General features: G+C 71.2%; 87 protein-coding genes and 6 tRNA genes (1 of these 93 only partly in view). 49 read left to right on the forward strand and 44 right to left on the reverse strand.

The annotated features are described in order from the left end of the window. A protein-coding gene (locus ACFUUZ_RS08080; RefSeq protein WP_378693776.1) for an MOSC domain-containing protein crosses the window boundary here: on the reverse strand, nucleotides 1-686 show its 5' portion. 58 nt of this gene lie to the left of the window's left edge; the window shows 686 of its 744 coding nt (coding positions 1-686); its start codon is at nucleotides 684-686; its stop codon lies beyond the left edge, outside the window. After that, nucleotides 686-1,795, reverse strand: a complete 1,110-nt coding sequence (locus tag ACFUUZ_RS08085) for a YgfZ/GcvT domain-containing protein (RefSeq protein ID WP_378693778.1) — start codon at nucleotides 1,793-1,795, stop codon at nucleotides 686-688. Before ACFUUZ_RS08085 ends, ACFUUZ_RS08080 begins: the two co-directional genes overlap by 1 nt. Nucleotides 1,796-1,979: 184 nt before the next feature. On the opposite strand from ACFUUZ_RS08085, the gene ACFUUZ_RS08090 reads away from it, so the two are divergent. The 6 genes from ACFUUZ_RS08090 to ACFUUZ_RS08115 all read left to right on the forward strand — a co-directional run bounded on the left by ACFUUZ_RS08090 (nucleotide 1,980) and on the right by ACFUUZ_RS08115 (nucleotide 9,964). Then, a complete protein-coding gene (locus ACFUUZ_RS08090; protein ID WP_378693779.1) occupies nucleotides 1,980-2,900 on the forward strand; it encodes an aminodeoxychorismate lyase in 921 nt (306 codons plus the stop codon). Between the two features lie 157 nt (nucleotides 2,901-3,057). Continuing rightward, nucleotides 3,058-4,530: a cytochrome ubiquinol oxidase subunit I gene (locus ACFUUZ_RS08095; RefSeq protein WP_378693780.1), complete on the forward strand. Its 1,473-nt coding sequence runs from the start codon at nucleotides 3,058-3,060 to the stop codon at nucleotides 4,528-4,530. A gap of 9 nt (nucleotides 4,531-4,539) precedes the next feature. Continuing rightward, a complete protein-coding gene (cydB, locus tag ACFUUZ_RS08100) occupies nucleotides 4,540-5,571 on the forward strand; it encodes a cytochrome d ubiquinol oxidase subunit II (protein ID WP_378693781.1) in 1,032 nt (343 codons plus the stop codon). Between the two features lie 2 nt (nucleotides 5,572-5,573). Further along, nucleotides 5,574-7,241, forward strand: a complete 1,668-nt coding sequence (cydD, locus tag ACFUUZ_RS08105; protein WP_378693782.1) for a thiol reductant ABC exporter subunit CydD — start codon at nucleotides 5,574-5,576, stop codon at nucleotides 7,239-7,241. Further along, nucleotides 7,238-9,127 (forward strand): thiol reductant ABC exporter subunit CydC, encoded by a 1,890-nt coding sequence (gene cydC / locus ACFUUZ_RS08110; protein WP_378693784.1) that lies wholly within the window; start codon nucleotides 7,238-7,240, stop codon nucleotides 9,125-9,127. Before cydD ends, cydC begins: the two co-directional genes overlap by 4 nt. 252 nt (nucleotides 9,128-9,379) lie before the next feature. Further along, nucleotides 9,380-9,964 (forward strand): Uma2 family endonuclease, encoded by a 585-nt coding sequence (locus ACFUUZ_RS08115; RefSeq protein WP_378693785.1) that lies wholly within the window; start codon nucleotides 9,380-9,382, stop codon nucleotides 9,962-9,964. A gap of 1 nt (nucleotide 9,965) precedes the next feature. Here the strand turns inward: ACFUUZ_RS08115 and ACFUUZ_RS08120 are convergent, their stop codons facing one another. The 6 genes from ACFUUZ_RS08120 to ACFUUZ_RS08145 form a co-directional block, all read right to left on the reverse strand. Beyond that, entirely contained in the window at nucleotides 9,966-10,661 is a 696-nt protein-coding gene (locus ACFUUZ_RS08120) for an FABP family protein (RefSeq protein ID WP_378693787.1), read from the reverse strand. Between the two features lie 192 nt (nucleotides 10,662-10,853). After that, nucleotides 10,854-11,159: a DUF1416 domain-containing protein gene (locus ACFUUZ_RS08125; protein ID WP_378693789.1), complete on the reverse strand. Its 306-nt coding sequence runs from the start codon at nucleotides 11,157-11,159 to the stop codon at nucleotides 10,854-10,856. A 5-nt stretch (nucleotides 11,160-11,164) separates the two neighbouring features. Next, a complete protein-coding gene (locus ACFUUZ_RS08130; protein ID WP_378693791.1) occupies nucleotides 11,165-11,998 on the reverse strand; it encodes a sulfurtransferase in 834 nt (277 codons plus the stop codon). Between the two features lie 32 nt (nucleotides 11,999-12,030). After that, entirely contained in the window at nucleotides 12,031-12,507 is a 477-nt protein-coding gene (locus ACFUUZ_RS08135) for a DUF4395 domain-containing protein (protein WP_378693793.1), read from the reverse strand. Nucleotides 12,508-12,797: 290 nt separating this feature from the next. Next, nucleotides 12,798-13,250 carry a thioredoxin family protein gene (locus ACFUUZ_RS08140; RefSeq protein WP_378693795.1) on the reverse strand — a complete coding sequence of 151 codons (453 nt, stop codon included), beginning with the start codon at nucleotides 13,248-13,250 and terminating at the stop codon, nucleotides 12,798-12,800. A 39-nt stretch (nucleotides 13,251-13,289) separates the two neighbouring features. Continuing rightward, nucleotides 13,290-14,111, reverse strand: coding sequence for an LmeA family phospholipid-binding protein (locus ACFUUZ_RS08145; protein ID WP_378693797.1), 822 nt, complete (start codon nucleotides 14,109-14,111; stop codon nucleotides 13,290-13,292). 188 nt (nucleotides 14,112-14,299) lie between these two features. On the opposite strand from ACFUUZ_RS08145, the gene ACFUUZ_RS08150 reads away from it, so the two are divergent. From ACFUUZ_RS08150 to pstS, 3 genes are all read left to right on the forward strand, one after another. After that, on the forward strand, nucleotides 14,300-15,064 hold the full coding sequence (locus ACFUUZ_RS08150) for a winged-helix domain-containing protein (RefSeq protein ID WP_378693799.1): 765 nt from the start codon (nucleotides 14,300-14,302) through the stop codon (nucleotides 15,062-15,064). Then, the gene (gene mshD, locus ACFUUZ_RS08155; protein ID WP_378693800.1) at nucleotides 15,061-15,969 is read left to right on the forward strand and encodes a mycothiol synthase; all 909 of its coding nucleotides are present in this window, start codon (nucleotides 15,061-15,063) and stop codon (nucleotides 15,967-15,969) included. Before ACFUUZ_RS08150 ends, mshD begins: the two co-directional genes overlap by 4 nt. A 244-nt stretch (nucleotides 15,970-16,213) precedes the next feature. Then, nucleotides 16,214-17,326, forward strand: a complete 1,113-nt coding sequence (pstS, locus tag ACFUUZ_RS08160) for a phosphate ABC transporter substrate-binding protein PstS (RefSeq protein WP_378693802.1) — start codon at nucleotides 16,214-16,216, stop codon at nucleotides 17,324-17,326. On the opposite strand, the gene ACFUUZ_RS08165 is transcribed toward pstS, so the two are convergent. Then, entirely contained in the window at nucleotides 17,310-17,585 is a 276-nt protein-coding gene (locus tag ACFUUZ_RS08165; protein WP_378693938.1) for a hypothetical protein, read from the reverse strand. The genes pstS and ACFUUZ_RS08165 overlap by 17 nt on opposite strands. On the opposite strand from ACFUUZ_RS08165, the gene pstC reads away from it, so the two are divergent. The 3 genes from pstC to pstB are packed head-to-tail and all read left to right on the forward strand — an operon-like array spanning nucleotide 17,488 to nucleotide 20,081. Next, nucleotides 17,488-18,390 (forward strand): phosphate ABC transporter permease subunit PstC, encoded by a 903-nt coding sequence (gene pstC / locus ACFUUZ_RS08170; protein ID WP_378693928.1) that lies wholly within the window; start codon nucleotides 17,488-17,490, stop codon nucleotides 18,388-18,390. The genes ACFUUZ_RS08165 and pstC overlap by 98 nt on opposite strands. After that, nucleotides 18,390-19,289, forward strand: a complete 900-nt coding sequence (gene pstA, locus ACFUUZ_RS08175; RefSeq protein ID WP_378693804.1) for a phosphate ABC transporter permease PstA — start codon at nucleotides 18,390-18,392, stop codon at nucleotides 19,287-19,289. The genes pstC and pstA overlap by 1 nt, the downstream gene beginning before the upstream one ends. A 15-nt stretch (nucleotides 19,290-19,304) precedes the next feature. Next, nucleotides 19,305-20,081, forward strand: coding sequence for a phosphate ABC transporter ATP-binding protein PstB (gene pstB / locus ACFUUZ_RS08180; RefSeq protein ID WP_378693806.1), 777 nt, complete (start codon nucleotides 19,305-19,307; stop codon nucleotides 20,079-20,081). Here pstB and ACFUUZ_RS08185 read toward each other — a convergent pair. The 5 genes from ACFUUZ_RS08185 to ACFUUZ_RS08205 form a co-directional block, all read right to left on the reverse strand. Further along, nucleotides 20,057-20,917, reverse strand: coding sequence for an alpha/beta fold hydrolase (locus ACFUUZ_RS08185; protein ID WP_378693808.1), 861 nt, complete (start codon nucleotides 20,915-20,917; stop codon nucleotides 20,057-20,059). The two genes, pstB and ACFUUZ_RS08185, sit on opposite strands and share 25 nt — an antisense overlap. A gap of 16 nt (nucleotides 20,918-20,933) precedes the next feature. Next, entirely contained in the window at nucleotides 20,934-21,593 is a 660-nt protein-coding gene (phoU, locus tag ACFUUZ_RS08190; protein ID WP_378693810.1) for a phosphate signaling complex protein PhoU, read from the reverse strand. A gap of 92 nt (nucleotides 21,594-21,685) precedes the next feature. Next, a complete protein-coding gene (locus ACFUUZ_RS08195; protein WP_378693811.1) occupies nucleotides 21,686-23,971 on the reverse strand; it encodes an LCP family protein in 2,286 nt (761 codons plus the stop codon). Between the two features lie 118 nt (nucleotides 23,972-24,089). Then, on the reverse strand, nucleotides 24,090-25,244 hold the full coding sequence (gene dusB, locus ACFUUZ_RS08200; RefSeq protein ID WP_378693930.1) for a tRNA dihydrouridine synthase DusB: 1,155 nt from the start codon (nucleotides 25,242-25,244) through the stop codon (nucleotides 24,090-24,092). A 65-nt stretch (nucleotides 25,245-25,309) separates the two neighbouring features. Further along, the gene (locus ACFUUZ_RS08205) at nucleotides 25,310-26,272 is read right to left on the reverse strand and encodes an acyl-ACP desaturase (protein ID WP_378693812.1); all 963 of its coding nucleotides are present in this window, start codon (nucleotides 26,270-26,272) and stop codon (nucleotides 25,310-25,312) included. Between the two features lie 507 nt (nucleotides 26,273-26,779). Here ACFUUZ_RS08205 and ACFUUZ_RS08210 point away from each other — a divergent pair. From ACFUUZ_RS08210 to ACFUUZ_RS08235, 6 genes are all read left to right on the forward strand, one after another. Continuing rightward, a tRNA-Lys gene (locus tag ACFUUZ_RS08210) sits at nucleotides 26,780-26,852 on the forward strand. Nucleotides 26,853-27,781: 929 nt separating this feature from the next. Then, entirely contained in the window at nucleotides 27,782-28,447 is a 666-nt protein-coding gene (locus ACFUUZ_RS08215; protein WP_378693814.1) for a TetR family transcriptional regulator, read from the forward strand. 93 nt (nucleotides 28,448-28,540) lie between these two features. Beyond that, nucleotides 28,541-28,613 (forward strand) — tRNA-Glu (locus ACFUUZ_RS08220). A gap of 29 nt (nucleotides 28,614-28,642) precedes the next feature. Further along, a tRNA-Asp gene (locus tag ACFUUZ_RS08225) sits at nucleotides 28,643-28,716 on the forward strand. A gap of 60 nt (nucleotides 28,717-28,776) precedes the next feature. After that, a tRNA-Phe gene (locus ACFUUZ_RS08230) sits at nucleotides 28,777-28,850 on the forward strand. Between the two features lie 389 nt (nucleotides 28,851-29,239). Next, nucleotides 29,240-29,313 (forward strand) — tRNA-Val (locus ACFUUZ_RS08235). Between the two features lie 119 nt (nucleotides 29,314-29,432). Here ACFUUZ_RS08235 and ACFUUZ_RS08240 read toward each other — a convergent pair. The 4 genes from ACFUUZ_RS08240 to ACFUUZ_RS08255 all read right to left on the reverse strand — a co-directional run bounded on the left by ACFUUZ_RS08240 (nucleotide 29,433) and on the right by ACFUUZ_RS08255 (nucleotide 32,029). Continuing rightward, entirely contained in the window at nucleotides 29,433-29,660 is a 228-nt protein-coding gene (locus ACFUUZ_RS08240) for a hypothetical protein (RefSeq protein ID WP_378693816.1), read from the reverse strand. 370 nt (nucleotides 29,661-30,030) lie between these two features. After that, nucleotides 30,031-30,606, reverse strand: a complete 576-nt coding sequence (locus tag ACFUUZ_RS08245) for a cysteine hydrolase family protein (protein WP_378693818.1) — start codon at nucleotides 30,604-30,606, stop codon at nucleotides 30,031-30,033. Further along, nucleotides 30,603-31,664, reverse strand: a complete 1,062-nt coding sequence (locus ACFUUZ_RS08250) for a hypothetical protein (RefSeq protein ID WP_378693820.1) — start codon at nucleotides 31,662-31,664, stop codon at nucleotides 30,603-30,605. Before ACFUUZ_RS08250 ends, ACFUUZ_RS08245 begins: the two co-directional genes overlap by 4 nt. A 2-nt stretch (nucleotides 31,665-31,666) precedes the next feature. Further along, complete coding sequence (locus tag ACFUUZ_RS08255) at nucleotides 31,667-32,029, reverse strand: GntR family transcriptional regulator (RefSeq protein ID WP_378693822.1); 363 nt, start codon at nucleotides 32,027-32,029, stop codon at nucleotides 31,667-31,669. A gap of 119 nt (nucleotides 32,030-32,148) precedes the next feature. On the opposite strand from ACFUUZ_RS08255, the gene ACFUUZ_RS08260 reads away from it, so the two are divergent. The 12 genes from ACFUUZ_RS08260 to ACFUUZ_RS08315 all read left to right on the forward strand — a co-directional run bounded on the left by ACFUUZ_RS08260 (nucleotide 32,149) and on the right by ACFUUZ_RS08315 (nucleotide 39,537). After that, nucleotides 32,149-32,595 carry a hypothetical protein gene (locus ACFUUZ_RS08260; RefSeq protein ID WP_378693824.1) on the forward strand — a complete coding sequence of 149 codons (447 nt, stop codon included), beginning with the start codon at nucleotides 32,149-32,151 and terminating at the stop codon, nucleotides 32,593-32,595. Continuing rightward, nucleotides 32,595-32,879 (forward strand): hypothetical protein, encoded by a 285-nt coding sequence (locus tag ACFUUZ_RS08265; protein WP_378693826.1) that lies wholly within the window; start codon nucleotides 32,595-32,597, stop codon nucleotides 32,877-32,879. Before ACFUUZ_RS08260 ends, ACFUUZ_RS08265 begins: the two co-directional genes overlap by 1 nt. A gap of 24 nt (nucleotides 32,880-32,903) precedes the next feature. Then, entirely contained in the window at nucleotides 32,904-33,689 is a 786-nt protein-coding gene (locus ACFUUZ_RS08270) for a DUF2637 domain-containing protein (RefSeq protein ID WP_378693932.1), read from the forward strand. A 6-nt stretch (nucleotides 33,690-33,695) separates the two neighbouring features. Further along, complete coding sequence (locus ACFUUZ_RS08275; protein ID WP_378693828.1) at nucleotides 33,696-35,048, forward strand: FtsK/SpoIIIE domain-containing protein; 1,353 nt, start codon at nucleotides 33,696-33,698, stop codon at nucleotides 35,046-35,048. An 11-nt stretch (nucleotides 35,049-35,059) separates the two neighbouring features. Beyond that, a complete protein-coding gene (locus ACFUUZ_RS08280) occupies nucleotides 35,060-35,290 on the forward strand; it encodes a hypothetical protein (protein ID WP_378693829.1) in 231 nt (76 codons plus the stop codon). Next, on the forward strand, nucleotides 35,290-35,526 hold the full coding sequence (locus ACFUUZ_RS08285; RefSeq protein WP_378693831.1) for a hypothetical protein: 237 nt from the start codon (nucleotides 35,290-35,292) through the stop codon (nucleotides 35,524-35,526). Before ACFUUZ_RS08280 ends, ACFUUZ_RS08285 begins: the two co-directional genes overlap by 1 nt. Continuing rightward, nucleotides 35,523-35,696, forward strand: coding sequence for a hypothetical protein (locus ACFUUZ_RS08290; protein ID WP_378693833.1), 174 nt, complete (start codon nucleotides 35,523-35,525; stop codon nucleotides 35,694-35,696). The genes ACFUUZ_RS08285 and ACFUUZ_RS08290 overlap by 4 nt, the downstream gene beginning before the upstream one ends. Next, nucleotides 35,693-36,346, forward strand: coding sequence for a hypothetical protein (locus ACFUUZ_RS08295; RefSeq protein ID WP_378693834.1), 654 nt, complete (start codon nucleotides 35,693-35,695; stop codon nucleotides 36,344-36,346). Before ACFUUZ_RS08290 ends, ACFUUZ_RS08295 begins: the two co-directional genes overlap by 4 nt. Continuing rightward, nucleotides 36,343-38,076 carry a replication initiator gene (locus tag ACFUUZ_RS08300; protein ID WP_378693836.1) on the forward strand — a complete coding sequence of 578 codons (1,734 nt, stop codon included), beginning with the start codon at nucleotides 36,343-36,345 and terminating at the stop codon, nucleotides 38,074-38,076. Before ACFUUZ_RS08295 ends, ACFUUZ_RS08300 begins: the two co-directional genes overlap by 4 nt. Before the next feature lie 10 nt (nucleotides 38,077-38,086). Next, nucleotides 38,087-38,305, forward strand: a complete 219-nt coding sequence (locus ACFUUZ_RS08305; RefSeq protein ID WP_378693837.1) for an excisionase family DNA-binding protein — start codon at nucleotides 38,087-38,089, stop codon at nucleotides 38,303-38,305. Next, the gene (gene xerC / locus ACFUUZ_RS08310) at nucleotides 38,305-39,429 is read left to right on the forward strand and encodes a tyrosine recombinase XerC (RefSeq protein WP_378693839.1); all 1,125 of its coding nucleotides are present in this window, start codon (nucleotides 38,305-38,307) and stop codon (nucleotides 39,427-39,429) included. The genes ACFUUZ_RS08305 and xerC overlap by 1 nt, the downstream gene beginning before the upstream one ends. 44 nt (nucleotides 39,430-39,473) lie before the next feature. Continuing rightward, nucleotides 39,474-39,537 (forward strand) — tRNA-Phe (locus ACFUUZ_RS08315). 42 nt (nucleotides 39,538-39,579) lie between these two features. Here ACFUUZ_RS08315 and ACFUUZ_RS08320 read toward each other — a convergent pair. Continuing rightward, nucleotides 39,580-40,608 carry an NADP-dependent oxidoreductase gene (locus ACFUUZ_RS08320; protein ID WP_378693841.1) on the reverse strand — a complete coding sequence of 343 codons (1,029 nt, stop codon included), beginning with the start codon at nucleotides 40,606-40,608 and terminating at the stop codon, nucleotides 39,580-39,582. Nucleotides 40,609-40,694: 86 nt separating this feature from the next. Here ACFUUZ_RS08320 and ACFUUZ_RS08325 point away from each other — a divergent pair, with 86 nt between their 5' ends. Then, entirely contained in the window at nucleotides 40,695-42,269 is a 1,575-nt protein-coding gene (locus tag ACFUUZ_RS08325; protein ID WP_378693843.1) for an MFS transporter, read from the forward strand. Between the two features lie 52 nt (nucleotides 42,270-42,321). Here the strand turns inward: ACFUUZ_RS08325 and ACFUUZ_RS08330 are convergent, their stop codons facing one another. The 3 genes from ACFUUZ_RS08330 to ACFUUZ_RS08340 form a co-directional block, all read right to left on the reverse strand. Further along, on the reverse strand, nucleotides 42,322-43,023 hold the full coding sequence (locus ACFUUZ_RS08330; protein ID WP_378693845.1) for a hypothetical protein: 702 nt from the start codon (nucleotides 43,021-43,023) through the stop codon (nucleotides 42,322-42,324). 46 nt (nucleotides 43,024-43,069) lie between these two features. Beyond that, a complete protein-coding gene (locus tag ACFUUZ_RS08335) occupies nucleotides 43,070-44,395 on the reverse strand; it encodes an FAD-binding protein (protein WP_378693933.1) in 1,326 nt (441 codons plus the stop codon). 63 nt (nucleotides 44,396-44,458) lie between these two features. After that, nucleotides 44,459-46,474: an FAD-dependent oxidoreductase gene (locus tag ACFUUZ_RS08340; RefSeq protein WP_378693846.1), complete on the reverse strand. Its 2,016-nt coding sequence runs from the start codon at nucleotides 46,472-46,474 to the stop codon at nucleotides 44,459-44,461. A 141-nt stretch (nucleotides 46,475-46,615) separates the two neighbouring features. On the opposite strand from ACFUUZ_RS08340, the gene ACFUUZ_RS08345 reads away from it, so the two are divergent. Genes ACFUUZ_RS08345 through ACFUUZ_RS08365 form a run of 5 tightly spaced genes read left to right on the forward strand, consistent with a single transcriptional unit; the run spans nucleotide 46,616 to nucleotide 52,126 of the window. After that, nucleotides 46,616-47,653 carry an ABC transporter substrate-binding protein gene (locus ACFUUZ_RS08345; protein ID WP_378693847.1) on the forward strand — a complete coding sequence of 346 codons (1,038 nt, stop codon included), beginning with the start codon at nucleotides 46,616-46,618 and terminating at the stop codon, nucleotides 47,651-47,653. 27 nt (nucleotides 47,654-47,680) lie between these two features. After that, nucleotides 47,681-48,463 carry an SDR family NAD(P)-dependent oxidoreductase gene (locus ACFUUZ_RS08350; RefSeq protein ID WP_378693849.1) on the forward strand — a complete coding sequence of 261 codons (783 nt, stop codon included), beginning with the start codon at nucleotides 47,681-47,683 and terminating at the stop codon, nucleotides 48,461-48,463. A 1-nt stretch (nucleotide 48,464) separates the two neighbouring features. Beyond that, nucleotides 48,465-49,619: an ABC transporter ATP-binding protein gene (locus ACFUUZ_RS08355; RefSeq protein WP_378693851.1), complete on the forward strand. Its 1,155-nt coding sequence runs from the start codon at nucleotides 48,465-48,467 to the stop codon at nucleotides 49,617-49,619. Then, a complete protein-coding gene (locus tag ACFUUZ_RS08360; protein ID WP_378693853.1) occupies nucleotides 49,616-51,346 on the forward strand; it encodes an ABC transporter permease in 1,731 nt (576 codons plus the stop codon). Before ACFUUZ_RS08355 ends, ACFUUZ_RS08360 begins: the two co-directional genes overlap by 4 nt. Nucleotides 51,347-51,361: 15 nt before the next feature. Then, entirely contained in the window at nucleotides 51,362-52,126 is a 765-nt protein-coding gene (locus ACFUUZ_RS08365) for an SDR family NAD(P)-dependent oxidoreductase (protein WP_378693855.1), read from the forward strand. A gap of 43 nt (nucleotides 52,127-52,169) precedes the next feature. Here ACFUUZ_RS08365 and ACFUUZ_RS08370 read toward each other — a convergent pair whose 3' ends face one another. The 14 genes from ACFUUZ_RS08370 to ACFUUZ_RS08435 all read right to left on the reverse strand — a co-directional run bounded on the left by ACFUUZ_RS08370 (nucleotide 52,170) and on the right by ACFUUZ_RS08435 (nucleotide 65,692). Further along, nucleotides 52,170-53,180 (reverse strand): MBL fold metallo-hydrolase, encoded by a 1,011-nt coding sequence (locus tag ACFUUZ_RS08370; RefSeq protein WP_378693856.1) that lies wholly within the window; start codon nucleotides 53,178-53,180, stop codon nucleotides 52,170-52,172. Continuing rightward, nucleotides 53,177-53,512, reverse strand: coding sequence for an EthD family reductase (locus tag ACFUUZ_RS08375; protein WP_378693858.1), 336 nt, complete (start codon nucleotides 53,510-53,512; stop codon nucleotides 53,177-53,179). The genes ACFUUZ_RS08370 and ACFUUZ_RS08375 overlap by 4 nt, the downstream gene beginning before the upstream one ends. A gap of 73 nt (nucleotides 53,513-53,585) precedes the next feature. After that, on the reverse strand, nucleotides 53,586-54,209 hold the full coding sequence (locus tag ACFUUZ_RS08380) for a TetR/AcrR family transcriptional regulator (protein ID WP_378693860.1): 624 nt from the start codon (nucleotides 54,207-54,209) through the stop codon (nucleotides 53,586-53,588). 40 nt (nucleotides 54,210-54,249) lie between these two features. Then, nucleotides 54,250-55,764 (reverse strand): class I adenylate-forming enzyme family protein, encoded by a 1,515-nt coding sequence (locus tag ACFUUZ_RS08385; protein ID WP_378693862.1) that lies wholly within the window; start codon nucleotides 55,762-55,764, stop codon nucleotides 54,250-54,252. Between the two features lie 46 nt (nucleotides 55,765-55,810). Beyond that, nucleotides 55,811-56,941, reverse strand: coding sequence for an NAD(P)-dependent alcohol dehydrogenase (locus tag ACFUUZ_RS08390; protein WP_378693864.1), 1,131 nt, complete (start codon nucleotides 56,939-56,941; stop codon nucleotides 55,811-55,813). Next, nucleotides 56,941-57,699, reverse strand: coding sequence for an SDR family NAD(P)-dependent oxidoreductase (locus ACFUUZ_RS08395; protein WP_378693866.1), 759 nt, complete (start codon nucleotides 57,697-57,699; stop codon nucleotides 56,941-56,943). The genes ACFUUZ_RS08390 and ACFUUZ_RS08395 overlap by 1 nt, the downstream gene beginning before the upstream one ends. 11 nt (nucleotides 57,700-57,710) lie before the next feature. After that, nucleotides 57,711-58,457 carry an SDR family NAD(P)-dependent oxidoreductase gene (locus ACFUUZ_RS08400; protein ID WP_378693868.1) on the reverse strand — a complete coding sequence of 249 codons (747 nt, stop codon included), beginning with the start codon at nucleotides 58,455-58,457 and terminating at the stop codon, nucleotides 57,711-57,713. After that, a complete protein-coding gene (locus ACFUUZ_RS08405) occupies nucleotides 58,454-59,656 on the reverse strand; it encodes an acyl-CoA dehydrogenase family protein (protein WP_378693870.1) in 1,203 nt (400 codons plus the stop codon). Before ACFUUZ_RS08405 ends, ACFUUZ_RS08400 begins: the two co-directional genes overlap by 4 nt. Before the next feature lie 14 nt (nucleotides 59,657-59,670). Continuing rightward, nucleotides 59,671-60,639: a phosphotransferase family protein gene (locus ACFUUZ_RS08410; RefSeq protein WP_378693872.1), complete on the reverse strand. Its 969-nt coding sequence runs from the start codon at nucleotides 60,637-60,639 to the stop codon at nucleotides 59,671-59,673. Between the two features lie 43 nt (nucleotides 60,640-60,682). Continuing rightward, nucleotides 60,683-61,825: an acyl-CoA dehydrogenase family protein gene (locus ACFUUZ_RS08415; RefSeq protein ID WP_378693935.1), complete on the reverse strand. Its 1,143-nt coding sequence runs from the start codon at nucleotides 61,823-61,825 to the stop codon at nucleotides 60,683-60,685. Nucleotides 61,826-62,018: 193 nt separating this feature from the next. Then, nucleotides 62,019-63,161, reverse strand: coding sequence for a thiolase family protein (locus ACFUUZ_RS08420; protein WP_378693874.1), 1,143 nt, complete (start codon nucleotides 63,159-63,161; stop codon nucleotides 62,019-62,021). Further along, nucleotides 63,158-63,634, reverse strand: coding sequence for a Zn-ribbon domain-containing OB-fold protein (locus ACFUUZ_RS08425; RefSeq protein ID WP_378693875.1), 477 nt, complete (start codon nucleotides 63,632-63,634; stop codon nucleotides 63,158-63,160). The genes ACFUUZ_RS08420 and ACFUUZ_RS08425 overlap by 4 nt, the downstream gene beginning before the upstream one ends. Nucleotides 63,635-63,663: 29 nt before the next feature. Beyond that, on the reverse strand, nucleotides 63,664-64,452 hold the full coding sequence (locus tag ACFUUZ_RS08430; RefSeq protein ID WP_378693877.1) for an enoyl-CoA hydratase/isomerase family protein: 789 nt from the start codon (nucleotides 64,450-64,452) through the stop codon (nucleotides 63,664-63,666). A 106-nt stretch (nucleotides 64,453-64,558) separates the two neighbouring features. After that, nucleotides 64,559-65,692 carry an acyl-CoA dehydrogenase family protein gene (locus tag ACFUUZ_RS08435; RefSeq protein ID WP_378693878.1) on the reverse strand — a complete coding sequence of 378 codons (1,134 nt, stop codon included), beginning with the start codon at nucleotides 65,690-65,692 and terminating at the stop codon, nucleotides 64,559-64,561. Between the two features lie 96 nt (nucleotides 65,693-65,788). Between ACFUUZ_RS08435 and ACFUUZ_RS08440 the strand changes: the two genes are divergently transcribed. The 4 genes from ACFUUZ_RS08440 (at nucleotide 65,789) to ACFUUZ_RS08455 (ending at nucleotide 67,601) form a co-directional block, all read left to right on the forward strand. Then, entirely contained in the window at nucleotides 65,789-66,163 is a 375-nt protein-coding gene (locus tag ACFUUZ_RS08440) for a nuclear transport factor 2 family protein (RefSeq protein WP_378693880.1), read from the forward strand. Then, entirely contained in the window at nucleotides 66,160-66,537 is a 378-nt protein-coding gene (locus ACFUUZ_RS08445; RefSeq protein ID WP_378693882.1) for a hypothetical protein, read from the forward strand. The genes ACFUUZ_RS08440 and ACFUUZ_RS08445 overlap by 4 nt, the downstream gene beginning before the upstream one ends. 40 nt (nucleotides 66,538-66,577) lie before the next feature. After that, entirely contained in the window at nucleotides 66,578-66,760 is a 183-nt protein-coding gene (locus tag ACFUUZ_RS08450; protein ID WP_378693884.1) for a hypothetical protein, read from the forward strand. Between the two features lie 121 nt (nucleotides 66,761-66,881). Further along, nucleotides 66,882-67,601 carry a polyprenol monophosphomannose synthase gene (locus ACFUUZ_RS08455; RefSeq protein WP_378693886.1) on the forward strand — a complete coding sequence of 240 codons (720 nt, stop codon included), beginning with the start codon at nucleotides 66,882-66,884 and terminating at the stop codon, nucleotides 67,599-67,601. Between the two features lie 36 nt (nucleotides 67,602-67,637). Here the strand turns inward: ACFUUZ_RS08455 and ACFUUZ_RS08460 are convergent, their stop codons facing one another. From ACFUUZ_RS08460 to ACFUUZ_RS08470, 3 genes are all read right to left on the reverse strand, one after another. After that, nucleotides 67,638-68,081, reverse strand: coding sequence for a DUF6069 family protein (locus ACFUUZ_RS08460; RefSeq protein ID WP_378693888.1), 444 nt, complete (start codon nucleotides 68,079-68,081; stop codon nucleotides 67,638-67,640). Between the two features lie 78 nt (nucleotides 68,082-68,159). Continuing rightward, a complete protein-coding gene (locus ACFUUZ_RS08465) occupies nucleotides 68,160-69,626 on the reverse strand; it encodes a 1-acylglycerol-3-phosphate O-acyltransferase (RefSeq protein ID WP_378693890.1) in 1,467 nt (488 codons plus the stop codon). 97 nt (nucleotides 69,627-69,723) lie between these two features. Next, on the reverse strand, nucleotides 69,724-72,189 hold the full coding sequence (locus ACFUUZ_RS08470; protein WP_378693892.1) for a glycerol-3-phosphate 1-O-acyltransferase: 2,466 nt from the start codon (nucleotides 72,187-72,189) through the stop codon (nucleotides 69,724-69,726). Between the two features lie 255 nt (nucleotides 72,190-72,444). Here ACFUUZ_RS08470 and ACFUUZ_RS08475 point away from each other — a divergent pair, with 255 nt between their 5' ends. Together ACFUUZ_RS08475 and ACFUUZ_RS08480 are read left to right on the forward strand one after the other, a co-directional pair. Continuing rightward, nucleotides 72,445-73,698 carry a salicylate synthase gene (locus tag ACFUUZ_RS08475; RefSeq protein WP_378693894.1) on the forward strand — a complete coding sequence of 418 codons (1,254 nt, stop codon included), beginning with the start codon at nucleotides 72,445-72,447 and terminating at the stop codon, nucleotides 73,696-73,698. Between the two features lie 120 nt (nucleotides 73,699-73,818). Further along, nucleotides 73,819-74,820: an IS481 family transposase gene (locus tag ACFUUZ_RS08480; protein ID WP_378693895.1), complete on the forward strand. Its 1,002-nt coding sequence runs from the start codon at nucleotides 73,819-73,821 to the stop codon at nucleotides 74,818-74,820. 56 nt (nucleotides 74,821-74,876) lie between these two features. On the opposite strand, the gene ACFUUZ_RS08485 is transcribed toward ACFUUZ_RS08480, so the two are convergent. Further along, nucleotides 74,877-75,710 (reverse strand): hypothetical protein, encoded by an 834-nt coding sequence (locus tag ACFUUZ_RS08485; RefSeq protein WP_378693897.1) that lies wholly within the window; start codon nucleotides 75,708-75,710, stop codon nucleotides 74,877-74,879. Nucleotides 75,711-75,742: 32 nt separating this feature from the next. Beyond that, entirely contained in the window at nucleotides 75,743-76,573 is an 831-nt protein-coding gene (locus ACFUUZ_RS08490; protein ID WP_378693899.1) for an SAM-dependent methyltransferase, read from the reverse strand. 138 nt (nucleotides 76,574-76,711) lie between these two features. Between ACFUUZ_RS08490 and ACFUUZ_RS08495 the strand changes: the two genes are divergently transcribed. Further along, on the forward strand, nucleotides 76,712-77,176 hold the full coding sequence (locus ACFUUZ_RS08495) for a hypothetical protein (protein WP_378693901.1): 465 nt from the start codon (nucleotides 76,712-76,714) through the stop codon (nucleotides 77,174-77,176). A gap of 30 nt (nucleotides 77,177-77,206) precedes the next feature. On the opposite strand, the gene ACFUUZ_RS08500 is transcribed toward ACFUUZ_RS08495, so the two are convergent. Beyond that, nucleotides 77,207-77,530 carry a hypothetical protein gene (locus ACFUUZ_RS08500; protein WP_378693903.1) on the reverse strand — a complete coding sequence of 108 codons (324 nt, stop codon included), beginning with the start codon at nucleotides 77,528-77,530 and terminating at the stop codon, nucleotides 77,207-77,209. A gap of 513 nt (nucleotides 77,531-78,043) precedes the next feature. Between ACFUUZ_RS08500 and ACFUUZ_RS08505 the strand changes: the two genes are divergently transcribed. Next, nucleotides 78,044-78,979 (forward strand): helix-turn-helix domain-containing protein, encoded by a 936-nt coding sequence (locus ACFUUZ_RS08505; protein WP_378693905.1) that lies wholly within the window; start codon nucleotides 78,044-78,046, stop codon nucleotides 78,977-78,979. Here ACFUUZ_RS08505 and ACFUUZ_RS08510 read toward each other — a convergent pair. After that, on the reverse strand, nucleotides 78,953-79,147 hold the full coding sequence (locus ACFUUZ_RS08510) for a hypothetical protein (RefSeq protein WP_378693907.1): 195 nt from the start codon (nucleotides 79,145-79,147) through the stop codon (nucleotides 78,953-78,955). The two genes, ACFUUZ_RS08505 and ACFUUZ_RS08510, sit on opposite strands and share 27 nt — an antisense overlap. Nucleotides 79,148-79,335: 188 nt before the next feature. Between ACFUUZ_RS08510 and ACFUUZ_RS08515 the strand changes: the two genes are divergently transcribed. Then, nucleotides 79,336-79,986, forward strand: a complete 651-nt coding sequence (locus ACFUUZ_RS08515; RefSeq protein WP_378693908.1) for a 2'-5' RNA ligase family protein — start codon at nucleotides 79,336-79,338, stop codon at nucleotides 79,984-79,986. A 144-nt stretch (nucleotides 79,987-80,130) separates the two neighbouring features. Here ACFUUZ_RS08515 and ACFUUZ_RS08520 read toward each other — a convergent pair whose 3' ends face one another. Further along, the gene (locus ACFUUZ_RS08520) at nucleotides 80,131-81,747 is read right to left on the reverse strand and encodes a (2,3-dihydroxybenzoyl)adenylate synthase (RefSeq protein ID WP_378693910.1); all 1,617 of its coding nucleotides are present in this window, start codon (nucleotides 81,745-81,747) and stop codon (nucleotides 80,131-80,133) included. Nucleotides 81,748-81,834: 87 nt separating this feature from the next. Here ACFUUZ_RS08520 and ACFUUZ_RS08525 point away from each other — a divergent pair, with 87 nt between their 5' ends. The 4 genes from ACFUUZ_RS08525 to ACFUUZ_RS08540 form a co-directional block, all read left to right on the forward strand. Continuing rightward, nucleotides 81,835-82,716: an oxidoreductase gene (locus ACFUUZ_RS08525; protein WP_378693912.1), complete on the forward strand. Its 882-nt coding sequence runs from the start codon at nucleotides 81,835-81,837 to the stop codon at nucleotides 82,714-82,716. Between the two features lie 75 nt (nucleotides 82,717-82,791). Next, the gene (locus ACFUUZ_RS08530; RefSeq protein WP_378693914.1) at nucleotides 82,792-83,262 is read left to right on the forward strand and encodes a carboxymuconolactone decarboxylase family protein; all 471 of its coding nucleotides are present in this window, start codon (nucleotides 82,792-82,794) and stop codon (nucleotides 83,260-83,262) included. A 167-nt stretch (nucleotides 83,263-83,429) separates the two neighbouring features. Then, nucleotides 83,430-84,521, forward strand: a complete 1,092-nt coding sequence (locus tag ACFUUZ_RS08535; RefSeq protein ID WP_378693916.1) for a 3-deoxy-7-phosphoheptulonate synthase — start codon at nucleotides 83,430-83,432, stop codon at nucleotides 84,519-84,521. Nucleotides 84,522-84,536: 15 nt separating this feature from the next. Next, the coding region (locus tag ACFUUZ_RS08540; protein WP_378693919.1) for a hypothetical protein at nucleotides 84,537-84,721 on the forward strand (185 nt) is incomplete at its 3' end.

Raw genomic sequence — 84,721 nt, forward strand, 5'->3', positions numbered from 1 at the left:
GCCTCCGGGCCTGACTCGCTCATCCCGGTGGCCTCCCGAGCGTTCCCGTGCCTGCGCAGGTGCCGATCGACCTGCATGCGGATGTCGTCCGAGACGGTCGGCTCCACCTCGAGCAGCCGGGCCAGCCGCTCCGGATCGGTGCCGGTGAAGACGTCGCGGACGGTGATCCCGTGCTCGGGCAGGTACTCGACCAGCACCTCGTCGCCCGCGCCGACGGTGCCCGGTTCCAGCACCCGGAAGTAGCACCCGGTATCGCTGCGCAGGGCGAACCGCTTCACCCACTGCCGCTCGCCGGACCAGTGCTGGAAGGTCGCGCACGGCACCCGCGGCGCGCTCACCTCCAGCAGCGTGCTCCCCACCCGGAGCCGGGCGCCGAGCACCGCGTCCGAGAGCGGGAGCCCGTCCACCCGCAGGTTCTCGCCGAACCAGCCGTGCGGCAGCACCCGCCCCAGCTCCTGCTCCCAGCGGCGTGCGTCGTGGTCGGCGTAGGCGTAGACGGCCTGGTTCAGCCCGCCGTGGTGCTCGGTGTTGCAGACGTGGTCGCCCGCGAGCGCCAGCGGGTGCACCTCGACCCGCCCCTCGACCGGCCGTTTGTCGATGGCGCTGCGCCCGACCCGGCCGGGCACCTCCAGCTCCGCGTGCACCACGCAGACCGCGAGCACGCGGCCGGTGTCACCGCTGCGCATCAACGCCCGCGCAGCCGGTCGACGGCGAGCCTGCCCGCCTGCGGGCGGTCGTCGGTCGGCACCGAGTCGGGGTCGATGGCGGCCGCCGCGGGCCCCGCCACCAGCGGGGTCGTCGCCGGGACGGCCCGCTTCACCAGGGCGAGCGCGATCGGGCCGAGCTCGAAGTGGTCGACGACGGTGCCGAGCCTGCCGACGGTGCGGCCGTCGGCGGTGACGTCGGTGCCTGGGGTCGGGCGCTCGTCGGCGGAGCCGTCCAGGTGCAGCAGCACCAGGTTGCGCGGAGGTTTGCCCAGGTTGTGCACCCGGGCCACGGTCTCCTGGCCGCGGTAGCAGCCCTTCTCCAGGTGCACCGCGCCCGCCTCGGCGACGCCGCCGATCCAGCGCGCCTCGTGCGGGATGGTCCGGTCGTCGGTGTCGAGGCCGAGCCGCGGGCGCAGCGCCTCGACGCGCAGCGCCTCGAAGGCCCACATCCCCGCGGGGACGGCGCCCGCCGCGGTGAGCGCGGCCCACCGCTCGGTCAGCTGCGCGCGCGGGATCACCAGGTCGTAGGAGTACTCGCCGGGCCACGGCATGCGGCGCAGGAAGCCGCCGCCGGGCAGCGGCACCGCGCGGTACAGCGCGGGCAGCTCGGCGATGCCGAGCGCGCCGGTGAGCGACTCCACCTCGGGGCCGAGCAGGGTGAGCACGGCGTGGTCGGCGGCGTCCTTCGGCTGCGCGTCGGCCCAGAAGACCATCTTGGTCAGGAAGCCGAGCAGGTCGGGGCCGCGCTCGGCCTCGGTGTCGAACCAGACCGTCTCGGCCAGCTCGGTGAGCACGAAGTGGTGCTGCACCCGGCCGTTGAGGTCCAGGTCCAGGTTCTCCGCCGACTCGCCGTCGGCCAGCCCGGCCACGTGCTGACTGGTGATGGTGTGCAGCCAGGTCAGCCGTTCCCTACCGGTGATGGTGCCGACCGCGCGATGCGAGCGATCCACGATCGCCACCCGCCTGGCCGCGGCCCGCTGCTCGCCGAACGGGTCGCCGTAGTGCCAGGCGACCGCGGCATCCGGGGAACCGGGGACCCCCGCGACGGCTCCGGGAGCACCGAGAAGAGGACTAGGCACAGGAACCACAAATCCACTGTACGTGGCACCCGCCGATCAGGTGATTCGGGCCGGTCCGAAAAGAGGACACGACAATGAATGTCCTGCGGCTATCACGAAATCATCAAAAGTGTTGGCGACACGCGCCGATAGGGACGACCAACTCTTCCGCACCGTAGGCATTACCTGCCCGAATTGCCTACGCTCCTAACCCATGGCGGATCGAGTTCTTGTGACACTCGACGGCGCGGTCCAGGATGCGGACGCGCCGTTGTTGTTTGCCGACGACATCGGAGTTCTGCGCGGCGACGGTGTCTTCGAAACGGTGCTGGTGCGGGACGGCAGCCCGTGTGCGATCGAGTTCCACCTGGGTAGGTTGCGCCGCTCCGCCCAGGCGCTCGAGCTACCCGAGCCGGAGTTGAGCCGGTGGCGGCAGGCGGCCGAGGTGGCCGCCAAGGAATGGGGCAGCGCGGAGGAGGGCGTGCTGCGCCTGGTGCTGACCCGCGGCCGGGAGAGCGAATTCGCCGAGGTGCCGGATTCGGTGACCTCCGGCGAGCTCGCCGCCGCCGTCCCGGCCCCGACCGCCTTCGTCACCGTGAGCCCGGTCCCGGCGCGGGTGGAGCGGGCCCGCACCGAGGGCGTCAAGGTGGTGAGCCTGGTCCGTGGCATCTCCATCGACCTGGCCCAGACGGCGCCGTGGCAGCTGCTCGGCGCCAAGACGCTCTCCTACGCCACCAATATGGCCGCGCTGCGCTTCGCGCACCGGCAGGGCGCCGACGACGTCATCTTCACCAGCACCGAGAACCGGGTGCTGGAGGGGCCGCGCTCGACCATCGTGATCGCGCGGGACAAGACGCTGATCACCCCGCCCGCGAAGAACGGCGTGCTGCCCGGCGTCACCCAGCGGGCGCTCTTCAACGAGGCCCGCAAGGCCGGGTGGGAGTGCAAGTACGAGCCGCTCTGGACCGCCGACCTCTTCGTCTGCGACAGCATCTGGCTGCTCTCCAGCATCACGCTCGCGGCGCGCGTCGCCCAGCTGGACGGCATCCGGCTGATGGCGGCCGACAATGCCGACGAGATCATCGAGCTGGTCGACCGCGGGGTCGCGCGGGCGGGGGCCATCGGCGACTGGTGACCCTTTGCGTCGGTGTCCGAATCGGGATGCCGATGAGCTCGACCGGCCGCGCTGCGTGACCTTGACCTCGATTCCCGTCACGATCGTTGTGCGCTGCGGATTCCGACGTAGCCTTACTACGGAGTGTCGTAGACGAATCGGCTGGTAGGAGGATGCGGTGAGCGCGCTGGACGTGTCTCGGTGGCAGTTCGGGATCACCACCGTCTACCACTTCCTCTTCGTACCGCTCACCATCGGGCTCGCGCCGCTGGTAGCCGGGATGCAGACGGCGTGGGTGATCACCGGCAAGGAGCACTGGTACCGGCTGACCAAGTTCTTCGGGAAGCTCTTCCTGATCAACTTCGCGCTCGGCGTCGCCACCGGCATCGTGCAGGAATTCCAGTTCGGGCTGAACTGGAGCGAGTACTCCCGCTTCGTCGGCGACGTCTTCGGCGCGCCGCTGGCCCTGGAGGGGCTGGTCGCCTTCTTCATGGAGTCGACGTTCCTCGGGCTGTGGATCTTCGGCTGGAGCAGGCTGCCGAAGCTCGTGCACCTGGCCACCATCTGGCTGGTGGCGATCGGCGTGAACGCCTCCGCGTACTTCATCATCGCGGCCAACTCCTTCATGCAGCACCCGGTCGGCGCCAGGTACAACCCGGAGACCGGCCGCGCCGAGCTCACCAGCATCGTCGAGCTGCTCACCAACAACACCGCGCTGGCCGCCTTCCCGCACGTGGTGGCGGGGTCGTTCCTCACCGCGGGCACCTTCGTCGCGGGCATCGGCGGCTGGTGGATGGTGCGCAACGCGCGCAGCGGCGACCCGGCGCGGCTCGCGGAGGCGCGCACGCTCTGGCGCCCGGTCTCCCGGGCCGCGCTGGTGGTGGTCGCGCTCGCCGGGGTCGCGCTGATCTACACCGGTGACGTGCAGGGCAAGCTCATGTTCCAGCAGCAGCCGATGAAGATGGCCTCCGCGGAGTCGCTGTGCCACACCGAGACCGACCCGGACTTCTCGGTGCTCACCGTCGGCACGCACAACAACTGCGACAGCGTCACGCACGTGATCGAGGTGCCGTTCGTGCTGCCCTGGCTGGCCGAGGGGCACTTCACCGGCGTCACGCTGCAGGGCGTCGTCGACCTGCAGCAGTCCTACGTCGACCAGTTCGGGCCCGGCGACTACCGGCCCAACCTCTTCGTCACCTACTGGGCGTTCCGGGCCATGATCGGGCTCGCTGCCGGGTCGGCGCTGCTCTGCGTGGTCGGGCTCTGGCTCACCAGGGGCGGGCGGGTGCCGCACCAGCGCTGGTTCGGCTGGCTCAGCCTGGCCGCCATCCCGACGCCCTTCCTGGCCAACGCCTCCGGCTGGGTCTTCACCGAGATGGGGCGGCAGCCCTGGGTGGTCGTGCCGAACCCGACCGGCGACCCCAACCTGCGGCTCACGGTGCAGCAGGGCGTCTCCGACCACCCGGCGAGCACCGTCTGGATCTCGCTGACCATCTTCACCCTGCTCTACGCCGCGCTGGCGGTGGTGTGGTTCTACCTCATGCGCCGCTACGCCGCGGTCGGGCCGGAGCAGCCGAAACCGCCGCGGGACGACGACGAGTCTGCCGAGGACGAGGACGATCCCGTCCGCACGCTGTCCTTCGCCTACTAGGAGCCGACGATGGATCTGCAGGAGTTCTGGTTCGTTCTGATCGGTGTGCTCTTCACCGGCTACTTCGTGCTCGAGGGGTTCGACTTCGGGGTCGGCATGCTCATGCACCCGCTGGGCAGGCGCTCGGACACCAGGCGCCGGGTGGTGCTGAACACCATCGGCCCGGTCTGGGACGGCAACGAGGTCTGGCTGATCACTGCGGTCGGCGCGCTCTTCGCCGCCTTCCCGGAGTGGTACGCCAGCCTGTTCTCCGGGCTCTACTTCGCGCTGCTGCTGGTGCTGGTGGCGCTGATCCTGCGGATCTGCGCCATCGAGTTCCGCGGCAAGATCGACGACCCGGTCTGGCGACGCCGCTGCGACCTCGGCATCGCCTTCGGCTCGTGGGTGCCCGCGCTGGTCTGGGGCTGGCTCTTCGCGAATGTGGTGCGCGGTGTCCCGCTGGACGCGGACAAGCAGGTCACCGGCTCCCTCCTCGACCTGCTCAGCCCGTACGCGCTGCTCGGCGCGCTCAGCACCGGCGTGCTCTTCGCGCTGCACGGCGCCACCTTCCTGGTCCTCAAGACCGGCGGCGAGGTGCGCGCGGACGCGCAGCGGGTGGCCAGGCTGCTGCTCGTTCCCACCGCGCTGATCGTCGGCGGCTTCGGGCTCTGGACCCAGCTCGCGTACGGCGCGGACTGGACCTGGATCCCGCTCGGGATCGCGGTCGCCGGGCTGGTCGGCAGCGCCGCCGCGAACCTGGCGCACCGGGACGGGATCGCCTTCACCGGAACGACGTTCGCCATCGCGGCGGCCACCGCGCTGCTCTTCGGCTCGCTCTTCCCGGACGTGCTGCCCTCCACCCTCGACCCGGCGTGGTCGCTCACCGTGCAGAACGCCTCCTCGACGCCGTACACGCTGAAGATCCTGAGCTGGGCGGCGCTCGCGGTGACCCCGGTGGTGCTGCTCTACCAGGGCTGGACCTACTGGGTGTTCCGCAAGCGCATCACCGTCGAGCAGATCCCGCCGCACATCGGGCTGCCGCTCCGGGCATCGGCGGACTGACGATGGCCCGTCGCGCGCCGATCGATCCCCGGCTGTGGCGGCACGCCCGCTCGGCGCGGCCGTACCTCGCGCTGACCGTGGTCTTCTCGGTGCTCACCACGGTCGCCATCGTGGTCACCGCGGTGGCGCTGGCCCGGGTGCTGGCCGGGGTCATCACCGACCCCGCGGCGCGCACCGTCGGGGCGTGGACGCCCGAGCTGCTCGCGTTGGTCGCCGCGCTCGCCGGGCGGGCCGTCGTCACCTGGTGGCAATCCAGGCTGGCGCACCGGGCCGGGGCGAGCGTCGTCGCCGAGCTGGAGCGGGGGGTGCTCGCCGCGGGCGCCGCGCTGCCGCCGCGCGAGCTGGAGCGGCGGCGCACCGAGATCGCGGTGGTAGTGGGGACCGGGCTCGCCGGGTTACGCGGGTACCTCACCGGGTACCTGCCCGCGCTGCTGCTCGCCGTGCTCGTCCCGCCGATCCTGCTGGCGGTGATCGCGCTGCACGACCCGGTCTCCGGGGCGATCGTGCTGGTCACGCTGCCGCTCATCCCGGTCTTCATGGTGCTCGTCGGGCTGCTCACCCAGGGCAGGGCGGCGGCAACGCTGGTGGCGACCACCCGCCTCTCCGACCAGGTGCTCGACCTGTTCGCCGGGATGCCGACGCTGCGCGCGCTGGGCCGGGAGGGCGGGGCGCGCAGCATGGCCGGGCAGGTGGCCGAGCTCGGCGAGGCGCTGCGGGTGCGGACCATGCGGACCCTGCGCATCGCCTTCCTCTCCTCGGCGGTGCTCGAGGTGCTGGCCACGCTCAGCGTCGCGCTGGTGGCGGTCTCCATCGGGTTGCGGCTGGTCTTCGGCGAGATGGGGCTGTACGCCGGGTTGGTGGCGCTGATCCTGGCGCCGGAGGTGTACCTGCCGCTGCGCACGGTGGGGGAGCGGTTCCACGCCGCGCAGGACGGGATGGCGGCGGCGGACCGGGCCTTCGCGGTGCTCGGACCCGGCGCCGGGACCGCCGGTGGTGCCGTCCGCGGGTCCGGGCCCGCGGTGCTCGAGCTCTCCGCGCTCACCGTCGAGGGGCGCTCCGGCGCGGCGCCGTTCGCGCTCTCGGCCGTCCTGCGGCCGGGGGTGGTGACGGTGCTGACCGGGCCGAACGGCTGCGGGAAGTCGACCGCGCTGCAGGCGATCCTCGGCCTCTGTGAGCCGGACTCCGGGCGGGTGACGGTGGACGGGGCCGATGTCTCCGCGCTCGACCCCGAGCGGTGGTGGGCCCGGGTGGCCTGGCTGCCGCAGCGGCCGGTGCTGGTGCCCGGCACCCTCCGGGAGAACCTGGAGCTGCTCGGGGCGCACCCCGTGGACCTCGAAGCTGCCTGTGCCGCAACCGGTTTCGACGCGGTGCTGGACGAGCTGCCGAACGGGTGGGACACCGTCGTCGGTACCGGCGGGGCCGGGCTCTCGCTCGGGCAGCGGCAGCGGCTCGCGCTGACCAGGGTGCTCTCCGCGGACCGGCCCGTGCTGCTGCTCGACGAGCCAACCGCGCACCTCGACGCCGAGAGCGAGGCCGCTGTGCTCGCCGCCCTTCGCGAGCGGGCCGCGGCGGGGGCGACCGTCGTGCTGGTCGGGCACCGGGAGTCGGTGCTCGCCGCGGGCGATGTCGTGGTGGAGGTCGCTGCGCGGGTCGAGGAGGTGGTCCGGTGATCGCCGGATCCGACGAGCGGGCGGGCGCCCTGCGGCGGCTCCGGACCGACCTGCGCGACCTGCGCGAACTCCTCGCCTGGAACCCGTGGCGGCTCGCTCTCGCCATCACCTGGGGCGTGCTCGCGCTCGGCAGCGGCCTCGCGCTCGCCGCGCTGGCGGCGTGGCTCATCGCCAGGGCCTGGCAGATGCCGCCGGTGCTCGACCTCACCGTCGCCGTGGTCGCGGTCCGCGCGCTCGGCATCTCCCGCGGCCTCTGCCGCTACCTTGAGCGGCTCGCCACGCACGATGTCGCGCTGCGGGCGCAGACCACCGCCCGCACCGCCACCTACCGCACCCTCGCGAGCTCCACCGCCTGGCTCCGCCGCCGCGACCGCGCCGACACCCCTGTGCCGCGCCGCGACGGCCGCGCCGACACCCCCGTGCTGCGCCGCGATGACCGTGCGGATTCCGCCGTGCTGTGCCGCGACGGCCGTGCGGATGCCACCGTGCTGCACCGCGACGACCGTGCCGACGCCACCGTGCTGCGCCGCGGCGACCTGCTGGTGCGGATCGGCGCCGATATCGACGACCTGGGCGCCGTCGTGGTCCGCGCCATCGTGCCGTGCGCGGTCGCGCTGGTGCTCTCGCTCGCCGCCGTGCTGCTGCTGGCCCTGCTCGCCCCGCCCGCCGCGCTGGTCCTGGCGGCGGCGCTGCTGGTCTCCGCGCTGTTCGCGCCCTGGCTCTCCGCGACCGCGGCCGCCGACGCCGAGCGGGCCGTGCGCGCCGACCGCGCCGAGTTCACCGCCCGCGCCGTCACTGTGCTCGACCACGCCGCCGAACTCCGGGTCGCGGGCAGGCTCGGCGAAGCCATGGCGGCGGCCGAAGCTGCGAGTACCCGTGCCGTCGCCGCCGAGGACCGCGCCGCCGCGCGCAGCGCGTGGGCCGCCGCCGCGCTGCCCGCGAGCATCGGCGTCAGCGTGCTCGGCGCCCTGCTCACCGGGCTGGCGATCTACGGCCCCACCGGCGGCACCACCGCCGGAATGAGCCCGATGGCGCTCGCCATGCTGGTCCTGATCCCGCTCTCCGCCTTCGAGGCGGTGGCCGCGCTCCCCGCCGCCGCGCAGGCGCTCACCACCGGCCGCGCCGCACTGCACCGCCTCCGCGCCCTCGACCCCGAGCGGCAGGGCAGCGCCGTGCCCACGACCGAACCCGCCCTCGCGCGGCAGACCGGCGCCGTTCCCGCCGCCGAAGCCGCCCCCGCGCGGCAGACCGGCGACCTGCCTGCGACCGAACTCGACTCAGCGCGTTCTGCCCCGGGCGCGGCGGTTGCCGCCCCTAACGCGCGCTTCCCCGAGCGCCCGAGGGGGGCGCGGCGAATCGCCGTCGTCGGCCCCAGCGGCGCGGGCAAGACCACCCTGCTCATGCACTGGGCAGGGCTCTTCGGCACCCCGGAACCGGGCACCACCTTCTTCGCCGAGGACGCCCACCTCTTCGGCACCTCGATCCTGGAGAACCTCCGCGTCGCCCGCGGCGACAGCACCGAGGAAGAAGCCACCGACGCACTGCGCGCCGTCGGCCTCGGCGACTGGCTCGACACCCTCCCCGACGGCCTGGACACCGTCCTCACCGCCGGCGCCGCAGCCGTCTCCGGCGGCCAACGCCGCCGCCTCCTGCTCGCCCGGGCCCTGCTCGCCCCCGCCGACGTCCTGCTCCTCGACGAACCCACCGAGCACCTGGAGGCCGAGGCGGGCGCCGCCCTCCTCCGCCGCCTGCTCGACCCGGACGACGGCCTGGTCGCCCCCGACCGCACCGTCGTCGTGGTAACCCACCAGTTGCCGGACACCCACCGAGCCGACCTCGTCCTGCACCTGTCCGCCCTCGGCGAAAATGCGTTGCCGGTTTCCTGAACCGCTACTAAATTCGTGAGTACACGAGAGAGGAGGTGGTTCCGAGAATGCATAGTTCCAGGACACGTGAGGTGGCTGTCAGCTAGCGCCACCGCTGCGGGAATTCCCGACCGCGTTGCGCGCGAGCGAATTCCAGGCAGTCACCCGGCCCCCGAGCCCCCGGCCAGTCCGTCCGGGAGCGGCACCGACCCAGTCGGCACCGCACAGCTCGGGGGTCGTCCCTTTTCCGGACCCCGCCGTTAAGCTTGTGCCATGACCGTCGACCCGCTGCCCGACTGGGTGATCCCGCCGCCCGGCGGATTCACCGTCGAGGATTTTGTGCGGCTCGACGGACTGCCACGGCACACCGAGCTGATCGACGGGAGCCTCATCTTCGTGAGCCCGCAGGAGAAGTGGCACAGCCGTGTCGTATCCCGATTCCTGCGGGAGCTGGACCGCCAAGCGCCGCCGGAGTGGCGCGCGGACCGCGAAATGACGGTGAAGCTCGGCACCAGACAGATGCCGGAGCCGGACGTGGTGGTCGTCACCGCCGACGCCTACGAGCGCGAGGCACCCTCCACCCATTACTTCGCGGCCGACGTCGTACTCGCCGTAGAAGCGGTCTCACCCGACTCGGAGGAGCGCGACCGCGACACCAAACCGGTCAAGTATGCCAGGGCAGGCATCCCGCACTACTGGCGGATCGAGCGCCGTGGCTCCGACGCCGTCGCCTACCTCTACGAGATCGACCCGGCGACCGACCGCTACAGCCCGGCCGGAATCTTCCACGACCGCCTGCGCACCTCCGCGCCGTTCCCGGTCGACATCGACCTGACCGACGTGGGCAGGCGGAGCTGAGTCAGCCGACGTAGCGCTGGAGCCGGGCGGAGAGCCGGGGCTGCAGTGGACCGTCGGCGACGACCCGCTCCTCGACGTAGGCCAGGTCCCCACCCTCGACGATGCCATAGAGCCGCTTGGCGCCGCCTACGACGATGCCGGACTGGCTGCGGATCACCACGTCGGTGGCGAGCTCCCAGGAGGACTGGGTGAGCGCGTGGCCGTAGAAGAGCTCGACGATGCCGTTGCTGTGCGTGAGCAGCAGCTCGATGACCTCGTCCTTGCCGTCCACCCCGACCCGCCAGAAGCCGGTCTCGCGCAGATCCGGGCCGCCGTAGCCGCCGTCCGCCTCGATGAACCAGGAGCGGGACTCCCAGGCCAGGTACTCGCCGCCGTCGTGCGAGACCACGATCTGCTGGCCGAACCGGTAGTCCCCGCGGTCCGGCTCGTTGCCCTCGCCCTCGCCGCGCCACACGCCGACCATCGGGAGCAGCGCCAGCATGGCCGGGTTGAGATCGGGGCCGAGGCGCAGGTTCGCGGTGTCGTCGGGCAAGGGGAGATCGGGCAGCGCCGGGATGTTCCGGCCGCTGGTCGACTTGGCGCGCTCGACCGCGCCTGCCACGGCCTCGTCGCCGCTGAGCCGGGCGGACGGGGCGCCGTTCTCCGTGTTACTCGCTCGCTCGGCCGGATCCGGACCCTCGCTCGCGAGTTCGCTCATGACTCGGTGAACAACCGGTAGAAGACGTACAGGCCGAACCATCCGATCAGGATGGACACGGCCACCAGCAGAAGCTCGAAGAAGAGGACCACGGACCGAGTCTATCGGCCCGGCCGCGAGCCCGCGCGGACGGCCCCTGACATGCGGACGGCCCCGCGGCTCCTGAGGAACCGCGGGGCCGTCCGGCACGCGTCACTTGGCGACGGTCACGTCCACGTTGTGGATCCCGGCGCCCTCCGGCGCGATCTCGGCCGAGCCATTGCCCGACGAGGAGAGCGCGCGCAGCGTCCAGCTGCCCGGCGCCGCGAAGAAGCGGAAGTCGCCGGTGCCGGAGGCTACGACCTCGGCGGTGAAGTCACCGTTGCCGTCGAGCAGCCGCACGAAGGCGCCGCCGACCGGCTGGCCGTCGGTGGCGAGCACGCGGCCGGTGATGACCGTCTCCTTCTCCACGTCGACGCCTGCGGGGATGTCCTGTCCCTGGGTGGGTGCTGAGCACATGGTCGTCACGCTCCCAGCTCGATGGGGGCACCGATGAGCGAGCCGTACTCGGTCCAGCTGCCGTCGTAGTTCTTGACGTTCTGGTGGCCGAGCAGCTCCTGCAGCACGAACCAGGTGTGCGAGGAGCGCTCACCGATCCGGCAGTAGGCGATGGTCTCCTTCTCGCCGTCCAGGCCCGCCTCCTTGTAGAGCTCGGCGAGCTCGGCGTCGGATTTGAAGGTGCCGTCCTCGTTGGCCGCCTTGCTCCACGGCACGTTGATGGCGCCGGGGATGTGGCCGGGGCGCTGGCTCTGCTCCTGCGGGAGGTGCGCGGGCGCCAGGATCTTGCCGGAGAACTCGTCGGGGGAGCGCACGTCGACCAGGTTCTTCGTGCCGATGGCGGCGATGACCTCGTCGCGGAAGGCGCGGATCGACAGGTCCGGCGCGGCGGCCTTGTACTGGGTGGCCGGGCGGCTCACCGCGGCGGTGGAGAGCGGACGGCCGTCCAGCTCCCACTTCTTGCGGCCGCCGTCGATCAGCTTGACGTTGTTGTGGCCGTACAGCTTGAAGTACCAGTAGGCGTAGGCCGCGAACCAGTTGTTGTTGCCGCCGTAGAGCACGACCTCGTCGTCGTTCGAGATGCCGCGCGCCGAGAGCAGATCGGAGAACTGCTCCTGGTTCACGAAGTCGCGCCGGACCGGATCTTGCAGATCCGTCTTCCAGTCCAGCCGGACAGCGCCCTCGATGTGGCCGCCGTCGTAGGCGGAGGTGTCCTCGTCGACCTCGACGAAGACGACGCCGGGGGCGTTGAGGTTCTCTTCGGCCCAGTCCACGGAGACCAGGACATCGGAGCGAGCCATGTGCACTTTCCTTTCAACGAGACGTGCAGGGGTCAGTTCGGTGCCGGGGACCGGCGGAACCGGGCCACCAGCGGGTAGATCCGGCAGCCGAGGCAGATCCCGAACGCGGCGTTCAGGAACGCGGCGAACAGGGCGAAGCCGGTGAAGATCACACCGACCGGGGGCGAGCCCGCGAGGAAGCCGAGCAGGCCGACGGCACTGAAGACCAGGCCGAGCAATTGGGCGAACCGCAGCGGCGCCGCCGGTTCGGTCTCGGTGGGCGGGCCGACCCGCGGCGCCACCGCGGCGCGGAAGACCCGGCCGTACGGGCTGTCCTTCGGGCCGACCGCGGCGCCCACCGCGAAGACGACGGCCTGCGCCGCGAGCAGCACCGCCGCCGCGAGCGGCGAGAAGGTCGCCAGCACGAGGACCAGCACCAGCACGGCGCTGGTGAGCCAGGCCGCGAAGCGGGGGCCGCGGACGTCGACGACCTCCGAGGACGTGCGGGTGGGAGTGGCTTCGGAAACCAAGGGAATCTCCTGCGCGTTGCTGTGGCGGATCGGGTTGGGATCGGGCCCGTTCACCGGGGGATCGAGTGATCTCTCGCGCGGTGAACGCAGGTCGGCGTCAAGAACTCTGAGGGAGCCGACCGCTCAGCGGCACAGGCAGCAACAACCCCCGAGCCGACACAGATCGACCGTGCGGCGTCGGGTGAGCATCAGCTCGTGGTCGGATTGCACGACGAACAGTTTACCCGCTGGGCGCGGGGATTCGTCGGGAGACCCTGGATATCGGGATCTTCTCCCAGGTCAGAGTTAGTTCATACGGTGAGCGGAACCAGGGCGGAGCGCAGCGCGTCGGCCTTGGGGACGCCGGAGATGCGGAACCGCTCCCTGCCCTCGGCGTCGAAGACGAAGGTGGTCGGCAGCGAGAGCACGTTCAGCTCGCGGGCCAGCGCGGGCTCGGCGTCGATGTCGACCTCGATGTCCTGCGGGGCCTGCGGCGTCGCGGCCAGGTCCTCGGTGACGCCCGCCACCACCCGGCGGACCGCCGCGCACGGCCCGCACCACTCGGCGGAGAAGTGCAGCACCGCGGGGCCCGCGCCGGTCACGCCGACCTCGGCGAGCAGTTCGGTGCGCTTGTCGGTCGCGGAGCCGGGGCCGGTCGCGGCCTTGGGGGCGGAGCCGCGCACCCTGCCCTCGCGGGCCCGCAGCACCAGCCCGACCGCGGCGGCGGCGAGCAGGACCACAACCAGGACGACGATCTCGATCATGACGGCTTTCTCCGGGGACGAACGGGTGGCGGGAGCCGGTCAGCGGCGCCCGATGCCGAGCCGATCCAGATCGATCGTCACGTTCTCGCCGCGGCCCTCCACCACGATCTGCCCGCCCAGCGCGAACACCTCGGTGGGCCGCACGCCGAAGGGCAGCTCCTTCGTGTCGATGGTACGGGTGAAGCGCTCGAGCACCGCCGGACGTTCCGCCTCGGGGACCACCGCGGTCGGGGTGGCGTCGGAGAGGGTGCCGCGGTACATGCCGGTCGCCACGATCCGCACCTGGTCGCCGTCGAGCAGCAGATCGGCCATGACGCTGACCTTCTCGGCGTCGCCGTCGCCGAACGCGGCGCCCGCCCCGCCCGGCTGCTCGGGCAGCGTCCCGGTGAGCACCAGCGCGCCCGCGGTAGTCATCCCGGAGCCCCCGGAGCCGCCGGAGCCGTCCGACTTGTCCGCGGGCCTGGAGTGCACCTGCAGGTCCGGTATGCCGAAGAGCCTGCCCAGCTCGGTGGGCTCGATCCGCATCCTGGTCGCCACCCGCTCGACCGGGATATTGCGCACCCGGCCGTCGCGCAGGTCGCCGATGGCCAGGTGCACGCCGGTCAGCGTGGCCTCCAGCGCGATCTCGCCGGGCAGGTCCGGCCGCTTGGCGCTGGCCCTGATGTCCACCGTCTCGAACCGCCCGCTCAGCGCTTGGGCGAAGAACGGGAAGCCGTGGATGGTGACCTCGGGGTCGGCGCTCAGGTCGGCGCCCTCGCGCAGGGTGCGCGACACCCGGTACTCGGTATAGGCGGCGACCCCGAAGTCGGTGATCACCACCAGGCCCGCGAGTACCAGCAGCCCGATGATCAGCTTGCGCATGGCTCGACCCTAGTCCCGGCAACCCGGCGGGCACCGCCGTGTGGGCCGGTCCTGGCCGCTCCGCACCCGGTGAACCCGGACTATCGGGACCGACGCGCTAATCTTTCTCCCGGAATCACCTGTGATGATGCGACGTGGGCCCGGCGAAGCGGCCGGTGCGCCCGCCGCCACGAGATGGAGGAGGGCTTGTGGAGCTGCTCCTGCTGACCTCCGACCCCAACCCCGAGTCGGTGCTGCCCTCGCTCGCGCTGCTGGCACACCACGTGCGCCCCGCACCGACCGAGGTCTCCTCGCTGCTCGAGGCCGGAACCGCGGACGTCGCGCTGGTGGACGCGCGCACCGACCTGGCCGCCGCGCGCGGGCTGTGCAGACTGCTCGGCAGCACCGGGTCGTCGGTGCCGGTCGTCGCCGTGCTCACCGAGGGCGGGCTGGTCGCGGTGAACGCCGACTGGGGCCTGGACGACATCCTGCTGCCCGGCACCGGCCCCGCCGAGCTGGACGCCAGACTCCGGCTGCTGGTCGGCCGCAACGGCGGCGCCGCGAGCCCGGAGAACACCGGCAAGATCACCCTCGGCGAGCTGGTGATCGACGAGGGCACCTACACCGCGCGGCTGCGCGGCCGCCCGCTCGACCTCACCTACAAGGAGTTCGAGCTGCTCAAGTACCTCGCCCAGCACGCGGGGCGGGTCTTCACCAGGGCGCAGCTGCTGCAGGAGGTCTGGGGGTACGACTTCTTCGGCGGCACCCGCACGGTCGACGTGCACGTCCGGCGGCTCCGCGCCAAGCTGGGCAGCGAGTACGAGTCGCTGATCGGCACGGTGCGCAATGTCGGGTACAAGGCGGTCCGCCCGGCCCGCACCACGGCCAAGGGCGAGCCCGCCTTCCCCGGTGAGGACGGCGAGCAGGCCGAGGACGGCTCGCTCGCCCCGGTCAACAACGGCACCCCGCAGTGACCGCCGCGAGCTGGACCGACCGGCTGGACGGCGGCACCGCCGCGGCCGTGCGCGCGCTGCTCGCCGCGGCAGGCGAGGCGGACGGCGTAGCGCCGGTCTCCGAGGCGGCCGTGCTCTCGCTCGCCGACTCCGACGCGGGCGCGCGGCACCTCGTCTCACGGCACGGCGACGAACCCGTCGGGTACGCGAATCTCGTTCCGGCACACGGCGATCACCCGGCCATGGCCGAGGTCGCGGTCGCGCCGTCCGCGCGCGGCCGCGGCATCGGCGCCGCCCTGGTCACGCAGGTGCTGGCCGAGGGCGGGCCGGGCGCGCGGGTCTGGGCGCACGGCGACCTGCCCGCCGCCAAGGCGGTGGCCGGGCGGCTCGGGCTGCGCACCGCGCGCGAACTGTGGCAGATGCGGCGTCCGCTGGCTACGCCGGAGCTACCGGAGCTGGCCGTCCCGGACGGTATCGTGCTGCGCACCTACCGCGGGCCGGACGACGACGCGGAGCTGCTCCGGGTGAACAACGCCGCGTTCGACTGGCATCCCGAGCAGGGCGGCTGGACCGAGCGCGATATCGCGACCAGGCGCGCGGCCGAGTGGTTCGACCCCGCCGGGCTCTTCGTCGCCACCGACGCCGCCGATCCGGAGCGGCTGCTCGGATTCCACTGGACCAAGGTGCACACCGACGAACAGCCGCCGGTCGGTGAGGTGTACGTGGTCGGCATCGACCCCGCCGCGCAGGGCAGGGGCCTTGGCAGGCTGCTCACCCTCGCCGGGCTGCACCACCTCCGCGCGCGCGGCCTCGGCGAGGTGCTGCTCTACACCGAGGCGGACAACACCGCCGCCGTGCGCACCTACACCCGGCTCGGCTTCGCGCCCGCGCACATCGACGTCGCGTACGCCGCCCCCGTCGCTTGACGGCCACCTCGGAGACGCCTCAGTAAACGGACGGCAAATCGTACGGGCACGCCCCGTCGGCGCGCCGTTGTGTTCACTTGCCGTTCACTCAGCCTGGTCCAACTGTCAACCGGGTGACCTTACGTTGTGTACGGGCCGCTCAGTGGCTGCCCTGGTGCGCAAGTTCCCCGCGAACGCCCCGCATCACAACACCCGCTCGGCCGGTGAGGGACCGGGCGTGTCGCACGCGATTTCCGGAGGAATTGTGAAGTTGAAGCGCAGCAGCGCCCTTGTCGGTGTGCTGGCCGCAGGTGCCATGGTCCTTTCCGCCTGTGGTAGCGATGAAAACACCACGTCCGAGAACACCGGCTCGACGGTCGACGTCGCCTGCGGTGGCAAGGAGGCCCTCAAGGCCAGCGGCTCCTCGGCGCAGAAGAACGCGATGGACCGCTTCGTCGCCGCCTACGAGGCCAACTGCGACGGCGCGACCCTGAACTACACCTCGAGCGGCTCCGGCGCGGGCGTGAACGAGTTCATCGGCGGCCAGACCGATTTCGGCGGCTCCGACTCCCCGCTGAGCGAGAGCAAGGGCGAGGTGGCCAAGGCCGCCGAGCGCTGCGGCGGTGCCCCGGCGTGGAACCTGCCCACCGTCTTCGGCCCGATCGCCGTGAGCTACAACATCGACGGCGTGACCGACCTCGCGCTGGACGGCGCCACCGCCGCCAAGATCTTCAACGGCACCATCAAGACCTGGGACGCCCCGGAGATCAAGGCGCTGAACCCGGGCGCCACGCTGCCCGCCGCTCCGATCGCGGTCATCTTCCGCTCGGACGAGTCCGGCACCACCGACAACTTCCAGCTCTACCTGGACGCCGCCGCGAACGGCGCGTGGGGCAAGGGCGCGGGCAAGGCCTTCAACGGCGGCGTCGGCGAGGGCGCCAAGGGCAACGAGGGCGTCACCGCCGCGGTGAAGAACACCAAGAACGCCATCACCTACAACGAGTGGTCCTTCGCCAAGGCGCAGAACCTCTCCATCGCGCAGATCGTCACCTCCGCCGGGCCGGAGCCGGTCGAGCTGACCAGCGAGTCCGCGGGCAAGGCGATCGACAGCGTGAAGATCAAGGGCCAGGGCAACGACCTGGTGCTCGACGTCTCCTCGTTCTACAAGCCGACCACGGCGGGCGCGTACCCGATCATCCTGCCCACCTACGAGATCGTCTGCTCGAAGTACACCGATGCCGACACCGCCACCGCGGTCAAGGCGTTCCTGACCTCGGCGATCAACAACGGGCAGAACGGACTGGACGAGAGCGGCTACGTGCCGATCCCCGAGCAGTTCAAGACCCGCCTGACCACCGCCATCAACGCGATTTCCTGATCGAGTAGGCCATGACCGTGCACCCTGAGGTGTCCGCCGAGGGCTCGTCGACCGCGACGAGCCCGACCGCGGGCGGAGAATCATCGTCCATGTCTAAGTCGCCGAGCAGCGAGCCCGGCTCGGGCCGGACGAAGAACGCGTCGAGCAGGCGGATCGAGGTCCTGTTCCGCTCGCTGGCGACGGCGGCCGGTGCGACCATCGTGGCCGCCATCGCGCTGATCGCGTTGTTCCTCCTGATCCGCGCGGTGCCATCGGTCATGGCCAACAACGTCAACTTCTTCACCAGCACCGAGTTCAACACCTCGAACGCCGACGACCTGCGCTTCGGCATTCGCGACCTGTTCATGGTCACCGTGCTGAGCTCGATCTTCGCGCTGGTGATCGCGGTGCCGATCGGTATCGGCATCGCGCTGTTCCTCACCCAGTACGCGCCGAAGCAGGTCGCCCGCCCGTTCGCGACGCTGGTCGACCTGCTCGCGGCGGTGCCGTCCATCGTCTTCGGCCTCTGGGGCTTCCTGGTGCTCGCCCCGCAGATCGAGCCGGTGCAGACCTTCCTGAACGAGAAGCTCGGGTGGTTCTTCCTCTTCTCGGACGGCAATGTCTCGCTGGCGGGCGGCGGCACCATCTTCACCGCGGGCGTCGTGCTCGCGGTGATGATCCTGCCGATCATCACCTCGGTCGCCCGCGAGGTCTTCAACCTCACCCCGCGGGCGCACATCGAGGCGGCCCAGGCGCTCGGCGCCACCAAGTGGGAGGTCGTCCGGATGACGGTGCTTCCCTACGGCCGCTCCGGTGTGATCGCGGGCTCCATGCTCGGCCTCGGCCGCGCGCTCGGTGAGACCATCGCGGTCCTCGTCGTGCTGCGCACCGCGTCGCAGGCGGGCAACTGGTCGCTCTTCGACGGCGGCTACACCTTCGCCTCCAAGATCGCCTCGGCGGCATCGGAGTTCAGCGCGCCGCTGCCGACCGGCGCCTACATCGCGGCCGGTTTCGTGCTGTTCGCGCTGACCTTCGTCGTCAACGCGCTGGCGCGGTTCGCGTCCGGCGGAAGGGTGAACGGCTGATGACCACCACGCTCGACAAGCCGATCAAGGCGCCAACCTTCCGGGCGATCAGCACCGGACGGCGGGTCAAGAACCACGTCGCCACCGGGGTCTTCGCGCTCTGCTTCGTCATCGCGCTCATCCCGCTGATCTGGGTGCTCGGCCTGGTCATCACCAGCGGCATCGAGGCGGTGCTCAGCTCCCAGTGGTGGCTGAACTCGCAGAAGGGCGTGCTCCCCGACCAGAGCCGCGGCGGCGTCTACCACGCCATCTACGGCACCATCGTGCAGACGCTGATGGCCGCGGTGATCGCGGTGCCGCTCGGCATCATGGCCGCGGTGTTCCTGGTCGAGTACGGCCGCGGCTGGCTCGCTCGGACCACCACCTTCATGGTCGACATCCTGGCCGGCGTGCCCTCGATCGTCGCCGCGCTCTTCATCTTCGCGCTGTGGATCGCCACCTTCGGCTTCCCGCAGAGCGCCTTCGCGGTCTCGCTCGCCCTGGTGCTGCTGATGCTGCCGGTGGTGGTGCGCAGCACCGAGGAGATGCTCAAGCTGGTCCCGGACGAGCTGCGCGAGGCCTCCTACGCGCTCGGCATCCCGAAGTGGAAGACGATCGTTCGGATCGTCATCCCCACCGCCCTGCCCGGCATGATCAGCGGCATGCTGCTGGCGCTCGCCCGCGTCATGGGTGAGACCGCGCCGGTGCTGGTGCTGGTCGGCTACAGCAAGTCGATCAACACCGACGTGTTCGACGGCAACATGGCCTCCCTCCCCCTGCTCATCTACCAGGAGCTGGCGAACCCCGAGCCCGCGGGCAGGCTCCGGGTGTGGGGCGCGGCCCTGACGCTGATCCTGCTGATCGCGCTGCTCTACGCGGCGGCGGCGGTCGTGAACAAGATGCTCACGCGGAACCGATAGAGGCGGAACGAAACAATGGCCAAGCGTATCGACGTCAAAGACCTGAACATCTTCTACGGCAAGTTCCACGCCGTCGCCGATGTCGCGCTCACGGTGCTCCCGCGCAGCGTCACCGCCTTCATCGGCCCCTCCGGCTGCGGCAAGTCGACCGTGCTGCGCTCGCTGAACCGCATGCACGAGGTCACCCCGAACGCCAGCGTCCAGGGCGCCGTGCTGCTCGACGGCGAGGACATCTACGGCTCGCAGGTGGACCCGGTCGGGGTGCGCCGCACCATCGGCATGGTGTTCCAGCGGCCCAACCCGTTCCCCACCATGTCCATCCGGGACAACGTGGTGGCCGGGCTGAAGCTACAGGGCGTGCGCAGCAAGAAGGAGCTGGACGAGGTGGCCGAGCAGTCGCTGCGCGGCGCCAACCTCTGGAACGAGGTCAAGGACCGGCTGGACAAGCCGGGCGGCGGGCTCTCCGGCGGTCAGCAGCAGCGGCTCTGCATCGCCCGCGCCATCGCGGTCTCGCCCGACGTGCTGCTCATGGACGAGCCCTGCTCGGCGCTCGACCCGATCTCCACGCTGGCGATCGAGGACCTGATCACGGAGCTCAAGAAGGAGTTCACCATCGTGATCGTCACGCACAACATGCAGCAGGCCGCCCGGGTCAGCGACCAGACCGGCTTCTTCAACCTGGAGGCCCAGGGCAAGCCGGGCAAGCTGATCGAGATCGACGACACCGAGAAGATCTTCTCGAACCCGTCCAAGCGCGCGACCGAGGACTACATCTCCGGCCGCTTCGGCTGATCCGGTCCCCCGCGAAGGCCCGCGCCACCTCGACGCGGGCCTTTCGCGTGTTCGAGGTGGTCGCGCACGGCGTCGGCGACGAGCCCGGGATTCTCCAGCATCGGAATGTGCCCGACCCCGGGCAGCACCCGTTCCCGCACGTGCCCCGGCAGCTCGTCGAGCAACCTGCGCATGCACTCGTCCCTGGTCAGGAAGGTGTCGAACTCCGAGAGCAGCAGGGTGGTCGGCGCGGTGACCCGGTCGAGGTCGGTGAGCGGCCCGTCCCGCAGGAAGGCCAACTGGATCGGCAGGTAGACCGAGCAGCCCGCGACCGCGCGCAGCACGTCGGCCGCGTCGGCGGGGTCGACCGCGGCGAGATCCCTGCTGCAGTTCCGGAGGATCGGGCGCTGGAAGCGCGCGCTGGTGGCGACGCGGTCGCCGAAGACCCGGGCCAGCGCGGCCAGCGGGTACTGCGCGGTGAAGCCGAGCCCGAGCCGGAACTCGGTCCGGGAGAACCGCCGCCAGCCCCCGGCGGGGTTGAGCGCGGCGAGGGAGCGCGCGCGGCCGCGCCGCTCCAGCTCGAAGCCGACCTGGCCGCCCAGCGAGTTGCCGACGATGTGGCAGGTGTCCCAGCCCGCGGCGTCGAGGTCGCGCTCGATGCCGTCGGCGATGCCGCGCACCCCGAGCTCGCGCAGCGGCAGGCGGCGGCCGCCCCGGTGGCCGGGCATGGTGAGCGCCATGACGTCGTAGTCGCGTGCCAGGTCGTCGACGACGCGGTGCCAGACCCGGTGCGACAGGGTGAAGCCGTGCAGCAGCAGCACGGGCTCACCCGCGCCCGCGCGATGTGCGGCGGCCATGATCCCCCCGGGTGGCTCAGCTCTCGTCGGTGTCCGCGGGGAGCTCGCCGGTGACCAGGAAGACGACGCGGCGGCCGATCTCGACGGCGTGGTCGGCGAAGCGCTCGTAGTAGCGGCCGAGCAGGGTGACGTCGACGGCGGCGGCGACGCCGTGCTTCCAGTCCCGGTCCATGAGCAGGGTGAAGAGGTGGCGGTGGAGGTCGTCCATCGCCTCGTCCTCCTCGTTGAGTTCGAGCGCGCGCTCGGGGTCGCGGGTGGCGAGCACCTCCTTGGCGCTGGCGCCCATGCTCACCGCGATCCGGCCCATCTCGGCGAAGTAGCCGTTCACCGCCTCGGGCAGCGCGTGCGCGGGGTGCCTGCGCCTGGTCACCTTGGCGACGTGCTGGGCGAGCGCGCCCATCCGGTTCACGTCGTTCACGATCTGGATGGCGCTCACCACCTGGCGCAGGTCACCCGCGACCGGGGCCTGCAGCGCCAGCAGCGCGAAGGCGCGCTCCTCGGCGTCGGCGATCATCTCCGAGATCCGGTCGTCCTGGGAGAGCACCTGCTCGGCCAGCCCGAGGTCGGCCTGCAGCAGCGACTGGGTGGCCCGCTCCATGGCGGTGCCCGCGAGCCCGGCCATCTCGCCGAGGAGGTCGGCGAGATCGGCCATTTGCTCGTTGTAGATGACACGCATGCGCAGTGACACTAGTGTCCGCGACTTGCCGCGTCACCAACGACGGGTGAATGGCGGGTGCCGCACCCGGTCGAGCACACTCCGGGCAATCGCTACTCGCAGGTGTCGTCGGCCGCGTTCATGTGCTCCAGGTCGGAGGGGAGCGCGATCGGCGCCGCGCTGGCCGGGCTGCCGAGCGGCACGCTCGGCAGCGTCGACCCGACCGCGGTCGGCGGAACGACGGTCCCCGCGAAGCTCTCGCCGAGCACCAGCTCCACGATGCTGCCGAGCTCGTCGGCGCGCTCCAGGCTGGCGCCGGGGACCGCGCTGGCGACCGTCGCGGCCTCCGCCTCGTGCCCGGCGGCGTACCTGACCTTCGTGCTCGGCGAGGTCCCGCCCGAGTAGTTCGAGGTGGTGTAGATGCCGAAGCCCTGGTTGCTCAGTTTCGTCGCGGTGCGCTGGGCGGAGCCCTCCATCCCCGAGGCGTTCGACACCTGGATGGAGACGATGCTCGGGTCGACGGCATTGAGCTTGCTCGTCGGCTCCTCGGCGGGCGGCGGCTCGGCCTCGGTGGTGATCTCCGGCGCCTTCTGCTCGCCGGGCAGCGGCTGGTCGTCGATGATCGCGCGGAAGAGCGCCTTGATGTCGGTGTCGCGCGGGATCTCGTTGCCGTAGGAGGTGGTGCCCGCGGTCGGGATGGTCAGGAAGGTGACGGCGCCCGCGCTCATCTTCTGCAGCGAGCGGCCGAGCATGAGCAGGTCCTGGCTGCGGACATTGTCGACGAAGGTGTGGCTGGTGAAGGCGGAGACGAAGCCGTTCATCCGGCCGGGGTCGAGCAGCACCTGGCTGGAGAGCGCGCCGCGCAGCAGCGAGGCGAGGAACTTCTGCTGCCGGTTGATCCGGTCGTAGTCGCTGCGCTCCTCGCCGTACACGTGCCTGGCCCGGACGTAGTTCAGCGCGGTCTGGCCGCTCACGACCTGCTTGCCCGAGGTCTCCAGGATCGTGCCGAGGGTGCCGTCGATGATCGGCTTGGTGCTGCACACCTCGACGCCGCCGACCTGGTCGACCATGGCCTCGAAGCCGGCGAAGTCGACGCCGATGAAGCGGTTGATGCTGAGCCCGCTCATCTTGCGGACCACGTTCACCAGGCAGCGCGGGCCGCCGAGGGCGTAGACGGCGTTCAGCTTGTCGCCCATGGCGGAGGGGAACGTGTCCTGGGTGTAGGTGCCGTTGTCGTTGTCCCAGCCCTGGCACTGCGGGCGGGTGACGTCCAGGTCGCGCGGGAAGGAGACGACGACGACGCGGGAGCGGTTCTTGGGGATGTTGACCAGCATGACGGTGTCGGCGCGGGCGCCCTCGGCGTCGAGCAGCGTGCCCGCGCCGATGTCGCCGTTCACCCCGGCCCTGGTGTCGGTGCCGACGATCAGGAAGTTCTCGTCGCCGAGCTGCAGGTTCGAGTCGAGCACGTCCTCCGGGTTCTCGTCCAGGGCGTTCACCTGGGTGAAGCCGCTGTCGGTCGCGCGCAGGTAGCTCCAGCCGCCGCCGGTGGTGAGCAGCGCGAGCACCGCGACCGCGGCCACCGACGAGCGCAGCGCGAGCCGGGTCCGCTTGGTCTTGGCCGCGGTGGCGCCCGCCTTCCGCGGGCCGACCGAGCGCGGCTTCTCCGCGCCGCGGCCCTTCCTCGGGCGCTTCGCCTCGGCGCGCGGCTCCGGGGCGGGCTCGACCGGGTCGATCTCCTCGGTGACGTCCTCGGGGGAGTCCGCGGCGACCGGGCCGCGCGGCTGCACCGGCGGCTTGCGACCCTTCTCCGGCCGCGGCCGGGCCGGGCGGGCGTCGGCGGCCGGTGCCTGCCGGTGCACCCGGGTCGATTCGGCGGGGGGGTCCGGGCGGGGTCGCGCCGGCTCACCGGGGCCGGGTGCCTGGCGACTCGCCGCCGCACGTCCGGCTGCCTGCGGCGGCTGCTCCCGCCCGACCGGCGGGCGTCCACCGGACCGGGCACTGTCCTCCCGCCCGGGAGCGCGGGCGGCTTCGTCCCGGCCGGGGGCGAGCCGCCCGGGGTCGGTGGGGCGGCCGGGGGCCGGTGCGCTACCGGCGATGTCACCCGCCACCGGGGAGGCACCGCGCGGCCGCGGCGCCGCCTCCCGGCGCTGCGCGCCCTGCCTGCGCTGCTCACCCTGCGGCTCCGGCCTGCGCCTGCGCCCGACCCGCTCGCTGTCGACCTTCTGCACCAGGTCCTGGACGGTCAGCGGCGTGGCCGCGGCGTCCTCCGCGTCATCGGTGTGCCTGGAGCGACGGGAGGAGTGCGCGCCGTCCGCCTCGGGATCGCTGCCCGCCGGGTACCGATCCCACGGGGGGCGGCCCCCCGGACGTGGCGAACGCCCCTGCCGATCGTCAGCCACCTACAGAACCTCGCTTTTCCCAATCCCTGCTGCCGCATCAGGCCGTGTCGACCGGCGTGACGGTTGCCGCAATGATAACGATTACGCCACGGCAGGCCACTTCTGCCGCACGGAACCATCAACCGCCACTGTGCATGACGTCCGCGGCGTGCGGAACCGCCGGGTCGTCGGGGTCGTCCAGCCAGCCGTGCGGCAGCGCCACCTTCCCCGGTGAACCCTGCCGCCCGCGCGGCCCCTCCGCATCCCGGGGAAAGGGCGCGTCGTGATCCAGCTGCTCGACCAGCTCGGCGAGCTCGGTCAGCCGGGAGACGGTGGCGAAGGCGCGCCGCAGCTCCGAGCCGACCGGGAACCCCATCAGGTACCAGGCCATGTGCTTGCGCAGGTCGCGCATGGCCTTGTCCTCGCCGTCGTGGTCGGTGAGCAGCGCGCCGTGCCGGTACAGCACCTCCCCGACCCGGCCCAGGTTCGGCGGCTCCGGCATGGGCTCGCCGCGCAGCGCGGCGGCCAGCTCGGCGAAGAGCCACGGCCTGCCGAGGCAGCCGCGGCCGACCACGACCCCGTCGCACCCGGTCTCGGCCATCATCCGCACCGCGTCGGCGGCGGAGAAGATATCGCCGTTGCCGAGGACCGGGATGGTGGTCACGTGCGCCTTGAGCCGCGCGATGGCCGACCAGTCCGCCTGCCCGGAGTAGCGCTGCGCCGCGGTGCGCGCGTGCAGCGCGACCGCCATGGCGCCCTCGGCCTCGGCGATCCGCCCCGCGTCCAGGTAGGTGTGGTGCTCGTCGTCGATGCCGATCCGGAACTTCATGGTCACCGGAACGCCGTACGGCTCGGCGGCGCGCACCATGGCCCGCACGATCTCGGCGTAGAGCGAGCGCTTGTAGGGCAGCGCCGCGCCGCCGCCGAGCCGGGTGACCTTGGGCACCGGGCAGCCGAGGTTCATGTCGATGTGGTCGGCCCAGCCCTCGCCCGCCACGATCCGCACCGCCTCGGCCAGCGTCTTCGGGTCCACCCCGTAGAGCTGCATGGAGCGCGGGTGCTCGTCGGCGTCGAACGCCATCATGTGCAGCGTCTTCTCGTTGCGCTCCACCACGGCCCGCGCGGTGATCATCTCGCAGACGTAGAGCGAGGTCGCGCTGCCGAACTCGCGGCAGAGCTTGCGGAACGCCAGGTTGGTGATGCCCGCCATCGGGGCGAGCACCACCGGCGGGTCGACCGGGTAGGGGCCGATCCGCAGCGCGTTGCCCGTTGCTGCCGCGGTCGCGGCTTCCATCGTCGTCACGGTTACCAGTGTGGCACCGCCGCGCGGCGGCCCGGCCGGGGCCGGGCCCCGCGTCGTCAGCTGCCGGTGGTGGCCAGCTCGCGCTTCTTGGCCTCGCGGGCGAGCATGCGGTCGCGCTGCTCCTCGAACTTGAGCACGTCCCCGCTCAGCCGCTCCAGGAAGGTCCCGAGCCGCTCGCGGGTCTCCTCGCCGCGCGCGGTGAAGTCGTCGCGCTCGAAGATCCGCCACTTCTTCAGCACCGGGTTGACCACCTCTTCGAGGTGCTGGCGCAGGTCGTAGATGCCGTGCTTGGCCATCAGCACGCCGTTGCGGCGGAAGTTGGGCATGCCCGCGCCCGGCATCTGGAAGTTCTCCAGGATCAGGGTGATCGCGTCCAGCGCCTGGTCCGGCGAGAGGTCGAGCGCCGCGCCGCAGAGGTTGCGGTAGAAGATCATGTGCAGGTTCTCGTCGGCGGCGACGCGCTGCAGCATGCGGTCGGCGATCGGGTCGTCACAGACCTTGCCGGTGTTGCGGTGGCTCACCCGGGTGGCCAGCTCCTGGAAGGTCACGTAGGCGACCGAGTGCAGAAAGCCCGCGTCGGCCTCGGTGGGGGAGGCGAAGCCGTTGGTCATGTGGATCATCCGCGCCTCTTCGAGCGCGACCGGGTCGACACCGCGGGTGACCACCAGGTAGTCCCGCATCACGATGCCGTGCCGATTCTCCTCGGCGGTCCAGCGCCCGACCCAGGTGCCCCACGCGCCGTCCTGCGAGAAGTTCTCGGCGATCTCCCGGTGGTACGAGGGGAGGTTGTCCTCGGTCAGCAGGTTGGTGATCATGGCCGCCTTGGCGACCTCGCTCAGCTGGGACTGCTCCGGATCCCAGTCCACACCGCCCATCGCGGCGAAGTTCCGGCCCTCGTCCCACGGCACGTAGTCGTGGGGGTGCCATTCCTTGGCCATGGAGATGTGCCGGTTGACGTTCTCCTCGGCAACCGGCTCCAACTCTGTCAGAAGCTCGAGTTGAGTCAGATCCCTTGCCATAGTGTCTTGTGCCCTTCTCAGTCGGTGCGTGCGGTCGTCGGGTCGTTTTCCACGGTAGACCGATGCCGATGCGGCCATACCTTACGGCACCGTAGGTGTGATGCGAAACGCATCGGGGCCGCTGTCTGCTACCGTCCGGCCGCTCTGGCCGCCGCCCCTGACGAGGGGGCGGCCACCGCGATTCTAGGGCTCCGGACCGTTCCGTGGACTATCGTCCGGCGGTCTTCCCCGTTAGCCCGCCGTGGCCCGGGTTACAGCGGAGCGGTTTCGCTCTCACCGGCTCTCGCCCGCGGGCGCACCCCCGTCAGGTGGGGGAATCCGCCTGGCATCGGCGCGATCCGGCGCCGCGGCGGCCGGGCGATCTTGCTACTCGCCGGTAGCTTCTATTCGCGCCGCGGCCGCCCGGCGGGGTGCGCGAGCTTCTGGCGAGATAAGGCAAAGGGGGCGGGGCGGCCCGTGATTCCTGCTCGTGCCGCCGCGGGCGGGTCGGGTACTGTGTCCAGCCGAGCCCCTTTAGCTCAGTTGGTAGAGCTGGTGACTTTTAATCACTAGGTCGTAGGTTCGAGTCCTACAGGGGGCACCGCGCTCCGCCCGGTTCCCCCCGGTCAAGGGCAGTTGACCGCTTCGCTTCCGTCCCTTCGGGGTGCTTGCCTCGGAATGACAGGCATCACATCGCCGCCGCGGTGCGTATCGCTCCGATATTCGCGGCTCCCCGGGTCGGGGGCTGCCCTGCGGCGGCCGGAACCGACCGCGCGCGAGGGGATTCCGCAGGTGGTGCCTGCCGTCCCGGTGCGGCGCGCGGGCGCGGTTCCGGACTTCGCCGACCCGGCTTCCCTCCGCCCCCGCCCCGTGCCTATTATCGAAACATGTTGTCCAGCAAAGCCTTTGGATTTGCGGGGGGAGACAGTCGGGCGCGCGGGGGCGTCCGGAGCGGATCGGCGGCGCCGGTGCGGAGCCGAAATCCGGCCGCGCGGTGTGGCCGAGCGGGCTGCTCCGCGCCCGTTCCGCGTGGTCTGAAATAGCGGTGAGTTCGCCGCCCATAACCGATTGCGGGCAGTTTGCCGGAATGCGAATTCTGTCGAAGGCGACGGCAGACCCCTCGGTTTGCCACGTGCCGGATGCGGTTTCCGGGTACGGTGACGGCCTGGTGAAATTCGGGAGAAACACCGCGCGCGAGCGGATCGTGATTGATTCGGGATGTGCTCGGCTCTCCCGGGCCGCGCCGCGATCGGGGCCCCCGGTCACGGTATCGCTGGAGTCGAACGCCGCAGGAGGAGGCCGATTCGAGACGAAAAACGCCCGGATGCGCACCCCCTGCGGCGCACCCGGGCAGAGGAACTATACCAGCTGGTGTGTTTCGAGTTTCACGACAAGTTTTCGTACCCAGAGTTTGTAATTGGGCGAAAACCCAGGTTGAAGTGTAAACAAGAGTCGTAATTATGCGCTGCCGGTTTCTTCCCAAGGGGGGTTAGCCAGCGGCGGCGAGTAGGCTTCGGAGGCGTTTCGAGCATGGCACGGCAGCAAGAGCGGGCCCGCCGGACACGTGCGGCGATCATCAGGTCCGCCGCCGTTGAATTCGGGAAGAGCGGCTACGCCGCGGCGTCGCTCAATCGGATACTGGAAGGGTCGCGGGCGACCAAGGGGGCGATGTACTTCCATTTCGACTCCAAGGAGGACCTGGCGCGCGCCGTCCTCGACACGGCGATCGAGCGGTACCGCGCGTCCGCCGAACGGTGGCTCGCCAGAACGGATCTCGGTCCGCTGGACGTGCTGCACGGGATGATCGACGAGATGGCGCTGCGGCTGCAGCACGACATCATCGTGCAGGCCGAGTACCGGCTCATCATCGAGCCGGACTTCTACCGCGACGTGCAGACCGGCGGCAGCCGGATCATCGGCCGCGCCACCAGGGCGCTGGCGGTGCGCGCGATGGAGCAGGGGCAGCTGCGCGCGGACGCCGACCCGGACCGGTTCACCCGGACCCTGGCGGCCGCGCTGGCGGGCCAGCGCTACCTCATTGATGTCTTCGGCGGCGGGATCGATCTGCGCTCCCGGTTCCAGGAGGCGCTGGAGGTGGTGATCGACTCCATGTCCACCCAGGAGTGGGCGGAGAAGTTCCACAGCAACGGCTGGCAGGCCTCCGCGCGGCTCGAAGAACTCGGATTGGGTATCTGACCAGCCGGTTTGGGAATCCGGGGCGGTCTGTCATAAGCTATGCGAGCTCCCAACGGACAACGTTGAAAGCCGATCCGGAGAGATCCGGAACGAGCCCCCTTCGTTTAGCGGCCTAGGACGCCGCCCTTTCAAGGCGGTAGCGCGGGTTCGAATCCCGTAGGGGGTACGGCCTTCGGGCCGTTGAGAGCAGAGCAAGGCCCTGTGGCGCAGTTGGTTAGCGCGCCGCCCTGTCACGGCGGAGGTCGCGGGTTCGAGTCCCGTCAGGGTCGCACACGAGTGCCGGAGCAATCCGGCACTTCGCGTATGGCAGCCGTTTCGCAGTTGCCTGCGGCCAGGTAGCTCAGTTGGTACGAGCGTCCGCCTGAAAAGCGGAAGGTCGCCGGTTCGATCCCGGCCCTGGCCACTCAGTCCCTCTGACCTCGTTGCAGGTCAGGGGGATTTTCGCGTCTCTCGGCAATTCTGGGTCGGGTCCGGGATTGACCGCCGTTGACCGGCTCGTCCCGGGCTCTGTCGCACGTTCGTTGCACGCCGAGGTGACCCCGGCTGGCCCTGCTGGGTGGTGGGTTGCGCCGGACGCGGGCTGGCTACCGCCTGCCCCATAGGGCCTGCCCTTCTCGCGTAGAGGCTCCGGGGTCAAGAGTGGGCGCAGCCCATCCCGTAGGGACGCCGTCGGCGCTCTTGAGGCTGGAGGGGCGCGGGAACACAATGCAGGCCACCACGCAGCAGGGCCACGCGGCCGGAGGTCGCGTCACAGTATGTGGTACAGTTCACAGGCACGCGAGAGCGTGTGCTCTCCTCGTAGCTCAATGGATAGAGCTCCCCTTTGACGAAGGGGAAGGTTGCGGGTTCGAGTCCCGCCGGGGCTTTGAAGAAGCGCGGCGCGGCGGCCCTTGCCCCGCGCTTCTTCCATGTCAGCTACCTTCTATGGCGCCATCCCCGAGCAAGTCTCGGGCGACTGTGGTGATTGGCATGACCGATCGCATCCTCACCAAATGCGGATGTGGGCCGGTCCCGTGGTGTACGAGGCCGCCCAGCGCATGACGCTCGGATCGTCTGGCACGGCGTATCCGGACCTGGCCTCGACTTTGACGGGATGCTCGCCGGTCTTCGCGAGCTGTTGTTCCACGTACCGACGAATGAATGATTCACGCTGTGCGTCGTCGAGTGTGCGTGGGACGAGAACGTCCATGCTGCCGCTTCGGGATTCAGTCATGCATCGATAGTCGACTGCGGAGGTCTCTGCTGCACCGCGCCACGCTGGTGATGTCGTGCGTCTGATGGGCACGGTAGAGATTCGGGACCACAGCCAGTCGGCCGGGCAGAGTGCCGGCCGATCGGGATCGACTGCGGGAGGCCATGTCGGGTACGGCTCACGTCGTGCCCCGCACTGCCTCGGTTGATGCAGAGTGCGGTAGGAGTGTCATGGTCGTACCTTGCGGGCGCTTCGTGCCGCCGACGCGACCGACGCGCCGCGGCGACCGCGGTTCAGGGAGCCGCGCTGCGCGTCGTAGCGCGGCGGCGGCGCGTAGCGCCGCCGGTGCGCCTTGACTCTATATAGCGAATTTCGGCAACAACTCGCTGAGCTACGCGGAGTGCTGCTGCGTTGCCGTGCCATTCAAGGCTTCGACCACTGAGGACGATCGAACGAGCTGGCCGGACCCGATCAGACGGGACATCAGGGTCAGCGCGGATCGGTGGACTTCCGCGGCAGGATGGCGGGTGGCGTTGGATGCGCAGGCGTCTTCGATGATCCAGGGCGTGTATCCACTGTCGAAGGCGTCGAGCGCGGTCTTGAGCACGCAGCCATCGGTGGCGATGCCGCAGATGTAGAGGTCGGTGTAGCCGGTGAGCATCCGGCGCCCGTCGTCGGTGAGGGCGGTGTAGGTGACCTTGTCGAGGACCTGAGCGCCGGGTGCGTCGACGTAGGGAAGAAGTTCCGGCGCGAGGTCGGTCTGTGGTGCTTCGCGGACTCCGTTCCAGCCGATGAGGCGCTGGTACGGAGACCCGTCGTAGTTGTGGTAGCGGGTGAACAGGGTGGCGCCACCGGCGTTGGTCCACTGTTCGACGAGGTCGCGGATGATCGGGACGACGTGGCGTGAGTGCTCGTTGACGAAGCCGTTCTGTACGTCGATCACGAGCAGGATGGGGTGGGTGCTCATTTCGCTCCGATGTCCTTGAGGGTGTCGGCTGCATTCGCCAGGTGCAGGGGCAGACCGCTGGATTGCACGATGGCATCGCGCATCGATCGGTGCGCGTCGGACTCCTGCGGTCGGGGAGTGAGCAGGCGTGAGCGGCACGCTCGGATGAAGGTGGCTCCATAGCCGGGCTCAATGCTCGGTTCCCGGCCGTGCTCGATGGCGTCGGCGATGTGGGCGCAGTAGCTCCAGATCGACTGAACGTCGAGCTCGACTGCGACGATCTGCTGTTCGGTCAGGGCGCGGTCTTCGTCGAAGGCGTGGTAGACGACGCCGGACCAGGACGCATAGCCGGAGGAAACGCCCTGCACTCCGAACGGCCTCATGTCCGCGTGGTCGAATCCTTCGGCAAGTAGATCGCGCTCCGCGTGGCCGGACTCGTCGCCGGATTCGAGGAGCACCCGCGGTGAGCAGATGATCTTGAGGGCCGATTCGAGGATGCGGCCGGACCAGATCGGCGAATGGACCCAGTAGAAGCTCAGAACGTACGAGGGCGTCGCCGGGGCGCCGAGCAACTGGCTGACTTCGCGAGCGGCCCACTCCAGGTTTTCGGGGTACGTCTCGTAGCGCCAATAGGCCATGCTCGCGATGTCGGGGAAGTCGACGTCCTCGACCAGGTGCAGGATGACGGCGCCGAACGGCCAGGCGTGCAAGGTGCAGTGGTCGCCCAGCGGCACTGTGGTCGGCGTCTTGGCGTCGCGGGCAACGAGTTGCCGCAAGCTGTCGTGGTCGACGCTGATCGAGATGAACTTGTGCGATCGCAGGCCGAGCCGTTCGGCCGAGTTGGGGGAGATGGAAGAGACGGCGACGACCACATCGCCGGGCGGTGTGACCGATGTTTCCCACGACGAGATGAGCCCCGCCGTGACCTCGCGCCCGATGAGGGAGGTGAGCACCTTGGCGAACTCCCGCTCGTTCAGCCCCATTGCCACGCGGGCGCCAGCGACTCGGTGCCGGGCGAGGGTGCCGAAGTCAGGTCGGTAGCGGGAGCGAGTGCGTAGGTCGGTGACGTTCGGGTCCACGGCTACCCCACCCGTCTGTTCGTCGACTGATCGGTCGACGGGTTGAGGCCGAGGTTGGCGTAGACGTCCATCATCTGGGCTTCGAGGCGCGCGACGCGTGCGGCCAGTCCTTCGTCGGCCACCTCGGCGTCGGTCTTGGGCGCGCGAACGAACGTGCCGACTCCGTGGATCGTCTCGATCAAGCCCTCACTCCTGAGAACTTCGAGTGCCCGGTCGATGGTCCCCGGGGCGACGGAGTGCAACGTAACCAGCTCTTCTTTGGTCGGCAACCGACTATCGACGGCATAGGTGCCGTCGGTGATCTTGCCGCGGAGATCATCCGCGACGACCTGGTATTTCGTGCGCGAACGCTCGTCCTGAGTCATGCGTCAATCATATGCCTCCTGGGTGACTCATATGGATGTCCCCTATGTCACCCCTTGTGTCATCTAGATATCTGTGGTCATATAGATGACATCAGCACCTCAACCAAGGAGATGGCGAAATGGCTTTGAAGGATGTGTGGTTCACCCCGACGTTCGAGCAGGCGTTCCCGAAGGGTCTGTTCCTGCTGGGTGATATCGAGCCGGTGACCGAGTTCAACGCTGATCGCAGCGCGCCGAAGCGGCAGCGGACCGATGTGGACTTCGAGGGCAACGGCACCGGTAAGCGGTTGTGGAAGGGCACGATCACCGATCCGGCGGCGGCGAATGCCAAGAGCGCGTCGTTCGAGGTGACGTTCGTGGCGGACGTGATGCCGGTTCCGGCGGCGCCGGAGATCGTGCCGGGGATGCGCCCGATCGAGCTGGAGGGGCTGGAGATCAAGCCGAAGATCGAGGGTGACGGCCAGTTCAAGCGGATCGGCTGGAAGATCCGGGCGACCGGGATCAAGGGCGACACCAACGCCCCGCGCTCGACCGGCAACGGCGCGGGCGCGAAGGCGGTGGCGTGATGACCTACATCAGCACGGTTGTGCGCGGCCACGGCGGTCTGGAGGTCCGGTACCACCCGGAGCGGGTCTGCCAGTTCAAGTACAGCGGCGAGGAGGAGTTGCTTCCGGCCACGGTGGCGGTCGAGCTGCTCGGGCCTGCGGAGCCCCCGTATGTGTCGCTGTCGATCGCTGATGCCCGGTCCTTGCTCGATCAGCTGGGCACGGTGCTGGCCGAGCACGACGCCGCCGAGTCCGCGAAGACCGACACCACCGGTGACGGGGTGGATGCCGGGAAGGCGGCGTAGGTCGTGTCCGAGCACTCGACGGCAATGCGGGCGGCCCGGTGGGTCGCGGTCCTGGTGATCGTGACCATCGGCGTCGCCGCCTTCGCTCTGTCCTTCGCCGCGCTCGAGGAGTTGGCGATCATGGCCCGCACGCCTGAGGACCTGGCGTGGCTGTGGCCGGTGATCGTGGACGGCACGATCATTCAGGCGACCATCTCCATGCTGGTCCTCGCGTCGGGGCCGGAGCGGCGCTGGTTCCTCGGGGTGCTGGTCTGCGGCGCCCTGGTCTCGGTGGTCGGCAACAGCGTGCATGCGGCGATGGCCGGGGAGCACCTGCCCTGGTGGGCCGCTGCCCTCGTCGCCGCGGTGGCTCCGGTGTCGCTGCTGGTGGACACCCACGGGTTGGCGATGCTGTTCCGCGCCTCCCAGCGCACCACCGCGGACCCGGTGCCTGAGGTGCCTGCCCCTGCTGCGGTGGTGGTCGAGTCGCGCCCGGCCGATCCCGGTCCGTCGGCGAAGCCGGTTCCGGTTCGGCGTCGCAAGCCCGCGGCTCGGCGTGATCCGGCCAGGGTCGCGAAGGCGATCGAGCTGCACAGCGATGGCAAGTCCTTCCCGGAAATTGCTGCCGCGCTGGGGGTCTCGACCTCGACGGCCCGCAACTACGTCGGCACGGCCAAGCCCGCCGACACCCCGGCTCCGGCTCCTGTGCCGGTCTCCGAGCCTGCTCCGGTGCAACTGGCTCCGGTAGCCGCTCCTCCTGCTCGTCCCGCTGTGCCACCTCGCGCGGTGACTCAGCCGATGCTGCCGCTCGCTGTGGCAGCAAGGGGGTAACCCGCCATGTCCTCTCTGGAAGCTCTCATGGTCACCACTACCGGCGTCGTCGGTGCTGGGCTGCTGACTTGGTGGCGATTCCTCGACCACCACACCACCCGCCCCAACTCCCTCGACCGGATCGTTGACGCTGCCCCGCCGGAGTTGCGGACCGCGGCGTTCATCCTGGCCGACCCTGCCCAGACCAACATCATGTTCGAAGCCCTCAAGCTCGGGGACCGCGAGGGCGGGTTCCCGCACGTCGTGGCCTGGGGCTACACCGACCACGGCATCGACGCCGAAGTGCAGCTGCTCGGCGGGCAGAAGCCGGGCGACTGGACCAACGACGACACCACCGCCACCCTGGCCACCTACTTCGCCGTCGGCGAGGTCACCGTCGTCTCGACCGAGCCGTCCCACGTCCGCATCCAGGTCCGGACCTTCGATGTGCTGGGCGAGACCATCGACGCCGGCGCGCCGGCCACCACACCCGCGGCGGAGGTGGTGACCGCGGCGTCGGTCGGGGTTGATCTGGAGTCGATCCCGGTCGGGGTGACCGAGCTTGGTACCCCGTGGCGGGTCCGCATCCTGTATGCCCACCTGCTCGTCGCCGGGGCCACCGGTTCGGGCAAGGGCTCGGTGCTCTGGTCGATCCTGGACGGGCTGGGTCCGGCGATCCGGGCCGGGCTGGTGGATGTGTGGATGGCCGACCCGAAAGGCGGCGCGGAGTTCGGGCGCGGCGAGGGGCGGCTGTTCGTCCGCTTCGGCGTCGACTCCGAATCCATCCTCGCGATGCTGCGCGAGGCCGTGGAGCTGATGCGTGAACGGCTGGCTCGGATGCGCCACGACGGGGTGCGCAAGCTCACCCCGACCATCGATGAGCCGCTGATCCTGATCGTCATCGATGAGGCGGCGTCGCTGTCGTCCTATGCCGAGCGGGACGAACAGAACGAGTTCCGGCGCCTGACCGGGCTGCTGCTGTCCCAGGGCCGGGCTGCCGGGTTCTCGGTCGTGGCCGCCTTGCAGGACCCCAGCAAGGAGACGATGCCGAACCGGCAGCTGTTCCCGGTCCGCATCGGCCTGCGCCTGGACGAGCCCACACAGACAGCGATGGTCCACGGCCAGGGTGCCCGTGATCGAGGTGCGCGCTGCGACAAGATCAGCGAGACCACCCCCGGTGTCGGCTACGTCGGCGAAGACGGCACCACCGGATTCGTCCGGGTCCGGGCCTTCTGGGTCGACGACGCCGCGGCGAACGCGATCGTCGACGCCTACTCCCCGGCCGGTCCCGATACCGCTCCGGCTGCGGATTACTCCGGGTTCGACCCCGATGACCTGGGCGATGGCGAGGGCACCGACCACGGGCCGGTGGCGGCGTGAGGCGCGGGTTCGTGACCGAGACGCACGTTGTCGTCTACTGCGATGACTGCGGGGAGCTCTACGCCGACCCCGATGACGAGTCGATCTGCTTCGACAGCAAGAACCAGGCCATCGCCTACCTCGCCGCGCTGCCCGTCGGCATCCGGTGGGTCTACGACGGCGACACCATCATCTGCCGCGATTGCCACCTCTCCGGCCGCTCCACCGACCGCGGCCTCTTTCCCGAAAACGAGGCGTTCTGATGTCCACTTTCCGAAACCTGTTCTCCGACAACCCCAACCACGACCGTGACCGCTCCGGCGAGCTGGTGGCAGATACCCGCGCCGAGCGTCGCTGCCGCTGGGAACGCTCCGGCGCCGACCCGCTGGCGGTGGTGGTGCACCTGCTGGCCGAGACCGGCGACGCTCCCGGCTGGCACCTCGACCTCGACCTGATCGCGGTCGACGGTGGGGATGACGACTGGCCGGAGGCGGCATGAACACCGAGTCCAAGCCCGCCGCCGAGCAGGTGCACCCGATCGTCGCCAAGGCCGCGGCTGGGATCCGCAAGCGCCGGACCCATACCCCGACCACGATCCCCTTCGCCCCGACTCCGGGACAGCTCGAACTCGACCTCTTCGCCCCCACCGACCCGGAGGAGCAGCCGTGAAGACCACCACCACGACCACCGAGCAGGGCACCGACCCATTCGACGCCATCCTCACCGGCGCGGGCTATGGCCTGCTCTACATCGGCTACGCCGCCGCGTTGGCGATCAAGTGGGCGGTCCTGTTCCCGGTCATTTCGGCTCCGCTCGGGTTCGCGGTGCTGGCCGGGGTCTTGCTGGGCTGGCCGGTCGGCCTCGGGCTCGGGCTGGTGTTCGCCGCGGGGATCATGCTCTGGCGGCGCAGTCGTCCGGAGATGTTCGAGCGGTGGGTCACCGCCCGCGCCCGCACCCGATTCCTGACCTGGTGGCGCTACACCCGCCGCTGGCGCCGCCTCCTGGCTGCCTGCAACCTCACCGTGAGCGAGGGTGAGCGTGTGTTCTGCCCGCGGCTGCTCTCGGTCGCGGTCGGTGCCTCCTCCGATGTGGTGCGGGTGCGGATGCTGGCCGGGCAGTCTCCGGCCGATTTCGAGAACCGTGCCGAGCACCTGGCCCATGCCTTCGGTGCCGATGCCGCCCGCGTCGCGATCACCGGTCCCGCGGTGGTCGAGCTGTCGTTGCGCTACGGCGACTCCCTGGCCGAGGTCGTCACGCTGCCCGCTCACCGGCACATCCCCGGTGGCCTGGGCTCGACCGACAAGAAGGATGCCGCATGACCGACACCGCCGCGGTGGTGAACGATGACCCGCCACAGCCCCCGACTCCTCGGGTGACTGCGGCGGATCGTCGTGCGCTCCCGAACCTCGACGCCATCGCCGAATCCGCCGCCGACAAGGAAGGCATCTGCTCGCGCGTCCTGCCGATGCGCGCGGTGGAGGTCGACACCGGCCGGGTGAGCTACATCGGCGCCCCGTGCAAGTCGACCCTGGATTCGGTGTGCCCGGCTTGCGCCAAAGCTGCCCGGTACGTGCGGATGATGCAGTGCAAGGAAGGCTGGTGCCTCGACGCCGAGCCGGAGGTTCCGAAGCCGGAAACCACTGCTGCACAGCATGATCTGCTCGGTGCTCGCGCGCACCTGTTCGGCGAGTACCAGAACGCCCGCGCCGCCGGAGACGACGACATGTGCGAATCCGTCGTCGCGCTGGTGGCCGAGCTGGACCAGGAGCTGCGCGAACTCGGGGTCCGTGGTCCGTTCCCGCCGCTGGAGGCCCGTCCGAAGCGCAAGGCCAAGTCCACGCGGCGCCGCGACGATGTCCCGGACCTGCCGCGGCTCAAGGTCGCCAAGACCACCGTGGGCCGGGAGTACGGCGGCAAGTACCGGCCCTCGACCTTCTTCACCCTGACTTTGCCGTCCTACGGGCACATCAACCGGGTACCCGATCCCAGCGGGGAGCAGGTCACCGACGGCTCCCCGCGTGACCCGGAGTCCTACGACTACACCCGGGCAGCGCGGGACATCGTGCACTTCAAGGCGTTGTGGGATCGGTGGGTGCAGAACCTGCGTCGCGCGGTGGGCTGGAATGTGCAGTACTTCGCCACCGTGGAACCGCAGAAGCGCGGCGCCCCGCACATCCACGTCGCCCTGCGCGGCAGCGTGCCGAATGCGGTGCTCAAGCAGGTCACCGCGGCGACCTACCGCAACATCTGGTGGCCGCATCACGACCGTGAGGTCTACCGCGACGGGCACATGCCGGTCTGGGACTACCAGGCCGATACCTTCGTCGACCCCGACACCGGCCAGCCGTTGACCTCCTGGGAGGACGCCCTGGCGGTCATGGACACCGTCGACGAGTTGGAGCCCTCGCACACGATCAGGTTCGGGGAGCAGTCCAAGCCGGTCCAGATCCTCGCCGGGTCCGATGAGCAGGAGCGCAAGGTGCGCTACCTGACCAAGTACCTCACCAAGTCCGTCTCGGAGATCCTGACCGCCGACAGCACGCGGGTGGCGGTGCACTACGACCGCCTGGAGGAGGAGTTGAAGCACACCCCGTGCTCGCCCACCTGCGGGGTGTGGCTGCGCTACGGCATCGTCCCCAAGAACGCCAAGGCCAAGATGGTCTCCGGCCGCTGCAAGGGCAAAGCCCACCGCCGCGACACCCTCGGACTACCCGGACAGCGCGTGCTGGCCTCCGGGCTGTGGACCGGCAAGACCGTCGCCGACCACAAGGCCGACCGCGCCGAGTTCGTCCGCCAGACCCTCGCCGCGGTCGGCATCACCCGGCCTGAGCGCCCGGAGCTGCGGATCACCCCGGTCCGTCCCGGTGACAAGGACGCTCCCCCGCGCTCGCATCTGATCATCGCCACCGTGTCCGAGCGCATCCGCCAGCGCGCCGAGTACGACTCCGCCCGCCTCGTTCTGGCCCAATCGCCACCGGGTGACGATAGAGAGCAGTCCATCGAACAAGTTGTACAGCAACGAAATTCGCAGTTCTCGGATGCGGCATAGGGGAGTCGATATGGTCGAGCGAGCAGAGTACGTGGGCGTCAAGGGCGCGGCGGTCTACCTCGGTACCGGTGAGCGGTTCATTCGGCGCCTGGTGGCCGAGCGGCGGGTGGTCTTCTACAAGGTCGGTGGGCTGGTGCGGTTCAAGGTCGCGGACCTGGAGGCGTACGCCCAGGCCGGTCGGGTGGAGGCGATCGAGGTCCGCTGGCACGGCGGTAGGGCGGTGGCCTGATGCCTGCCCGGCGCCGGTTCGGCAACGTGCGCAAGCTGCCGTCCGGGAAGTTCCAAGCCTCGTTCCTCGGACCGAATGGCAAACGGCAGAACGCGCCGCAGACCTTCCGGACGAAGACCGACGCTGATCGCTGGCTCGTTGCCGTGGAGGCGGACCTGAGTCGCGGTGCCTGGCTGGACGAGAAGCTGGGACGCCAGCCGTTCCGGGACTACGCGGCCGCGTACCTGCGCGACAACCCGGATGTCGGGCGCCGGTGGGCCGAGACCTGCGAGCGGAACATGCGGCTGCACCTGGTCGCGCTGCTCGACCTCCCGCTGATCGCGATCACGCCCCCGGTCGTCCGGACCTGGCACACGAACGCGCTCGCGGGACCGGGTGGCCGGACCTCCATCCAGCAGTCGTACCGGTTCCTCCGGGCGGTGATGAACCAGGCCAAGCGGGACAACGCGATTTCGGCAAACCCGTGCACGATCAAGGGTGCTGGCTCGGACCGGGCGAAGGAGCGGACCATTGCGACCACGGCGGAGGTGGCCGAGCTGGTCGACGCGATCACGCCGAGGTACCGAGCCGCGGTGCTGCTGGCTGCCTGGTGCGGGCTCCGCCGGGGCGAGGTGATCGGGCTCGCGACGACCGACCTCGATATGCCGGCCGGGCTGGTGTGGGTGCGCCGGACCCGTGAGGAGCTGCTGGCGACCGGCGAGGCGTTCGACAAGGACCCGAAGACCGACGCGGGCAAGCGGTCGGTGTCGATTCCGCCGCACCTGCGGCCGTACCTGGTCGAGCACCTGGAGAGCTGGGCGAGCCCGACGTGGCTGTTCGTGGGCAGGGACGGCCGGAGGATGCGGGGGAACGCGGTCTACCAGGCGTTCGTCCGGGCTCGGAACAAGGTCGGGGTGCAGGTGACCTTCCACGATCTGCGTCACACCGGGCAGACCCTCGCGGCCAGCACCGGGGCGACGCTGGCCGACCTCAAGAAGCGATTGGGCCACTCCTCGACGGCGGCGGCTGTGCGGTACCTGCACGCTGTCGACGGCCGAGACCGGGAGGTTGCCGCCGAGCTGAGCAAGCTGGCGGCGCGGGGGAGTGCCGCTGATCTGCCGCGAACCATCGTGGTCAAGCACTGATGGCGGGTTGCACGTGAATCGCACGCGGGCGAAAAACAGTCCTCTGAGCTGCGGATATTCCCCCGCCTGAAAAGCGGAAGGTCGCCGGTTCGATCCCGGCCCTGGCCACATCTCCCCCTGATCGCCCGTCGATCAGGGGGATTTCGCGTTTCAGGGCAGGTGGCAGAGGGTCTTGCCGACGGTGGCGCCGGAGAGCATGGCCACCAGGGCGGCGGGGGCGCGGTGCAGCCCCTCGAAGACGGTCTCCCGGTGCACGAGGCGGCCCGCGGCGAGGTGGTCGCCGATCTCGGCGCGCATGGGCTCGTCGAGATCGAGGAAGGAGCCTGCGCGGAAGCCCTGCAGGCGCAGCTGTTTGGCGACGATGGGGAAGAGGTCGGCGGGGGCGGGGGCGGGGGCGCCGTCGTAGGCGGAGACGGCGCCGCAGAGGGCGATGCGGCCGCCGGGGTTCAGGACGTCGAGTGCCGCGGCGAGGTGGTCGCCGCCGACATTGTCGAAGTAGGCGTCGATGCCGTCGGGGGCGGCGGCGGTGAGGGACCCGGTGAGCGAGCCCGCGCGGTAGTCGACGGCGGTGATGCCGAGTTCGTCGCGGAGGAAGGCGGTCTTGGCGGCGCCGCCCGCGGAGCCGATCACGGTGGCACCGCGCAGCTTCGCGAGCTGGGCGGCGAGGCTGCCGACGGCGCCCGCCGCGGCGGAGATCCAGACGGTGTCGGCGGGGCGCAGCTCCAGGACGCCGAAGAGCCCGGCGTAGGCGGTCAGCCCGGCGCTGCCGAGCGGGCCGAGGAACCACTGGGCGGGCAGGCCGCCGGTCCGGACGACGGCGGGGCTGCCGTAGCCGCCGATCGCCGCGGCATCGGCGCCGAGCAGGGCGTAGTCGCGGAACCCCTGGGTGTGCGAGACCAGTTCGCCGACGGCGAAGTCCGGGCGGCGGGAGGCGACCACCTCGCCGAGCGCGAGCCCCGCCAGCGGGTCGCCGGGGCGCAGCGGCGGCAGGTACCCCTTCGGCGTGGTCGCGGCGAGCCGGATCCGCACCGACGGGTCGATGGAGAGCCAGGTGTTGCGGACCAGCGCCTCGCCCTCGGCGAGCGGCGCCAGCGGCAGCTCGGTGAGCACCAGGTCGTCGGCGGCGATCCGGCCCTCCGGCCGCCGCGCCAGGCACACCAGTCGATTGGTCTCCGCCACTCTCGGCCTCCCGGGATCCGGCCCGCCGGGCTCCGGCGGACATTAAGGTGAATTCAGTTCAATTATCGTAGCGGGAGGTGTGGCCAATGGGCCGAGATGGGGCACCGGGAATCACCGCGCCGCTGCGGGTGCCGCGGCTGCGCATGCTGCTGCTGGTGCAGCTCGGGGTGAGCGTCGGGGTCTGGATGCTGGTGACGGTCGCGCAGTGGCTGCTCACCAGGGCGGGCGAGCCCGCGAGCGTGGTCTCGGCGGTGCAGCTGGCGGCGAGCCTGCCCTTCTTCCTGCTCGCGCTGCCGATCGCGGCGGTGGTGGATTCGGCGGGGCACCGGCGGGTGCTCACCGGCACCGCGCTGGCGCTCGCGCTCGCCGCCGCGTTGCCGCCGCTGGCGGAGTTGGCGGGGGTGCGCGGGGTGCCGGTGCTCATGGGCACGGTGTTCCTGGCCGGGGCCGGGCTGGCCGCGGTGGTGCTGGTCTGGCAGGCGCTGCTGCCCCGGCTGGTCGCCCCCGACCTGCTCGCGGTGGTCCCCGCGCTGGACGGCGCGGTGTTCAACGGGGCGCGGGCGCTCGGGCCGGTGCTCGGCGGCGGGCTGCTCGCCTGGTTCGGGGCGTCCCCGGCCTTCGTGGCGAGCGCGGTGCTCTTCGGGCTCTGCGCGGTGATCGCGGCGCGGTACGTCCCCGCCGACGCGGGTACCGCGCCCCGGCAGGGGTCGGTGCGGGCGGCGATGGGTACCGCGGCCAGGTTCATCCGGTACTCGCGCTGGACCAGGCGGCTGCTGCTGCGCGCGACCGCCTTCGGCGTTCCGGCAGGGTGTCTGTGGGCGCTGCTGCCGGTGCTGGCGGACGAGCGGCTGGACGCGAGCACGCTGGAGTTCGGGATCGTCTCCGGCGCGGTCGGGATCGGGGCGGTCTTCGGCACCGTCGCCGCCATGCCGCTGCGCGCCAGGACCAGCTGGAACCAGTTCGTGGCGCTGGGGTCGGTGGCCTACGCGGCGGTGCTGGCCGGGCTGGCGCTCGGCACGCGGGTGGAGCTCGCGGTGCTGCTCATGGTGGTCGCGGGCGCGGCGTGGGTGGGGGTGCAGAGCACCTGGATGGTGGCGGCCCACGCGGTGGTGCCGCGCTGGATCCGGACCAGGGTGATCGCCTTCGTCATGGTGGTCTTCCAGGGCAGCCAGGCCGTCGGCGCGCTGCTCTGGGGTGTGCTGGCCGACCGGATCGGGCTGGTGCCGACGGTGCTGGTCGCGGCGGCGGCCATGCTGGCGTCGGCAATCGGGGTGCTGCGCAACGGGCTCCGGCCGAGCACGGGGATCGCGCCGGATCCGGCGCCCGCGCGCGACGACCTCGCCTTCCCGGAGGGGGCCCCGGCGGGGCGGGTGATCGTGGAGACGACCTACCGGGTCGAGCCGGATCGGGTCACCGCGTTCCTGGCGGACGTCGCCGCGGTGCGGGTCTCCCGGCTGCGGCTCGGTGCGCTGCGCTGCACCCTGACCCGGCCCGCGGGCGCCGCGGGCACCTTCGTCGAGTTCTGCGTCTTCCGCAGCTGGGCGGAGTACCTGGCGCAGGAGACCGAGCGGCTCACCGTGCCCGAGCACCGGCTGCGGCTGAGCGTGGCGCGGCACCTCGCGGCCGAGCCGGAGCTGCGGGTGCTGGTCGAGCCGGGCTGAGCACGCCGCTGCCCCCGCACGGTTCGCGCGGGGGCAGCGGTCGAGCGTCAATTCACTTCGCCGGGAAGGGCGCGTTCACCGTGTTCGAGTACTGGATGAAGGCGGCGATGGCGACCGGGGCGCCGATCAGCAGCGCGCCGGCGATGGTGCCGATCGGGGCGAGCGCGGCGCCGCCGATCAGGCAGCCCGCGATCGGGCCCGCGCCGAACAGGGTGGCCAGCGGGCCGGTGAGCGCGGTGCCCGCGATTCCGCCGAGCACGCAGCCGATCAGGCCGGAGCCGACGCCGCCGATGACGGCGCTGACGGTGGAGGCCATGGAGATGGTGGAGGTCATCCTGGTCCAGGCCGCGACCTCGCGGTCGTAGGGGGTCTTCCAGGGGGCGCTGTCCTCGAAGGGCAGCGCGACCGGGTTGTAGCGGGCGCGGTCCATGGACAGCACCGGGGTCAGCCGGGCGGTGTTGCCGTCGATCTCGGCCTCGATCGGGAAGGCGATGTCGTCGTAGTTGTACTCCAGCGGCACCCCGGCCAGGATCTCGCCGCTCGCGGCGCGGATCTGGAAGTTGCCGTTCTCCACGATGAGCGAGCCGGAGTCGATGCTGATCACGGCGGCGGTGCCGTCGTGGTAGGCGCGGTAGTTCACGCCGGGGGCGACGTCGACGGAGAGGTCGGGGGCGGCCTGCGCCGCACCTGCGCCGACCGTGGTTGCGGTGAGGGCGAGCGCGAGGGCGACGACGGACTTGCGGAACCTGGACACAGGGGTATTCCTCATCTTCGAAGGGGTGGAGCGGTTTACAGGGGGATCAGGCGGCGGGCACCGCGGTCGCAGCGTCGGCGGCGGCGAGGCCGAAGACGAGCGCGGGGGCGAGCCCGCCGGTGTAGGCGTCGGCATAGAGGCCGCCGATATCGGAGCCCGCGGCGAAGAGCCCGGGCACGGTTCCGCCCGCGGCGGCGCGCACCCTGCCCTCCGGGGTGATCCGGATGCCGTGGAACGGGAAGGTCAGCGCGGGGCGGGTCTCCAGCACGTAGTACGGGCCGCGGTCCAGCGGTGCGGGGTCGTGCAGCCTGCCCGGCGCCGCGGCGGCGCCCGCGGCGTTGACCGCGCGGATTTGCTCGGCGATGGCGGCGCCGTCGTAGCCCCACTCGGCGGGCAGCATGGCGAGTTCGTCCAGGTCGGCGGCGATGCCGCCGCGCCCGCCGCGGCGCAGTGCGAGGTCGAACCGGTCCATGGCGACCGCGCCTGCGACGTAGCTGCCGAGGGTGTGCTCGCGGTAGACCCGCTCGTCGGCGATCAGCAGGCCGCGCGCCTCGGGGCGCTCGAGCAGCCGCATGGCGGTGAGGTGGTCGCCGAGCGTCTCGTCGGTGAAGCGGCGGCTCTCCAGGTCGAAGAGCAGCGCGTGCTCGCTGTAGTAGAGGGAGAGCGCGACGAAGTCGGCGGGGTCGCGGAAGTCGACCCCGGTCGGGACCAGGTGGCCGTAGAAGCCGGTCCCCGGCGTTCCGGTCTCGGCGCCTGCGGCTTCCGCGAGGCGGAGCCCGCCGCCGCTGCTCACCGGGTTGGAGCGCAGCGGCATGGCGGCGGCGTTCGGGTGGATGTAGCGGGCGGCGAGCTCGGGGTCGGCCTGGAAGCCGCCGGTGGCGATGATGGTCGCGGTGGCCGCGATCTCGCGCTCGGTGCCGTCCGGCAGGCGGACGGTCGCGCCGGTGACGGCGGCGCCGGATGTCCGCAGCGCGAGCGGCTCGGTCGAGGTGAGCAGCAGGCCGTCGGCGGCGACCCGCCTGCGGCAGGTCTCGACGTAGCGCGCCGTATCGAAGCTGTGGCCGACGCCGTAGCGCAGGATCGGGACCGCGGGGCCGAGTTCGACGCCGAGCCCGCTGATCCACTCCAACCCGGCCGGGAAGCCGTCGACCAGGGCGCGGCGCAGCTCCGGGTCGCCGTCCGGGTTCACCCGGTCCATCACCGCGTGCTCCGGTGCGGTCCACGCATAGCCCGCGAAGAGCGTGGAGCCGCCGACCGCGGGCGCCTTCTCGACCACGACCACCGATCCACCGCTGGCGAGCGCCCTGGTGGCGGCGGTGAGCCCGGCCATGCCCGCGCCGATCACGAGCACATCGGTGGTGATGGTCTGCATGGGCTGCTCCTCGGGCGGTGGGTCGGCGGTTGTGCTGGCGATCACAGTAGACATTAACTGAAGTCAGTTCAAGACCGAATGTGCGGCAGCTCTCCCTTCGGCGATGGCGTGCGCGACTCGGCGCGGGGTGAGCGCGTCGCCGATCGCCTGCACGCTGACCTGCGGAAGCGCGCTCAGCAGGGGAGCGGTCGGGGTGCTGATGCGCTCGCCTGCGATGACCACGCGATCACACGGGAGCGCGGCGGTCCGGCCGGAGAGCAGGTCGCGGGTGACGACCAGGGTGGGGGTGATCTCGGCGCAGGTCGTCTCGACGCGGAACTCCACCGGCTTGCCGAGGAGCCGCCTGCGCCACTGGACCCGGCTCTCCGCCGGGATGCCCGCGGCCACCGCCGGGCCTGGCACCAGCACGGTGACCCGCTCGGCGCCCGCCGCCAGCGCGGCGTCGACGGCGCCGAGCGCGGGCCAGTAGCCGAAGCCGTCGTCGACCACGACCACGTGCTCGCGCGGCTGCGGCCGGGCCGCGCCCGCCAGCACGGCGGTGGTGCTGTGGGCGCCGGGTGTCGTGGCCTCGATGGCGCCGGTGGCGAGGATGACGTCGGTGAATTCGGCCAGGTCGGCGGGGGTGGCGCGGTGGCCGACGGCGAGTTCGACGCCGTCGAGGTTGGCGGCGTAGTAGCGCAGCAGGCGGGTCCAGCCGGCGCGGTGCGGGGCCAGCGCGGCGAGGCGGAGCTGGCCGCCGAGCTCCGGTTCGGCCTCGAAGAGCGTGACGTCCGAGCCGCGCAGGCGGAAGGCCGCTTCCAGCCCTGCGGGTCCGGCGCCGACCACCGCGATCCGGCGCGCAGGCGCCTGCATTCGTCCGGATGGCTCGGGAGGCGCCACCCGTGGGGTGCGCGCCGGTGCCTGCGCTGCTCCGGACGACGGGTGCGCCGCGGCCGTCCCGCCTCGTCCCGGCCCGGTCCGCCCGGGGAACGGGGTGAGACGCAGGGGCTGGGCCGGGCGGAACTCCGCTCCAGGCGGCGCGAGCTCCGGGTTGACCGTGCACAGCAGCACCGGCGTGAAGGCTCGGCAGTCCTCGTTGCAGGAGACGCACGGGCGGATCAGGTGGTCCTCGCCGCGCAGCAGCTTGCGCGCGATGTCCGGGTCGGCGATGAACGGCCGCGCCATGCCGACCAGGTCGGCGCCGCCGCGCAGCGCCGCCGCCAGCTCGGCGCGCTCGCGGAAGGCCTGCGAGACCAGCAGCGGTCGGGTGGTGGCGGCGCGCAGCCGGGGGAGCGCGGCGAGCAGCGGCGGCGCCTCGGTCGCCATGTCCTTGACGTAGGTGGTGCGCACCCCGGCGGTGACGTTCAGGTAGTCGAAGCCGTCCAGCAGCCCGAGCAGCTCGACCAATCCTGGCAGGTCGAAGCCTGCCTCCTCGGCGCCCTCCAGCGAGACCCGGACGCCGAGCAGCAGCTCCGGGTGTGCGCCGCGCAGCTCGGCGAGCAGCCGCAGCAGCAGCGCGGCCCGCCCCGCTGCGGTGCCCGCGTCGGCGCGGTGGTTGCTCGCGGGGGAGAGGAACTGGGCCAGCAGGTAGCCGTGCGCGGCGTGCAGCTCGACGGCGGGGAAACCGGCCTCGACGGCGTGCCGCACGGAGGTCCCGAAGTCGGCGACCACCCGCTCGATATCCGCCTCGGTCATGGCCCGCGGCCGGGTCGGCTCGCGGGGTGAGCGCACCGCCGACGGCCCGACCGGGTGCGACCAGAGCTCGGCCCCCAGGGTCTCCCGGCCCAGGTGCACCAGCTGGCACACCGGCAGCGCGCCCTCCGCCGCGATGGCGGCGGCCCGGCGCCGCAGCCCGGGGATCGCCGCCGGTCGCCAGGCCTCGGTGATATTGCCCGCGCGGTTGGCCGAGTCCGGGCTCACCACGGTGCCGCCCGCGATCACCGCGGCGGCGCCGCCCGCCGCGCAGCGCCGCCAGTACTCGGCGTCGCCGGGGCCCGCGAGCCCGTACGCGACCGCTCCCGAGCCGTGCGCGGTGGCGACGATCCGATTGCCCAGCCGTAGCGGGCCGACGTGCAGCGGGGCGGAGAGATCGGGCGTCATAGGTCCTCCTCGAACTGGATTCAATTCACAGTGTGCACGCTAAGGTGATTGACACCACAGCCGAATCGACTTAGGTTCTCAAACTGACATCAGTTCAGTTTGGCCGGGAGCCCCCGACCAGTTCGTGGGAAGACAGCGCGCATGAGATCCCTGAGCAGAGCCGCCGCGGCGGTCGCCACCCTCGCCACCGCCGCCCTCGTGGCCGCCTGTGGCTCCGGTACATCGAGCAGCGGCCCGGTCGGCGGGAGCTGGGAAGACGTGGTCGCCGCCGCCAACGGCGAGGGCAAGGTCATGCTGTACTCCAGCCAGAAGCCCGCCAACCTCGAGGTGCTGGAGCGGGAGTTCGAGGCGGCCTACCCGCAGATCGACCTGGAGTTCGTGCGCGGCACCGACCCGGACATCAACCCCAGGGTGGAGACCGAGAACCGCACCGGCCGCGGCATCGCGGACGTGCACATGCTCACCGACGCCAACTGGATCTCGAACGCCGCGGACTCCGGCCAGTACTCCACCGCGCTGGTCGGCCCCGCCCTCGACGCGCCGGAGTACACCCCCGCCGAGAGTGTGCTGAACGATCGCTTCGCGCTCACCAGCGCCGCCGTCTTCGCGCTCGGCTGGAACACCACCGCCGTCCCGGAGGGGCTGAGCGACCCGCGCGACCTGCTCGACCCGAAGTTCCAGGGCAAGATCGGCATCGTCAACCCGACCGGCATCGCCTCCTACGTCGACCTGTACCGGTACTACGCCGAGACCTACGATGCCGACTACTGGGAGCGGCTGGCCGAGCTGCGGCCGCGGGTCTACCCGAGCGCGCTCGGCATCGCGCAGGCGCTCACCTCCGGCGAGATCAGCGCGACCCCGTCGGTGCAGCCGCTCACCACCGAGGTCGCCCAGGGCGCGCCGGTGAACTGGGCGCTGCCGCAGTCGCCGTGGGGAACGCCCTGGTACACGCACGCGCTGAGCGCGGCGCCGCACCCGAACGCCGCGCAGGTGCTGGTCGACTTCATGGTCACCGGGGCGGGCCAGGCCGCGCTGAACTCCGGCTACGCGGCCGCGCTGCCCGACGTCCCCGGCGCGGTGGTGCAGGCGCAGACCATCACGCTGCCGGAGACCGCCGACCTCACCCCGGACAAGGTCTCGGCCTACTCGCAGGAGTGGTCGCGCCGCTTCCAGGGCTGACCACCGGCTACCGAAGGGGAATTCGTCATGGCTGAGCTCGCCGAGCCGCTGCGCGGCGTGAGCGTCCTGGTCACCGGGGCGGCCGGAGGGATAGGCGGCGCCTGCGCCGAGCTCTTCGCCGCCCGCGGCGGCACCGTCTACCTGACCGACGTGGACGACGCGGCGGGCCGCGACCGGGCCCGCCGGATCGGGAAGGGCGCGCACTACCGGCACCTGGACGTCGGCGCGGAGGAGGACTGGAACGCCGTGGTCGCGGAGATGTCGTGGGCCGGGCACCGGCTCGGCGTGCTGGTGAACTGCGCGGGCACGGCGCTCAAGGCGCCGCTGGCCGAGACCAGCCTGGCGCAGTTCCGGAAGATGCTGGACCAGCACCTGGTCGGCACCTTCCTGGCGCTGCGCACCGCGGCGAGCGCCATGGCCGACGGCGGCGCGGTGATCACCGTCTCCTCGGTGCGCGGCGTGCTCGCCACCGCCGGGCTCGGCGCCTACGGCTCGGCGAAGTTCGGTGTACGCGCGCTGACCAGGGTGGCCGCGCTGGAGCTGGCCGAGCGCGGGATCCGGGTGAACTCGATCTGCCCCGGCAGCATCGAGACCGACATCACCGCGGGTCCCGGCTTCGCCGACGACGACGTGGCCGCCTACGTCCGCGGCATCCCGCTGGGCCGCAGGGGCACCCCGGCCGAGGTGGCCGCGGCCGCGCTCTTCCTGGCAGGCGAGGACAGCCGCTACATCACCGGCACCGACCTGCTCGTCGACGGCGGGATCGCCGCCGGCGTCCGCACCCCCCGTCTGCAACCCCAGAAGGCATGAGATGAGTTCGCAGTTCACAGTTTCCGGTCTGACCAAGACCTACGGATCGAATGTCGTCGTCGACCATCTCGACCTGGAGATCGCCGACGGCGAGTTCCTGGTGCTGCTCGGGCCGAGCGGCTGCGGCAAGACCACGACGCTGCGCTGCCTGGCCGGGCTGGAGAACCCCGGCGGCGGCAGCATCCGGTTCAAGGACCGCACCGTCTTCGACGCGGCAGGCCGGGTGAACGTGCCCGCGCACAGGCGCAATATCGGCATGGTCTTCCAGTCCTACGCGCTCTGGCCGCACATGACGGTCAGGCAGAACATCCGCTATCCGCTCAAGGTCCGCAAGCTCAAGCAGGCCATCGCGGACGGCGCGGTCGAGGCCGCCGCCGACATGGTGGACTGCGGGCAGCTGCTCGACCGGTACCCGTCCCAGCTCAGCGGCGGGCAGCAGCAGCGGGTCGCGGTGGCGCGCGGGCTGGTCGCCGCGCCCGACCTGGTGCTCTTCGACGAGCCGCTGAGCAACCTGGACGCCAGGCTGCGCGACCAGGTGCGCTCGCAGATCCACCAGCTGCACCAGCGGCTCGGCTTCACCGCCGTCTTCGTCACGCACGACCAGTCCGAGGCGTTCGCGCTCGGTGACCGGCTCGCCATCATGAAGGCCGGGAAGATCGAGCAGTACGACACCCCGGAGCGGGTCTTCGAGAACCCGGTCTCCGAGTACGTCGCCGCCTTCATCGGGATGGCGAACCGGCTGGAGCTGCTCCGGGACCACGACGGGTGGCGCACGGCCGCGGGCGATTCCGTGGACCTGGCGCACGCCGTGGTGCGGGATCGGGCGGATCGGGGCGATGCCGCGGTGGCTCGGCTGCGCCCGGAGGACCTGCTGCTGCACGGGTCGGCGGGCGAGGTGCCGCTGGGCAATGTGGCGCTGCACGCCGAGCTGGCCGGGTACGAGTACGGCGGCAGACACTACGACGTCGCGGTCGAGACCGGCGGCTCGCGGCTGACGCTGCGCGCCCCGGCCGCCGAGCACGGCTCCGCGCTGCGCAACAGCGCGCCCGGCGCACCCGTGCTGATCAGCTTCTCGCCCGCCGCGCTGCGGGTGTTCCCGGCCGCGGGCGCCGCGGCCGTCGAGCGCGCCACCGTCGCCGCGGGGGATCCGCGATGACCGCCCTCGACACGCCGGTGCGCACCGCCGACCCGGTCGAGCCGCCGCCCGCGCGCCGCGGCTTCGCACTGCCGGACGGCTGGCGGCAGCGCCTCGGCTACCTGGCGCTGCTCGCGGTGCTGGCCTACCTGGTCGTGTTGCCGATGCTGCGGCTGCAGGCGCTGGCCTTCGAGAACGGCGGCCAGGGGTACCGCAACCAGTACGGCCGCTACGACATCGGGGAGACCATCCGCACCACGGTCGCGCTGGCGCTCGGCTCGCTGGTGATCGCCATGGTGCTCGGGACCCTGCTCGCCTTCGCCGCGAGCAGGCTGCCGGACCGGCTCGGCTTCCTGCGCATCGTGCCGATCCTGCCGATCGTGCTGCCCGCGGTGGCGAACGTGGTGGGCTGGGCCTTCCTGCTCTCGCCGGGCCCCGGCTACCTGAACGTGCTGCTGCGCGAGCTGCCCTGGTGGAGCGGGACCGACTCCGGCCCGGTCGACGTCTACACCGTGCCGTGGATCATCGTGCTGACCGGCTTCGGGCTGACCTCGTTCGTGTACCTGTTCGTCAGCGCGGGCATGCAGAACATCGGCGCCGAGCACCTGGAGGCGGCGCAGACCAGCGGGTCGTCGACGTTCCGGATCTTCTTCACCATCGTGCTGCCGCTGCTGCGGCCCTCGCTCATCTACGGCGGCGGCATCGCCTTCCTGCTCGGGCTCGGCCAGTTCACCGGGCCGCTGCTGCTCGGACAGAACTACGGCGTGCAGGTGCTGACCACCGAGATGTACCGCCGGGTCTCGGAATCGCCCTCGGACTTCGCCGCCGCGGCCGCCGCGGGCTCGCCGCTGGTGATCCTCGGCATCGCGCTGGTGCTGATCCAGAAGGTGCTGCTGGGCAACCAGACCCGCTTCGTCACGCACGGGGGCAAGGCGTTCGCGCCCTCCGGCGGCCGCAGCACCTGGGCCGCGCTCACGCTCATCGGGTACGCGCTGCTCGCCCTGGTGGTGCCGCTGGCCGGGCTGGTGATCGTCTCGCTCACGCCGTACTGGTCCGGCTCGCTCACGTGGGACATGCTGACGCTGGACAACTTCCGCACGCTGGGCTCCAACTCGGCCATCGTGGAGTCGGTGCTCACCAGCGTCTCGACCTCGCTCGGTGCGGTGCTGATCTGCGTGCCGATCGGCTACGTCATGGCGACGCTGCTGGTGCGCGGCAGGCGCTTCCGGATTCTCGCACTGCTCGGCGACCTGATCACCGCGCTGCCGCTCGGCATCCCCGCGGTCATCTTCGGCGTCGGCTTCCTGCTCACCTACACCGAGCCGCCGTTCATCCTCTACGGCACCCGCACCGTGATCATCCTGGTCTACATCGTGCTCATGCTGCCCTTCGCGACCCGCATGCAGATGACCGCCATGCTGGCGCTCGGCAACACCTACTCGGAGGCCTCCGCCACCAGCGGGGCATCGCCGCTGGTGACCACGCTGCGGGTCATGCTCCCGCTCATGCGCCCGACGGTGCTGAGCGCCGTCGCGCTCATGTTCATCCTGCTGACCCACGAATTCGCCGCCTCGCTGCTGGTCCGCGCCTCGACCACGCAGGTCATGGGCACGCTGCTCTTCGACCTCTGGCAGAACGGCTCGTACCCGCTGGTGGCGGCGATGGCGCTGCTCATGACGGCGGTGACGACGGTCGGTGTCGCCGCGGCCATGGCGGTCGGCGGGCGCAATGTGCTGAGCAAGCTCTGATCTGAGAGGGACGGTATGGCTGCGGGCGAGACCCGGCTGGAAGGCAAGGTCGTGCTGGTCACCGGCGCGAGCGGCGGGATAGGGGTGGAGATCGTGCGCAGGCTCGCCGCCGAGGGGGCGGTGGTGGTCGCCACCGACCTCGACGCCGAGCCGTGCGAGCGGGTGCTCGCCGACCTGCCCGCCCCGGGGCGGCACACGGCGCTGGCATTGGACATCGCCGACGAAGAAGCATGGAAAACGCTGTGCGCCGCCGTTTCCGACCGCTTCGGCGGGCTGGACGCGCTGGTCAACAATGGCGCCATCGGCAGTATCGGCAGCGTCGTCGACGAGGAGCTGGCCCGCTACGAGCGGGTGATCGCGGTCAGCCAGACCGGCACCTGGCTGGGGATGAAGCACGCCGGGGCGCTCATCGAGCGCTCCGGCGGCGGCTCGATCGTGAACCTCTGCTCGATCCTCGGCACCGTCGGCGGGCTCGGCAACAGCCTCGCCTACGCCGCCGCCAAGGGGGCCGTGCGCACCATGACCAAGAACGCCGCGCTGCACTGGGCGTGCGCCGGGGTCCGGGTGAACTCCGTCCACCCCGGCTTCATCGGCACCGCCCAGCTGCTCGAACGCTTCCAGGGCAGTGAGCGGCACGCCGCCATGCTCGCCGGCACGCCCATGGGCAGGCTCGGCGCGGCCGAGGAGGTCGCCGCCGCCGTCGCCTTCCTGGCCGGGGACGACGCCACCTACATCACCGGCACCGAGCTCTACGTGGACGGCGGCTGGACCGCCGCCTGACCCCGGCTGCGGCGGCTGGCCCGGCTCGAGGACGGGCCGGTCCTCAGCGCGCAGGGCGAAAGATATCCACTCCGTCGCGCTCCGCGACCCGCACCGCACCCCTGGCGGCCAGGACGTCGAGGTGGGCGAGGGTTTCGCAGACGGCGATCATGCGATTGAAGGTGTCAAGCTCGGCGAGGGCGCGGCGGCGCCGAGTCCAGGGCAGGACGCTGGCGAGCTGCAGTGCGGTGGCGGCATCGGTGTGGACGGCGCGGATCTCGGCGAAGCGGCGCTCGTGGTGGGCGAGGAGTTCGCGGGCGCGGGCGGCGGTGCTGCCGCCGGGGGCGCCGTGCGCGGGGAGCATGACGTTGTCGGTCTCGGCGGCGGTGCAGAGTGCGAGGGAGTCGAGGAAGGCGGCGAGCGGGAGGTCCCACGGGCCGAGTTCGAAGCCGATGCTGGGGGTGATGGTGGGGAGCAGGTGGTCGCCGGTGAAGAGCAGCCCCGCGGCGGGGTCGTGGAAGACCAGGTGGCCCTTGGTGTGGCCGGGAGTGGCGATGGCGTGCAGGGGGCGGCCGGGGAGGTCGATGCGGCCGGGGGTGAGCCAGGTGTCGGGGTCGGCCCAGTCGGCGGCGTCGAAGGGTTCGTCGACCGTCAGTTCCCTGGCGGCGGCGGCGAGGTCGGCGGCGCCCGCGCGGCGGAGTTCGCGCAGCGAGCTCTCCGGGACATTGCTGCCGAGGCGGCGCAGCGCGGCCAGCCCGGGCGCCTCGCCGACGCCGAGGTGGACCCGGCAGCCGTGGCGGCGGCGCAGCTCGACGCCGAAGGTGTAGTGGTCGCGGTGGATGTGCGTGACGAAGACGTCGTGGATCTCGTCCGGGCGCCTGCCGATGCCGGCGAGCGCGCTGCTCAGCTCGCGGTAGGTGTCGGGGCGGTGCCAGCCGCCGTCGATCAGGGCGAGCCCGGCGTCGGTCTCCAGCACGTAGACGTTCACCGCGCGCAGCCCGTCCTGCGGCAGCGCGAGTGGTGCGCGGAAGACCCCGTCCGCGACGGGGTGGCAGCCGGGCTCGGCCCAGGTCATGGCGCCGGGTCGGCGAGCGGCACCAGGGTCTGCTCGTCGCCGAACCAGATCATCCTGCGGCCGCGCATGCTGCCGACGTGCTCGACCGCGGCCTTCCACTCGGGGCTGGCCAGCGCGGCGTCGAGCGCGGCGCGGTCGGCGAAGCTGAGCACTGAGAGGCCGTCCCAGCCCGCCGAGCGCTCATCGGCGCTGTCCAGGATCTCGGTGTGCTGCCAGCGCAGCAGCCCGGGCAGCGGGTAGGTCACCTCGGCGTGTTCGCCGCGCCACCACTCGATGAACTGCTCGTGCGTCCAGTCGCCGGGGCGGGCGGCGAGCACCATGAGGTTGTACATCCGTACTCCTAACCTGAATTCTGTTCTGTTTCGATGGGTAGCGGCGGCCCCGGAATTTCCGGGGCGGGCCGGGTTACTTGCGGACCACGCGGACCGCGGCGTCGCTCACCGTCTCGATGATCCGGTCCAGGGTGAGCGGGCCGTCCGGGCGGTACCAGCGCCAGACGCTGATGATCATGCCGAGCACCAGCCTGCCCAGGGTGCGCGGGTCGTCGCCCGCGAAGTCGCCGGACTCGATGCCGCGCTGCACCAGCCCGGTCCAGCGCGCCTCGATCTCCTGCACCAGCTCGCGCGAGCGCAGCCGCTCGGCCTCCTCCTTCTCCGACTGTCGGGGCGCGGCCAGCAGGTCCATGTGGTTCTGCAGGATGCGGCGCTGCAGCGCGTCGCTCGGGGTGGCGGCGAGCGCGCCCGCGACGGCGGCGCGCAGCGCGGTGGCCGGGTCGTCGACGCCGTCGGTCGCGACGTCGAACCGCTCGACCGAATCGGCCAGCTCCAGCCGCATGATGGTGAGCAGGCAGTGCGCCTTGGACTCGAAGTAGTGGTAGAGCGCGGTCTGGCCGATGCCGACCTCGTCCGCGATCGACGCCCACTTGGTGTGGTCGTACCCGACGCGGCCGAACTGCTCGATCGCGACCGCGAGAATATTGCTCCGCTTGGAGCGTGGACTCTCTCGGCGCGTTCCGGTATCGACGGTCATCAGCGGTGCCCCCAGTCGCTAGGTGGTGAATTGAGCAACTCTACCGCGCCTGAGATGAACTCGGGTCAAAAGTGGCGAGTCGGGTCGCCATGCGCACGGCATCGGGCCGGGACAGCTTGCCGACCCGGTTCTGCGGCAGGTCGTCGACGGTGAAGAGGTACTCCGGCCACTTGAACTTGGGAAAGCCGGAGTTCGCCAGCGCTGCGGTGACCTCGGCCAGCCCGAGCGGCGCGCCGCCGGTGACGACGAGCGCCGCGGCGCGCTCGCCGAGCAGGTCGTCGGGGATCGGGACCACGCAGACCTGCACGATGCCGGGCAACCCCGCGATCGCGGCCTCCACCTCGTTGATGTCGATATTGCGCCCACCCCGGATGATGATCTGTTTCTGCCGCCCCATCACGCGGATGGAGCCGTCGGCGGCCACCTCGACCAGATCCCCGGTCGGCAGGAAGCCGTCCGGGGTGAGCTCCGGCGGGACGGGCGCCCCGGCGCGGGCATAACCGACGAAGAGCGATGGGCCGCGGACCTGCGCGTCGCCGATCTCGCCCGGCGGCAGCGGATTTCCGGCCTCGTCGACGGCGCGCACCACGGTGCCCGCGAACGGCCTGCCGTCCCGGCCGAGCCGGATGCCCGGCGGGTCGTCGAGCCGGGGAGTGGTGTGCCCGAGGCACTCGGACATGCCGAAGACCCGCAGGAAGGTGGTGCCGAGCTGCTCCTCCGCCGTAGCGAGGGCGCGCTCGTTCATGGGGCCGCCGCCGATGGTCATGGCGCGCATGGTGGTGAGCGTGCCCGCCGAGCCGTCGACCACGGAGAGCTGCAGCGCCATGGTCGGGACCAGCATGGTCCAGGCGACCCGGTGCTCGGCCATGGCGGTGAGCGCGTCGGCGGGGGACCAGCGGCTGCGGCAGACCATGTGCCCGCCGAGGAAGGCGGGCAGGTACATGCCGAAGCAGAAGGCGGCGACGCTGGAAAGCGGGACGAAGGCGCCGACCGCCTCGCCCGGCCGCAGCCCGACCGCCTCGATGGTGCGGGCGCAGGCATAGCGGATGGCCTCCTCGGACTGCACCACGCACTTCGGTCGGCCGGTGGAGCCGGAGGTCATGGCGATGGCGGTGCCACCGCGCCAGCGGGCGACGTCGCCGAACGGGCCGGGGCGGGCGCGCAGCTCGTGCGTGCCGAAGGCGGCGTCCGCGACCGGGAAGGTCGCGGCGGGGACGGCCCAGCGCTCCAGTGCCTGCGGCTCGGCGACGACCAGGTCCGGGGCGATGTCGGCGACCGCGAGTTCGAACTCGGCCGGGGTGGCGTGCGGGCTGAAGACCGCGACGACGCCGCCGCGCAGCCCGACCGCCACCGCCGCGGCCAGCGTGCGCCAGGTGTTGTCGGCCTGGATGAGCACGGTCGGGGCGCCGTCGTGCAGCGCGGCGATGCGGGCGGCCAGCTGCTCGGCGGCGGCCGCGACCGCGCCGAGGGTGTGGGTGCCGAGTTCGTCGAGCACCGCGGGGCGGTCCGGGGTGTCCCCGGCCCGCTCGATCAGTTCTTTCGCCAGAAGTTTCATCGTCTCTTCCTCGTCGTATCACGAGCCGGTCGGGAGGCGGCGGATTTCAGGGGACGAGCACGGCTCGTCCGGTGATCTCGCCCGCGCGCAGCCGGGCGTAGACGGCCGGGGCGTCGGCGAGCGGGAAGGTCTCGACGCTGGTGTGCAGCGCGCCCTCGGTCGCGAGCCGGACCGCGTGCGCGAGGTCGGCGCGGGTCGCCCAGAAGGGGGCGGAGACCCGCCAGCCGGGGGCGAGCCCGAGGTCCTTGCCGACCTCGGCGCGCCCGCCGCCGCTGCCCACCTGGACCAGGCGGCCGCCGGGGGCGAGGAGTTCCAGCGCAGGGCCGACCGTCTGCGGGACGCCCGCGAAGTCGAGGATCAGGTCGGCGCCGCCGTCGAGCGATGGGGCCGGATCCTCGGCCTGCGCCGAAGTGCGGGCCGCACCGGCGGACGGGGGGCCTGTGTCGGCCGGGGCAGGGTGCGCGTCGGCCGGGCCGAGCCGCACGGCGGACAGCTCCGCGACCGCGCTTTCGGCGCCGAGTGCGAGCGCGAGCTCCCTGGCCTCGGCACGGGTGTCGACGGCGACGATCCGCCGGACGCCATCGGCGCGCAGGATCTGCACCGCGAGGTGCCCGAGGCCGCCGACGCCGATCACGACGGCGACGGTGGCGGCGTCGATCAGGTCCAGGTTCTCCCGGACCGCGTGCACGGCGGTCGCCCCGGCGTCGGCGAGCGGGGCCGCGTGCTCGGGAGCCAACCCGGGCGCGGGGACCAGGTGCCGCCCGTCGGGGACCAGCAGGAACTCGGCGAGCCCGCCGGGGTGCCCGAGCCCGTTCCCGAGCGGAACCAGCCGCCCGTCCGGCCCCGGCCGCAGCGTCAGGCAGTAGTTCTCCCGCCCGCGCAGGCAGTTGCGGCAGGCGCCGCAGCTCCAGATGCCGTGCACCACCACGGCCTGCCCGACCAGCGCCGCATCGGCTTCCGGCCCGACCTCGGTGACGATCCCCGCCACCTCGTGCCCGAGCGTGAGCGGCAGCGGATACCCGAACACCGCCCCGGAGGAGTCCATGACGTGCAGGTCGGAGCGGCACAGCCCGGCCGCGGTGACCCGGAGCAGCACCTCGCGCCCGGCCGGGCGCGGCACCGGGACCTCGCGCAGCTCCGGCGCGGCGCCCCAGCGGGTGAGCTGCACGGCGAGCATCAGCGCGCCGTCCAGCCGCCGTCGACCACCAGGGTGTGCCCGGTGACGTACGAGGAGGCGTCCGAGGCCAGGAAGAGCACGGCGCCGTCGACCTCGCCCGCGACCCCGCCGCGGCCGAGCATGGTGTTGCGCCGCACCCAGCCCGCGGACTTCTCGTTCTGGAACAGCCCGTCGGTCATCTCGGTATCGAACCAGCCGGGGACCACGGCATTGACCCGGATCCCGCGCCGCCCCCACTGCCCGGCGAGCTCCCTGGTGACCCCGAGCGTGCCCGCCTTGGAGGCGGCGTAGCTGGCCCCGCCGATCGGCGCGGTGGAGACCAGCCCGATCACCGAGGAGATATTGATGTACGAGGCGCGCCCGCCCTCCGGCACCCGGCCCGCGGCGTAGGTGGCGAGGTGGAACCCGGCCAGCAGGTTCAGCTCCAGAATGGCCGCGAACTCGCTCGCGGTCTCCTGCTCGGCGAACGGCGGGCCGGGGCGCCCGGCATTGTTGACCAGGATGTCCAGCCGCCCGGCGTCGGCGTAGCAGCGGTCGACCAGTGCCCTGCGGTCGGCGTCGTCGGTGACGTCGCAGCGCACCGGGACGATCCGCGGCTCGCTCGCGGCGAGTTCTTCCAGCCTGTCCAGCCTGCGCGCGGCCGCGTAGACAACGGCGCCCGCCCCGGCGAGGGTGCGGGCGAAGCCGATCCCGAGCCCGGACGAGGCCCCGGTGACGACCGCGACCCTGCCCTCGAGCCCGAAGAGCGTTTCCAGCACGGCAACCCCTCTCAGTAGACCGCGGTGCGGCCGCCGTCGACCGGGATGAGCGCGCCGGTCGTGTACCCGGCGGCGTCGCTCGCCAGGTGCACCACGAGCCCGGCGATCTCCTCCGGCCTGCCGAGCCGCCCGGCGGGCAGCCGGTCCACGATCTTGCCGACGAACTCGTCGTCCCAGTTCTCCGCCATATCGGTGGCGAAGCCGCCGGGCAGGACGCAGTTCACCCGGACGCTCGGCGCGTACTCCTGGGCGAAGGCCCTGGTCAGCGCGTTCAACCCGTTCTTGGCGGCGGCGTACATCGCCTCCGGCGGGCTGGGCCGCTCGGCGCCGATGCTGGAGATATTGACGATCGCGCCGCCGCCGTTCGCGGCCATCCGCGCGCCCGCCACCGCCATGAGCCGGAACGGGCCCTTGAGGTTGACCTCGATGGTCTTGTCCCACAGCGATTCCCCGACGGCGAGCAGGTTCTCCGCGAGCGGCGCGATGCCCGCGTTGTTCACCACGATGTCGAGCGAGCCGTGCTCGGCGATGATGCCGTCCACGGCAGGTTCGATGGTGTCCCACTGCCCGACGTGCAGCGCCAGCGGGTGCGCGCCCGCGCCGAGCTCGGCGACCGCGCGCTCGCAGGCCTCCAGCTTGCGGCTGGAGACGACCACCGTCGCGCCCGCGTCGAGCAGCCCGCGGGCGATGGCCAGCCCCAGCCCGCGGCTGGCGCCGGTGACCAGCGCGACCTTGCCATGCAGATCCTGATTCGTCATGCGTACTTCTTCATCTCCAGGCGCGCCATGGTGCGCAGGTGGACTTCGTTCGGGCCGTCCGCGATCTGCAGCGCGCGGGTGATGGCGTGCATGCGGGCGAGCACGGTGTCGTTGCTGACCCCGGCCGCGCCGTACGCCTGCACCGCCCGGTCCACGCACCGGTGCGCGACCTCCATGGCGGAGACCTTGATCGCCGCCACCTCGGAGCGCGCGGCGGCATTGCCCTTGGTGTCCATCAGCCAGGAGGCGTTCAGGGTCAGCAGCCGGATCTGGTCGATCTCGATGCGCGAGCGGGCGATCCACTCGCGGACCACGCCGCGCTCGGCGAGCGGCCCGCCGAAGGCGACCCGGTCGCGGGCGCGCAGGCAGAGCAGCTCCAGCGCGCGCTCGGCCATGCCGATGGCCCGCATGGCGTAGTGCATCCGGCCCGGACCCAGCCTGCCCTGGGCGATGGCGAAGCCGTCACCCGCCGTGCCGAGCATGTTCTCCGCGGGCACCCGGACATCGGTGAACTGCACCTCGCCGTGGCCGAGGCGGTCGTGGAAGCCGAACATGGGCAGGTCGCGCAGCACCTCGATGCCCGGCGCGTCGGCCGGGACCAGGATCATGCTCTGCTGCCGGTAGGTGGGGCCGTCCGGATCGGACTTGCCCATGAAGACGATCAGCTTGCAGTCCGGGTCGAGGATGCCGGAGATGTACCACTTGCGGCCGTTCAGGACGTACTCGTCGCCGTCGCGCCGGATGGTGGAGGTGATGTTGGTGGCATCCGAGCTGGCCACCGCGGGCTCGGTCATGGCGAAGGCGGAGCGGATGCTGCAGTCCAGCAGCGGTTTCAGCCACTGGTCGCGCTGCGCCTCGGTGCCGTAGAGCGCGAGGATCTCCATGTTGCCGGTGTCCGGCGCGGAGCAGTTGAAGACCTCGTTGCCGATGATCGAGCGGCCCATGACCTCGGCCAGCGGGGCATACTCCAGGGTGGTCAGCCCGGCGCCGAGCCCGCCGTGCGTCATGAACAGGTTCCACAGCCCGGCCTCGCGGGCCTTCGCCTGCAGCTCCCGCATGATCGCGGGCTGCTCGTGCCGGTTCGCGGCGGCGTCGATCTGGCCGTCGTAGACCGGCTCGGCCGGGTAGACGTGCGTTGCCATGAAGAGCTCGAGCCGGTCGAGCAGTTCGTCGGTGCGGGCGGAGTAGGAGAAGTCCATGGGTGTCCTCGGGATCAGCGGGCCAGCAGCGCGGTGCCGGTGGCGATGAGCCGGTCGATGGTGGCGGGCAGCTTCTCCTGGTCCGGGTCGTGGTGCCTGCCCTCGCGGTGCCTGCGCAGGTTGTGGCCCATGATCGCGGCCATCTTGAGCCGCCCCAGCGCGTCGAACCAGGTGAGGTCGCCGGGCAGCGCGCGCTTTTCGCGGTACCGCTCGACCAGCTCGGCGGCGGTCGGTAGGCCGGGCACCGCGCGGCCGACGCCGGGGAAGTTGCCGCCGTCGGTGAAGACCAGGAACCAGCCGAGCTCGACCCTGGGGTCGCCGACGCTCCAGATCTCCCAGTCGATGAGCGCGGCGGGTTCGGTGCCCGCGCAGAGGATGTTGCCGAGGCGGTAGTCGCCGTGCACCAGGACCGGATCGATCGGGGCCGGGATGTCCCTGGCGAGCAGGTCGAGCAGGTGCTGCCCGCCCGCGACCAGATCCGGCGGGACGGCGTTCATGGTGCGGGCCCAGCGGGCGAGTTCGTCGGCGGGGGTGAGGGTTTCGCCGGGGTCGGTGATGCGCGCGGGGTCGACGTCGTGCAGCAGGGGGAGCACGTCGGCGACCCGGCGCATGCGGGCGGCGGCGAGCTCCGGTTCGACCGCGGGGTCGTCCAGTACCGGCTCCAGCGACTCGCCGGGGACGAGCTCCATGGCGAACCAGGCGGGCTGGTCGGCGTCCTCCAGCACGATGCGCGGCACCGGGACCGCGGTGTCGGCCAGGGCGCGCATGATCCTGGCCTGGCGCAGCATGTCGTGCCTGCCGATCGGGGTGCGGCCGTCGGGGACCGCCTTGACCACGTAGCGGGCGCGGTCGGTGGTGACCCGGTAGGTGAGGCCGGAGTGGCCGCCGAGCAGCGGCTCGAAGCCGGTCACCGGCTCGCCGCGCTCGGCGCGGAAGCGCTCGGCGACCCTGGGTTCCACGGTGCTCACGGGCGCGGCGCTCATCTTCCCGCCTCGCTGCTCGCGGACGGCACGGCACTGGTGGTGGTCACGGGCGCGGCTCCTTGGGCAGGCCGAGCACCCGCTCGGCGATGATGTTGTGCTGGATCTCGTCGGTGCCGCCCGCGATGCGGTAGCCGGGGGCGCCGAGCAGGTGCTCGGTCCAGGCGTAGCGGCCCCAGGCGCCGGAGTCGGCGCCGAGCTCGCGGCCGAGCAGCAGCCTGGCCACCTCGGAGGTGCGGGCCATGGTGTCGGTGGCGAGCAGCTTGCCCAGCGAGGCCTCCGGGCCGGGGTCGTCGCCCGCCACGACGGCGGCGGCCACCCGCATGTTCCCGATGCGCTGCACGTAGCTGCGGGTGACCAGGTCGGCGACCCGGTCGCGCTCCAGGTCGGTGAGCTCGCGACCCAGGTTGCGGGCCAGCTCGACCGCGCGGTCGGCATTGGCCAGGCCGAGGTTGCCGCCGTCCAGCCGCTCGGCGGCGAGCACGGTCAGCGCGACCGGCCAGCCCTTGCCGACCGGGCCGAGCCGGTGCTCGTCGGTGAGCCGGACCCCGTCCAGGTAGACCTCGTTGAACGAGGTCCCCCCGGTCATCTGCCGGATCGGGCGGACCGTGATGCCCGGTGCGTCCATCGGCACCAGGAAGACGGTGAGCCCGGCGTGCTTCGGGACGGTCGGGTCGGTGCGGCAGACCGCGACGCCGTAGTCGGCGACGGTCGCGCCCGAGGTCCAGACCTTGTGGCCGTCCAGGGTCCAGGTGCCGTCCGCGTCCTGGACGGCCTTCGTCCGCACGGCGGCCAGGTCGGAGCCCGCCTCGGTCTCGGAGAAGAGCTGGCAGGCGATGAGGTCGGTGCGGAGCATGGCCCGGACCCAGCGTTCGCGCTGGTCCGGGGTGCCCCACTGGGCGATGGTCGGGGCGACGAGTTGCTGGGTGACCGAGAACATCTCGGTGCGGCGCGGGACGTCGAACTCCTCCTCGGTGCGGCGGAAGGCCAGCACGTAGGAGATCGGCAGGTCGCGGCCGCCGTACTCGGCGGGCCAGTTCAGCGCCGACCAGCCCGCGTCGAACTTGGCCTGCTCGTAGCCGCGGATGCGGTCGGTGTGCGCGCGCTCCTCGGCGGCGGTCCAGTTCTCGAAGACGGCCACGGAGTCGTCGCCCGCGCCCCAGGTGCTCGCGGTGCGCGGCGCGGCCATGCCTGCCAGCCAGCCGCGCGCCTGCTCGGTGAAGGTGCCCAGGTCGGGCGCGGTCTGCGTCACTGCTTGTCCTTCCTGGCGCGGGCCGCTCGGTGCCGGTCGGCCGGTGCGCGGTCCTCGCTCGTCGTTGCCGTGCCGCGCGGTGCCCGGTCGAACCGGTGCCGGTGGCGCGGTGCTGGGGTCACCACTCGGTTCAAACCGTCAGCACGGTGCAGGCGCTGATGCCGGGCGCGCCGTAGACGTGGGTGAAGCCGACCCGCGGCGCGTTCGGCACCTGCCGCTCGCCCGCCTCGCCGCGCAGCTGGGTGACGATCTCGTGCACCTGGCGCAGGCCGGAGGCGCCGATCGGCTCGCCGTTGGCGATGCAGCCGCCGTCGGTGTTCACCGGGAGCCTGCCGCCGATCTCGGTCTCGCCTGCTGCGATCCACTTCTCCTGCGCGCCGTGCTCGCAGAAGCCGCACTCGGCCATGTGCATGAGCTCGGCGCCGCTCTCGGTGTCCTGCAGCTGGGCGACCCGCACGTCGTCCGGGCCGATGCCCGCCTGTTCGAAGGCGGCCGCGGCGGCGTCGGTGCTGACGCTGGTCGGCTCGCCGGTGCCCTGCACCGAGGGGCCGAACACCTCGAACGAGCCGAAGCGCCTGGTGCGGTGCGTGATCGCGTCGATCCGGACCGCGCGGCCCAGTTTCTTCGCGACCCCGGGGGCGGCGATCACGATGGCGGCGGCGCCCTCGCCGGGGGAGCAGAACATGTACTTGGTGAGCGGGTCGTTCACCATCTCCGCCGCGGCGATCTCGGCGGCGGGGATCGCCTCCCGGCGCCAGGCGTTCGGGTTCCTGGACCCGTTTCGGTACGCCTTGGCGGCGATGTCGGCGAGCACCGCGGGGTTCATGCCGTGCGTGCGGAGGTAGCGGTTGATCTTGGCGCCGAAGAACTGGGTGGTGACCATGAGTCCTTCGGAGCCGTAGCCGTCGGTGAGGCCCCATTCGGCCGGGGTGGGGTCGAAGGCGCCGCGGGGGTGTTTGTCGAAGCCGACCGCGAGGGCGATCTCGGCGGCGCCCGCTTTCACCGCGTTGACCGCGGCGTAGAGGGCGCTGCCTCCGGTCGCACAGCCGTTGCGGACGTTGGTGAACGGGATGCCGGTGAGGCCGAGTTCCGACACGAGGGTGTCGGCGAGGCCGGAGGAGTCGCTGCCGCCGAAGGCGACCTGGATGTCCGGCCAGGTCAGGTCGGCGTCTTGCAGTGCCGCGCTGATGGCGGTCACGGCCATTTCACGGCCGGTTGTTCCCGGCTGCCTGCCGAATTTGCTGAGGCCGGCGCCGACTATCGAGACGTTCATTCGGGGCCTTCCTCGGTGATGGTGAATCGGGGGACCGGGTCGACGGCGACGAGACGGACCGCTGCCCGGTCGAGCCGGGCGAAGCGGTCGCTACCGCGTATATCGCCCGGCGCTGCCGCGCCGCTCGACTGATCTGCGCCTATGGAAGCGGCGCCGGCCGGGTTGTTCGCGCCGGTCGGTGCGGCGCCGCGTGGACCGGCGTCCCGGGGGACGTCGATGATCCCTTCGACCCTGACGCCGTCGGGCAGCTCGACCCACCCGACGGCGTACGGGGCGAAGCCGGTCGCGGGCGGGACGTAGGGCGGCGACTTCGGCGCGAAGCGCTGCACCGTGTACGCCCAGACCACGCCGGTGCGGCTCAGCGCGAGCGGCTCGGCGGTCGGGGTCGCGCAGCGGGCGCAGCGCGCGCTCGCCGGGAAACCGACGGTGCCGCAGACGGTGCAGCGGCTGCCGTGCAGAACCGGCTCACCCATGTCCATCCCCTCTCGGATCGAAACGAGATCTACCGGCCGACCCACTTGGGCTCGCGCTTCTCCAGGAAGGCGTTCACGCCCTCGCGCGCGTCCTCGGACTGCAGCGCGTTGCCGACCGCGAGGTGCTCCATGACCATGAGCGACTGGATGTCGGCGTCCAGCCCGCGGTCGATCGTCATCTTGGTGAGCTTCATGGCGAAGGGGCTCTTGTCCACGATCGGCGCGATGAAGTCGGCGACCAGCTGGTCCAGCTCGGCGGCGGGCGCGGAGGCGTTGATCAGGTCGAAGGCGGCGGCCTCGGTGCCGGAGAGCAGCTTGCCGGTGAGCATGAGCTCCTTGGTCTTGCGGATGCCGATCATCCGGGGCAGCCGGTAGATCGGCCCCGCGCCGCCGAAGAGCGCGCGCCGGATGTGGAAGTCGCCGATCTTGGCGTCGTCCGCGGAGACCGCGAAGTCGCAGGAGATCATGAGCTCGAACCCGCCCGCGGTGACGTACCCCTCGAGCACCGCGACCGACGGGGTGTTCATCGAGTACAGCCGGTCGCAGACCTTGGCCGAGAGCACCGCGACGTCCATCGCGTTGGTCTTGCCGACGTAGTTCTCCCGCAGCTCGTCCAGGTCGAAGCCGGAGCAGAAGGTGTTGGCCCGGCCGCGCAGCACCAGGACCTTGAGGTTCGGGTCGTTGTCGACCTCGACGATGATCTCGTCCAGCCGGTGCAGCAGTTCGACGGTCACCGCGTTCTTCTTGTGCGGGCGGTTCAGCCACACGCGGGCGACGTCGCCGTCCTTCTCGAGCACGATGTGGTCGGTGTCAACCATGGTGGGCCTCTTTCTCGGAGGGGTTGGCCGTTCGAATTGAACTGGATTCAATTCAGTTCTAGTGGGTGAGGGCGGTGGTCGTCAATAGGGGGCGCCAGGTTCGCCGCTAGAGCCCGAGGAGCGCCGCGATCCGGGCTCGGTGCTCGGTCGCCGAGCCGTGCGCCGCCTCGTTGCCGAGCGCGCGTCGGTAGTACGAGTGCGCGGCGTGCTCCCAGGTGAAGCCGACCCCGCCGTGCAGCTGCACCGCCTCGGCCGCCGCCTGCACGGCCGCCTCGGTGCAGACCGCGCCCGCCACCGCCACCGCGAGCCGGGCCGCGCCGGGGTCGTCGGCGTACACCGCGGCGGCGTAGCGCGCAGCCGAGCGGGCCCGCTCCAGCAGCACGAGCAGGTCGGCGAGGCGGTGCTTGATCGCCTGGAAGGAGGCGATCGGGCGGCCGAACTGCTGCCGCGCGCGGGTGTACTCCACGGTGAGCTCGAGCAGCCGGTCGATCACCCCGGTGTTCTCGCAGGCGACCGCGAGGGTGGCCAGGTCGCGCAGCCGCTCGACCGTGGCCGCGGTGGTCTCCGGGCTGGTCAGCGCGGTGGCGGCGGTGCCGTCCATGGTGAGGTCCGCCTGGCCGCGGGTGGGGTCGATGACGGTGCGGCGGGCGCGGGCGACCTCGGGGCCGAGCCGGGCGGCGAACAGCCGGACGCCGTCCGGGCACGCGGCGAGCGCGATCAGGAGCTCGGCGCTCGCCCCGCCGAGCACGCCGGTGACGGTGCCGCTGAGCATCCAGCCGTCCGGGCCGGGCTCGGCGCGCAGCCGGTCGGTCTCCCCAGTCAGCGGGCTCACCGTGGCGAGCAGCTCGCCCTCGAGCACGGCGGGGAGCAGGTCGTGCACGGTGTCCCGGTCGTCGGCGGCGAGCAGCGCGCCCGCGCCGAGCACCGCCGAGGTGAGCACGGGCGCGGCGGCCAGTGCGCGGCCGCACTCCTCCAGCACGGTGGCGAGCTCGGCGGTGCCGTAACCGAGGCCGCCGCGGTGCTCCGGCACCGCGATCGCGGCCACCGACATCTCGGTGGCGAGCAGCCGCCACAGCTCCCGGTCGTAACCGAGCTCGGATTCCGCGGCGGCGCGCACCCGCTCGATATCGCTGTGCCTGGTGAGCAGGGTGCGCAGGCTGTCGCGCAGCTCCTGCCGTTCCGGGCTCGGGGTGAGCGCGGCCGGTTCGGTCCGCGGCCATGGGACGTCGAGTGCGGGCATGGTGGCTCTACTTTCGAGTTGAACTCGGTTCTGTCGAGCCGAGCGTAATACCGCAAACCCTGGACGCGCCGGGAAACTTTGAACTAAGTTCATTTCATGACCCATGCGATCGAGGAGTACTACGCGACGGTCGACAGCGGCAGGCTGGCGGAGGCGACCGCACTGCTCGCGGAGCAGGTCGAGTTCGCGATGGTGCTGCCCACCGGAACGACGCTGGACAGCGGCCGCGGTGCCATGCTCGGCTACCTGCGCGGCCGCCCGGACGTGGACCGGAAGCACCATGTCTTGCGGGTCGCCGTCGACGGCGACCTGCAGTTCGCCTACGGCGACGTCACCGAGCGCGGCGGCACCGTGACCACCGGCCACTTCGCCGCCGCCATGCACCTCGGCCCGGACGGGCTGATCGATCGCTACCAGGTGAGCTTCAGCGCGGCGTTCGCGCTGCTGCCGAACGGAGGAGACCCGCGATGACCACGGCCGGAACCGTCCCCCCGATGCTGGCCCGCTGGTTCGAGTACATGGACTCCGACGACCCGGACCGGGTGCTGAACCTGATCGCCGACGATTTCGTCATGTCCGTGCAGTTCTCCAGGGGCGGCGGCACCGCGACGGAGTTCGTCGGCGACCGGAAGGCGCTGGTCGGCTACCTGGCCCAGCGGGAGAAGAGCACGCTGGTGCACCACATCGACGCGGGCGCCGTGGTGGACCACCGCGAGCTGGTGCTCGGCCGGACCACGCGGGACGGCGCCTTCGAGGCATCCTTCAACGCCACCCTGCAGGTGGACGGCGCGGGCCGGGTGCGGCGGCTGCTCATCGCCCGCACCCCGGAGTTGTCCTTCGAGTGAGTCCCGTGTGGGAACCCCGCTCCGGTGGAATGCTGGAGCCATGGCTGAACGCTGGTACTACTGCTTGAAGCACAATCGGGCCGAGCGCGGGCGGCAGTGCTGGTTCCGGGACCGGATGGGCCCCTACCCGGACCAGGCCACGGCGGAGCGCGCGCTGGAAATCGCAAGAGCCCGAAACGAACAGGCCGACCGGGCCGACCGGAACTGGAGCGAGGGCGGCTGAACCCACCCCACCACCCGGCTTCCCGCCGCACGGATCGAGTACCGTTTCCCGGGAATCAGGCGAACGCGCGCGGGTCCTTCGTGCCCGCGGCGCGTGAACAGGTGAGCTGGGAGGGCGACCCTTGAGGGTTACCGTTGTGGTGCCGACCTACAACGAGCGGGACAATCTGCCGGTCGCGGTGGAGCGGCTGACGTCGCTGCCCGTTCCCGACCTGCACGTGCTCGTCGTCGACGACAACTCGCCGGACGGCACCGGCGAGGTCGCCGACAAGCTCGCCGCCGAGCTGCCCGCCGTGGTCGGCGTGCTGCACCGGACCGAGAAGGACGGCCTCGGCCGGGCCTACATCGCGGGCATCACCCGCGCCCTGGACGAGGGCGCCGACGTGGTGATCCAGATGGACGCCGACCTCTCGCACCCGGCCGAGGTGATCCCGGCCATGCTGGCCAAGCTGCGCGATTCCGACGCGGGCGTGGTGCTCGGCTCCCGCTACGTGCCAGGCGGCTCCACCGCCGAGGAGTGGAAGTGGCACCGCAAGGCGCTCTCCGCCTGGGCCAACTTCTACGTCAACGCCATCCTGCGGCTCGGCGTCAAGGACGCCACCGCGGGCTTCAAGGCGTGGAAGGCCGACACGCTGCGCGCCATCGACGTCGCCTCGATCCGCAGCAACGGCTACTCGTTCCAGGTCGAGATGAACTACCGCACCGTCAAGCGCGGCTACGTCATCGCCGAGGTGCCGATCCGATTCGAGGAGCGCACCCTCGGGGCCTCCAAGATGAGCTTCGCGGTGCAGCTGGAGTCGGCGCTCATGCCGTGGAAGCTGCTCTTCAACCGCGCGGTCTGACGCCCGCGCGCACGGGCGCGGGCGCCGGACCCGCGGTCAGGCGGCCTTGCCCTGCTCGGCGAGCCTGCGCCGCAGCCCCTCCAGCCCGATCACGATGGCGGGCACCAGCGTGACGTGCATCAGCGCCAGCGCGATGGTCGACGCGGCGTCGAAATCGGCGGCGATGGTCAGCCCGATGGTGGCGATGGCCAGCACCGACCCGACGATCTCGGCGACCCGCAGGATGCCGACCCAGCGGTAGGCGAGCAGTACCGCGACGGTCAGCCCGACCAGCATCGGCGCCGCGGTGATGAAGACGATCCCGCTCACCGGCACCTCGCCCACCTCGCCGTTGCTGGTGGCCTCGAAATTCACCCCCGCCGCCTTGGCGATGGCCCAGATGATCAGGTTGGCGACGACGCCCGCGATGGTCGGGCCGAGCACCGCGACGGGGCGGCTCAGCGCGGGGACTCGGCTTTGAAGAGTGGAAGCGGTGGTCATGACGGGTATCCCTCCCTCGGGGAACCGGAGCGGCTCCGGCTCTGCCCACTCATACTGAAACCTCGAGGATCCTTCAGGTCAAGACCTTTGCTCCGGCCAGTGCAGCAGGGTGTGCAGATACTGCCTGCGCACCTGCTCCACCTTCTCGTCCAGCGCGGCCGGATCCCAGCCCGACACGTCGATCGGCGGCAGGATCGCCACATCCACCACGCCGGGCCTGGCGACCATGGCATTGCGGCGGCAGACCTCGCCCGCGTTGCGGATGACGATGGGGATCACCGGCACCCCGGCCTGGATGGCGATGTGGAAGGCGCCCTTCTTGAACGGGGCGACCCGCGGGGTGTACGAGCGGGTGCCCTCCGGCGCGATGGCGATGGAGAGCCCCTCGCCGAGCGTCCGGACCACCGGGGCGAGCGAGGCCCGCGCGCTCTCGGTGTTGGTGCGGTCGATGAAGGTGACGCCGACGAAGCGCATGAGCGGCCCGAAGATCGGGTTTCTGGTGAGCTCCTGCTTGCCGACGCCGGTGACGCCGCCGTTCAGCACCCGCGGCACGATGAAGATGTCGTACTGGCTCTGGTGGTTGAAGAGGAAGACCGCGGGGCGCGGGGTTCGGGCGTGCTCGGTGCCGGTGACCCGCAGCCTGACCCCGGTGGTGGCCAGCACGCCCCTGGTGGCGAAGGCGAGCAGCCCGTCGGCCATCTTCCGGCGCTGCCCGGTGTAGCTGCGGGCGAGCACGCCGAGCAGCGCGCCGCCGAGCATGGCGGCGAAGCCCGCCGCGGTGCGCACGGCGTCCAGCGGGGTGGGTGGGCGGCGCGGGCGGAAGGCGGGCGCGGCCCAGCCCCGCTCGGCCGCGACCGTGGCCAGCCTGGATTCCGGCGCCACCGTGACCGGGTGCCCGGCGCGTTCGAGCAGCGGCAGGTCGGCCAGGCTGTCGGCGTAGACCCAGCTGCGCCCGAGCTGGACGCCGTGCGTCTCCGCGAAGGCCAGCGCGGCGTCGGCCTTGCCCCTGCGCCACAGCGGGGTGCCGTCGAGGTAGCCGGTGAGCGCGCCGCCATCGATGGCGAGCTCGGTGCAGAGCAGGTGCTCGATCCCGAGCTCGTCGGCGACCGGCTGCGCCTGGAACCGGGTGAGCGAGCTGATCAGCACCACGGTGTGGCCCGCCTCGCGGTGCGCCTGCACCAGCGTCCATGCCTCCGGGAAGACCTGCTCGTAGAGCTCGCCGCGGAAGAGCGCGCGGCCCGCGGCCGTGAGGTCGTCCTCGGTGCAGCCCGCCAGCGTGTGCTGCACCGCCTGCAGGAACTGCCCGTACTCGCCGTCGGTGGCGCCCGCCCTGATGCTGTCCCGCAGGGTGCGCGCCGGGTCGTGCGCGCGGCGGCCGGAGAGCCTGCGCAGCGGCCCGGGGCGGCGGAAGCCGTCCACCACGGTGCCCGCGAAGTCGAAGAACGCGCCGACCTGCGGCCCCTGCGGGCCGGTGCGGATCGCCTCCAGCAGCGCGGGGACCGAGCGGGCGGGGACGGCGCCGTCGTCCGGTACGGCCGCGCTCATCACCGCTGCTCCGGCGGCCGGAACGCGGGAGCGCTCGCCCCGCGGCCGCGCATCGGGGTGCCATGGCGCGGCGCCGTCCGGCGGCGACGGAGAGCGCTCATCGCCGGTCCATCGCGGGGCGGTTGGACGGGTCGAGCGCGGCCGCCTGGCTGATCCGCGCGCCGAGGATGCGCAGCCGCGCCGCGAACTCCTCGCGCCGCACCGCAAGCTCGGCCCGCGCCTCGGCACCTTCGGCGGGGCCGAGCAGCCCCCGGTTGTCCGCGAGCTTGAGCGCGGTGCCGAACAGCTCGGTGGAGACCGACTCCGGGCTGTGCAGCCGCTGCTGCAGGAGCATCTGCTTGCCCACCGCCACGCACTCCGCCACCAGGTCCTTGCGGTCCACGGCGGTGCCAGGGTCGCGGGCGGCCAGCCGCTCGGCCACCACCAGCTGCGCGTCGAAGAAGGAGCGCAGCACCCGGTGCGCCATCATGAACCCCGAGGCCGTGAGCCTGCCGAGCACCTCCCGGCCCCTTGTGCTGCGCGGCCTGCTGCGCCAGTCCGGGTCCACCAGCAGCATCTCCGCGGTGAGCTGGTCGGAGAACTCCTTGCGCTCCGGGAAGAAGAAGTCGAACTTGAGCTGGTCGCGCAGCAGGTACGCCTCCTCCCAGCCAGCGTTCAGCGGGTCCGGCTCCTCGTTCGGCGGCGGGTCGGCGTCGAGCGTCACCGCGGCCAGGATGCCGAGCTCCAGAATGGCGCGGTTGACGAACCAGTGCACCGCGCTGTTGCGGTAGAACGCCGCCTCCAGGTGCGCGCCGCTCTCGATCGAGTACACCGGCTCCAGCCCGCCCCGGTACACCGTGACCACGTTCGCCAGCGAGAGCTGCTCCAGCACGACCGCCAGGCTGGACTCGTCGCGCAGCGCGCCGAGCTCACCGCAGGGCAGGTCGCGCGCGACGATGTAGTCCAGCACCGGCGCCAGCAGCGCCCGCACCTCGCCGAGCGTCAGCGCGCGCTCCTGGACGCCGAGCAGCGCCAGCGTGGCCAGCGCGTTCACCGTGATCGGGGTGACGTCGTTGATGCCGACCGCCACCTCGAAGGCGAGCCGCTGCACCGCGCGGCGCTCCTTCTCCTCGCGCTCGGCGCGCGCCGGATCCGCGCCGGCCGCGGTGCCGTTGGTGCTGTGCAGCGGGATGGTGACCGGCGGGTTGTGCAGCGGGTCGCCGTGCGCGGCCAGCCGGTCGCGCGCCGAGAGCGGGGCGCCGAAGCGCACGTAGACGTGCCCGGCGGAGTGCTGCTGGTTGCGGATGTAGCGGGCCAGCCAGCCCAGCCCCTCCGCCTTCTTGGTGCCGCCGACCTGCTCGGTGGCGATGGCGCCGAGCTCGTTCAGCCGCTCGTAGGTGATCGAGACCGGCACCAGCAGCACGTCCTCCACCCGGTCCGCGCGCACCGCGGCGGCCAGGTAGTTGAGCAGCCCGTACCGCGGCGGCCGGAGCTTGCCGGTGCGGGTCCGGCCGCCCTCGAAGTACCACTCCATGTTGAAGCGCTTGCTGAGCAGGTAGGCGAAGTACTCCTCGACCACCGCCTTGTACACCTCGTCGTCGCCGAAACTGCGGCGGATGAAGACGGTGCCGGTGCGCCGCGCGATCGGGCCCATCGGCCAGAAGCTCAGGTTCGCCCCGCCGATCACGTGGTTGGGCGGGAAGTCGTTGCGCGCCAGCACGTCGCCGAGCACGAAGGCGTCCACGTAGGAGCGGTGCGAGGGCAGGAAGACCAGCGGGTAGCGGCGGTTCAGGTCGCGCAGCCCGGCCAGCCCGGAATCGTCGGAGTCGACGTTCCAGGTCGAGGCGTGCACCGGCCGCATGGCCTGGGTGAACAGGTCGGAGACCAGCCTGCTCTGCGCCGCGACCAGCTCGTGCAGCCCCTTCTCCGCGCGCCGGTACACCTCGCGCGGGTCGGCGTCCTCGGCGTCGGCGATCGCCTCCAGCCTGCGCAGGAAGTCGGGGGAGTCGAGGATCTCCTCGGCCACCAGCTGCGGCACCTTGTACCGGTCGCCGATCACCGAGCGCTCGGCGCGCTCCAGCGCCACCACCGCCGCGCGCACCACCGCGCGGGCGAACGGCTCGGACTGGCCCGCCCGGTGCAGCGCGGCGGCCTCCGGGTTGTTCCGCCGCAGCTCGCTCAGGTAGGCGGGCTGGCCGGTGAGCACCCGGTGCCGCTCCGGCGAGCGGCCGAGCAGCCTGCGCTGGACCAGCCGGTTCGGCTTGCGCGGGTTGGTGAGCAGCGCGAGGTCGGTGAAGGTCACCCGGCGCACGCCGTCCCGCTCCGGGGGCAGCCAGAGCACCCGCACCGGGACCACCAGCGGGTCGTCCCTGCGCCCGGCCAGCCGGGTGGCGATGGCGCCCGCGTCCAGGTCGATCTGGGTGACCGGGGCGGCGGCGTCCAGCCCGCCGTTCGCGATCCACTCGCCGATCAGCTCGCGCTCCACCGCGGAGGCCGCGTCGACCAGCGCCACCACCGAACCCGGCGCCGCGGGCCCGGCACTGACTCCGCCTGCCCCGGACACCTGGCCGCTGTCCTCGATCATGCCGGTCCCTCCGCGTTGAACGACACCACCTATTCAAGCCCCCGGGGCCGTTCCGCGCAGGAAACCGGGGCAGCGAGTCGAGTCCGATTCGATCATGGACGGGAGTGAACGGTGTGTGTTTCGGCACAAGCGCGCGTAAAGCCAGGTAATGCTAACCTTACCTCTCGTACTTAGGTCTGCTTTACCTTTGGAGGATCGTTGTCGACAACGGACGAGCGCGTGCGCGCGGAGCTTGTAACCGATCCGGCGACAGCGATGTCACGGCTGGCCGGGGCGGACCGCTTCGGTGAGTACGTGATCTACGAGCGCCAGGGTGAATGGGTCTTCGCCGCCGATCCCATCGGCGGGGTCGAGCTCGACGTCGACGAGCTGCGCATCGTCTGGCAGGGCGAGACGACGGCCGAGGCGTGGTCAGGCAGGCCCGCCGCGGTGCTCGACCGCGCGCTCGCCCGGCTGCCGCTCGGCGGGCGGAACGCCTACGGCTGGATCGGCTTCGAGTTCTGCGCCTGGGCGCTGGACGCCGTCGCGCACGTCCCCGCCCGGACCACCCTCGCGCACCTCATGATCCCGCGCATCGAGGTGCGGATCGACGCCGCCGGGCACGCGATCAGCGGCGCCACCCCCGAGGAGACCGAGGCCATCCTCGCGCTGATCACCGCCACCGACGACGCGCCGCCGGTGGCCACCCCGGCCGAGATCCGGCTCGACCCCACCGGCTACCGCGACCGGGTCGCCGAGGCGGTCGGCGAGATCAACGCCGGGCGCTACCAGAAGGTCATCCTCTCCAGGAAGGTCGACCTGCCCTTCGTCGTCGACGTCCCCGCCACCTACCGGCTCGGCCGCGCCAACAACACCCCAGCCCGCTCCTTCCTGCTCCGCCTCGGCGGGCTGGAGGCGGCAGGCTTCAGCCCCGAGCTGGTCGTCGCGGTCGACGACGAGCGGGTCGTCACCACCGAGCCGCTGGCGGGCACCCGCGCCTTCGGCCGCGGCGCCGAGCTCGACGCCGCCACCAAGGCGGAGCTGCTCGCCGACCCCAAGGAGATCGTCGAGCACGCCATCTCCGTGCAGACCTCCTTCGCCGAGATCGCCGAGATCGCCGAGCCGGGCAGCACCGCCGTCTCCGACTTCATGGCGGTGCGCGAGCGCGGTAGCGTGCAGCACCTGGCTTCCACCGTGCGCGGCACTCTGGCCGGCGATCGCACCCCGTGGGACGCGCTCGAGGTGCTCTTCCCCTCGGTCACCGCGTCCGGGATTCCGAAGCGGGAGGGGGTCGACTCGGTCTTCCGGCTGGATCACGATCCGCGTGGGCTGTACTCCGGTGCGGTGGTGACGGTTTCCGGTACCGGTGCGCTGGAAGCGACGCTCGTCCTTCGCGCTGTCTATCAGACCACCGAGGGCGCGTGGTTGCGCGCGGGCGCCGGGATCGTCGGGCAGTCGCGGCCGGAGCGGGAGTTCGAGGAGACCTGCGAGAAGTTGAGTAGTGTTTCGCCCTACGTCGTGAAGGGGTAGTTGTTGCGGGTCTTGAGGTTGTTGACGCCGGGCACGGGGTGAGGTGAAGGGGACGGGTCTCCCGGCGGCAGGATGGAAAACACCACATCCCCCATCCGCCCTGACCGGAAAGACCCGTCCGTGAACCACCGTAATGCCCCGCTGTCCGTCGAAGGCCGTCGCCGACTCGTGCAGCGCTGCCGCACCCGCCCCATCGCCCATGTAGCCGCAGAGATGGGAATCTCGCGCCAGTGCGCCTCGAAGTGGGTCAACCGGTGGCGCCGGTACGGCGAGCTCGGCCTGACCGACCGTTCCTCGGTCCCGCATCACCAGCCGACGGCGACTCCTGCATCGGTCGTGACGCGGATCGAGCGCTGGCGCCGTGATCACAAATGGTCCGCACGGCGGATCGCATTCGAACTCGACTCCCGAGGCGTCGGCATCACGGTGCGGACCGTCTCACGCCAGTTGGCGCATCTGGGGTTGAACCGGCGCCGGTTCATCGATCCCAGCGGCGCGAGCAACCGGGCACCGGCCCGCATCACCGCCCGCTGGCCAGGCCATATGGTCCATCTCGACGTGAAGAAAGTCGGCCGAATCCCCGACGGCGGAGGCTGGCGCACCCACGGCGCCGGCTCGGAACAAGCCAAGGCCGTGGTCAGAGCCAAGAAACGCGGGGCCCGAGCCGGCTATGTCTTCCTGCACTCCGCGGTCGACGGCTTCTCCCGCCTGGCCTACACCGAAGCCCTCGACGACGAAAAAGCTGCTACGGCAATCGGATTCCTCTTCCGGGCTCGGGTCTTCTTCGCCGCACACGGCATCACCCTGATCCACCGAATCGTCACCGACAACGGCGCCTGCTACCGCGCCCACGACTTCGCCAAAGCCCTGAACGGCGCCCGCCACCAGCGCACCCGACCCTACACACCGCGGCACAACGGCAAGGTCGAGCGCTACCAGCGAATCCTGGCCGAGGAACTGCTCTACGCCCGCGAATGGACCAGCGAAGGCCAGCGCACCGCCGCGATCGCGGTCTGGAACATCCACTTCAACTACCATCGCCCCCATTCAGCCGCCGGGAACCAGCCACCCGCCCGCCGACTCCACACCGGCGTCACCAACGTCCAGACCTCATACAGGTAGTTCCCTTCGTGCTCTTTCGATGCCCGGTGCCCCTCGGTCGCCGGGCATCGCTCGTTTCAGGGCATTTCGCTACGCCGCGTGAACATCGAGATGTCATCCAAGGCATCTGCGGCCCGACCGGCTGTGGCGGGATCCGCCGCCAAGCGGCGCAGCGCGGGAATCACGCGCTCGCGGTCGATGCCGCCGTGCAGGCGGGCGATATGTCCCGAGGCGGTCGCGGCAGCACCCCGCACCTCGCAGTCCGGACTTTCGGTGAGTTCCAGGGCCCGGGTGGTGGCCCACGCCGGATCGGGGTCGTGTAGCGACAGGCGAAGAATCGCCTCCACTGTCGATCGCCTGTCGGTCGATCGCATCGCCGCGGTGGCTTCATCCCGAGTGATCGGGTCCAGCGCGCTGTAGACGTTGGAAGTGAGCTGGTCGCGGGTTCTGAGAAGAACGGTGTAGGTGATGGTGCGGCCCATCTGGACGCAGCGGTGTTCGCCGGTCTCGGTGAAGCCGAGGCGGTGCAGGAAGCGGCGGCTACGCAGGCTCCATTCCTGGACGACCGCGCGCAGGGCCTGTTCGCGGCCGACGGCGGCGAGCACGGCGGTTCCGAAGGCGTGACCGTGACCCCGGCCGGTCCAGCATGGCGCGAGGCCGATTCCGATGTCGGTGACGCCGGGTCGCGGTGCGAGGCCGGGGACCCTGGCCTCGATTCCGGTACAGAAGAAGCCGATCAGCGTGCCGTCGAGGGCATCGGCGATGGCGGTGTACCCGTCGTCGGCGCTGAGCGTAGCTGCGGGGGAGAGGTCGTAGACCTGCCAGCGGCCGAAATAGCGCCAAGTGCCGACGGTCGCGCTGTCGGCTGGAGTGAAGGGGCGGGAGACCAGAGTGGTGGGCCAGTCGGCCATACCCGCATTATCCAGCCGTTGTGAGGTGACGGTCAGCGGCGGGTGGCGGCGATCGTGCCGACCTCCGGTCCGGCGAGCGCGGCGGAACGTCCGAGGGCGGTGACGGCTTCGTTCCAGCTCTGGAATTCGATGTCCCACCCGAGGTCGTGCAGCAGACGCTCGATATCGGACTTCGGGCCGGATGCGCGACCGGACTCGTCGGTGGCGACGAGGTCGTGCAGCTGCCGGTAGCGGTCGGTGCTGTCCGCGTCGGCGGCGACGCGGTTCACGGCGAAGCGGCTGCCGGGCGCGGAGAGTTCCGTAAGGATGCGCACGACCCGGTGGGCATCGGCCTCGGAGAGGTAACCGAGAGTGCCCTCGTCGATCCAGGCAGTGGGCAGGTCGGTGCGGAAGCCCTGTTCGAGCAGCGGTTTCGCCCAGTCCCCGCACAGGTCGGCGGGGATCACGGCGCGGCGGCAGCGCGGTGTGGCGCCGCTCAGTACCGGCTCCTTGAAGGCGAAGGTCTCGGGCAGGTCGATCTCGAAGACAGTGGTGTCCGGTGAGAGATCGAGGCGGAAGGCGCGGGTGTCGAGTCCGGCGCCGAGCAGCACCAGCTGGCGGATGCCCGCACCGGTGGCCTCGCGCATCCGGTCGTCCGCGAGCCGTACCGCGACCGAGCGGCCCTCCTGGAAGCTATCGGCCAGGGTGAGGAAACTCTGCCAGCGGTCGGCGTCGAAACCGGGTCGCGCGGCAGCGACGAAGGCTGCGGCGAACGGGTCGTCGTAGAGACGGTCGGGACGCTCACTTTCCGCGGCTCGGATCACCGCCACCCCGATCGCGGTCATCGCCACCCCGGCCACCGGCACGCTCGCCGCCTCGCCCATCCACCCTCCCCTGCTCGATGTGTCGCCCTCCAGCATGCCGGAGCTACGCTCCGACGGTGGTCGATTTTCGGGATGGTATGCGACCACAGGCCACAGGGACTGCGTAAGGGGAACGGACAGCTCATGGTTCGAATCGGCGTGACCGGCCAGATGAACATCACTGACGACACCGCCACTGCGGTCTACACCGCGATACGCGCACTGCTCGCCGAGCACGCGCTCACCGAGCTGACCGGTGTCAGCTGTATCGCAAACGGTGCCGACAGCGTGTTCGCGCGCGCCGTACTCGATTCCGGTGCGCGGCTTGAAGTTGTGCTGCCCTCGCGGAACTACCGAGTTGCCAAGGTGAAACCGGACCACGCCGCCGAGTTCGACGACCTCGCCGAGCGCGCCACCGACGTCCGGGTGATGGATTTCGACAACGCGGGCCGAGAAGCGTACGAAGCCGCGAACGAGGCCGTTCTCGGCACTGTGGATCGGATGGTCGCGGTGTGGGACGGCGACACCGGGCAGGCGGGCGGCACCGGCTCGGTCGTCGCGCTCGCCCGTGAGCGCGGGGTCCCGGTCGACGTGGTGTGGCCCGCAGATGCCTGCCGCGCTTGACCGGTGTCTCCGCGCACCGGCATCGCGAAGTCATGCGTCGTCCGGGTGCCCGGGTCCAGCCATGACCTGCGCGATGAACACCGGAATGAGGAGGTCGATAGCAGTAGGTTGATCGGTCTCGGACTCAGGGGCATCGTTCAGCTCGTCGAGCACGGTAGCCGCGTACAGGCGGCCGGAGTGGAGACCGCGAGCTGCGCGGGCGCTGGCAACCAGTTCCATGATGGCAATAGCAAGGATGTCGGCTCGTTGTGCGGGTGTGGGCCGGGATCGTTGAGCGGTGATCTCGGCTTCGACGCGGAAGATGATGTCGGCCAGGACGACTATTTCGTCGACGGTGCGGTCGTCGACAGTCATCGCTGCACGTCGGGATCGGTCGCAGCTCGGTCATCGACCACCCGGACGCCGCTCCACGGGCAGCGGGCGGATTCGCCTTCTATCGACTGGTGGGCGGCGATGCGTCCCCGGGATACTTCAACCCAGGTGCGGGTGCAGTACCGGGCGGGGCAGCACACGGCGATCAGGATGCCGACTTCGTCGAAGGTCCCCCTTCCGCAGTGAGTGAGCGTCACCCAGGGCTCGCATTCCGGACCGCAACCGTTTCGGGGTGATACGTCTCCGGGCAGCCGTGACAGGGAAGCTGCTCGCCAGTCGTCGGTACTCTCGCTGCGGCGGGCCTTGGTGGTCGATTTCATCTCGATACGTCCTCCCGGTGAATCCGATCTGGTGTGCACCCGACGCCGGGGAACCGTCACCCGGCGTCGGGGCTGATTCGAGCGTCGCGTGGTCGGTGGTGGAGAAACAGTGCCGAGTCGGTTCGAAAGGGGTAGCTTCCGAGACGTATCGGGAGGCGATCAGGGGGCGCGAACGATGATCGAAATCGAGTGGAACGCAGATGCCGTGCTTGCTCTGCGCGAAGCTATGCGGCGCAGTAGAGCGGAGTTCGCGCGCGAGGTCGGAGTCTCGAAGCGCACTTTGGCGCTGTGGGAGCGCGGGGCCACGACATCGATGCACGCGGCGAGCCGCCGGCTGCTGGATAAAGTGCTTGCCGAGGCCGATGACAGCATTGTGAGCCGATTCCACTGGAGTCTTCGCCAGCGGATGTCACCGGCGTCACAGAAGTCTTCGACACCCAGTGTCGATCCGGTCGTGGATTCGGCGAATCGATCCGCAGCGCTGGTGAATTGGGCCGAGGCCAGCAACACCGGGCCGCTGACCATCACGGGCATGCGGGAGGAACTGCGCTCGGTGTCGCGGTCGTATCTGAAGGAGCCGACTCGGCCGCTGTTCGAGCGCAGCACAGTCGTCCGGGATCGCGCGGTGGAGTTGCTGGGCGGCCGGCAGCATCCGAGCCATACCGCGCTGCTGTACGGGGTTGCGGGGTGGGCACTGACTTTGCTGGGCTGGATCACGATCGACCTCGGCAAGCCCGACACCGCCGATAAGCATCTGCGCGCGGCGTGGGCCTTCGCGGAGAACGCCGATGACGACAATCTGCGGGCGTGGGTACGAGCCTCGCAGCACACGTCGTCATTCTGGCGTTCGGACTACCTGACGGCCGCGGAGTACGCTCTAGACGGGTTGCGGTATGCCACAGAGGGCACAGCAGCGCTGTTCCTGTCCAGCGCACTCGCGCTCGACTTGGCCCACGCCCGCGATGGTAGAGGTGCTGCTTCCGCTCGGGATCGCGCGGTCGACTTCGGCGCCGCCTGGAGAGAGAACCCGGGTCTCGATGTGCTCGCCGGGCCGTTCTCCTGCTCGGTCGAGCGGGCGGGTGGGCTATGGGCGGATATGAGTCTGACCTAGATCGATCCGGTCCGCTCGCTCGAGTTCGCCTCCGCAGCGGTAGAGGGCTACACCCGCACACCACTCGATCGTCGCAACTTCGGTTCCGAGCGCATGGTGCGCTGTCAGGAAATCAAAGCTCACGTGGCACTCGGGAACTTCGACGTTGCGCAGGAACAGCTCGATCACGTCATCGAGGTGACGCCGGCCGAGCACCGGATCGGACCGCTCGCGCGGCGGGTCGAAGAGATAGCGTGGATGGCGCGTGACTGTGCAGGCACGAGCGCGCGTGGTGTTTCGAGAATCGTGGAATCCGCAAAGGAGTTTCGCCGCGGGTCGCGAGAAGAGACGCTTCCGACGCTGACAGGTGGGATGGGATGACGGTCGAGGACACCTCGCACGATGACAATGCGGTCACTCGTGACCACTGGTGGTGGCGGCCGGGTTGGTCTGTCGGCAAGTCGTTCTACACCTGGCACATCACTTTCCCGTCGGTCTCGCCGGTCCGGACATTGAGCGACGATTTCGCACGCACGCTCTCGGCGTTGCCGACCATGAAACCTGTCGGACCCGACGGGCTACATATCACCGTGCAGGGCATCGGCTTCACCGATACCGTTGCAGCATCCGATGTCGATCGGATAGTCGATGCCGCGCGGCGCAATCTCGCTGATCTGCCCCGCTTCAGCATCACCATCGGCCCGCCGATTGTCGACCGCGAGACCATCCAACTCCCGATCGCCGACCCCGAACCGCTTCGCGTGATCCGCGATCGGCTGCAGGAAGCCATCGCCGAGGTATGGGGAACGGCGAACGTTCCGGAACGGGGCTCGGTGTTCCGACCGCACCTCACGGTCAGTTACTCGACCGGTGTCGCACAGATCGATGACATACGCGAGAAACTGGAGGCCGACCAGCTCAACGGTTATACGGTCACCGACATCGTTGCCGAGGTGTCGCTCATCGAGCTGAACCGAGACAACGACCAGTACGAGTGGCGCCACATTTCCTCGCTCGCGCTGCGATAGGCCCGCTGTGATTGATCGGCACTCAGTGCGAATGCGAGCCGCAGGAGCTGTAAGCTCCCGACAAACAGCGAGACCTCCTGATCCACGGGTGTGGGGAGGTCTGCATCGAAAGGCTAGCACCCGAACTCAAACGACTCGCGCCGATCACCCCTGCTCGCGCAGCACCTTCTTGTCGATCTTCCCGACCGCCGTCACCGGCAACTTCTCCGCCTGCCGCAGCACATCCGGCAGCTTGTAGGTGGCGAGCCCGCGTTCGGTGAGGAAGGTCTTGATCTCGGCGAGCGTCGGCATCTCCCCGGTGGTCACCAGCACCGCACCCACCTTTTCGCCGAGCGAGGCGTCGGGCAGCCCGACGGCGGCGGCGTGCCTGACCCCGGGGTAGGCGAGCAGGTGCTCCTCGAGCTCGTCGCAGGAGACGTTCTCGCCGCCGCGGTTGATGACATCCTTGATCCGCCCGGAGACGATCAAGTGCCCGCTTTCCAACCGCCGCACCAGGTCTCCGCTGCGGTAGTACCCGTCGGGGGTGAAGGCGCGGGCATTGTGCTCGGGGGCGCGGTAGTAGCCGTTGATGGTGTACGGCCCGCGGGTCAGCAGTTCACCTTCGGCGCCGGGCTCGACGTCGACCCCGTTCTCGTCCACGACCCGCAGCTCGTCGGCGGGGGACATGGGCCGCCCCTGGGTGGTGCAGATCAGCTCGGAAGGATCGTCCAGCCGGGTGTAGTTGATCAGCCCCTCGGCCATGCCGAAGACCTGCTGCAGGGTGCAGCCGAGCGCGGGGGTGACCTCGCGGGCGTTCACGTCGGCGAGCCGGGCGCCGCCGACCTGGAGCAGCCGCAGCGAGCTCAGGTCGGCCTCCTCCCACTCGACCGCGGCGGTCCAGAGCTGGGCCAGCGGCGGGACCAGGCCGGTCACCGTGACCCGGTGCTGCTCGATCACGGCGAAGGCGCTCTCGGGGCTGGGGTCGGTGACGAAGGTGAAGGCCGCGCCGACGGTGACCGCGCCCAGGATGCCGGGGCAGGCCAGCGGGAAGTTGTGCGCGGCGGGCAGCGTCGCCAGGTAGACGTCGGCGGCGGTGAGCTGGGTGATCTCGGCGCTGGCCGCGGCGTTGTAGGCGTAGTCGTCGTGGGTGCGGGCGATGAGCTTGGGCAGCCCGGTGGTGCCGCCGGAGACCAGCATGAGCGCGATGTCGGCCGGGTCGACCGCGGGCAGTTCGCTCGAGGGCTCGCGCGGGATCTCGGCCAGGGGGGTGAACTCGCCGGGGTCGCCGAGCACGAGGACGTGCCGCAGGGTCGGCACCGCGGGCCGCACCTCGGCGGCGAGCGCGCGGTAGTCGAAGTCGCCCAGCTCGTCGGCGATCACGTACGCGACCGCGCCTGCGAGGTTCGCCAGGTGCTCGATCTCGGCACGGCGGTGCGCGGGTAGCGTCAATACCGGGATAATGCCCGCCCGCACCAGCCCGAAGAGCACGGTCGCGAACTCGGGGACGTTCGGCAGCTGCACCACAACGCGATCGCCGGGGGCGATGCCGAGCGCGAGCAGGCCGTGCGCCATCCGGTCCGCCGCGGCGTCCAGCTCGGCGTAGTTCCACGCGCCGGAATCGGTCAGCACGGCCGGGGCGGCGGGGGCGCGGCGCGCGGCGTCGGTGAGCAGGCCGCCGATGGTGCGCCCGGTCCAGTACCCCGCCGCCCGGTACTCGGCCGCGGCGGCGGCCGGGAAGGGGACGTAACCGTCACGATGGGTGGACGTGGATGTCGAAGTCACGATTCCTCACAGCTGACGAGCGGGTAAAGGTTAGGCAACCCTATCTCAGGCTGGATGTGCGGCCGGGGCGAACCGTAGACTCGCCGCATGGGTCGTTGGGACACAGCGCAGATCGCCGACCAGACCGGCCGGACCTTCGTGGTCACCGGTGCCAACAGCGGGCTGGGGGCGGTCGCCGTCCGTGCCCTGTCGAAGGCGGGGGCCACCGTCATCCTGGCCTGTCGCGACGTGCGCAAGGGGGAGCGGGTCGCCGCCGACCTGGGCGAGCGCGCGAGCGTGCGCAGGCTCGACCTGGCCGACCTGGCCTCGGTGCGCGCCTTCGCCGCCGAGCTGGGCGACACCCCCATCGACGTGCTGATCAACAATGCCGGGGTGATGGCGGTGCCGCTGCGCCGCACCGCCGACGGCTTCGAGATGCAGCTCGGCACCAACCACCTCGGCCACTTCGCGCTCACCGGCCTGCTGCTGCCGCGGATCACCGGGCGCGTCGTCACGGTCTCCAGCGGCGCGCACCGCGCGGGCAAGATCGACCTCGCCGACCTGAACTGGGAGCGCAAGAAGTACCAGCGCTGGAGCGCCTACGGCCAGTCCAAGCTGGCCAACCTGCTCTTCAACCGGGAACTGCACCGCCGCCTGACCGCCGCGGGCTCGCCGGTGCAGGCCATCGCCGCGCACCCCGGCTACGCCGCCACCGAACTCCAGTCGCACACCGAGACCTTCCTGGACGGCCTGATGGCGGTCGGCAACCGGATCTTCGCGCAGAGCGCCGAGATGGGCGCGCTGCCCGAGCTCTACGCCGCCACCGCCGCCGACGCGAAGCCCGGCGGCTACTACGGCCCGACCGGGCTCGGCGGCACCCGCGGCTACCCGGGCCCCTCCGGCTCCACGGCCGCGGCCAAGGACGACGAGATCGCGCGGCAGCTGTGGACGCGCTCCGAGGAGCTGACCGGAGTCACCTTCCCGGTCTGATGTCACACTCCGGGCGGCGGCACCGTCCCCCTGGTAGCGCCCGCCACGAAGGCGGGCCAGGGGAAAGGAACCGCCATGAACGCTCGGATCGATCTCTTCGGCAACGCCGTCGCGGGCAGCTTCGTCAAGCGCCTCACCACCGCGTCGCGGGTCTTCGGCGAGTCCACGCTGCCGCTCCCGACGCAGGAGCTGGTGAAGCTGCGGGCCAGCCAGATCAATGGCTGCGGGATGTGCACCGACATGCACTTCAAGGACGCCATCGCCGCGGGCGAGGACCCGGTGCGGCTGAACCTGGTCGCTGCCTGGAAGGAGGCGACGCTCTTCACCGAGCCGGAGCGGGCCGCGCTCGCGCTCACCGAGGAGGCCACCAGGATCGCCGACGGCGGCGGTGTGCGCGAGGACACCTGGCAGCAGGTGCGCAAGCACTACGACGAGGACCAGATCGCCGCGCTGATCGCCTGCATCGCCACCATCAACGCCTGGAACAGGATCAATGTGATCGCCGGCACCCCCGCCGGTGGGTACGTGGCCGGACAGTTCGGGTGACCGAGCTGTTACAGTTCATGGCATGCAGCGCGATTACTGGTTTAGCAGGCCGGCCCCGGGTGGGCCGGCGTGCGTTTGCCGCGCGCGCTGATCTTCCACCCGGAGCCGGTACCGACCGGCTCGACGGGGATTCGCTTCGTGGGCCGGCCTGAGAAAGGAACCCACGAATGACAACCGCCGCCCACGTCGATCCGACCCACGCCGACCTGGACGACCAGCGCACCCTCGCGGTCAGCCCGCTGCGCTCGCCCGCCGAGGTGCGCCGCGTGCACCCCATCACCGACGAGCTCGCCGACACCGTCCGGCGCGGCCGCCGGGCCACCATCGACGTGCTGAACGGCACCGACGACCGCCTCATGGTGATCGTCGGCCCGTGCTCGGTGCACGACCCGGCCGCCGCGCTGGAGTACGCCCGCAGGCTGGCCGCCAAGGCGGCCGAGCTGGACGACCGGCTGCACGTGGTGATGCGGGTCTACTTCGAGAAGCCGCGGACAACGCTGGGCTGGAAGGGGCTGATCAACGATCCGCACCTGGACGGCTCGTTCGACGTCAACACCGGGCTCGGCATCGGGCGCAAGGTGCTGGTCGACATCACCGCGCTCGGGCTGCCGGTCGCCTGCGAATTCCTCGACCCGATCACCCCGCAGTACATCGCGGACCTGGTCTCCTACGGGGCCATCGGGGCGCGCACCGCGGCCAGTCAGGTGCACCGGCAGTTGAGCAGCGCGCTCTCCATGCCGGTCGGGATCAAGAACGGGACCGACGGGGACGTGCAGGTGGCGGTGGACGGGGTCCGGGCCGCCGGGGCCAGCCACGTCTTCCCCGGCACCGATCTGGACGGGCGCTCGGCGCTGATCCGGACCACCGGCAACCCGGACTGCCACGTCATCCTGCGCGGTGGGAGCACCGGGACCAATTACGACGCCGCCTCCGTCGCCGAGGCCTGCATCCGGCTGGAGAAGGCGGGGCTGCCGGAGCGGGTCGTGGTGGATGCCTCGCACGGCAACAGCAACAAGGATCACAATCGGCAGGTCGATGTGGTCACCGATATCGCCGGGCGGGTGGGGCAGGGTGAGGTCGGGGTCGTCGGGGTGATGTTGGAGAGTTTCCTGGTCGCCGGGCGGCAGGATCTTTCGCTCGGGCATGCGGATCAGTTGGTCTACGGGCAGTCGATCACCGATGCGTGCATCGATTGGGAGGTCACCGCTGATCAGCTCGATCGTCTGGCTGCGGCGGTCGCGGAGCGGCGCGGGAACTGATTTCCCGGTGCCGGGGTGCCCGGCACGCAGCACTATTGCCGCACAGCACTGTTGCTGCGCAGCACTGTTGCCGCACAGCACTGTTGCTGCATAGCACTGTTGCTGCGCAGCACTATTGCCCAGTCCGGCAAACAAGCCGAGCCGCCGTCAGGCGATGCGACAGTCACCACAGGCTGGGGTGACTGTCGCATCGCCTGCGG

Origin of the sequence: Nocardia sp. NPDC057353 (assembly GCF_042667085.1) — a bacterium.
GTDB lineage: Bacteria > Actinomycetota > Actinomycetes > Mycobacteriales > Mycobacteriaceae > Nocardia.

What these genes read in the sequence shown, in the direction of transcription:
- ACFUUZ_RS08390 (WP_378693864.1), bottom strand. Translation starts at nt 56,941, where the DNA reads ATGCTCGCCGTGCAGCTCACCCGCTGGGGCGCCGCGCCGGAGCTGCGC.
- ACFUUZ_RS08430 (WP_378693877.1), bottom strand. Translation starts at nt 64,452, where the DNA reads ATGGTTGACACCGACCACATCGTGCTCGAGAAGGACGGCGACGTCGCC.
- ACFUUZ_RS08515 (WP_378693908.1), top strand. Translation starts at nt 79,336, where the DNA reads ATGACGGTCGAGGACACCTCGCACGATGACAATGCGGTCACTCGTGAC.
- ACFUUZ_RS08340 (WP_378693846.1), bottom strand. Translation starts at nt 46,474, where the DNA reads ATGACGCCCGATCTCTCCGCCCCGCTGCACGTCGGCCCGCTACGGCTG.
- ACFUUZ_RS08335 (WP_378693933.1), bottom strand. Translation starts at nt 44,395, where the DNA reads ATGCAGACCATCACCACCGATGTGCTCGTGATCGGCGCGGGCATGGCC.
- ACFUUZ_RS08505 (WP_378693905.1), top strand. Translation starts at nt 78,044, where the DNA reads ATGATCGAAATCGAGTGGAACGCAGATGCCGTGCTTGCTCTGCGCGAA.
- ACFUUZ_RS08265 (WP_378693826.1), top strand. Translation starts at nt 32,595, where the DNA reads ATGACCTACATCAGCACGGTTGTGCGCGGCCACGGCGGTCTGGAGGTC.
- ACFUUZ_RS08500 (WP_378693903.1), bottom strand. Translation starts at nt 77,530, where the DNA reads ATGACTGTCGACGACCGCACCGTCGACGAAATAGTCGTCCTGGCCGAC.
- ACFUUZ_RS08410 (WP_378693872.1), bottom strand. Translation starts at nt 60,639, where the DNA reads ATGAGCGCCGCGCCCGTGAGCACCGTGGAACCCAGGGTCGCCGAGCGC.
- ACFUUZ_RS08460 (WP_378693888.1), bottom strand. Translation starts at nt 68,081, where the DNA reads ATGACCACCGCTTCCACTCTTCAAAGCCGAGTCCCCGCGCTGAGCCGC.
- ACFUUZ_RS08255 (WP_378693822.1), bottom strand. Translation starts at nt 32,029, where the DNA reads ATGACTCAGGACGAGCGTTCGCGCACGAAATACCAGGTCGTCGCGGAT.
- cydB (WP_378693781.1), top strand. Translation starts at nt 4,540, where the DNA reads ATGGATCTGCAGGAGTTCTGGTTCGTTCTGATCGGTGTGCTCTTCACC.
- ACFUUZ_RS08405 (WP_378693870.1), bottom strand. Translation starts at nt 59,656, where the DNA reads ATGGACTTCTCCTACTCCGCCCGCACCGACGAACTGCTCGACCGGCTC.
- ACFUUZ_RS08285 (WP_378693831.1), top strand. Translation starts at nt 35,290, where the DNA reads ATGTCCACTTTCCGAAACCTGTTCTCCGACAACCCCAACCACGACCGT.
- ACFUUZ_RS08140 (WP_378693795.1), bottom strand. Translation starts at nt 13,250, where the DNA reads ATGATCGAGATCGTCGTCCTGGTTGTGGTCCTGCTCGCCGCCGCCGCG.
- ACFUUZ_RS08470 (WP_378693892.1), bottom strand. Translation starts at nt 72,189, where the DNA reads ATGATCGAGGACAGCGGCCAGGTGTCCGGGGCAGGCGGAGTCAGTGCC.
- ACFUUZ_RS08400 (WP_378693868.1), bottom strand. Translation starts at nt 58,457, where the DNA reads ATGACGAATCAGGATCTGCATGGCAAGGTCGCGCTGGTCACCGGCGCC.
- ACFUUZ_RS08305 (WP_378693837.1), top strand. Translation starts at nt 38,087, where the DNA reads ATGGTCGAGCGAGCAGAGTACGTGGGCGTCAAGGGCGCGGCGGTCTAC.
- ACFUUZ_RS08535 (WP_378693916.1), top strand. Translation starts at nt 83,430, where the DNA reads ATGACAACCGCCGCCCACGTCGATCCGACCCACGCCGACCTGGACGAC.
- ACFUUZ_RS08325 (WP_378693843.1), top strand. Translation starts at nt 40,695, where the DNA reads ATGGGCCGAGATGGGGCACCGGGAATCACCGCGCCGCTGCGGGTGCCG.
- ACFUUZ_RS08435 (WP_378693878.1), bottom strand. Translation starts at nt 65,692, where the DNA reads ATGCCCGCACTCGACGTCCCATGGCCGCGGACCGAACCGGCCGCGCTC.
- ACFUUZ_RS08425 (WP_378693875.1), bottom strand. Translation starts at nt 63,634, where the DNA reads ATGGGTGAGCCGGTTCTGCACGGCAGCCGCTGCACCGTCTGCGGCACC.
- ACFUUZ_RS08445 (WP_378693882.1), top strand. Translation starts at nt 66,160, where the DNA reads ATGACCACGGCCGGAACCGTCCCCCCGATGCTGGCCCGCTGGTTCGAG.
- ACFUUZ_RS08125 (WP_378693789.1), bottom strand. Translation starts at nt 11,159, where the DNA reads ATGTGCTCAGCACCCACCCAGGGACAGGACATCCCCGCAGGCGTCGAC.
- ACFUUZ_RS08130 (WP_378693791.1), bottom strand. Translation starts at nt 11,998, where the DNA reads ATGGCTCGCTCCGATGTCCTGGTCTCCGTGGACTGGGCCGAAGAGAAC.
- ACFUUZ_RS08370 (WP_378693856.1), bottom strand. Translation starts at nt 53,180, where the DNA reads ATGACCTGGGCCGAGCCCGGCTGCCACCCCGTCGCGGACGGGGTCTTC.
- cydD (WP_378693782.1), top strand. Translation starts at nt 5,574, where the DNA reads ATGGCCCGTCGCGCGCCGATCGATCCCCGGCTGTGGCGGCACGCCCGC.
- ACFUUZ_RS08215 (WP_378693814.1), top strand. Translation starts at nt 27,782, where the DNA reads ATGGCACGGCAGCAAGAGCGGGCCCGCCGGACACGTGCGGCGATCATC.
- ACFUUZ_RS08240 (WP_378693816.1), bottom strand. Translation starts at nt 29,660, where the DNA reads ATGACTGAATCCCGAAGCGGCAGCATGGACGTTCTCGTCCCACGCACA.
- ACFUUZ_RS08345 (WP_378693847.1), top strand. Translation starts at nt 46,616, where the DNA reads ATGAGATCCCTGAGCAGAGCCGCCGCGGCGGTCGCCACCCTCGCCACC.
- ACFUUZ_RS08205 (WP_378693812.1), bottom strand. Translation starts at nt 26,272, where the DNA reads ATGGCAAGGGATCTGACTCAACTCGAGCTTCTGACAGAGTTGGAGCCG.
- pstB (WP_378693806.1), top strand. Translation starts at nt 19,305, where the DNA reads ATGGCCAAGCGTATCGACGTCAAAGACCTGAACATCTTCTACGGCAAG.
- phoU (WP_378693810.1), bottom strand. Translation starts at nt 21,593, where the DNA reads ATGCGTGTCATCTACAACGAGCAAATGGCCGATCTCGCCGACCTCCTC.
- ACFUUZ_RS08420 (WP_378693874.1), bottom strand. Translation starts at nt 63,161, where the DNA reads ATGAACGTCTCGATAGTCGGCGCCGGCCTCAGCAAATTCGGCAGGCAG.
- ACFUUZ_RS08485 (WP_378693897.1), bottom strand. Translation starts at nt 75,710, where the DNA reads ATGGCCGACTGGCCCACCACTCTGGTCTCCCGCCCCTTCACTCCAGCC.
- ACFUUZ_RS08380 (WP_378693860.1), bottom strand. Translation starts at nt 54,209, where the DNA reads ATGACCGTCGATACCGGAACGCGCCGAGAGAGTCCACGCTCCAAGCGG.
- xerC (WP_378693839.1), top strand. Translation starts at nt 38,305, where the DNA reads ATGCCTGCCCGGCGCCGGTTCGGCAACGTGCGCAAGCTGCCGTCCGGG.
- ACFUUZ_RS08185 (WP_378693808.1), bottom strand. Translation starts at nt 20,917, where the DNA reads ATGGCCGCCGCACATCGCGCGGGCGCGGGTGAGCCCGTGCTGCTGCTG.
- ACFUUZ_RS08350 (WP_378693849.1), top strand. Translation starts at nt 47,681, where the DNA reads ATGGCTGAGCTCGCCGAGCCGCTGCGCGGCGTGAGCGTCCTGGTCACC.
- ACFUUZ_RS08270 (WP_378693932.1), top strand. Translation starts at nt 32,904, where the DNA reads ATGCGGGCGGCCCGGTGGGTCGCGGTCCTGGTGATCGTGACCATCGGC.
- ACFUUZ_RS08120 (WP_378693787.1), bottom strand. Translation starts at nt 10,661, where the DNA reads ATGAGCGAACTCGCGAGCGAGGGTCCGGATCCGGCCGAGCGAGCGAGT.
- ACFUUZ_RS08355 (WP_378693851.1), top strand. Translation starts at nt 48,465, where the DNA reads ATGAGTTCGCAGTTCACAGTTTCCGGTCTGACCAAGACCTACGGATCG.
- ACFUUZ_RS08385 (WP_378693862.1), bottom strand. Translation starts at nt 55,764, where the DNA reads ATGAAACTTCTGGCGAAAGAACTGATCGAGCGGGCCGGGGACACCCCG.
- ACFUUZ_RS08365 (WP_378693855.1), top strand. Translation starts at nt 51,362, where the DNA reads ATGGCTGCGGGCGAGACCCGGCTGGAAGGCAAGGTCGTGCTGGTCACC.
- ACFUUZ_RS08145 (WP_378693797.1), bottom strand. Translation starts at nt 14,111, where the DNA reads ATGCGCAAGCTGATCATCGGGCTGCTGGTACTCGCGGGCCTGGTGGTG.
- ACFUUZ_RS08360 (WP_378693853.1), top strand. Translation starts at nt 49,616, where the DNA reads ATGACCGCCCTCGACACGCCGGTGCGCACCGCCGACCCGGTCGAGCCG.
- pstA (WP_378693804.1), top strand. Translation starts at nt 18,390, where the DNA reads ATGACCACCACGCTCGACAAGCCGATCAAGGCGCCAACCTTCCGGGCG.
- ACFUUZ_RS08440 (WP_378693880.1), top strand. Translation starts at nt 65,789, where the DNA reads ATGACCCATGCGATCGAGGAGTACTACGCGACGGTCGACAGCGGCAGG.
- ACFUUZ_RS08260 (WP_378693824.1), top strand. Translation starts at nt 32,149, where the DNA reads ATGGCTTTGAAGGATGTGTGGTTCACCCCGACGTTCGAGCAGGCGTTC.
- ACFUUZ_RS08450 (WP_378693884.1), top strand. Translation starts at nt 66,578, where the DNA reads ATGGCTGAACGCTGGTACTACTGCTTGAAGCACAATCGGGCCGAGCGC.
- ACFUUZ_RS08475 (WP_378693894.1), top strand. Translation starts at nt 72,445, where the DNA reads ATGTCACGGCTGGCCGGGGCGGACCGCTTCGGTGAGTACGTGATCTAC.
- ACFUUZ_RS08290 (WP_378693833.1), top strand. Translation starts at nt 35,523, where the DNA reads ATGAACACCGAGTCCAAGCCCGCCGCCGAGCAGGTGCACCCGATCGTC.
- ACFUUZ_RS08300 (WP_378693836.1), top strand. Translation starts at nt 36,343, where the DNA reads ATGACCGACACCGCCGCGGTGGTGAACGATGACCCGCCACAGCCCCCG.
- ACFUUZ_RS08245 (WP_378693818.1), bottom strand. Translation starts at nt 30,606, where the DNA reads ATGAGCACCCACCCCATCCTGCTCGTGATCGACGTACAGAACGGCTTC.
- ACFUUZ_RS08465 (WP_378693890.1), bottom strand. Translation starts at nt 69,626, where the DNA reads ATGAGCGCGGCCGTACCGGACGACGGCGCCGTCCCCGCCCGCTCGGTC.
- ACFUUZ_RS08275 (WP_378693828.1), top strand. Translation starts at nt 33,696, where the DNA reads ATGTCCTCTCTGGAAGCTCTCATGGTCACCACTACCGGCGTCGTCGGT.
- ACFUUZ_RS08530 (WP_378693914.1), top strand. Translation starts at nt 82,792, where the DNA reads ATGAACGCTCGGATCGATCTCTTCGGCAACGCCGTCGCGGGCAGCTTC.
- ACFUUZ_RS08090 (WP_378693779.1), top strand. Translation starts at nt 1,980, where the DNA reads ATGGCGGATCGAGTTCTTGTGACACTCGACGGCGCGGTCCAGGATGCG.
- ACFUUZ_RS08375 (WP_378693858.1), bottom strand. Translation starts at nt 53,512, where the DNA reads ATGTACAACCTCATGGTGCTCGCCGCCCGCCCCGGCGACTGGACGCAC.
- ACFUUZ_RS08165 (WP_378693938.1), bottom strand. Translation starts at nt 17,585, where the DNA reads ATGACCGATGGCACCGCGCGGATCAGGAGGAACAACGCGATCAGCGCG.
- dusB (WP_378693930.1), bottom strand. Translation starts at nt 25,244, where the DNA reads ATGGAAGCCGCGACCGCGGCAGCAACGGGCAACGCGCTGCGGATCGGC.
- ACFUUZ_RS08490 (WP_378693899.1), bottom strand. Translation starts at nt 76,573, where the DNA reads ATGGGCGAGGCGGCGAGCGTGCCGGTGGCCGGGGTGGCGATGACCGCG.
- ACFUUZ_RS08525 (WP_378693912.1), top strand. Translation starts at nt 81,835, where the DNA reads ATGGGTCGTTGGGACACAGCGCAGATCGCCGACCAGACCGGCCGGACC.
- ACFUUZ_RS08415 (WP_378693935.1), bottom strand. Translation starts at nt 61,825, where the DNA reads ATGGCCGCGCCGCGCACCGCGAGCACCTGGGGCGCGGGCGACGACTCC.
- ACFUUZ_RS08115 (WP_378693785.1), top strand. Translation starts at nt 9,380, where the DNA reads ATGACCGTCGACCCGCTGCCCGACTGGGTGATCCCGCCGCCCGGCGGA.